89 protein-coding genes are annotated in these 103,406 nt (G+C 67.3%); 48 read left to right on the top strand and 41 right to left on the bottom strand.

Going from position 1 to position 103,406, the window contains the following annotated elements; translation table 11 throughout:
* Positions 1 to 213: 213 nt before the first annotated feature.
* From V3B64_RS04835 to V3B64_RS04880, 10 genes are all read right to left on the bottom strand, one after another.
* Complete coding sequence (locus V3B64_RS04835) at positions 214 to 639, bottom strand: DUF2752 domain-containing protein (RefSeq protein WP_006473646.1); 426 nt, start codon at positions 637 to 639, stop codon at positions 214 to 216.
* A gap of 43 nt (positions 640 to 682) precedes the next feature.
* Complete coding sequence (locus V3B64_RS04840; RefSeq protein ID WP_032127177.1) at positions 683 to 961, bottom strand: CD225/dispanin family protein; 279 nt, start codon at positions 959 to 961, stop codon at positions 683 to 685.
* A 34-nt stretch (positions 962 to 995) separates the two neighbouring features.
* Positions 996 to 1,283: a CD225/dispanin family protein gene (locus tag V3B64_RS04845; protein WP_005419784.1), complete on the bottom strand. Its 288-nt coding sequence runs from the start codon at positions 1,281 to 1,283 to the stop codon at positions 996 to 998.
* Between the two features lie 182 nt (positions 1,284 to 1,465).
* Entirely contained in the window at positions 1,466 to 3,355 is a 1,890-nt protein-coding gene (locus V3B64_RS04850) for an MFS transporter (RefSeq protein ID WP_182266809.1), read from the bottom strand.
* A 139-nt stretch (positions 3,356 to 3,494) separates the two neighbouring features.
* Positions 3,495 to 4,289: an SDR family oxidoreductase gene (locus tag V3B64_RS04855; RefSeq protein WP_049401658.1), complete on the bottom strand. Its 795-nt coding sequence runs from the start codon at positions 4,287 to 4,289 to the stop codon at positions 3,495 to 3,497.
* Between the two features lie 140 nt (positions 4,290 to 4,429).
* Positions 4,430 to 6,607 (bottom strand): YccS family putative transporter, encoded by a 2,178-nt coding sequence (gene yccS, locus V3B64_RS04860; protein ID WP_329913734.1) that lies wholly within the window; start codon positions 6,605 to 6,607, stop codon positions 4,430 to 4,432.
* Positions 6,608 to 6,736: 129 nt separating this feature from the next.
* Complete coding sequence (locus V3B64_RS04865) at positions 6,737 to 8,794, bottom strand: TonB-dependent receptor (RefSeq protein ID WP_329913735.1); 2,058 nt, start codon at positions 8,792 to 8,794, stop codon at positions 6,737 to 6,739.
* A gap of 389 nt (positions 8,795 to 9,183) precedes the next feature.
* Entirely contained in the window at positions 9,184 to 12,306 is a 3,123-nt protein-coding gene (locus tag V3B64_RS04870; protein WP_049424064.1) for an efflux RND transporter permease subunit, read from the bottom strand.
* 31 nt (positions 12,307 to 12,337) lie between these two features.
* Positions 12,338 to 15,571 carry an efflux RND transporter permease subunit gene (locus V3B64_RS04875; RefSeq protein ID WP_100437674.1) on the bottom strand — a complete coding sequence of 1,078 codons (3,234 nt, stop codon included), beginning with the start codon at positions 15,569 to 15,571 and terminating at the stop codon, positions 12,338 to 12,340.
* A 74-nt stretch (positions 15,572 to 15,645) separates the two neighbouring features.
* Positions 15,646 to 16,887 (bottom strand): efflux RND transporter periplasmic adaptor subunit, encoded by a 1,242-nt coding sequence (locus V3B64_RS04880; RefSeq protein ID WP_125895790.1) that lies wholly within the window; start codon positions 16,885 to 16,887, stop codon positions 15,646 to 15,648.
* A 186-nt stretch (positions 16,888 to 17,073) separates the two neighbouring features.
* On the opposite strand from V3B64_RS04880, the gene V3B64_RS04885 reads away from it, so the two are divergent.
* From V3B64_RS04885 to V3B64_RS04935, 11 genes are all read left to right on the top strand, one after another.
* A complete protein-coding gene (locus tag V3B64_RS04885) occupies positions 17,074 to 18,393 on the top strand; it encodes a M20 family metallopeptidase (RefSeq protein WP_329913736.1) in 1,320 nt (439 codons plus the stop codon).
* A 532-nt stretch (positions 18,394 to 18,925) separates the two neighbouring features.
* Positions 18,926 to 19,744, top strand: a complete 819-nt coding sequence (gene queF, locus V3B64_RS04890) for an NADPH-dependent 7-cyano-7-deazaguanine reductase QueF (protein WP_049424070.1) — start codon at positions 18,926 to 18,928, stop codon at positions 19,742 to 19,744.
* A 219-nt stretch (positions 19,745 to 19,963) separates the two neighbouring features.
* Positions 19,964 to 20,257 carry a LysM peptidoglycan-binding domain-containing protein gene (locus tag V3B64_RS04895; RefSeq protein ID WP_049401651.1) on the top strand — a complete coding sequence of 98 codons (294 nt, stop codon included), beginning with the start codon at positions 19,964 to 19,966 and terminating at the stop codon, positions 20,255 to 20,257.
* Positions 20,258 to 20,302: 45 nt separating this feature from the next.
* Entirely contained in the window at positions 20,303 to 20,812 is a 510-nt protein-coding gene (locus tag V3B64_RS04900; RefSeq protein WP_049401650.1) for a hypothetical protein, read from the top strand.
* A gap of 363 nt (positions 20,813 to 21,175) precedes the next feature.
* A complete protein-coding gene (locus V3B64_RS04905; RefSeq protein WP_049463298.1) occupies positions 21,176 to 23,398 on the top strand; it encodes an NADP-dependent isocitrate dehydrogenase in 2,223 nt (740 codons plus the stop codon).
* 307 nt (positions 23,399 to 23,705) lie between these two features.
* Positions 23,706 to 24,671 (top strand): hypothetical protein, encoded by a 966-nt coding sequence (locus V3B64_RS04910; RefSeq protein ID WP_329913737.1) that lies wholly within the window; start codon positions 23,706 to 23,708, stop codon positions 24,669 to 24,671.
* On the top strand, positions 24,664 to 25,212 hold the full coding sequence (locus V3B64_RS04915) for an ATP/GTP-binding protein (protein ID WP_032130283.1): 549 nt from the start codon (positions 24,664 to 24,666) through the stop codon (positions 25,210 to 25,212). Before V3B64_RS04910 ends, V3B64_RS04915 begins: the two co-directional genes overlap by 8 nt.
* Positions 25,205 to 25,621, top strand: a complete 417-nt coding sequence (locus V3B64_RS04920) for a roadblock/LC7 domain-containing protein (protein WP_006398057.1) — start codon at positions 25,205 to 25,207, stop codon at positions 25,619 to 25,621. Before V3B64_RS04915 ends, V3B64_RS04920 begins: the two co-directional genes overlap by 8 nt.
* A 53-nt stretch (positions 25,622 to 25,674) precedes the next feature.
* Complete coding sequence (locus V3B64_RS04925) at positions 25,675 to 26,034, top strand: hypothetical protein (protein ID WP_005419760.1); 360 nt, start codon at positions 25,675 to 25,677, stop codon at positions 26,032 to 26,034.
* A 169-nt stretch (positions 26,035 to 26,203) separates the two neighbouring features.
* Positions 26,204 to 27,934 carry a bifunctional isocitrate dehydrogenase kinase/phosphatase gene (gene aceK / locus V3B64_RS04930; RefSeq protein WP_049424082.1) on the top strand — a complete coding sequence of 577 codons (1,731 nt, stop codon included), beginning with the start codon at positions 26,204 to 26,206 and terminating at the stop codon, positions 27,932 to 27,934.
* A gap of 61 nt (positions 27,935 to 27,995) precedes the next feature.
* On the top strand, positions 27,996 to 28,886 hold the full coding sequence (locus V3B64_RS04935; protein WP_032130286.1) for an energy transducer TonB: 891 nt from the start codon (positions 27,996 to 27,998) through the stop codon (positions 28,884 to 28,886).
* A 34-nt stretch (positions 28,887 to 28,920) separates the two neighbouring features.
* Here the strand turns inward: V3B64_RS04935 and V3B64_RS04940 are convergent, their stop codons facing one another.
* From V3B64_RS04940 to trxA, 3 genes are all read right to left on the bottom strand, one after another.
* Complete coding sequence (locus tag V3B64_RS04940) at positions 28,921 to 30,495, bottom strand: sensor domain-containing diguanylate cyclase (protein ID WP_032130287.1); 1,575 nt, start codon at positions 30,493 to 30,495, stop codon at positions 28,921 to 28,923.
* Between the two features lie 210 nt (positions 30,496 to 30,705).
* Positions 30,706 to 32,448: a transcription termination factor Rho gene (rho, locus tag V3B64_RS04945; protein ID WP_029379723.1), complete on the bottom strand. Its 1,743-nt coding sequence runs from the start codon at positions 32,446 to 32,448 to the stop codon at positions 30,706 to 30,708.
* A gap of 228 nt (positions 32,449 to 32,676) precedes the next feature.
* Positions 32,677 to 33,006 carry a thioredoxin gene (gene trxA / locus V3B64_RS04950; protein ID WP_005411275.1) on the bottom strand — a complete coding sequence of 110 codons (330 nt, stop codon included), beginning with the start codon at positions 33,004 to 33,006 and terminating at the stop codon, positions 32,677 to 32,679.
* A gap of 510 nt (positions 33,007 to 33,516) precedes the next feature.
* Here trxA and rhlB point away from each other — a divergent pair.
* From rhlB to V3B64_RS04990, 8 genes are all read left to right on the top strand, one after another.
* A complete protein-coding gene (rhlB, locus tag V3B64_RS04955; RefSeq protein ID WP_032129537.1) occupies positions 33,517 to 35,241 on the top strand; it encodes an ATP-dependent RNA helicase RhlB in 1,725 nt (574 codons plus the stop codon).
* Positions 35,242 to 35,419: 178 nt separating this feature from the next.
* On the top strand, positions 35,420 to 36,106 hold the full coding sequence (ftsE, locus tag V3B64_RS04960; RefSeq protein ID WP_032129538.1) for a cell division ATP-binding protein FtsE: 687 nt from the start codon (positions 35,420 to 35,422) through the stop codon (positions 36,104 to 36,106).
* Positions 36,107 to 36,109: 3 nt separating this feature from the next.
* Entirely contained in the window at positions 36,110 to 37,057 is a 948-nt protein-coding gene (gene ftsX / locus V3B64_RS04965) for a permease-like cell division protein FtsX (protein ID WP_010481047.1), read from the top strand.
* 7 nt (positions 37,058 to 37,064) lie between these two features.
* The gene (locus tag V3B64_RS04970; protein WP_164080322.1) at positions 37,065 to 37,907 is read left to right on the top strand and encodes a response regulator; all 843 of its coding nucleotides are present in this window, start codon (positions 37,065 to 37,067) and stop codon (positions 37,905 to 37,907) included.
* Between the two features lie 9 nt (positions 37,908 to 37,916).
* Positions 37,917 to 38,630: a uracil-DNA glycosylase gene (ung, locus tag V3B64_RS04975; protein WP_049400766.1), complete on the top strand. Its 714-nt coding sequence runs from the start codon at positions 37,917 to 37,919 to the stop codon at positions 38,628 to 38,630.
* Between the two features lie 278 nt (positions 38,631 to 38,908).
* The gene (gene rpoH / locus V3B64_RS04980) at positions 38,909 to 39,784 is read left to right on the top strand and encodes an RNA polymerase sigma factor RpoH (protein WP_032129545.1); all 876 of its coding nucleotides are present in this window, start codon (positions 38,909 to 38,911) and stop codon (positions 39,782 to 39,784) included.
* 171 nt (positions 39,785 to 39,955) lie between these two features.
* The gene (locus V3B64_RS04985) at positions 39,956 to 40,345 is read left to right on the top strand and encodes a type II toxin-antitoxin system RelE/ParE family toxin (RefSeq protein ID WP_121504249.1); all 390 of its coding nucleotides are present in this window, start codon (positions 39,956 to 39,958) and stop codon (positions 40,343 to 40,345) included.
* Entirely contained in the window at positions 40,329 to 40,661 is a 333-nt protein-coding gene (locus V3B64_RS04990) for a DNA-binding transcriptional regulator (RefSeq protein ID WP_019338970.1), read from the top strand. Before V3B64_RS04985 ends, V3B64_RS04990 begins: the two co-directional genes overlap by 17 nt.
* Positions 40,662 to 40,784: 123 nt before the next feature.
* On the opposite strand, the gene purD is transcribed toward V3B64_RS04990, so the two are convergent.
* Genes purD through purH form a run of 3 tightly spaced genes read right to left on the bottom strand, consistent with a single transcriptional unit; the run spans position 40,785 to position 44,605 of the window.
* Positions 40,785 to 42,068 carry a phosphoribosylamine--glycine ligase gene (purD, locus tag V3B64_RS04995; RefSeq protein WP_329913739.1) on the bottom strand — a complete coding sequence of 428 codons (1,284 nt, stop codon included), beginning with the start codon at positions 42,066 to 42,068 and terminating at the stop codon, positions 40,785 to 40,787.
* A 58-nt stretch (positions 42,069 to 42,126) separates the two neighbouring features.
* On the bottom strand, positions 42,127 to 43,005 hold the full coding sequence (locus V3B64_RS05000; RefSeq protein WP_329913741.1) for a hypothetical protein: 879 nt from the start codon (positions 43,003 to 43,005) through the stop codon (positions 42,127 to 42,129).
* 16 nt (positions 43,006 to 43,021) lie between these two features.
* Complete coding sequence (gene purH / locus V3B64_RS05005; RefSeq protein ID WP_099473486.1) at positions 43,022 to 44,605, bottom strand: bifunctional phosphoribosylaminoimidazolecarboxamide formyltransferase/IMP cyclohydrolase; 1,584 nt, start codon at positions 44,603 to 44,605, stop codon at positions 43,022 to 43,024.
* A 223-nt stretch (positions 44,606 to 44,828) separates the two neighbouring features.
* Here purH and V3B64_RS05010 point away from each other — a divergent pair, with 223 nt between their 5' ends.
* Genes V3B64_RS05010 through V3B64_RS05035 form a run of 6 tightly spaced genes read left to right on the top strand, consistent with a single transcriptional unit; the run spans position 44,829 to position 50,629 of the window.
* Positions 44,829 to 45,446: a CDP-alcohol phosphatidyltransferase family protein gene (locus tag V3B64_RS05010; protein ID WP_134951646.1), complete on the top strand. Its 618-nt coding sequence runs from the start codon at positions 44,829 to 44,831 to the stop codon at positions 45,444 to 45,446.
* 34 nt (positions 45,447 to 45,480) lie between these two features.
* Positions 45,481 to 47,232 carry a bifunctional alpha/beta hydrolase/class I SAM-dependent methyltransferase gene (locus V3B64_RS05015; protein WP_329913742.1) on the top strand — a complete coding sequence of 584 codons (1,752 nt, stop codon included), beginning with the start codon at positions 45,481 to 45,483 and terminating at the stop codon, positions 47,230 to 47,232.
* A gap of 23 nt (positions 47,233 to 47,255) precedes the next feature.
* Complete coding sequence (locus tag V3B64_RS05020) at positions 47,256 to 48,560, top strand: phosphatase PAP2/dual specificity phosphatase family protein (RefSeq protein WP_329913810.1); 1,305 nt, start codon at positions 47,256 to 47,258, stop codon at positions 48,558 to 48,560.
* Positions 48,557 to 48,994: a hypothetical protein gene (locus V3B64_RS05025; RefSeq protein ID WP_121504256.1), complete on the top strand. Its 438-nt coding sequence runs from the start codon at positions 48,557 to 48,559 to the stop codon at positions 48,992 to 48,994. Before V3B64_RS05020 ends, V3B64_RS05025 begins: the two co-directional genes overlap by 4 nt.
* A 13-nt stretch (positions 48,995 to 49,007) precedes the next feature.
* On the top strand, positions 49,008 to 49,637 hold the full coding sequence (locus V3B64_RS05030) for a lysophospholipid acyltransferase family protein (protein WP_032129554.1): 630 nt from the start codon (positions 49,008 to 49,010) through the stop codon (positions 49,635 to 49,637).
* Positions 49,634 to 50,629 carry a phosphatidate cytidylyltransferase gene (locus tag V3B64_RS05035; RefSeq protein ID WP_032129555.1) on the top strand — a complete coding sequence of 332 codons (996 nt, stop codon included), beginning with the start codon at positions 49,634 to 49,636 and terminating at the stop codon, positions 50,627 to 50,629. Before V3B64_RS05030 ends, V3B64_RS05035 begins: the two co-directional genes overlap by 4 nt.
* Positions 50,630 to 50,878: 249 nt before the next feature.
* Here the strand turns inward: V3B64_RS05035 and fis are convergent, their stop codons facing one another.
* The 3 genes from fis to prmA all read right to left on the bottom strand — a co-directional run bounded on the left by fis (position 50,879) and on the right by prmA (position 53,017).
* The gene (gene fis, locus V3B64_RS05040; protein ID WP_005419706.1) at positions 50,879 to 51,154 is read right to left on the bottom strand and encodes a DNA-binding transcriptional regulator Fis; all 276 of its coding nucleotides are present in this window, start codon (positions 51,152 to 51,154) and stop codon (positions 50,879 to 50,881) included.
* A 114-nt stretch (positions 51,155 to 51,268) separates the two neighbouring features.
* On the bottom strand, positions 51,269 to 52,054 hold the full coding sequence (locus V3B64_RS05045) for a DUF3426 domain-containing protein (RefSeq protein WP_329913744.1): 786 nt from the start codon (positions 52,052 to 52,054) through the stop codon (positions 51,269 to 51,271).
* 42 nt (positions 52,055 to 52,096) lie between these two features.
* Complete coding sequence (prmA, locus tag V3B64_RS05050; RefSeq protein WP_049463300.1) at positions 52,097 to 53,017, bottom strand: 50S ribosomal protein L11 methyltransferase; 921 nt, start codon at positions 53,015 to 53,017, stop codon at positions 52,097 to 52,099.
* A gap of 163 nt (positions 53,018 to 53,180) precedes the next feature.
* Between prmA and V3B64_RS05055 the strand changes: the two genes are divergently transcribed.
* On the top strand, positions 53,181 to 54,146 hold the full coding sequence (locus V3B64_RS05055; protein WP_032129558.1) for a hypothetical protein: 966 nt from the start codon (positions 53,181 to 53,183) through the stop codon (positions 54,144 to 54,146).
* A complete protein-coding gene (locus tag V3B64_RS05060; protein ID WP_010481078.1) occupies positions 54,143 to 54,517 on the top strand; it encodes a hypothetical protein in 375 nt (124 codons plus the stop codon). The genes V3B64_RS05055 and V3B64_RS05060 overlap by 4 nt, the downstream gene beginning before the upstream one ends.
* A gap of 129 nt (positions 54,518 to 54,646) precedes the next feature.
* Here V3B64_RS05060 and accC read toward each other — a convergent pair whose 3' ends face one another.
* The 5 genes from accC to V3B64_RS05085 form a co-directional block, all read right to left on the bottom strand.
* Positions 54,647 to 56,014, bottom strand: a complete 1,368-nt coding sequence (gene accC, locus V3B64_RS05065) for an acetyl-CoA carboxylase biotin carboxylase subunit (protein WP_032129559.1) — start codon at positions 56,012 to 56,014, stop codon at positions 54,647 to 54,649.
* A 10-nt stretch (positions 56,015 to 56,024) separates the two neighbouring features.
* Positions 56,025 to 56,504, bottom strand: coding sequence for an acetyl-CoA carboxylase biotin carboxyl carrier protein (gene accB, locus V3B64_RS05070; RefSeq protein WP_032129560.1), 480 nt, complete (start codon positions 56,502 to 56,504; stop codon positions 56,025 to 56,027).
* A 53-nt stretch (positions 56,505 to 56,557) separates the two neighbouring features.
* Entirely contained in the window at positions 56,558 to 56,965 is a 408-nt protein-coding gene (locus V3B64_RS05075; RefSeq protein WP_329913745.1) for a lysozyme inhibitor LprI family protein, read from the bottom strand.
* 14 nt (positions 56,966 to 56,979) lie between these two features.
* Positions 56,980 to 57,429 carry a type II 3-dehydroquinate dehydratase gene (gene aroQ, locus V3B64_RS05080; protein WP_121504260.1) on the bottom strand — a complete coding sequence of 150 codons (450 nt, stop codon included), beginning with the start codon at positions 57,427 to 57,429 and terminating at the stop codon, positions 56,980 to 56,982.
* A 350-nt stretch (positions 57,430 to 57,779) separates the two neighbouring features.
* On the bottom strand, positions 57,780 to 58,508 hold the full coding sequence (locus V3B64_RS05085; protein ID WP_049401742.1) for a DOPA 4,5-dioxygenase family protein: 729 nt from the start codon (positions 58,506 to 58,508) through the stop codon (positions 57,780 to 57,782).
* 165 nt (positions 58,509 to 58,673) lie between these two features.
* Here V3B64_RS05085 and V3B64_RS05090 point away from each other — a divergent pair, with 165 nt between their 5' ends.
* On the top strand, positions 58,674 to 59,501 hold the full coding sequence (locus V3B64_RS05090) for an isocitrate lyase/phosphoenolpyruvate mutase family protein (RefSeq protein ID WP_329913746.1): 828 nt from the start codon (positions 58,674 to 58,676) through the stop codon (positions 59,499 to 59,501).
* A 74-nt stretch (positions 59,502 to 59,575) separates the two neighbouring features.
* Here V3B64_RS05090 and V3B64_RS05095 read toward each other — a convergent pair whose 3' ends face one another.
* Positions 59,576 to 60,109: a hypothetical protein gene (locus V3B64_RS05095; protein WP_329913747.1), complete on the bottom strand. Its 534-nt coding sequence runs from the start codon at positions 60,107 to 60,109 to the stop codon at positions 59,576 to 59,578.
* A 126-nt stretch (positions 60,110 to 60,235) separates the two neighbouring features.
* Here V3B64_RS05095 and V3B64_RS05100 point away from each other — a divergent pair, with 126 nt between their 5' ends.
* Complete coding sequence (locus tag V3B64_RS05100; protein WP_121504263.1) at positions 60,236 to 60,832, top strand: NAD(P)H-dependent oxidoreductase; 597 nt, start codon at positions 60,236 to 60,238, stop codon at positions 60,830 to 60,832.
* Between the two features lie 16 nt (positions 60,833 to 60,848).
* Positions 60,849 to 61,442, top strand: coding sequence for a TetR/AcrR family transcriptional regulator (locus tag V3B64_RS05105; protein WP_032129566.1), 594 nt, complete (start codon positions 60,849 to 60,851; stop codon positions 61,440 to 61,442).
* A 5-nt stretch (positions 61,443 to 61,447) separates the two neighbouring features.
* On the opposite strand, the gene V3B64_RS05110 is transcribed toward V3B64_RS05105, so the two are convergent.
* Entirely contained in the window at positions 61,448 to 62,242 is a 795-nt protein-coding gene (locus tag V3B64_RS05110; protein WP_329913748.1) for a D-alanyl-D-alanine carboxypeptidase family protein, read from the bottom strand.
* A gap of 121 nt (positions 62,243 to 62,363) precedes the next feature.
* Between V3B64_RS05110 and V3B64_RS05115 the strand changes: the two genes are divergently transcribed.
* Positions 62,364 to 63,911: an alkaline phosphatase gene (locus tag V3B64_RS05115; RefSeq protein WP_329913749.1), complete on the top strand. Its 1,548-nt coding sequence runs from the start codon at positions 62,364 to 62,366 to the stop codon at positions 63,909 to 63,911.
* Here the strand turns inward: V3B64_RS05115 and V3B64_RS05120 are convergent.
* Complete coding sequence (locus V3B64_RS05120) at positions 63,908 to 64,093, bottom strand: hypothetical protein (RefSeq protein WP_121504266.1); 186 nt, start codon at positions 64,091 to 64,093, stop codon at positions 63,908 to 63,910. The two genes, V3B64_RS05115 and V3B64_RS05120, sit on opposite strands and share 4 nt — an antisense overlap.
* Before the next feature lie 98 nt (positions 64,094 to 64,191).
* Here V3B64_RS05120 and V3B64_RS05125 point away from each other — a divergent pair, with 98 nt between their 5' ends.
* Positions 64,192 to 65,091 (top strand): LysR substrate-binding domain-containing protein, encoded by a 900-nt coding sequence (locus V3B64_RS05125; protein WP_049463274.1) that lies wholly within the window; start codon positions 64,192 to 64,194, stop codon positions 65,089 to 65,091.
* 115 nt (positions 65,092 to 65,206) lie between these two features.
* Here V3B64_RS05125 and V3B64_RS05130 read toward each other — a convergent pair whose 3' ends face one another.
* From V3B64_RS05130 to V3B64_RS05140, 3 genes are all read right to left on the bottom strand, one after another.
* Positions 65,207 to 65,923: an ABC transporter substrate-binding protein gene (locus V3B64_RS05130; RefSeq protein WP_285303460.1), complete on the bottom strand. Its 717-nt coding sequence runs from the start codon at positions 65,921 to 65,923 to the stop codon at positions 65,207 to 65,209.
* 62 nt (positions 65,924 to 65,985) lie between these two features.
* Complete coding sequence (locus V3B64_RS05135; RefSeq protein ID WP_285303461.1) at positions 65,986 to 67,509, bottom strand: carotenoid oxygenase family protein; 1,524 nt, start codon at positions 67,507 to 67,509, stop codon at positions 65,986 to 65,988.
* Positions 67,510 to 67,534: 25 nt separating this feature from the next.
* Positions 67,535 to 67,957 carry a DUF2141 domain-containing protein gene (locus V3B64_RS05140; RefSeq protein WP_329913750.1) on the bottom strand — a complete coding sequence of 141 codons (423 nt, stop codon included), beginning with the start codon at positions 67,955 to 67,957 and terminating at the stop codon, positions 67,535 to 67,537.
* A gap of 156 nt (positions 67,958 to 68,113) precedes the next feature.
* On the opposite strand from V3B64_RS05140, the gene V3B64_RS05145 reads away from it, so the two are divergent.
* The 3 genes from V3B64_RS05145 to V3B64_RS05155 are packed head-to-tail and all read left to right on the top strand — an operon-like array spanning position 68,114 to position 70,243.
* On the top strand, positions 68,114 to 69,214 hold the full coding sequence (locus V3B64_RS05145; RefSeq protein WP_107433198.1) for a histidine kinase: 1,101 nt from the start codon (positions 68,114 to 68,116) through the stop codon (positions 69,212 to 69,214).
* A complete protein-coding gene (locus V3B64_RS05150) occupies positions 69,211 to 69,849 on the top strand; it encodes a response regulator transcription factor (protein ID WP_201117472.1) in 639 nt (212 codons plus the stop codon). The genes V3B64_RS05145 and V3B64_RS05150 overlap by 4 nt, the downstream gene beginning before the upstream one ends.
* Positions 69,850 to 69,871: 22 nt before the next feature.
* A complete protein-coding gene (locus V3B64_RS05155) occupies positions 69,872 to 70,243 on the top strand; it encodes a VOC family protein (RefSeq protein WP_125895608.1) in 372 nt (123 codons plus the stop codon).
* Between the two features lie 91 nt (positions 70,244 to 70,334).
* Here the strand turns inward: V3B64_RS05155 and V3B64_RS05160 are convergent, their stop codons facing one another.
* A complete protein-coding gene (locus V3B64_RS05160; RefSeq protein ID WP_132810871.1) occupies positions 70,335 to 71,174 on the bottom strand; it encodes an arylamine N-acetyltransferase in 840 nt (279 codons plus the stop codon).
* 201 nt (positions 71,175 to 71,375) lie between these two features.
* Here V3B64_RS05160 and V3B64_RS05165 point away from each other — a divergent pair, with 201 nt between their 5' ends.
* On the top strand, positions 71,376 to 73,913 hold the full coding sequence (locus V3B64_RS05165; protein ID WP_329913751.1) for a methyl-accepting chemotaxis protein: 2,538 nt from the start codon (positions 71,376 to 71,378) through the stop codon (positions 73,911 to 73,913).
* Between the two features lie 77 nt (positions 73,914 to 73,990).
* Here V3B64_RS05165 and V3B64_RS05170 read toward each other — a convergent pair whose 3' ends face one another.
* The 5 genes from V3B64_RS05170 to V3B64_RS05190 form a co-directional block, all read right to left on the bottom strand.
* A complete protein-coding gene (locus V3B64_RS05170) occupies positions 73,991 to 76,513 on the bottom strand; it encodes a sulfite reductase flavoprotein subunit alpha (protein WP_329913752.1) in 2,523 nt (840 codons plus the stop codon).
* Between the two features lie 650 nt (positions 76,514 to 77,163).
* Positions 77,164 to 77,727: a TlpA disulfide reductase family protein gene (locus V3B64_RS05175; protein WP_329913753.1), complete on the bottom strand. Its 564-nt coding sequence runs from the start codon at positions 77,725 to 77,727 to the stop codon at positions 77,164 to 77,166.
* The gene (locus V3B64_RS05180) at positions 77,724 to 80,105 is read right to left on the bottom strand and encodes a protein-disulfide reductase DsbD domain-containing protein (protein WP_329913754.1); all 2,382 of its coding nucleotides are present in this window, start codon (positions 80,103 to 80,105) and stop codon (positions 77,724 to 77,726) included. The genes V3B64_RS05175 and V3B64_RS05180 overlap by 4 nt, the downstream gene beginning before the upstream one ends.
* Positions 80,102 to 80,440: a divalent-cation tolerance protein CutA gene (cutA, locus tag V3B64_RS05185; protein ID WP_010481118.1), complete on the bottom strand. Its 339-nt coding sequence runs from the start codon at positions 80,438 to 80,440 to the stop codon at positions 80,102 to 80,104. Before cutA ends, V3B64_RS05180 begins: the two co-directional genes overlap by 4 nt.
* Positions 80,441 to 80,508: 68 nt before the next feature.
* Positions 80,509 to 82,299: an endonuclease gene (locus V3B64_RS05190; protein ID WP_197615609.1), complete on the bottom strand. Its 1,791-nt coding sequence runs from the start codon at positions 82,297 to 82,299 to the stop codon at positions 80,509 to 80,511.
* A gap of 357 nt (positions 82,300 to 82,656) precedes the next feature.
* On the opposite strand from V3B64_RS05190, the gene V3B64_RS05195 reads away from it, so the two are divergent.
* Positions 82,657 to 82,944, top strand: a complete 288-nt coding sequence (locus tag V3B64_RS05195) for a co-chaperone GroES (protein WP_006396661.1) — start codon at positions 82,657 to 82,659, stop codon at positions 82,942 to 82,944.
* A gap of 81 nt (positions 82,945 to 83,025) precedes the next feature.
* The gene (gene groL / locus V3B64_RS05200; RefSeq protein WP_014038666.1) at positions 83,026 to 84,675 is read left to right on the top strand and encodes a chaperonin GroEL; all 1,650 of its coding nucleotides are present in this window, start codon (positions 83,026 to 83,028) and stop codon (positions 84,673 to 84,675) included.
* Between the two features lie 88 nt (positions 84,676 to 84,763).
* On the opposite strand, the gene V3B64_RS05205 is transcribed toward groL, so the two are convergent.
* Positions 84,764 to 85,687, bottom strand: coding sequence for a LysR substrate-binding domain-containing protein (locus V3B64_RS05205; protein ID WP_032130047.1), 924 nt, complete (start codon positions 85,685 to 85,687; stop codon positions 84,764 to 84,766).
* A gap of 246 nt (positions 85,688 to 85,933) precedes the next feature.
* Here V3B64_RS05205 and V3B64_RS05210 point away from each other — a divergent pair, with 246 nt between their 5' ends.
* Both V3B64_RS05210 and V3B64_RS05215 read left to right on the top strand, forming a co-directional pair.
* The gene (locus tag V3B64_RS05210) at positions 85,934 to 86,569 is read left to right on the top strand and encodes a glutathione S-transferase family protein (protein WP_329913755.1); all 636 of its coding nucleotides are present in this window, start codon (positions 85,934 to 85,936) and stop codon (positions 86,567 to 86,569) included.
* A gap of 13 nt (positions 86,570 to 86,582) precedes the next feature.
* A complete protein-coding gene (locus tag V3B64_RS05215; RefSeq protein WP_329913756.1) occupies positions 86,583 to 87,611 on the top strand; it encodes an LLM class oxidoreductase in 1,029 nt (342 codons plus the stop codon).
* Between the two features lie 25 nt (positions 87,612 to 87,636).
* Here V3B64_RS05215 and V3B64_RS05220 read toward each other — a convergent pair whose 3' ends face one another.
* Positions 87,637 to 88,563 carry a retropepsin-like aspartic protease gene (locus V3B64_RS05220; RefSeq protein WP_329913757.1) on the bottom strand — a complete coding sequence of 309 codons (927 nt, stop codon included), beginning with the start codon at positions 88,561 to 88,563 and terminating at the stop codon, positions 87,637 to 87,639.
* Between the two features lie 106 nt (positions 88,564 to 88,669).
* Here V3B64_RS05220 and V3B64_RS05225 point away from each other — a divergent pair, with 106 nt between their 5' ends.
* The 8 genes from V3B64_RS05225 to V3B64_RS05260 all read left to right on the top strand — a co-directional run bounded on the left by V3B64_RS05225 (position 88,670) and on the right by V3B64_RS05260 (position 95,679).
* The gene (locus V3B64_RS05225) at positions 88,670 to 89,377 is read left to right on the top strand and encodes a response regulator transcription factor (RefSeq protein WP_110713901.1); all 708 of its coding nucleotides are present in this window, start codon (positions 88,670 to 88,672) and stop codon (positions 89,375 to 89,377) included.
* Positions 89,378 to 89,409: 32 nt separating this feature from the next.
* Positions 89,410 to 90,708, top strand: coding sequence for a HAMP domain-containing sensor histidine kinase (locus V3B64_RS05230; protein ID WP_329913811.1), 1,299 nt, complete (start codon positions 89,410 to 89,412; stop codon positions 90,706 to 90,708).
* A 72-nt stretch (positions 90,709 to 90,780) separates the two neighbouring features.
* The gene (locus tag V3B64_RS05235) at positions 90,781 to 91,281 is read left to right on the top strand and encodes a MarR family transcriptional regulator (protein WP_121504282.1); all 501 of its coding nucleotides are present in this window, start codon (positions 90,781 to 90,783) and stop codon (positions 91,279 to 91,281) included.
* Positions 91,278 to 92,018: a DNA alkylation repair protein gene (locus tag V3B64_RS05240; RefSeq protein WP_329913759.1), complete on the top strand. Its 741-nt coding sequence runs from the start codon at positions 91,278 to 91,280 to the stop codon at positions 92,016 to 92,018. Before V3B64_RS05235 ends, V3B64_RS05240 begins: the two co-directional genes overlap by 4 nt.
* 91 nt (positions 92,019 to 92,109) lie before the next feature.
* Positions 92,110 to 92,448, top strand: coding sequence for a DUF6616 family protein (locus tag V3B64_RS05245; protein WP_329913760.1), 339 nt, complete (start codon positions 92,110 to 92,112; stop codon positions 92,446 to 92,448).
* Between the two features lie 112 nt (positions 92,449 to 92,560).
* Positions 92,561 to 92,818: a hypothetical protein gene (locus tag V3B64_RS05250; RefSeq protein ID WP_005414620.1), complete on the top strand. Its 258-nt coding sequence runs from the start codon at positions 92,561 to 92,563 to the stop codon at positions 92,816 to 92,818.
* A gap of 295 nt (positions 92,819 to 93,113) precedes the next feature.
* Positions 93,114 to 94,187: a 3-deoxy-7-phosphoheptulonate synthase gene (locus V3B64_RS05255; RefSeq protein ID WP_329913761.1), complete on the top strand. Its 1,074-nt coding sequence runs from the start codon at positions 93,114 to 93,116 to the stop codon at positions 94,185 to 94,187.
* Positions 94,188 to 95,142: 955 nt separating this feature from the next.
* On the top strand, positions 95,143 to 95,679 hold the full coding sequence (locus V3B64_RS05260; RefSeq protein WP_121504288.1) for a type II TA system antitoxin MqsA family protein: 537 nt from the start codon (positions 95,143 to 95,145) through the stop codon (positions 95,677 to 95,679).
* 133 nt (positions 95,680 to 95,812) lie between these two features.
* Here V3B64_RS05260 and V3B64_RS05265 read toward each other — a convergent pair whose 3' ends face one another.
* Genes V3B64_RS05265 through V3B64_RS05275 form a run of 3 tightly spaced genes read right to left on the bottom strand, consistent with a single transcriptional unit; the run spans position 95,813 to position 103,115 of the window.
* Entirely contained in the window at positions 95,813 to 98,878 is a 3,066-nt protein-coding gene (locus V3B64_RS05265; protein ID WP_329913762.1) for an efflux RND transporter permease subunit, read from the bottom strand.
* Positions 98,875 to 101,952 carry a multidrug efflux RND transporter permease subunit gene (locus tag V3B64_RS05270; RefSeq protein WP_329913763.1) on the bottom strand — a complete coding sequence of 1,026 codons (3,078 nt, stop codon included), beginning with the start codon at positions 101,950 to 101,952 and terminating at the stop codon, positions 98,875 to 98,877. The genes V3B64_RS05265 and V3B64_RS05270 overlap by 4 nt, the downstream gene beginning before the upstream one ends.
* The gene (locus tag V3B64_RS05275) at positions 101,949 to 103,115 is read right to left on the bottom strand and encodes an MdtA/MuxA family multidrug efflux RND transporter periplasmic adaptor subunit (protein WP_329913764.1); all 1,167 of its coding nucleotides are present in this window, start codon (positions 103,113 to 103,115) and stop codon (positions 101,949 to 101,951) included. Before V3B64_RS05275 ends, V3B64_RS05270 begins: the two co-directional genes overlap by 4 nt.
* Between the last annotated feature and the right edge of the window lie 291 nt (positions 103,116 to 103,406).

A 103,406-nucleotide genomic window follows, 5' to 3' on the forward strand; every position in this document is an offset into this window, starting at 1 on the left:
CTTTTCCGTGGTGGACGCACACGGAAACTGTCCGTGGGCGGGGGGGGGGGGGGGGGGGGGGGGGGGGGGGGGGGGGGGGGGGGGGGGGGGGCGCGCGCGGCGGGGGGGGGGTGGGGGGGGGCCCCCCCCCCCCCCCCCCCCCCCCCCCCCCCGCCCAACCCCATGATCGACAAACGCCGCCCACCACGAGGGGCTGCGCCGTTGGCTGGAAACCTAGATCGGTGCCAGTGCAGTGAACGGTGCCCACGGCAGGTTGCGCAGCAGCGCATACCCGGGCAGCACCCAGAGCCAGAACACGGGATTGGCCAGCACCCGCATCAGCGGGTCGAGCACACGCGGGCGGATGCCGGCGATGTTCAGCAGCATCAACAACAGGAACGGCAGGCTGATGACCAGCAGCGGGTTCATCGCCATCGCGCCGGGCAGGTCGAAGTGGACCAGGGAATACAGGCAGCGCGTGCTGCCACAGCCCGGGCAGTACAGGCCGGTCAGCGCGTACAGCGGGCAGCTCGGCAGGGGATTGCCGGCGACATACGGATTGACGTTGCGCAGCACCACCGTGGCACCCACGGCCAGGCCGGCGGAAACCAGCAGCGGTGCCCAGCGGGCGAGTCGGGAACGAGCGGGAAGCGCGGACATGCAACAACGGATCCGGCGCAGGCGCCGGATCCGTCCAGGCGTATCAGTAGTTGCCGTTGCTCATCGCGCCCATGCCGCCGAGCACAACGAAGAACAGCACGTACAGCACGACCAGCACGACCCAGGCGATGGCCGACCACATGGCCCACTTCTTGGCCTTGGCGGCGGAGTCCTGGGCGCCGGCGATGTCGCCGGCCGCCAGCTTGCCGTTGACCTGGGCGGCGTAGACGATCGACACGATGCCGGCCGGCAGGCAGCAGAACAGGGTGGTCAGGATCGCCCAGACCAGGTTGTTCGGGACCTGCGGAGTAGCAGTATTCATGGGTTCAAGCTCCTTGATGGGTGGTGGTGGTGAATCATTGGTCGGAAAGAGCGCCCAGTACGGCCAAGCCGCCGAACAGCCCGAACCACAACAGCAACAGGACCGGCAGGGCCACGGCCGAAGCCACCGCCCACCAGCCCGCCTTGCGCGACGCACTGTAGGCCCCCGGCAGGTCGCCGGCCGCGCGGCGGCCATCGACCTGGGAGGCGTACACGATCGACACCACGCCCAACGGCAGGCAGCAGAACAGCGTCGTCAGGATCGCCCAGACCAGATGGTTGGGGATGTAGACCGGACGGCTGAGCGGTGGTGGTTGATTCAAAGCGAGACTCCATTCCTTGGTGGCCGGCCATGATGAATCGGCCGGACCTCCCCCCTGTGGGTGCGTAATCTACCGCAACCTGCGTTGCATGTATGCGTTTACAGTCACGACATGTCGCGTACACCACTGGACGGTGACGTATGTGGGGGAGTCCGCTGGGCCCGCTCGGCGGGCCCATCTCGTCAGGCGTGATCGCCGCGCAGGGCCCGCACCTGGGCCTCCAGCACCGGCGCGCTGGTGCTGTGGCCATCCACGGCCGCTGCCGCCACCACCTCGACGGTGGCGCGGAAACGGCGCGGCACGCGCATGCGGCCCAGGCGGCTGTCGCGCCGGCTCCACATGCTCGACCACATGCCTCGCAGCGCCATCGGCACCACCGGCACCGGCCGCCGTTCGAGGATCTTCTCGACGCCGGACTTGAACGGTGCCATCGCACCATCCTTGGTCAGCGCGCCTTCCGGGAAGATGCAGACCAGCTCGCCTTCGGCCAGCGCAGCGTCGATGTCATCGAACGCGCGCTGCATCAGCGCCGGGTCTTCGCGCGCACCGGCGATCGGGATCGCCTTGGCGGTCCGGAAGATCCAGCGCATCACCGGGATGTTGAAGATCTTGTAGTACATGACGAAGCGCACCGGGCGCGGGATCGTCGCCGACAGGATCAGTGCGTCCATGTAGCTGACATGGTTGCAGACCAGCAGCGCGGCGCCCTCGTCGGGCACGTTGGCCTCGATGCCGTGCGGGCGCAGGCGGTACAGGGTGCGCACCATCAGCCAGCTGAGGAAGCGCATCAGGAATTCGGGGACGATGGTGAAGATGTAGATCGCCACCAGTGCGTTGGCGATGGCCAGCGCCAGGAACTGCTGCGGGATGGACCAGTGCAGCAGCTTGTGCGCGGCCAGCGACAGCAGGGCTGCGCCGACGATGAAGCCGGAGTTCTGGATGTTCAGCGCCGCAAACACGCGCGACATCTGCGCCTTCGGCGTGCGGCTCTGGATCAGCGCGAACAGCGGCACCACGAAGATGCCGGTGAACAGGCCGATGCCGATCAGGTCGATGACGATGCGGATGCTGCCCGGCTGCTGCAGGAACGTCCCGATGGTCAGTCCGTGCACGGTCGCTTCGCCACTGCGCGCGAAGTACAGGTCGAGCAGGAACGCGGTCATGCCGAACGCACCCAGCGGCACCAGGCCGATTTCCACCGTGCGTGCCGACAGCTTCTCGCACAGCAACGAGCCAACGCCGGTGCCGACCGAGAACAGGGCCAGCGCAAAGATATACAGGGTCGGCTCACCGCCGAGGTTGGTCACGGCATAGGCCGGCAGCTGCGAGGTCAGCACGGTGCCGACGAACCAGAACCAGGACACGCCCAGGATTGAATTGCGCACCGCCTTCTGCTGGCGCGCCATGCGCAGCACCGCCAGTGATTCGGGCAGCGGGTTCCAGTTGATCTTCAGGTTCGGGTCGCCGGCATCGACCTTGGGAATCAGGCGTGCGGCGATGTTGCCGCAGATCGCCAGGCCGATGATCGCGCAGGCCGCCACCACCGTGCCGTGGCTGCCGGCCACGGTGAACACCAGGCCGCCGACGATCATGCCGGACAGGATCGACATCGAGGTGCCCATTTCAACCAGGCCGTTGCCACCGGTCAGCTCTTCGGGCTTGAGCACCGACGGCAGCACCGAGTACTTCACCGGGCCGAACAGGGTCGACTGCATGCCGGTGCAGAACAGGGCGACCAGCAGCACCGGCAGGCTCTGAGTGAGGAAGCCGGTGGCTGCCAGCGACATGATCACGATCTCCATGGTGGTGGTGATCACGATCAGCCGCGATTTTTCCAGTTTGTCGGCGATCTGCCCGGCCAGCGCCGAGAACAGGAAGTACGGCAGGATGAAGATGGCCGGTGCCAGCGTGGCGTACAGCCCCAGTTCTTCCTCCGGTACGGCCATGAACAGCAACATGCTGATGATCGCCTGCCGGTACACGTTGTCGTTGAACGCTCCGAGTGCCTGGACGACGAAGAACGGCAGGAAACGGCGCTGGCGCAGCAGGGCGAACTGGTTGTGACCGGACATGGAGCCTCCTTGACCGGCGCAGCCTAGCATTCCTGCCTATCCGCCGGGACCATGGCGGGATGCATCCACGCATGGCGTGGATCTACTGAAGCCCCACAACTGTGGGTGCGGACCGTTGGTCCGCACACCTTGATAGGTCTCAGACGATATCGTCGACCACGCCGCCATCCACGCGCAGCGCCGCACCCGAGGTCGCCGAGGCCTGCGGCGAGGCCAGGTACACCACCATGTTGGCCACTTCCTCGACCGTGGCGGTGCGCTGGATCACCGAAGACGGCCGGTGTGTCATCACGAACTCGCGGCCGATCTGCTCCAGTGGCTTGCCGCTGCGCTGGCGTTCATCTTCGAACATCGCTGCGAAACCGTCAGACAGGGTCGGGCCGGGCAACACCGCGTTGACGGTGACGCCGCTGCCGGCCACGCGCTTGGCCAGGCCGCGCGACAGCGACAGCTGCGCGGTCTTGCTGACCCCGTAGTGGATCATGTCGGCCGGAATGTTGCGTGCCGATTCGGACGAGATGAACAGTACGCGACCCCAGCCGGCATCGACCATCGCCGGCAACAGTGCCCGCGACAGGCGCACGCCGGACATCACGTTGGTCTGCCAGTAACGTTCCCAGGTCGCGTCTTCGGTCTCGAAGAAGTCCTCGGGGCCGAAAATGCCGGCGTTGTTGACCAGGATGTCGACCTTGGGCAGGCCTGCCAGCAGCGTGTCGACGCCGGCCGCATCGGAGAGGTCGGCGGCCACGCCGAGCACGTCGGCACCCGGAACGGCGGCGAGCAGGCGCTGGCGGGCGCGTTCGACGCTGTCGGTGCTGCGGCCGTTGAGAATGATCCGCGCGCCCGCGTTGGCCAGGCCCTGGGCAATCGCCAGGCCGATGCCGGCGGTGGAGGCGGTGACCAGCGCGGTACGGCCGGTGAGTTCGATCTTCATGGAGGAATCCGGGGCAGGGGATCACCCAGTATCCGCGCGGGAACGTGATCGGGATGCATCGCCATACGCAACGCACGGTTGCACGCGGTGCAGTAGATCCACGCCATGCGTGGATGGAATGTCCGACCAGCGATGAGGGATCAGGTCAGGCTGGTCACCGCCTCATTCGCCGCCGCCCGCACCTTCGGCAGCATCCGCAGCACCAGCGCCATCTGCGTGCGGATCAGCTGCAGCTTCGGCGGCATCGCCTCGTCGATCTGTTCCAGTTCGGCCGCCACCGCGCGATCAGCGTCGTTGTCGTCCTCGCTGACCGGCTGCCGAGCGCCCAGGGCCGTCGCCAGCTGCTGCAGCGCCTTGCGCACGCGCTCACCGGCAGCCAGCGCCAGCGGATCGCCGGCGTAGCTGTCCACCTGGTCGCGGTGCGCACCCAGGGCCGACAGGTGCCCGAGCAGTGTGTTGGACAGCGCCAGGAAGTGGAAGCCGGCATCCAGATTGCGGCGCACATGGCCGGGTTCACGCAGCATGTTCGACAGCGCGGTGGACAGCGCGGCGTCGGCGTTGTGCATGTCGCGGCGGGCGATGCGGTAGGCCAGATCGTCACGCATGCCGCTGCGGTACTGGCCCAGCACCGAATCCAGATAGCGCGCGGCGGTGTCCAGCACCCGCGCCAGCACAAGATGCAGCTGCCGGCCCTGCCAGTCGGGCAGGATCAGGAAGGCGGCCGCGGCGGCGATTGCACAACCCAGCAGCGTATCGACCATGCGCGGCACGATCAGCACGAAGCCGTCGCCGATCAGGTTGAAGCAGGTCAGGGCCATCACCGTGATCGCCGCCGACGCCACCAGGTAGCGGTCGGTGCGGGTGAAGAAGAACAGCAGCGCCGACAGCAGCGCGATCAGCAGCTGTACGTGCAGCTGTGGGAACAGCTGCAGCAGTGCCCAGGTCAGCACCAGGCCGGCCACGGTGCCGACGATGCGTTGTGCAAGGCGCTGGCGGGTCGCGCCGAAGTTGGGGCGGCACACGAACACGATGGTCAGCAGCACCCACGAGCCGTTCTGTGCATTGAACAAGCGGATTGCCGCGAAGCCGGCGATCAGGGCCAATGCCATGCGCAGGCCGTGGCGGAACAGGACCGAGCCGGGCGTGAGCTGCTGGCGCACGCGCACGCCCATCTCGCGCAGGGTGTGCGGGTTGCTGTCGCGCAGGCGGGTATCGACGTTGTCCAGGCTGGCCTCGGAGCGCTCCGCATCCAGCAGGCGGCGCTCGATGCTGCGCAGGTTGTGCACCAGCAGATCCAGCGAGCCAAGCAGTCGCTGCCACTGCGGCCGCTGCTGGTCGCGCAGATAGGCCAGCGCATCGGCCAGGTCGCGCCCGGCCTGCTGGTTGCTTTCGCCATACACGAACGGACGGCGCAGGCGGATCGCCTCGCCCAGCCGTGCGCAGGCCTGCCCCTGCAGGTCGAGCAGGCGCTGGCAGCGGTACAGCACATCGCTGTGGAAGAAGGCATCGACCAGCGCACCGTACGGGTAGTGCGAGGAGCTGGCGCGCTCGTGGAAATCCTGTGCCATGTAGTAGAGGCGCAGGTACAGGCCGGAGTTCACGCCGGGCCGCCCGGAACGGCCGAAGCGGGCCAGGATCGCGGTCTTGGCTTCGTTGAGCGCACCGACCACGCGCCGGTTCTGTTCGGCCAGGTCCAGCTGGCGACGCTGCAGGTCGGCCTCGCGCACCGGTTCGAACAGCGCGGCCTTCAGCTGCAGGTAGCGGCCCAGTTCCACATACAGGCGCGCCACCCGTTCGCGCACCGGTCGGTTGGCAAACAGCGCGGTCCACAGGATCGACAGCAGGCCGTACCAGACCGCACCGGCCAGCAGGTGGCTGACCGCGTCCAGCGCGCTGTGCAGGTCGCTGGCGCCATGCTGCTCCAGCCCGATCATGGTGTAGATCGCCAGCGTTACCGTGGCCTGGGCGATGGACGCGTAGCGCTCGCCGAGCGCACCCAGCAGGGTCAACCCGAAGGTGGACAGCGCCAGCGCGCCGATGAAGATCCATGGCCAGGGGAACAGCCAGATCACCGAAGCGGCGGCGAGGCAGAAGCACAGCAGCGACAGCAGTACCGCCTTGGTACGGCCCCACCAGTTGTCATCGGTCTCGGCGATGGCGCTGGCAATGATGCCGAGGAACACGCCGGGCAGGGCAGTGAGCGCGTCCAGCTGCCAGCACACGGCAAGCGCTGCGGTCAGGGCGATGAACACCCGAAGGCCATAACTGGCCTTTTCGTGGGCCCACAGGCGGCTGAGGCGGGATTCGCGGGCGGGCATGCAGGCTCGGTGGAAGGGTCTCCCACCATTATTGCGGGTGTGGGGTGAAATATGGAGTGCGGACCAACGGTCCGCACCCACCGTCCATGTGCGGGCCCGTCGTCCGCATGGACGGCGGGGACCGGCACCTTACATCTCCCAGCGCACGCTCACCGCGAACGTGCGCGGCAGGCCGGCGCCGGCGTTGGACCAGTACTTCCGGTTGGCCAGGTTCTCGACGCTGGCACGCAGGGTCACCGGATGGCCGGACGCCAGCAGGCGATAGCCGATGCCTGCATTCACCAGCGTGTAGTCAGGCAGCTTCAGGGTGTTGTCGGCGTCGTACCAGACATCGCCGTAGTAGCGCACGGCGGCATAGGTTTCCAAGCCGTCTACCCACGGCAGCTGGTAGGTGGCGTGCAGTACCCCGCTCCAGCGCGCAGCACCGGCGGTACGGTTGCCTTCCTGTGCGGCGCTGCCCGGGGACAGCTTGTCGTAGGTCGGATCCAGCCAGGTGACGCCGCCGCCGACGGTCAGTGCATCGTTGAGGTGCAGGTCGGCACTGGCTTCAATGCCTTCGTACAGCGTGATGCCGTCCTGCACCAGGCGCTTGCCGGCCGGCGTGAGCTCATCGATGTTGGCACCACGTTCCAGCCGGAACGCGGCCACGTTCGCATTCCAACGCGCCGCTTCGACCTTGGCCCCGATCTCGTACTGCTTGCTGATGGTGGGATCGAGCACGTCACCGGCGTTGATGTAGCTGTTGCCTACGCGGCTGCCCGCTTCGAGCGACTCGATGTAGCTGGCGTAGAGGGTGACCGCCTCGCTGGGCTTGAACATCACGGCGTAGGTCGGGGTGACCGGGTAGGTGTGGTACCGCCCCTTGGTTTCGAAGTCGTTGTAGCGCCAGCCCACCAGCACCGACCAGCCGTTGCCGAGGTTCACCGTATCGCTTGCGAACACCGCCTGCTGCACCGTCTCGTCGCCGCGGGTCATCACCCGCGAACCAACGGCGTCGTGGCGGATGGCATGGCGCTGGTACAGGTTGGCGCGGCCAATCAGGTTCCACTCGTAGGGGCGGTCCCAGCCCAGTCCGGTCTGGTGGCTGATGCCCGCCACCACCTGATGCTGAAGGGGGCCGGTGCGGAAGCTGCCCTGCAGCATCGCCTGGGCCAGCTTCCACTCGCTCTTGCCACCCAGTTCGTAGACGTTGACGTCGTAGTCGCCGTTGAGATCGTCGATGTAGGCGAAGATCTTGTTGACGTCATTCCACGAGGTGGTGACGCCGTAACTCAGGCTGGCTTTCCAGTCGCTGTTGATCTGCCAGTTCAAGCCGGTCGACAGCAGGCTGGAGCGTGTGTCGTAGTAGGTGCCGGGCACGCTGTTGTCGGTATCTCCGGCGATCGGCCGCGGCAACGAGGTCAGGCCACGGAAGTAGTACTGCGGCGATTCCTCGCGCAGGTCGCGCGACTGGAACACACCGTCGAAGGTCCAGGTGAGCGCATCGCTCAGGCGCGCGTCCAGCGACAGTGCGCCAACCTTGCGATCGACGTGTCCGCCATTGAAGGTCTCGCCTCTTTCCTGGAAGGCGTTGAAGCGGTAGCCGAACATCTGCTCGTTGCCGAAGCGGCCGCCAACGTCGATGCCGCCGCTGACGATGCCCTGTTCGCGCCAGCCCAGCTGGGCGGAGAAGGTGGGCGTGTCCGTCGGCTTCTTGGTGATGTAGTTGACGATGCCGCCGGGGGTGCCGAAGCCATACAGGAATCCGCCCGGGCCTTTCAGCAGATCGACCTGTTCCATCACTTCCAGCGGCCATTCGGTGCCCCAGGAAGAGACCTGCAGGCCATTGACCCGGTAGCTGTCGTAGTTCAGCTCCAGACCGCGGTTGCGGATGGGCGAGCTCCAGCCACTGGCATAGGCGCTGACCTGGGTGCTGACCGAAGGGTCGAGCAGGAAGGCTTCGCCCAGCGAGACCACCTGGCGCTGCTCGATCTGCTCGCGGCCAACAGCGGTGATCGCGAACGGAGTGTCGCGCAGGGCGCGGTCGCCCAGTGCGCCAGCGTCGGTATGGGTGCGTTCGGCGGTGACCTTCACCGCATCCAGATCGGTGGCGTTACGGCTGACGGCCGGCGCTTCGGCATGGGCAGCGCAGGCGGCTGACAGGGCGATGGCCAGCAGGGCCAGGCGGGGAGAACGGGAAGGCAGCATCGATGGTGGTCCTCGACGGACGGCCACAGGCCATCCGCCCACGGTTGGGGGAAGGGGCAGTGGCTGGGATCACGCAGGCTGGCCGGAGATGGCAGCGGGGCGCCGCGAAGGGGCGCAGGACCATGGCTGGATGAGAATTGTTCTCTTTTCGTTACCGTGCGTCAAACCCGGAGGTATGCGGACCAACGGTCCGCACCCACCATCCGTGCCCACGGTCCGCACCCACGGTCCGCACCCACGGTCCGCACCCACCATCCGTGCCCACGGTTCGTACCCACCATCCGCTCCCACGGTAGTGCCGGCCGCTGGCCGGCAGATTGGCTGTACGGAGAACGCCGGCCAGCGGCCGGCGCTACCAGTAGATCCACGCCCTGCGTGGATGGGCCCTTCTACGCCCGTTGCGCGCGCTTGAGCAGCTTCGCTTCGCGCCTGCGTGCGCGACGTGCCCGCCAGCGCTCGGCCAGGCAGGAGAAGATCACGTACAGCGCCGGCGTGCTGAGCAGGGTCAGGCTCTGCGAGAACAGCAGGCCGCCGATCATCGCGATACCCAGCGGACGCCGCAGCTCGGACCCTTCGCCGAGGCCGATCGCCAGCGGAACCGCCGCCAGGATCGCCACCATCGTGGTCATCATGATCGGGCGGAAGCGCACGATGCTGGCCTCGCGTGCCGCTTCGCGCGGTGCCAGCCCATGTTCGCGCTGCGCCACCAGCGCGAAGTCGATCATCATGATCGCGTTCTTCTTGACGATGCCGATCAGCAGCACCAGCGCGATCATCGAGATCACCGATAGTTCGGTATTGGTGCCGAACAACGCCAGCAGCGCACCCACGCCCGCCGCCGGCAGCGTGGACAGGATGGTGACCGGGTGGATCAGGCTCTCGTACAGCATGCCCAGCACCAGGTACACGGTCAGGATCGCGGCAAACACCAGGATCAGCATGTCGCTGGGGTCGGAGTTGAAGCCGAAGCCGGCGTCATCAGCCAGGCGGATGTCGCCGGGCATGCGCATGCCGGCCACGGTCGCGTCGATGATCGCCTTGGCCTCGCCCATGCTCACGTTCGGCGCCAGGTTGTAGCTGAGGTCCATCGTCGTGTACTGGTTCTCATGGGTGATCTGCGAAGGCGCCAGCCCCGGCACCTGCTTGGCCACCGCCGTGAGCGGCACCATGTCGCCGTTGCGCGCACGCACATGCACCTCGTCCAGCGCCGCCGGCGTAGCGGTCTGCGAGGGCAGGGCGTTGACCACCACGCTGTACTGGTTGATGTCCGAATAGATGGTCGAGATCTGGCGCTGGCCGAACGCACCGTACAGAGCGCCGTCGATGGCGCCGACCGAAACACCCAGGCGGGCGGCCTTGGCACGGTCGATCTCGATGTTCTGGCGCAGCCCGGCATTGTCCACATCGGTGCCGACGTCGCGCAGCTTCGGGTTCTTCTTCAGCTCCGCCTGCAGCTTGGGCAGCCATTCCTGCAGTGACGCCAGGTCATTGCCCTGCAGCGAGATGCGGTACTGCGCGCCCTGGCTGGAGCCACCGCCATCGTTGCTGGGCAGGTCCTGGATCGCGCGCAGGCGCAGCTGCAGGTCGGGGTAGCGGTCGGCCTTGGCGCTCAGTCGCGCCAGGGCATGTGCGGTGGTTTCGCGGCGGCCTTCCTTGCGTGATTTCAGCTCGACGTTGAACTGTGCGCTGGAGCCCTGGCGACCGCTGCCCAGGCGCACACCCACGGTCTTCACCGCCGGGTCGGCCATCAGCATGTCGGTGATGCGGCGCTGGCGGGCGACCATGTCCTCGAAGGAAACGGTGGCGCTGGAGTTGGCGCGGCCCCAGATCAGGCCGGTGTCCTGCGGCGGGAACGCGCCCTTCTTCACCGCGCCGAACAGGAAGACGGTGGCACCGATCAGCAGCAGCGGCGTCAGCGACAGCAGCAGCGCATGGCGCAGCGAGAAATCCAGGAACACGGTGTAGATGCGCAGCATGCGCTCGTGGCCGGCATCCAGCCAACGGCCGAAGCGCGACGGCGGCGCCGTGTGGTCGTGGGCGCTGAGGAAGCGGCTGCACAGCGCCGGGGTCAGGGTCAGCGAGACGATCATCGAGACCACGATGGCCGCCACCAGGGTGACGGTGAACTCGCGGAAGAACGCGCCCATCATGCCGCTGGCGAACAGCAGCGGGATGAACACCGCCACCAGCGAGGCGGTGATCGAGACGATGGTGAAGCCGATCTCGCGCGCGCCGGTCAGCGCTGCCTGCATCCGCGGCATGCCTTCGTCGAGGTGGCGCATGATGTTCTCGATCACCACGATCGCATCGTCGACCACGAAGCCGATCGCGATCACCAGCGCCAGCAGGCTCAGGTTGTTCAGGGTGAAACCCATCACGTACATCACCAGCGCGGCACCGGCCAGCGACAGCGGCACGGTCACTGCGGCGATCAGCGTGGGTGCCAGCCGGCGCAGGAACAGCGCCATGGTCAGCACCACCATCGCCAGGCTGATCAGCAGAGTGATCTGCACTTCATGCAGCGACGAGCGGATGGTCGGCGTACGGTCGAAGTACGGCGTCATCGTGGTGCCCGGCTGCAGGTAGTCGCGCAGCGCGGGGATCTGTGCCTTGACCCGGTCCACGGTCTCCACGATGTTGGCGCCGGCGCGGGTGAACACGTACATCACCACCGCCGGCTTGTGGTCGAACCACGCCGCCTGGTAGGCATCCTGCTGGCCGTCGTAGACGTTGGCGATGTCCTTCAGCCGGATCACCCGGCCATCGCCCTGGGTCTTGACCACCAGGTCGGCGAAGTCGGCGGCGCGTGCCACCGAATCGTTGGCGATGATCGCGGTGGTGGTGTTGCCATCGCTGAGGAAGCCGGTGGGTGAGGTCACGTTGGCCGCACGCACCGCGTTGCGCAGGTCATCGGCGGTCAGGCCGAGTGCGTTCATCAGGCGCAGGTTGACGTCCACACGCACCGCCGGCGTCGAGGCACCGGCGATGTCGACCGAAGCAACACCGCTGATCTGGCGGATGCGCTGCGCCAGCAGCGAATCGGCGACGTTGTACAGCTCGTCGGCCGACTGCGTCTGCGAAGTCAGCGCGATGGCGATCACCGGGTCGTCGTTCGGGTTCGCCTTCTGGTACATCGGCGAGCCCATGCCCGAGGGCAGGTCGGCCTGCGCCGAATTGATCGCAGTTTGTACGTCCAGCGCGGCCGAATCGATGTTGTGGCCGCTCTGGAAGATCATGAACACCAGCGAGCTGCCTTCCGAGCTCGACGAGCGCATGCGGTCGATGCCCGGCAGCTGGCCGAGATGACGTTCCAGCGGCGCGGTGACCGTGGAGGCCATGGTTGCCGCATCGGCACCGGACTGGCTGGCGTGCACGAAGATCACCGGGATCTCGATGTTCGGCAGTGCCGACACGCCCAGCCGCAGATAGCAGATCAGGCCGACCATGAACAGGCCGATGGCCAGCAGCGCGGTGCCGATCGGACGGCGGATGAAGGGGCCGGACAGGTTCATCGTGCGGCCCCCCGCAGCAGCGGGGCGTGGATCATGCCTGCGGCTCCTGCAGCGAACCGTCGCGCAGTGCGCGCTGCTCGCGGCGGCGGGCCAGCCATTCGGAGAAGCGCTCCATATACAGGTAGATCACCGGCGTGGTGTACAGGGTGACCAGCTGCGACAGCAGCAGGCCACCGACGATGGCGATGCCCAGCGGGCGGCGCAGTTCCGAACCGATGCCGGTGCCCAGTGCCAACGGCAGCGCGCCGAGCATGGCCGCGGCGGTGGTCATCATGATCGGGCGGAAGCGCAGCAGGCAGGCGCGGCGGATCGCTTCATGCGCGTTGGCGCCGGCGCGGCGCGCCTCGATCGCGAAGTCCACCATCATGATGCCGTTCTTCTTGACGATGCCGATCAGCAGCACGATGCCGACGATGCCGTCCACGGACAGGCTCAGCCCGCACAGCATCAGTGCCAGCAGCGCGCCGACACCGGCCGGCGGCAGCGTGGAGATGATCGTGATCGGGTGAATGTAGCTCTCGTAGAGCACGCCCAGCACGATGTAGATCACCACCAGCGAGGCCAGCAGCAGCCACACCACATCGGTCTGGCTGCCGGTGAATTCGGCGGCCTTGCCGATGAATTCGGCATGCAGGTGGGTGGGCATGTCCAGGCTGTCCTTGGTCTCCTGGATTGCACGCACGGCTTCGGACAGCGAATAGCCCGGCGCCACGTTGAACGAGACCGTCACTGCCGGCAGTTGCTGCTGATGGCTGACCACCAGCGGCGCACTGCTGACCTTGCCTTCGGCCAGTGCCGACAGCGGAATGATGCTGCCCGCGCCGACGGTGATACCGGTGTTCTGCGCGCCGATGCCGGTAGCCGTCGATGAGTTCGACGAGGTGACCTGGCCGAAACTGGTGGCATTGGTGCCGGTCAGTGCACCGGCACCATTGGAGGCAACGGCCAGCTGTTCCATCAGCGCGGTGCTGGTGCGGAACTCCGGCGCCACTTCCAGCACAACCCGATACTGGTTGAGTTCGGTGAAGATGGTCGAGATCTGGCGCTGGCCGAACGCATCGTAGAGGGTGTCGTCGATGGTCTGCATCGGCACGCCCAGCACGCTGGCCTTGTCGCGGTCGATGTTCAGTTCAAGCGCGCGGCCCTGGTTGGACAGGTTGTTGTCGACGTCGGCCAGTTCCGGGCGCTTGCGCAGCGCTTCGGTCAGGCGTGTGGCCTGGGTGGCCACGGTCGCCGGATCGACGTCCGACAGCGAGTACTGGTACTCGGTGGCGGCCACGCGGGTATCCAGCGTCACGTCCTGGACCGGCTTCAGGTACAGGGCCACGCCCGGAATACCGGCGACGGCCTTCTGCAGGCGCGGCAGGATCTTGTCCAGGCCGTCGCGCTCGCCGCGTTCCTTCAGCACGATCGACAGCTGGCCCTGGTTGAGCGTGGGGTTCATGCTGCCCGCGCCGATGAAGGCTGACACGCCGGTCACGTCCGGGTCCTGGCGCAGCGCTTCGGCCACCTGCTTGGTGCGCTGCTCCATCTGCGGGAAGGCGATGTTCTGGTCAGCCTGGACCACGCCGGTGATCAGGCCGGTGTCCTGTTCGGGCAGCAGGCCCTTGGGAATCAGCACGTACAGCAGCACGGTCAGCACCAGTGCGCCGCCGGCCACGGCCAGGGTCAGGCGCTGGTGGTCCAGCACCCAGTCCAGACTGCGCTCGTACAGGCCGACGGTGCGCGTCCACAGGTTCTGCTTGCCGGCCGCCGCCGCACGCTCATGTGCGTCCTCGCCTTCGGGCAAGGCGTCGGGCTTGAGCAGGTAGGCGCACATCATCGGGGTCAGCGTCAGCGAGATCAGCATCGACAGCACGACGGCGATGCTCAGCACCCACGCGAACTCGTGGAACAGGCGGCCGGTGACGCCGGGCATCAGCAGCAGCGGCAGGAACACCGCCACCAGCGAAACGGTCAGCGACAGCACGGTGAAGCCGATCTGGCGCGCACCGATTTCGGCCGCTTCCTTGCCACTCTTGCCCTGCTCGATGTAACGCACGATGTTCTCGATCATCACGATCGCATCGTCGACCACGAAGCCGGTGGCCACCACCAGCGCCATCAGCGAGAGGTTGTCCAGCGACATGCCGGCAAAGGCCATCACCGCGAAGGTGCCGGCCAGCGACAACGGCACCGCCACCGAGGGAATGATCGTGGCCCACAGGCGGCGCAGGAACACGAAGATCACCGCCACCACCAGGCCGATGGTCAGGATCAGGGTGAACTGCACCTCATGCACCGAGGCGCGGATGGTCTCGGTACGGTCGTTGAAGATCTCCAGGTGCACGTCGGCTGGCAGCACGCCCTGCAGCTGCGGCAGGATCGCGCGGATGCGCTCGACGGTCTGCACGATGTTGGCGCCGGGCTGGCGGCGCACTTCCAGCAGCACCGCCGGCTTGCCATCGGCCCAGGCGGCCAGCTGGTCGTTCTCTACGCCATCAACCACTTCGGCCACGTCGGACAAACGCACGGGACGTCCGTTCTTGTAGCTGATGATGGTGTCGCGGTACTCGGCGGCACTGGTGAGCTGGTCGTTGGTACCGATGCTGTAGGACTGGGTCTTGCCGTTCAGCGAACCCTTCGGCGCGTTGACGTTGGCCTGGGTCAGCGCGCTGCGCAGCTGCTCCAGGGTCAGGCCCATGTTCGACAGCTGGGCCGGATTGACCTGGATGCGCACGGCCGGGCGCACGTTGCCGGCGATCGAGACCAGGCCCACGCCCTGCACCTGCGACAGGCGCTGGGCCAGGATCGAGTCGGCGTAGTTGTTGACGTCGCGCAGCGGGCGCGTGTCAGAGGTCAGTTTCAGGGTGACGATGGCCGCGTCGGCTGGATTCACCCGGTTGTAGACCGGCTGGTAGGGCAGCGACGAGGGCAGGGTGGCCTGGCGGATCGCCGCCTGCACGTCCTGCGCGGCAATGTCGATGTTCCGGTCCATCGAGAACTGCAGGATGATCGTGGACAACCCGGCCGACGAGTCGGAGGTCATCAGCTCCAGCCCGGAGATCTGCCCGAACTGGCGCTCCAGCGGCGTGGTGACCAGCGAGGCCATGGTGGTGGCGTTGGCGCCGGGATACTGGGTGGTGACCACCAGGCTGGGCGCATCGATTTCCGGCAGCGCCGACACCGGCAGCTTGCGGTAACCGAGGATGCCCAGCAGCAACAGGCCCGCCATCAGCAGCGAGGTGGCGATGGGGCGGCGGATGAAGATCGTCGAAAAGCCCACGGACTGATCCTTGCTGGCACTTCAATGTCGGCGCCGGCAGGCTTGCCGGCGCGAGGGAGGTCGGTAGCCTGCGCTCAGCGCGGGCCGCCGCCACGACGGCCACCGCCGCCGTTCTTCTGCTCGGCGGCCTTCAGCTCGGCTTCGGTCGGCACCGCCGGGGTTTCGCCCGGCTTCAGCGCGGTGACCTTGCTGCCCGGCTTCAAGCGGAACTGGCCTTCACTGACCACCCGCTCGCCGCCCTTCAGGCCCTCGGCGATCTGCACCTGGCTGTCACCCACTTCCACGCCGCTGCGCACGGTCTGCATCTTCACCGTGTTGTCGCCCTGCACCACATAGACGTACTCGCCGTCCGGGCCACGCAGCACCGCCTGGGTCGGAATGACCACGCCACCGGCAATCGTGCGCAGCTGCATGCGCACGTTGACGAACTGGCCCGGCCACAGGCCGTTGTCGGTGTTGTCGAAGATCGCGCGCGCCTTGAACGTGCCGCTGTCGGCACTGATCAGGTTGTCGACCACGTCGAGCTTGCCGTCGCCGGACAGCACGTGCGAATCGGCGCGGTCCAGTGCCGCGACGGGTACCGCACCGGCGGCCTGTGCCTGGCGCACATCGCCGAGCTGGCGCTCGGGCAGGTTGAACAGCACGTGGATCGGATGGATCTGGGTCAGCGTGACCAGCGCGGTGCCGGCGTTGACCACGTTGCCGGCGTCGACCGCGCGGATGCCGGCGATGCCGGTGATCGGCGCGGTGACCTTGGTGTACTGCAACTGCACCTGCGCCGAACGCATGCTGGCCTCGTTCGCCGCGACTGCGCTTTCGTACTGTGCCACTTGGTTTCGCTGTGTATCCAGATCGGTCTTGGCGACGAACTGGCGATACTCCGGCGCGTTCGAGCGCTGGTAGTTGGAACGCGCGGTGGCCAGCAGCGCCTCGTTCTGGCGCTTGGAGGCCACGGCCTGGTCATAGCTGGCCTGGGCGGTGCGCGGGTCGATCACCGCCAGCACATCGCCCTTCTTCACTTCCTGGCCTTCGCGGAAATTCAGGCTCATCAGCTGGCCGCCAACCTGCGGGCTGACGGTGACGGTGTTCATTGCGGTCACCGTACCCAGCGCGCTGGCATAGACCGGCACGTCCTGGCGTGCCGCATCCACCACGGTCACCGGCACCGGGCCGGCATCCGGGTCTTCACCGCCCTGGCGCGCAGCTGCCGCCGGGCTACCGGCCTTGTCCTTGCCCCCGCCGAGTACGCGCAGGCCGACCACGGCCAGCACCAGTACCGCCACGACCAGCAGCACGATCTTCCAAACACGTGACATTCAAGGACTCCAAGAGGGCTGGACGGGGCACGGCCCCGGTTGGCAATGCGCAAAGCATACCTGCGCCACATCACGTTTCCTGCATGACGGATGGGACGGGCGCTAAGACCGGATCCGGCCGCGGAGGTTCCCGTAGCGGCGGTGTTGCCCTACATTCAGCTGGAACCCCCTGCCGTGGAGATCGTGATGCGCCGTTCGTTGCTGCTGTCCGCCCTGCTGCTGGCCTTGCCGGCTCTTGCCCACGCCCAGGACGGGCAGCGCCCGGAGGTGACCGCTGCCGCCCAGCGGCTGCAGGCCAAGGTGGTGGAATGGCGGCGCGACTTCCACCAGCACCCGGAACTGTCCAACCGTGAGGTGCGCACCTCGGCCGAGGTCGCCAAGCGCCTGCGTGCGATGGGCCTGAAGCCGAAGACCGGCATCGCCCACCACGGCGTGGTGGCGATCATCGAAGGCGGCAAGCCCGGGCCGAAGATCGCCATGCGCGCGGACATGGACGCGCTGCCGGTGACCGAACAGACCGGCCTGCCGTTCGCCTCGAAGGCCACTGACCAGTACCGCGGGCAGACCGTGGGCGTGATGCATGCCTGCGGCCATGACGCGCACACCGCCACCCTGCTCGGCGTGGCCGAGGCACTGGTGTCGATGAAGAAGGATCTGCCGGGCCAGGTGATGCTGATCTTCCAGCCGGCCGAAGAGGGGGCACCGCCGCCGGAAGAGGGTGGTGCTGCCCTGATGCTGAAGGAAGGCCTGTTCGCTGATTTCAAGCCGGAAGCCGTGTTTGGCCTGCATGTGTTCTCCAGCGTGCAGGCTGGGCAGATCGCGGTGCGCGGTGGCCCGCTGATGGCCGCCTCGGATCGTTTCGGGATCAAGGTGATCGGTCGCCAGACGCATGGCTCGGCGCCGTGGAACGGTGTTGATCCGATCGTGGCTACCGCTGACCTGGTCGGCACCGCGCAGACCATCGTCAGCCGCCGCGCGAACCTGTCCAAGCAGCCGGCGGTGCTGACCTTCGGCGCGATCAACGGGGGCATCCGCTACAACATCATTCCGGATGAAGTGGAAATGGTCGGCACCATCCGTACCTTCGACGAAGGCATGCGGCAGCAGATCTTCGCCGACCTGCGCAACGTGGCCGAGCACACCGCCGCCGCGCACGGTGCCAAGGCGGTGACGGACATCTACGAGTCAGAGGGCAATCCGGCCACGGTGAACGACCCGGCGCTGACCGCGAAGATGCTGCCGAGCCTGCAGGCAGTGGTGGGCAAGGACAACGTGTACGAGCCACCGCTGCAGATGGGTGCGGAGGATTTCTCGCTGTACGCGAAGGAAGTGCCGGGGATGTTCTTCTTCGTCGGTTCGACCAGCGTGGGCATCGACCCGGCGACGGCACCGGCGAATCATTCACCGAAGTTCCTGCTGGATGAGAAGGCGCTGGATGTGGGACTGCGCGCGCTGCTGCAGGTGAGCCTGGATTACTTGAACGGTGCCGGCACTCCTGCTGGCTGAGGGTTTCCGGCAGGGCTGCGCCCTGCACCCGCCGAAGCAACGGCAACGTCAACGGCAAAAGCGGTGCTGGATTTCTGTTGGTTGGGCGGGGCGGTGTGGGCCTGCAGGACACGCCGTAAACCCGTCCATGGGGGCTCGATGGCGCCATCCATGGCGCCAACGGTCCTGCAGGCCCACATCGCCCCGCCCCCGACAGGTTCACGCGGCTGTTGGTAGGTGTCGACCTTGGTCGACACGCTGGCGTGGATGGCGGATATCAGGAATTTCTGAAGGATCGGTTTCTGCTTTTGATCTTGATTTTCCTGATCTTTCCCGTGGTGGCGCGGGAAATTGTCCGTGGCCGGGAGGGTGGGTTGGCTGGGGGCGTGAGCCGCATGGATGCGGCGACCGAGCTTACATGGACGTACTTGCAGCGGCCCCCAGCCAACCCACCCCCCCCCGACCCCGAGATACTGCCCTGAACCACCACGGAGGGGCTCCGCCGTTGGCCGTCCCGGCCGAAGGCCCGCGCCCGGCGCGATACAATGGCCCCATGAACACCCCACAGGATTCCAGCCTCGGTCGCGAGGTCAGTTACCCGTCGCAGTACGATCCCGGCCTGCTGTTTCCCATCCCCCGCAGCGGTGCCCGCGCCGAGATCGGCCTCGATGACGCCGCGCTGCCGTTCGTCGGCCATGACCGCTGGCATGCCTTCGAGCTGAGCTGGCTCGACCCGCGTGGCAAGCCGCAGGTCGCCGTCGCCACCGTGCAGGTGCCGTGCACCTCGCCGCGCCTGATCGAATCGAAGTCGTTCAAGCTGTACCTCAACTCCCTCAACAGCACCCGCGTCGACAGCGCCGAGGCACTGCGCGAGCGCCTGGTAGCCGACCTGTCAGCCTGCGCCGGTGCGCCGGTCCAGGTCGAGTTCGGCCTGCCGGGCCTGCGCGAGACGCCGCTCGGTGAATCCATCGACGGGCTGGACGTGGAGATCGACTGCTACGGTCCGCCGCAGGCGGACTTCCTCGCCGCTGATGCAGGCGAGGTGGTGGAGGAGACCCTGGTCTCGTCGCTGCTGAAGTCCAACTGCCCGGTCACCGGCCAGCCGGACTGGGCAACGGTCAGCCTGCGTTACCGTGGGCCGAAGATCGACCGCGCGGGCCTGCTGCGCTACCTGGTCAGCTACCGCGAGCACGCCGAGTTCCACGAGCAGTGCGTTGAGCGGATCTTCAGCGAAGTGTCCGCCCGCTGCCAGCCGCAGTGGCTGGAAGTGGAGGCCCGCTATACCCGCCGTGGTGGCCTGGACATCAACCCCTGGCGCGCCAGCCCTGGCATCGCCGCCCCGGCCGCGACCTACCGCGAACTGCGGCAATAACCGCCGCAGGCGGTTACGGGTAGTGCCGGCCGCTGACCGGCAACCGCAAGGAACCCGCGTCCCGGGCCAGGGCAAGCCGGCGAGCGGCCGGCACTACCGGGCACCGGCTCTCCCGATTGTTCAGCCGCCCCCGGGGGTGGCTTCACATCTGCACCATCCCCATTTAACAACCGCCATGGCACCGTGCGAACCACGTAGTCATGCAGACGGGAGTTGTGGATGAGTACCGAGAAGAAAGCCGATTTCTCCGGCGTCAGTGCCAGCGTCGACAGTACCGCCGAACAGGTGCCGAAGGCGGACTTCTCCGGCGTGAGCGCTTCGGTGGACAGCACCGCCGACGTTGTGAGCGGCGGCACCTACACCGTGCAGAAGGGTGACTCGCTGTCGAAGATCGCCAAGCAGCACCTGGGCGATGCCAACGCCTGGAAGAAGATCTTCGAAGCCAACCGCGATGTGCTTGATGACCCGGACAAGATCTTCCCGGGCCAGACCCTGAAACTGCCGCCGAAGTAAGCCGGCGATCGAACGCCGTCCGACAATCCCTGGGAGGAACCCCGAATGATCAAGACCACCCCGCTCCAGACCGCCCTGATCGCCGCCCTGCTGGGCAGCGTTGCCCTGGTCGGTTGCAAGAAGAAGGAAGAGTCGACCGACAGCAATGCCGCTCCGGCAGCGACCGCGCCGGCTGAGCCGGCCCCGGCGCCGATGACCGGCGCACCGCCGCCGATGGCAGAAGCCGCTGCCGTCAGCGTCTCGGCCGTCACCGTCGGCAAGACCGCAGCCGCCGACAAGTCGGTTGCGACGACAGCATTGTTCGCACCGAAGGATGACGTCATCGTCTCGGTCAAGACCGACGGCGCTGCCAACAACGTCACCGTTGGCGCGAAGCTGACCTACCAGGACGGCCAGGTGGCCGGCGAACAGAACGCCACCCTGAACTCCAGTGGCGCGGAAACCACCAACGTCACGTTCAAGAATGCAAAGGGCTGGCCGGCCGGCAAGTACCGCGCCGAAGTCACCGTCGATGGCAAGGCGGCCGGAACGCCGCAGGAGTTCGAGGTCAAGTAAGTCCTGCCGACTCTCTCCCGGCAGGGCTCACGATGGACGCAGCCGCGAGGCTGCGTCCTTTTTTATTGAGCGGCGGTTGGCCCCATCCACGCATGGCGTGGATCTACTGACAACCGGGCCGCGCTTCATCCACACCAAGCGTGGATGGATCACAGCGTTGCCGGCATGCAGTACCGCCGCGTATGGCGTGGCTTTGCCCCGCGCGGCTGAAAACGCGACAATGCAGGGGTTTCCCCGCCGCGCGCCCACCCTGACGGCGACGGGGGAAAGCGTGGGGCCCGGCCCCGCGCGCGACACGGTTGCACGTGGCCCGGCGCTGGCGCCGGCCTTCCCCTGAGCATTGCTACAGAGTCCAAGTCCCCCATGTCCAAGATCCTCTACACGCTGACCGACGAAGCACCGTTCCTGGCCACCCAGTCGCTGCTGCCGATCGTTGGTGCCTACACCGCCACTGCCGGCATCGTGGTGGAAACCCGTGACATCTCGCTGTCCGGCCGCATCCTGTCGCTGTTCCCGGAACTGCTGAGCGACGCGCAGAAGGTCAGCGACGACCTGGCCGAGCTGGGCCAGCTGGCGACCACCCCGGACGCCAACATCATCAAGCTGCCGAACATCTCCGCCTCGGTGCCGCAGCTGAAGGCGGCCATCAAGGAACTGCAGGACCAGGGCTATCCGCTGCCGGATTACCCGGAAACCCCGGCTGACGACCAGCAGCGCGACTACAAGGCGCGCTATGACAAGGTCAAGGGCAGCGCGGTGAACCCGGTGCTGCGCGAAGGCAACTCCGACCGCCGCGCACCGCTGTCGGTGAAGAACTATGCGCGCAAGCACCCGCACCGCATGGGCGCCTGGGCGTCGGATTCGAAGTCGCACGTCGCGCACATGGCCGCCGGTGATTTCTACGGCAGCGAAAAGTCGGCCACCCTGGCCAACGCCGGTTCGCTGAAGATCACCTTCCACGGCAAGGACGGCAGCACCGTCGTGCTGAAGGAAAAGACCGCGGTCAAGGCCGGCGAGATCGTCGACGCCGCCGTCATGAGCCGCAAGGCACTGGCCGCCTTCATCGGCGAGCAGATCGCCGATGCCAAGGCCCAGGGCGTGCTGTTCTCGCTGCACCTGAAGGCGACCATGATGAAGGTCTCCGACCCGATCATGTTCGGCGTGGCGGTCAACGAGTTCTACAAGGACGTGCTGGCCAAGCACGCCGACGTGCTCAAGCAGGCGGGTTTCGATGCCAACAACGGCATCGGTGACCTGGCCGCACGCCTGCCGTCGCTGCCGGAAGCCACCCGCGCTGCGATCGAAGCCGACCTCGCCGCCGAGTACGCACAGCGTCCGGGCGTGGCCATGGTCAACTCGGACAAGGGCATCACCAACCTGCACGTGCCGAGCGACGTGATCGTCGATGCCTCGATGCCGGCGATGATCCGCGACTCCGGCAAGATGTGGAACGCCGAAGGCAAGCTGCAGGACACCAAGGCGGTCATTCCGGATCGCTGCTACGCCGGTGTGTACCAGGCCGTCATCGACGACTGCAAGGCGCACGGCGCCTTCGACCCGGCCACCATGGGTTCGGTGCCGAACGTCGGCCTGATGGCGCAGAAGGCCGAAGAGTACGGCTCGCACGACAAGACCTTCCAGATCGCTGCTGATGGCGTGGTCAAGGTCACTGACGATGCCGGCACCGTGGTGTTCGAGCACGCCGTGGAAGCCGGTGACATCTGGCGCATGTGCCAGACCAAGGACGCGCCGATCCAGGACTGGGTCAAGCTGGCCGTCGAACGCGCCCGCCTGAGCAGCACCCCGGCCGTGTTCTGGCTCGATGCCGCCCGCGCCCACGACGCGCAGGTCATCGCCAAGGTCGAGCAGTACCTGAAGAACCACGACACCAGCGGCCTGGATATCCGCATCCTTCCGCCGGTGGAAGCCACCGCGTTCTCGCTGGACCGCATCCGCAAGGGCGAGGACACCATCTCGGTGACCGGCAACGTGCTGCGCGACTACCTGACCGACCTGTTCCCGATCATGGAGCTGGGCACCAGCGCCAAGATGCTGTCGATCGTGCCGCTGATGGCCGGTGGCGGCCTGTTCGAGACCGGCGCCGGTGGTTCGGCCCCGAAGCACGTGCAGCAGTTCGTTGAAGAGGACTACCTGCGCTGGGATTCGCTGGGCGAATTCCTGGCCTTGGCCGCGTCGCTGGAACACCTGGGCAACCGCTACGACAACGCCGCAGCCCGCGTGCTGGCCAAGGCGCTGGACGAAGCCAACGGCCAGTTCCTGGACAACGACAAGTCGCCGTCGCGCAAGCTGGGTGGCATCGACAACCGTGGCAGCCACTTCTACATCGCGCTGTACTGGGCGCAGGCGCTGGCCGCGCAGGACGAAGATGCCGCACTGAAGGCACGCTTCGCCCCGCTGGCCAAGGCGCTGACCGACAACGAGCAGAAGATCGTTGACGAGCTGATCGCGGTGCAGGGCAAGGCCGTGGACATCGGCGGCTACTACCGCCCGGACGTGGCCAAGGCCAGCAAGGCGATGCGCCCGAGCGCGACCTTCAACGCCGCGCTGGAGCAGCTGCGCGGCTGATCCATCGCCGCTCGGCCGTGACACCGGAACCCGCGCTTCGGCGCGGGTTTTTTTTGGGCCAGGATTACTGCGGCCCTTCATCCACGCATGGCGTGGATCTACCCGGGTCCAGAACCGTGACATCCATCCGCTGTCGGAATGCCGTCAAAGGGGCATGAAACTTGCCCGCGATGGTCGTCGCAGAACGGATAGGAGACAGCCTGCAACCGCCCTCGATCTGAGCAGTCGATCACGACGGCTGCCGCTGGCGATGCCCTAGCCTTGGCGACGCGAGGCCACCGGGGAGGTGGCCGCACGGGGAACACGGATGGCACGCGTGCTGGTAGTGGGAACCGACATCCAGGGCGAGCAGGCCCTGCTGCAGCGGCTGCGCGTGGCATCGGCCCTGCCGGATGGCCAGATCCGCCGCAGCCAGGACCTGGATGATTGCGATCTGCTGGTCATCCGCGATACGCCGGCGCTGCGCAACGCGGCCCAGCGCATGCGTCAGCAGCGTCCGCGACTGCAGTGCTGGATCGAAGACCTGGGCGGCCAGCTGCGTGACGGTGATGGGCACCAGGACGTGCTTGACGATGGTGCCATCGGCCGCGCGCTGCGCCGCATGCAGTTGGCACCGGAGCCCATGGCCATGCACGCACCCGCACCGATCCGTCTGGCCGATGGTGCACACGCCATCACCCGCCTGCTGCGCGAGCGGCTGCCGCTGCGACAGGGGCAGGCACTGTTGAGTGATGCGGGCGAGCCTCTGCTGCTGATGGATCTGGAGCACGACCAGGCCGTGCTGCTGCAGGAACCGGCTGCGGCGCTGGTGGAGCGTCTGGCCGATGCCTTCGAACACCTGCAACTGGATGCGCTGACACCCGCACGCCTGCAGGCGCTGGCCGGTGAGCGGCCACGCCAGCCACTGCGACCGCTGCTGTGGCAGTGGGCACAGCGCAGCCGCCATTGGCAGGCATTGGACGAACGCCTGCGTGGCGCTTCAGTGAAGCTGCTGCGCTGGCCGGACTTCCGCGTACTGGGCCACGACCATGATGGCTTCCGCCTGTGTTCGCTGCTGCTCAAGCGCGCGTGCACGGTTGACGAGTGCGTGATGCTGCTTGATTTGCCGGCTGCGGCGGTGCGCGATTTCATCCATGCCGCCTACCTGTGCGGCTACGCGCAGCTGCAGACTGCACCGGCGACGCCGCTGATGGCGACAGGTGGCACCCGCACCGACAACGGCCTGCTTGCCCGCCTGTGGCGGCACCTGCGCGGGAGCGAACGCAATGCGTGAGCACAAGGTGGTGGTGCTGGGCGGCATGGGCAGCGGCAAGTCGACCCTGGTACGCAGCATCGCGGCTGGCGCGGTGGTCGACACGGATGTGGCCAACAGTGATCGCCTCGGCGCCGACAAGGCCTCCACCACCGTAGCGCTGGACTACGCAGACATCGACCTGCCCAACGGCGAACGCCTGCGTCTCTACGGCACACCCGGCCAGCAGCGTTTCGATTTCCTGTGGCCGATCCTGCTGCAGGGCGCGCGTGGCGCGGTGCTGCTGCTGGATGCGCGCCGCGCCGGTCTGGCCAGCGAACTGGAAGGTTACCTGCAGGTGCTGCAGCCGTTCGCTTCATCCCTGGCACTGGTCGTGGCGGTCACCCACCTGGACCAGGCACCGCAGGCCGCACTGGACGACTGGGCCGCCCGTGCCTGCCTTGACGAGCAGCCGCTGCCGCTGCTCGCCGTGGATGCCCGTGACCGCGAACAGGGACTGCTGCTGATGGATGTACTGATGAGCGAAATGGAAGCGCACGCACTGGTGGCGGCGCATGGCTGACGGGCAGGCGGCGGTACTGCCTGATGCCGGCCAGCGAGAGCGCCTGCAGCCCTTGCTGCAGGATCTGCTGCAGCGTGTTGAAGGCGTGCGCACGGTCGTGCTGGCCAGCGTCGATGGTTTTGCGCTGGTGAGTGCTGGTGCCGAAGGGCGCGGCGAGCGGCTGGCGGCGATGACCAGCGCGATGCTGGCGCTGGCCGCGGCAGTTGGCCGCGAACTGCTGCTGGGCGATCTGCAGACGCTGATGCTGGAAGCCGCGGGCGGCAAGGTGCTGATGCTGGCGATCCAGGCCGAAGGGCGCGCACCGCTGCTGCTGATGGCGGCCTGCGACCAGCGCAGCGTGATCGGCCAGGTGCTGTGGCAGAGCAGGGAATGTGGCCAGGCGATCCTGGCCGAACTCGGCGGATCGTGAGCCCGGCCGCAGGGGAACGAGGGGCTCGAACCAACATCGACAAGGGGTGCGACGTGGCTGGATTGAATGAATCGTTGAACGCACTGATGGGCATCGACGGCGCGCAGGCAGTGGCGCTGGTCGACTACGAAAGCGGCATGCTGCTGGGCGAAGCCGGTGCCGGCATGGACATGGAAGTGGCCGCCGCCGGCAACACTGAAGTGATCCGCGCCAAGATGAAGACCGCCGCGTCGCTGAACCTCAACGACAGCATCGAGGACATCCTGATCTCGCTGGGCAAGGCGTACCACATCATGCGCCCGGTGGCGAAGAAGAAGGGCCTGTTCTTCTACATCGTGCTGGACCGGACCAAATCCAACCTGGCGCTGGCGCGGCGCAAGGTGCAGGACGTAGAGGCCGAACTGGCGATCTGATCCACCGGCGCGTTGTAGAGTCGAGCTTGCTCGACTGCTTCTGCCCCTGCCTTCTGTAGAGTCGAGCCGTGCTCGACTTCGGCCAAAAGCAGTCGAGCATGGCTCGACTCTACACAAGCCACCCCACGCCAGCGTATGGTGGAGACGGTCCTCCCCGGGTACGCCGTGCATGTCAGAGCCTGTCATCGCAACCGTACTGGCGCCGCGTATCGCCGGTGCCATCCGCGATGGTTTCGAGCAGTACCATGCCCGCTTCGCGGCGATCACCGCGCGGGCGCGGCAGCGCTTCGAGCAGCGCGATTGGGCTGGTGCGCGACAGGATGCGGTCGAGCGCATCGCCCTGTACGACCTGTGCATCGCCGAGCAGATGGATGCGTTGCGCCGCCTCGCCGGTGACGCGATCGGCGAGCGTGCGCTGTGGCTGCAGGTGCACGCGCAGTACAGCGGGCTGCTGCAGGGCCTGATCGACGCCGAGCTGTACAAGACCTTCTACAACACGCTGTCGCGGCGCCTGTTCGCTACCCGGGGCGTGGACCCGGCGCTGGAATTCATTGCTTTCGACGTCGAGCCCTCCGATGCAATCACCCATCCTGTCGCGCGGCATACCTACGCGGTCTCCCCGACGCGGCCGGTGGAGGCCCTGCAACGCGTGCTGGCCGACTACCGTTTCGACATCCCCTATGCGCACCAGCTGCGCTGTGCGGCGGCCATCGCCGTGCGCCTGCAGGACGACCTCGCCCATTGGGGGGACACGCCGGTACGCAGCATCGAACTGCTCGACACGGTGTTCTACCGCGAGCGCCGCGCTTACCTGGTTGGCCGCGTGTTCGGCGAGCATCGCTTTTCGCCATGCGTGATTGCCCTGGTCAACGATGCGCGCGGCCTGCGTGCCGATGCGGTGCTGACCCGGCGCCGTGATGTCGCCCATCTGTTTGGCGTGTCGCGCAGCTACTTCCAGGCTGACCTGGGCACCGTGGGCGACGCGGTGGTGTTCCTGCGCAGCCTGCTGCCGGGCAAGCCGATCGACGAGATCTACACGGTGCTGGGACGTGCCAAGCAGGGCAAGACCGAGCGCTACCGAACCTTCTTCCGACACTTCAACGAGCATCCGCAGGAACGGCTGGTGCATGCCGAAGGCACGCCGGGCATGGTCATGGCGGTGTTCACCCTGCCCAGTTATCCATTGGTGTTCAAGCTGATCCGTGACCGTTTCGCCTGGCCCAAGGCAATGTCGCGGCAGCAGGTGGAAGAGAAGTACGCGCTGGTGTTCAATCTCGATCGTGTCGGCCGCCTGCTTGATGCGCAGCCTTATCGCCACCTGCGTTTCCCGCGCGAGCGCTTCGCGCCGGCCCTGCTGGAAGAGCTGCTGCAGCAGTGCGCGCAGAGCGTACGTGTCGATGGCGACGAGGTCGAAGTCGCACTGTGCTATGTGCAACGTCGTTTCCGTCCTTTGAACCTGTACCTGCGCGAGCAGTCCGGCGAGGCGGTGCGCGCGGCGGTGCTCGACTACGCGCAGGCCATCACCGACATGGCGCGCAACAACATCTTCCCCGGCGACATGCTGCCGAAGAACTTCGGTGTGTCACGGCACGGCCGGGCCGTGTTCTATGACTATGACGAGCTGTGCCTGGTCAGCGACTGCGTGTTCCGCGCCTGGCCGCAGCCACGCACGCCAGAGGAAGCGATGGCCGACGAGCCGTGGTTCCATGTCGGCCCGCGCGACGTGTTTCCCGAGCGCTTCGGTCCGTTCATGGGCCTGCCTGCCGCGGAGCTGGCAGCCGTGCGCGAGCACTACCGGCACCTGTTCGACCCGGGCTGGTGGCAGGGCCTGCAGGAACGCTTCGCCCGGGGGGATTATCCGGACACGCCGCCCTACGCAGGCGCACACCGGCTGGCGTGAACCGGCTGTCATCGCGGCTGGGACTGGGATAGGCTCGCCGTTCATCACCAAGGATCCGGCAATGATGCGTTCCCCACTGTTTCTCGCCCTCGCGCTGGCCGTAGGTGCCGGCGCCCCCCTGCTTGCAGGCGATGCCACTGCGCAGACCGCACGTGCTGTACGTGCGACTGCGGAAATGAGCATGGTGCTGTCCGGTCATATCGAGGTCACGCCGGAGGGCGCGGTCCGTTCGCTGGTGCTGGACCAGAAAGCCATGGTGGCCCCGAGCATCGCCTCCTTCGTGGAAGGCACCATCGGTGGCTGGCGCTTCGAGCCCACGCTGCGTGATGGCCAGGCGGTGGCCACGCGGGCCCCTTTGCGCGTTCGCCTGCGCGGCAAGGCTGCGGCCGATGGCGGTTATGAAATCAGCATGACCAGTGTCGACTTCAGCGAGTACGATCCGAAGGCCACCGATTCGGTGACCCAGCTGCACATGACGCCGCCTCGCTACCCGGAAGCGGCCTACCGTAACGGTGGCCAGGGTGAGGTGCTGCTGTTGGTCAAGGTGGCCCGTGACGGAACGGTGGCCGATGTGGCCGCCGAGCAGGTGAACATGGCCGTGGTCGCACCTGAGCGGACCCTGGCGAAGATGCGCGACATCCTGGCCAGAGCCAGTGTCAGCACCGCCCGCACGTGGACCTTCAAGCCGCCGACCACCGGCGAGGACAGCACCCGGGACAGCTGGACGGTTCGCATCCCGGTGAACTTCGCCCTGAACAATGATCCCAATGCAGTGGCGGAACGCTATGGCCGCTGGCGCGCCTTCATTCCGGGGCCGCGGCAGACCGTCCCGTGGCGCGAGGCGGACCCGGTCGAGCAGGTCGGCAGCGATCTGCTGCCGGAAGGCGGCGTCTACATGGTGGACGGCGCCAAGCGCGGCCTGCGCCTGCTGACCCCGCTGGCGCAGGGCTGAGAACCGCTGCGGAGCCGGGCAGCCCGGCTCCGCGTCAGTCGGCGTACGGGTAGACCACCACCCGGTTGCGGCCCTGTTCCTTGGCCATGTACAGGGCCTTGTCGGCCAGCCGCAGCGCCTGTTCTGCGTCGACATGGAAGCTGGGGAAGTGGGCCACGCCCAGCGATACGGTGATGGTGCCGACCGGTTCGAACGGATGGTCGGCGATGTGCTGGCGCAGGCGTTCACCGGCCTGGCGGGCCGATTCAGTACTGATGCCCGGCAGCAGCAGCAGGAATTCCTCGCCGCCGGCGCGGCAGAGGATGTCGCTGTCGCGCGAGTAGCGGCGCATCTGGTCGGCGATGTGGACGATGGCGTTGTCGCCGACGTCATGCCCGTAACTGTCGTTGATCGACTTGAAGCGATCGATGTCCAACGCCAGGATCGCGAACGGAATGCCCTGCACCTGCAGCGCATCCAGCGCCTGCTGCAGCCCGCGGCGGTTGAGCAGGCCGGTCAGCGGGTCGGTGCGGCTGGCACGGTTGAGCGTGCCGATACGATCCTGCAGCGCATTGAAGCTGTGCAGCACCGCCTGTTTGAGCTGGGCGACCTCAAAGTACCAGGCGCGGATGCCGCTGACGTGGTTGATCGCGTTGCCGGTGTCCTCGCCGCCCTGCACGTTGCGCGCCAGTTGCCACAGCGGCATCGAAATGCGGCGCGCGAACCACCAGGTGACCAGCAGCGACAGCAGGCCGAGTGGAATCGCATTCCAGATCACTGCGGTCATCAACCGCGACAGCGGCTGCAGGGTGGCCTCGGTCGGGCGCTGCGCGATGATGCCCCAGCCGGTGGCCGCCACCGGTGCATAGCCGGCCAGCATCGACACGCCGCGGTTGTTGCGTACCTGCTGTGCGCCCCGTTCTCCGCGCACCACGGCCTTCACCGCCGGGTTGCCGACCACGTAGTCACCCACCCGCTTGCCATCGGCGTGGTACAGCAGGCGGCCATTGCGGTCCACCACGTACAGGTAGGAACCGTCGCGGTAGTAGTGCTTGCCCAGCAGCGTGTGCAGTGCACTGCGCTGGCGCAGGTACAGGGTGCCGCTGACATAGCCGCGATAGCGGCCCTGGCGGTCGAAGATCGGGTGCGACAGCGAGACCAGCAGCTTGCCGGTGGCCGACTGGTACGGGTCGCTGATCATCGGCTGGCGCGCCGCCAGTGCCGCGTTGTTGCCGACACTGTGCAGCACCTCACCCTGCAGCTGCAGGGTCTGCGGCGAGGTGGCGATCACCAGGCCGTCGGCGTCCACCACCAGTGAGGAGTTGAAGCTGCTGGACTGCAGCTGCAGGCGGCTGGCTTCATCCTGGGCCTGCTTCGGATCAAGGTCGTCCTCGCCCAGGCGGGTCGCGGCATAGGCCAGCTGCTGCTGCGCGGCCAGCAGGAAGTTCTGGGTGGTCTCGGCCAGCTTGGTGGCGTAGACGCGGTTGGCTTCCAGGGTATTGCCGACCAGCTGGTCGCGCTGCACCCGGTAGCTGGCCAGCAGGGTGTTGGCCAGCGCGATGATGGCGCTGAGCAGGGCCAGGGCGAGGATCAGCTTGCCCAGGTTGAGGCGGGGAGACAGCGTTCGCATGCGTCGACGGATCCGGCAGGAGGCTGGACCCGACCGGTTCTCCGGAAGGGGCGACAGCGGGAATCGGTGGCAGGGCCCACGGGGGCCGGGCAGGGTATCGCGCGGATTATCGCCAAAAGCGGGCGCGAGCGAAGTGAAGTGCGTCGCCCTGCAGGCAAAAAAAAACCTGCCGCAGCGAGCGGCAGGTTTCTTCTGATGCAGCGCCAGGGATCAGCGCTTCATCGAACCGAAGAACTCGTCGTTGGACTTGGTGTTCTTCATCTTGTCCAGCAGGAACTCCATCGCGGCCATTTCATCCATCGGATGCAGCAGCTTGCGCAGGATCCAGATCTTCTGCAGCAGCTCCGGTTCGATCAGCAGGTCTTCGCGGCGGGTGCCGGAACGGTTGATGTCGATGGCCGGGAACACGCGCTTTTCAGCGATACGGCGGCTCAGGTGCACTTCGCTGTTGCCGGTGCCCTTGAACTCTTCGTAGATCACCTCGTCCATCTTCGAGCCGGTGTCGACCAGCGCGGTGGCGATGATGGTCAGGCTGCCGCCTTCTTCCACGTTGCGCGCGGCACCGAAAAAGCGCTTCGGGCGGTGCAGGGCGTTGGCGTCCACACCACCGGTCAGCACCTTGCCCGAGCTCGGCACCACGTTGTTGTAGGCGCGGGCCAGGCGGGTGATCGAGTCGAGCAGGATCACCACGTCCTTCTTGTGCTCGACCAGGCGCTTGGCGCGCTCGATGACCATTTCGGCCACCTGCACGTGGCGCGCGGCCGGCTCGTCGAAGGTCGAGCTGATGACCTCGCCGCGCACGGTGCGCTGCATTTCGGTCACTTCTTCCGGGCGCTCGTCGATCAGCAGCACGATCAGGTGCACGTCCGGATGGTTGGTGGTGATGGCGGTGGCGACCTGCTGCATCATCATGGTCTTGCCGGCCTTCGGCTGCGACACGATGAGCGAGCGCTGGCCCTTGCCCTGCGGGGCCATCAGGTCGAGGATGCGGCCGGTGATGTCTTCCGACGAACCGTTGCCGCGCTCCAGGGTGAAGCGGCGGCGCGGGAACAGTGCGGTCAGGTTCTCGAACAGCACCTTGTTCTTCGACGCTTCGATCGGCTCGCCGTTGATGGTGTCGACGATGTTCAGCGCGAAGTAGCGCTCGCCGTCCTTCGGGAAGCGGATGCGGCCGGAGATGTGGTCGCCGGTGCGCAGGTTGAAGCGGCGGATCTGGCTGGGCGAGATGTAGGTGTCGTCCGGGCCGGCCAGGTAGCTGGCTTCAGCCGCGCGCAGGAAGCCGAAGCCGTCCGGCAGGATTTCCAGCACGCCATCGGCGGCAACGCCGTCACCGTGGCGGGTCAGCACCTTCAGCAGGGCGAAGATCACATCCTGCTTGCGGGCACGGGCCACGCCTTCGGAGATCTGCAGCTGCTCGGCGATTTCCAGCAGCTTCTGTGCCGGCATGCGCTTGAGGTCGCTCAGCGAGTAGACCGGGAAGCCCTCGGGTACGTTGGCGTGCGGGCGCGGCACGAACGGCTGCTGCTCGCCGCCGTCGTTGGGCAGGCCATCGTCGCGGAAGCGGTTGTTGCGGTCACGGTCGCGGCGGTTGCGGAAGCGGTCACGGCGGTTGCCCTGACCTTGCCCCTGGCCCTGCTGGCCGTTCTGGTTGTACGGGTTCTGGCCCTGGTTCTGGCCGCCCCCCTGGTGGTTCTGCTGGCGCGGCTGGCCGGATTCGCGACCCTCACCGCCTTCGCCACCGCCACTGCTGGCAGGGGCCTCGGCGGCGGGCGCGCTCGGTGCAGGGGCAGCAGCCGGTGCCTCGGGCGCGGCGGCCAGCGGCAGGGTCGGCTGCGCCGGCGCGGCGCTGGTTTCGGCGGCTGCCGGAGCGGCGGCCTTGCTCACGCGGGGCTTGCGCACGCGCTTTTCGGCGGGCGCATCGGCGCTGCCGGTTTCGGAAGTGTTATCGGACAAGAGCGTTATTCCTCGCTTGAAGGTGCGAGCGCCCGGCTGGGGCGGCGAACGTTGGGAATGGGTCTGGAAGAAACTGCGTCCAGAGGGTGCGGCACGCGAACGCGGCCGGATATGCCGACACTATCATCGGCCTGCGGCGCCACGCAAGGGTCGCCGGGAACAGCATTCATCATGGGCGCGGGGCGCCCGCCGGCAGCCGCGGTCGGCGGCTGCCGGAGAACAGCAGGATCAGGCCAGGGCCTTGTCCAGCAGGCCGGCCAGCTGGGCCTTGCCCACCGCACCGATCTGCTCGCCGACCTTCTCGCCGTCCTTGAACACGACCAGGTACGGAATCGAACGCACGTGGTACTTGGCGGCCAGCGCACGGTTGTGGTCGACGTTGACCTTGGCGATCTTGGCGCGGCCCTGGTAGGCATCGGCCAGTTCGTCCAGCGCCGGGGCGATCATCTTGCACGGGCCACACCACTCGGCCCAGAAATCGACCAGCACCGGTTCCTTGGAATTCAGCACTGCGCTATCAAAGTCGGCGTCGCCGACATGTACAACCTTGTCGCTCATCTTGGTTTCTCGTCTTGGATTGCACCCGGCCATGCCGGAGGTGGGTGAACTGGGCCATGCCCGGTGGCGCGACCCTCGTCGTTGCCTCGCGGCGCACTGCCGCGGTGCGTTCGGCGGGATGCCTGGACGCTCACGGCCGGCAGTGTACCCCTATCGCAGGGCGGGGACAGGCGCCGGCTGGAACCCAGCGTATCGTGATCGCTTCGATGCCTGGTATGTGTCGGATTTCACTGTCTTCCTGTACATGGGGCTGGCAGCGGGCGACACCAGCGGCCCTGGCAGGGCCGTTCAAGTCCGGTGCGGCTGGGTGAAGGGTGCCGTCTCTTGACTTTATGAGACAGCTCATTCCGGTTTGCCGGCCCGAGTGCGTTAAACTGGGGCATTGTGCGGCGCGCGGACCGGGTGGTCCCAGCCTGCCAACCCGCCGCAGGGGCCGCAGTTTGCGACGGTGCCCCTAGACGATGAAGTGCCAGCCGCCCCACGGGCCGGCGGCCATACCAAGACGGACTCATGAGCGACAAACCGCTGACCGATTTGACCTTCTCCTCCTTCGAGCTGCATCCGGCCCTGCAGGCCGGCCTTGAAGGAGCCGGATTCACCCGCTGCACCCCGATCCAGGCGCTGACCCTGCCGGTCGCGCTGCCCGGTGGTGATGTTGCCGGCCAGGCCCAGACCGGCACCGGCAAGACCCTGGCCTTCCTGGTCGCTGTCGTGAACCGCCTGCTGACGCGTCCGGCCCTGGCCGACCGCAAGCCGGAGGATCCGCGCGCGCTGATCCTCGCCCCGACCCGCGAACTGGCCATCCAGATCCACAAGGATGCGGTGAAGTTCGGTTCCGACCTGGGCCTGCGTTTCGCGCTGGTCTACGGCGGTGTGGATTACGACAAGCAGCGCGAACTGCTGCAGCAGGGCGTGGACGTGATCATCGCCACCCCGGGCCGCCTGATCGACTACGTGAAGCAGCACAAGGTGGTCTCGCTGCACGCCTGCGAGATCTGCGTGCTGGACGAAGCCGACCGCATGTTCGACCTGGGCTTCATCAAGGACATCCGCTTCCTGCTGCGCCGCATGCCCGAGCGCACCACCCGCCAGACCCTGCTGTTCAGTGCCACCCTCAGCCACCGCGTGCTGGAGCTGGCCTACGAGCACATGAACGAGCCGCAGAAGCTGGTGGTCGAGGCCGAGACCATCACCGCCGCGCGCGTGCGCCAGCGCATCTACTTCCCGGCCGACGACGAGAAGATCCCGCTGCTGCTGGGTCTGCTGTCGCGCAGCGAAGGCGCGCGCACCATGGTCTTCGTCAACACCAAGGTGTTCGTCGAACGCGTCGCCCGTTCGCTGGAAAAGGCCGGCTACCGCGTCGGCGTGCTGTCCGGCGACGTGCCGCAGAAGAAGCGTGAGAGCCTGCTCAACCGCTTCCAGAAGGGCCAGCTGGAAATCCTGGTGGCCACCGACGTGGCCGCGCGTGGCCTGCACATCGATGGCATCAAGTACGTCTACAACTACGACCTGCCGTTCGACGCCGAAGACTACGTGCACCGCATCGGCCGTACCGCGCGCCTGGGCGAAGAGGGCGATGCGATCAGCTTCGCCTGCGAACGCTATGCGATGGGCCTGCCGGACATCGAGGCCTACATCGAGCAGAAGATTCCGTCCGAGCCGGTCACCAAGGAACTGCTGACCCCGCTGCCGCGCCCGGAACGCCCGGCCCCGGCTGCGGGCGAGGAAGGCGAGGACAACGAAAGCGTCGGCCAGATCTTCCGCGAAGCGCGCGAAGCCCGCGCTGCCGAGGAAGAGCGCCGTGGCGGTGGCCGCAGTGGCGGCCGTTCCGGCAGTGGTGGTGGCCGCGGTGGCCGCGACGGTGAGCGCAGCGGCGAGCGCCGTTCGCGTGGCCCGCGCAAGCCGCGCGTGGAAGGCGAGCAGGGCGCTGCCGCCCCGGCCGCCGGTGCCGAAGGCGCTGCCGCGCAGGCCCCGCGTCCGCCGCGCCCGCCGCGTGCTGAAGGCGCACCGGAAGGTGCGGTGGACGGTGAGCACAAGCCGCGCAAGCGCCGTCGTCGTCGCCACGGCCGTCCGGTCGAAGGTGCCGAGGGTGTGCAGAACGCCGCCGGCAATGGCGCCAGCCCGGTCACCCCGGTGCAGGTGGTGGCCAAGCCGGTGCGCACGGCTGCTGATACCGGCGATTCGTTCCTGACCCGCATCGGCCGCAAGATCCGCCGGATGCTGTCGGGCAGCTGATCGGCGCTGCCGATCAGCGGGTAGCACCCGACCGTTGGTCGGGTGACCTTGACCGGTGTGCCGACCAACGGTCGGCACCCACCCTGGCCGGCAACCCACACAGCCGCCGGCCAGCGGCCGGCACTACCGATCGTATGACCGTCTCCACGACGTCGCGCCGGTCCTGCATAATCGGGGCATGAGTGTCCTGCGCTTCGACAATGTCAGCAAACAGTACGCCGGTGGCCACGAGGCGCTGACCGATGTCAGCTTCGAGGTCGCGCCGGGCGAGATGCTGTTCGTCACCGGCCATTCCGGTGCGGGCAAGAGCACCCTGCTCAAGTTGATCCACCTGGACGAGCGGCCCAGCCGCGGCGCGGTGGTGTTCGACGAGCGCAACCTGCTGAAGGTGCGCGGTGGCGACGTGCCCCGCCATCGACGCGCGGTCGGCGCGGTCTACCAGGACCACCGCCTGCTGATGGACCGCTCTATTGCCGAGAACGTGGCGCTGCCGCTGATCCTGCGCGGCACCCGCCGTAGCGACATCAACAAGCGTGTGCGCTCGGTGCTGGAGCGGATGGGCCTGGGCCATCGCGAGAAGGCACTGCCCTCGCAGCTGTCGGCCGGTGAGCAGCAGCGCGTCGGCATCGCCCGCGCCATTGTCGGTGAGCCCAAGCTGCTGGTGGCCGATGAGCCGACCGGCAACCTCGACCCGACCCTGGCGGCGGAGATCATGGCCCTGTTCGCCGAGCTGCCCGCGCGCGGCACCAGCGTGCTGGTGGTCAGTCACGACCTGCCGCTGTTGCGCCGCATGCGCAAGCGCGTGCTGATCCTTGACCACGGCCGGCTGGTGGATGACATCTCGCCGCAGGACCTGGCGGAGTAATCGATGGCGAAGAACGAAAACAGCGAAGCCGCCGCCCCGTCGCGTGTGGGCGTCTGGTTCCAGCACCACGTGCACAGCGTGGTGTTCAGCCTCGGCCGCGCCTGCCGCAAGCCGTGGGCGACCCTGCTGACGGTGATGGTCATGGCGCTGGCGCTGGCCCTGCCGCTGGGCCTGTCGATCGCGCTGGACAACCTCAAGCAGTTCGCCGGCAGCGTGCAGCAGTCGCGCGACATCAACGTGTTCCTGAAGGGCAACGTCGATGGTCCCGGCGCGCTGCGCCTGGCCGGCCAGCTGCGCGATCGCGATGACGTGGCCGAAGTGAACGTGCGCACGCCCGAGCAGGGCCTGCAGGAACTGCGCGATGCCGGCCTCGGCGAGGCGATCGATGCACTCAACGACAACCCGCTGCCCTCGCTGCTGGTGATCACTCCGGGCCAGGGCAAGGACGACGCACGCCTGGCGCGCGCGCTGGAAAGCCTGCCCGAGGCCGACCTGGTGCAGCACGATGCGCTGTGGCGCCAGCGCCTGGATGCCTGGCTGGCGTTCGGTGCGCGGCTGGTGCAGGTGCTGTCGGTGCTGCTCGGCGTGGGCGCCGCGCTGGTGGTCGGCAACACCGTGCGCCTGGACATCCAGGCCCGCCGCGAAGAGATCGGCGTGCTGCAGCTGCTCGGCGCCAGTGATGGCTTCATCCGCCGCCCGTTCCTGTACCTGGGCGCGTGGTATGGCCTGGGTGCCGGCGCAGTGGCGCTGGCCCTGATTGCTGCGGCCGGCGCTGCCTTGCGCGTGCCGCTGGCCGAACTCTCGCGCAGCTACGGCAGCCCGTTCGTGCTGCACGGCCTGGACCTGCTGCATGGCAGCCTGGTCCTGCTCGGCACACTGCTGCTGGGCTGGCTGGGCGCGTGGCTGGTGACCGGCCATTTCCTTCGCCAGACCCGCCCGACCGACACCTGAGACCGGCATGCAACCGCAAGCGCTGAAGCACCTTGAAGGGCCCGCGACGCGGGTGATGGTGGTCGATGGGTCAAAGCTGGTCCGCAAACTGATCGCCGACGTCCTGCAGCGCGACCTGCCGGGCGTGGACGTGATCGGCTGCGACAGCATCGAGGATGCGCAGCTGGCGCTGGCGCAGGGCCCGGTGGATCTGGTGACCACCTCGCTGACCCTGCGTGATGGCGACGGCCTGGCACTGGCGCGGATGGTGCGCGAAGCCGCAGGCCAGGCCTATGTGCCGGTGATCGTGGTCTCCGGCGATGCCCAGCAGCATCTGGAGCAGCGCCGCTTCACCGAGTACGTCACCGACTATTTCGACAAGGCGCTGGGCCACGAGGCACTGGCGACCTTCATCCGCGGCTACGTGCAGCCGCAGACCATTCCCGGCGCCACCATCCTCTATATCGAGGACAGCCGCGTGGTCGCCGAGGCTACCAAGCGCATGCTGGAACGCCAGCAGTTGAACGTGCTGCACGTGGTCAGCGCCGAAGAGGCGTTCACCCTGCTCACTGCCGAGTCGCTGGGCCGCAGTCGCCACCGCATCGACCTCGTGCTGACCGACGTCACCCTGAAGGGCGAACTGAGCGGTCGCGACGTGGTGCAGCGCGTGCGCGTGGACTTCGGCTACGGCAAGCGTCGCCTGCCGGTGCTGGTGATGACCGGCGATGGCAACCCGCACAACCAGACCGGGCTGCTGCAGTCCGGTGCCAACGACCTGGTGCTCAAGCCGATCGAAGAACGGCTGCTGGTCACCAAGGTGCTGTTCCAGCTGCGGCTGGCCCGGTTGAACGATGGACCCCTGATTCGATGAAGTGGCGTGATGATTGATGAAGTAGCCGGCACCCCGACGATCCAGCTCGAGCCGAGCTGGAAGCAGCATGTCGGCGATTACCTGATGCAGCCGCAGATGCGCGAGCTGTCCAGCTTCCTGCGCCAGCGCAAGGCCAGCGGTGCGGCGGTGTTCCCGCCCGGCCCGCAGATCTTCGCTGCGTTCGATGCCACGCCGTTCGAGCAGGTGAAGGTGGTGATCCTCGGCCAGGACCCGTACCACGGCCGCGGTCAGGCGCATGGGCTGAGCTTCTCGGTGGCGCCCGGAGTGCCGGTGCCGCCGTCGCTGCTGAACATCTACAAGGAGATCGAGAGCGATCTCGGTATCCCGCGTCCGGACCATGGCTGCCTGATCCCGTGGGCGCAGCGCGGTGTGCTGCTGCTCAATGCCGTGCTGACGGTGGAAGAGGGCCAGGCCGGTGCCCACCAGGGGCGTGGCTGGGAAGGTTTCACCGACCACGTGGTGGATGTGCTCAACCGCGAACGCGACGGCCTGGTGTTCATGCTCTGGGGCGCGTACGCGCAGAAGAAGGGCAAGGTCATCGACACCCGCCGCCACCGTGTGCTGAAGTCGCCGCACCCGTCGCCGCTGTCGGCCCACCGCGGCTTCCTGGGCTGCCAGCATTTCTCGATGGCCAACGAGTACCTGCAGCGCCGCGGCCAGGCCCCGATCGACTGGTCGCTGCCGCCGCGTTCGGCGCTCTGAGCGCCGGCGGGTGACCGGGGCTGAACGCCGGGCAACGTTTCCGGGCCTGAATGGGCTCTGCGGACGGCCCGTTCAGCTCCGCTTGACCGGAATCGGCCGGTTTCCAGCAGGTAATTGATTGAATTCCAAGGGATTGTGAATCCCGAAAAGCGTGCTCGCCACTGTCATCAAATCGCGCTACGGTAGGGCTCTGTTTGGGACCAGTGTTGCATCAATAGGATGCTGGAACTTTTTCCTCCTTTAGCAGTCCAAATGCCGGACTGCTAAGATGGGTGCCTATGAGCCAGAACACCTCTACTGCCCTTGTGGCAAACAATCTCCCGATTCCCAGTGCGCTCGGTTCGCTGGACGCCTACATCGGTGCCGTGCACCAGATCCCGGTGCTGTCGGTCGATGACGAACAGGACCTGGCCCGTCGCTTCCGCGACGGCAACGATCTGGACGCCGCCCGCGAGCTGGTGCATTCGCACCTGCGCTTCGTGGTGCACGTGGCCCGCGGCTACAACGGCTACGGCCTTGCGCTGGGCGACCTGATCCAGGAAGGCAACATCGGCCTGATGAAGGCGGTCAAGCGCTTCGACCCGGACATGGGCGTGCGCCTGGTCTCCTTTGCCGTGCACTGGATCCGTGCCGAGATGCACGAGTTCATCCTGAAGAACTGGCGCATCGTGAAGGTCGCCACCACCAAGGCGCAGCGCAAGCTGTTCTTCAACCTGCGCAAGTCGAAGACGCGCCTGGGCTGGATGAACGCGGCTGAAGTGAGCGCGGTGGCCAAGGACCTGAACGTGTCCGAGCGCGAGGTCATGGAAATGGAGTCGCGCCTGTCCGGTCGCGATATCGGTTTCGATGCGCCGACCGACGAGGACAACGAACACGCGCCGCCGTCGCCGGCTGCGTACCTGGTTGCCAACGACGAAGACCCGTCGATGGCCTACGAACGTGCCGACAGCGAAGACAACCAGATGCAGCTGCTGCGCGAAGGCCTGGCCGAGCTGGATGCGCGCTCGCGCGACATCATCCGCCGCCGCTGGCTGGATGCCGACAGCAAGGTGACGCTGCAGGAGCTGGCCGACGAGTACGGCGTGTCGGCCGAGCGCATCCGCCAGGTTGAAGCGAACGCGCTGAAGAAGATGAAGGCGCTGTTCACCGCGTAAGCGGGGTGGCGCTGGATTGAAGAAAGGCCCGGCAATGCCGGGCTTTTTCTTTTTTGGTGGCGTTCTCATCCACGCATGGCGTGGCTCTACTCTGACGTCGGGGCGGTGGTTGCGCCGGCCGGGTCATGCGCTGGATCCTGATGTTCACGCTGTACCACGCAGTGGCACGGTATGATCATGCCACGCGTCTTCCTCACACGAAGTTTCAATCGCAGCATGCGCAGGACCACCCTGTCCGACGCTGCGCTGTATCGGTCGGTACGTGAAATGGAAGCGGGTCTGGTGGATGCTGATCTTGGCGGCGGAATCTTCAAGAAGCGCGTTGCCTTGCCGGGGCGAGGAAAGCGTGGGAGCGTTCGAATCATCGTCGCCACACAGCGAGGCGGGCATTGGTTCTTACTTTTCGGCTACGAGAAGAATGAGCGTGCTGCGATCACGAATGCGGAACGCGATGCGCTGCAGTTGTACGCATCGGAGTTCCTGAAAATGAGTGCGGCGCAGTTGAATCGTGCCGTGGAGTACGGGGATCTACAGGAGATCGACCATGACGAAGACCCCTGAGCGACGGCGCGCGAAAAGTGCGCTTCTTGAAGCGGTGCATGATGCCGCTGTGAGTCTGCACGCGCATGGTTTCATCGATAAACGTCGATTGAGCAGCTACGAAGCGCTTTGCCTTGAGCCGGTGCCTGAGTACAGCAGTGCCCAGATACGTGCCCTGCGTACGTCATTGCAGCTCAGTCAGCCGGTCTTTGCGGGAGTTCTCAATACCAGCGTTTCCACCGTACGCAGCTGGGAGCAGGGCGAAAAGAAGCCCAGCGGACCGTCACTGAAGTTGCTTAACCTGATTGATCGGAAGGGACTCGAAGCAGTCCTGTAAAGCAAAGGCCCGGTTCTGACGGGCCTTTGCCTTTCCGTGGTGTTCAATCCACGCATGGCGTGGATCCACCCCGGCGGTGTGGCGCCTGTAGAGCCACGCCATGCGTGGCTGCGGCGCCGGACCTCACCCCTCGCGTGCGATCGCCCGCCAGCCGATGTCGTTGCGGTGGAACTCGTTGGCCCAGGTCACCTTGGCCACGCCTGCATACGCATTCGCCTGCGCGTCGCGCACGCTGTCGCCCAGCGCCGCCACGCACAGCACGCGGCCACCCGCACTGACCACCTGGCCCTGTGCATCCAGCGCGGTGCCAGCATGGAACACCTTGGCACTGGCCGGCACATCATCCAGGCCGGAAATCACGTCACCGGTGATCGGTGCTTCCGGGTAGGGCTTCGCGGCCAGCACCACGCCCAGCGACGGGCGCGGATCCCAGTGTGCTTCCACCTGATCCAGGCGGCCATCGATGGCGGCTTCCACCAGCTCGACCAGGTCCGACTGCAGGCGCAGCATCACCGGCTGGGTTTCCGGATCGCCGAAGCGCACGTTGAATTCGATCACCTTCGGCGCGCCGCTGGCATCGATCATCAGGCCGGCATAGAGGAAGCCGGTGAACGGGATGCCGTCGGCGATCATGCCCTGCACGGTCGGGTTCACTACCTCGCGCATCACGCGGGCGTGCACCTCCGGGGTGACCACCGGGGCCGGCGAATAGGCGCCCATGCCGCCGGTATTCGGGCCGGTATCGCCGTCGCCGACGCGCTTGTGGTCCTGCGAGGTGGCCATCGGCAGCGCATGCACGCCGTCCACCATCGAAATGAAGCTGGCTTCCTCGCCGTCGAGGAATTCCTCGATCACCACACGTGCGCCGGCATCGCCGAACGCGTTGCCAGAGAGCATGTCACGCACCGCGTCCTCGGCTTCGGCCAGGGTCATCGCCACGATCACGCCCTTGCCGGCGGCCAGGCCATCGGCCTTGACCACGATCGGTGCGCCCTTCTCGCGGATGTAGGCCAGCGCGGCGTCCACCTCGGTGTGCACGGCGTAGAACGCGGTGGGGATGTTGTGGCGGGCCAGGAAGTCCTTGGCGTAGGCCTTGCTGCCTTCCAGCTGCGCGGCAGCAGCGGTCGGCCCGAAGATGCGCAGGCCGGCGGCGCGGAAGCGGTCGACCACGCCGGCCACCAGCGGTACTTCCGGGCCGACCACGGTCAGCGCCACGCCTTCGGCCTGTGCCAGCGCCAGCAGGCCGTCGATATCGGTGACCTTGACCGCCACGTTGCGGCACTTGTCTTCGCTGGCGGTGCCGGCGTTGCCGGGCGCCACGATCACTTCGGTGACACGGGAGGACTGGGCCAGCTTCCATGCCAGGGCGTGTTCGCGGCCGCCAGAGCCGATGACAAGTACGTTCATCACGAGATTCCAGATTGCGTGGGAAGGGAAGATCGATATCCCCGGCGGCGCGCGTGGTTCACTCGCAGCCTTCGCGTCGCAGCGATTCGGGGAAGGAATAGGCCCAGGTCTTCGGGTCCAGGGTGAAGCGGTGTTCCTGCCGGACCTGCTTGCCACCGCAGGTGGTGCCGGTTTCGTCGATCAGCAATGGCCAGACCCGCGCGCTGCGGTCGCTGTCGTCGAAACGCAGGGCGAAATCGATGCTGAAACGGCGGGTGCGGCAGTCGTTGGCGGTGTCCGGGTCGGTACTGGCGTCGACCGTGTCGCACTCGTACTGGGCGTCATTGTCGATATGGCTGCGCACGCTGCCACTGGCCACCAGGCCGTTCGGGCCCGGCAGGATCAGCGACTGCGAGAGCAGCGAGAAGCCCTGCCCGAACCAGCCGTCCTCGACGCGGAAACCATAGAAGTCACTGCCGGCGCGGATGATGCTGGCGGTGCCGGGCTGGCCGCCGCTACCGAAGCGCTCGCCGGTCAGTTCGCTGGTCACCTCGAAGCCATCGCCCTTGGGGCGCAGCACAAAGAACTCGATGGTTCCCGGGTCGATGTGCGCGCCATCGACCAGCGCACCGCACACGGCCAACAACTGCTGCCAGCTGTCCCCGCTCACCACCGGTTGTTCCGCGCAGACCTGCCAGTCCACCGCATGGGTATCGCCATCGTCGGTCCAGCTGCCGCGCCATTCAGCGGAGAGCGTGGCGTTGCTGCCGTAGCGCTGGACCAGGAAAGCCTGCAGTCGTGCGGTGCGGCTGACATGCTGCGCCGGTGAGGCGGGGGCCATCGCAGGCGCATCTGCCTTCGGGCTCGCGCTGGGCTCGACAGCAGGCTTGCAGCCGGCCAGCATGGCCGCGCCCGCGAGGGCGAGGGCGGCCAGCGATTTCATTGAAACTGTGGACATCCGTGTCGCTCCAGGATCAGTGGCGGAAGTGGCGCACGCCGGTGAACACCATGGCCAGGCCATGTTCGTCGGCGGCGGCGATCACTTCGGCATCGCGCATCGAACCGCCCGGCTGGATGACCGCCTTGATGCCGGCGGCGGCAGCGGCATCGATGCCGTCGCGGAACGGGAAGAACGCATCGGAGGCCATCACCGAGCCCTCGACCACCAGGTTCGCATCGGCGGCCTTGATGCCGGCGATGCGGGCCGAGTACACGCGGCTCATCTGGCCGGCACCGACACCAATGGTGCGGTTGTCCTTGGCATAGACGATCGCGTTGGATTTCACGAACTTGGCCACCTTCCAGGCGAACAGCAGGTCGGTGAACTGCTTGTCGGTCGGCGCCAGCTTGCTGACCACCTTCAGTTCGTCGCGGGTCATGCCGCGGTTGTCCGAGGACTGCAGCAGCAGGCCCGAGCCGACGCGCTTGCTGTCGAAGTTGTTCAGGCCATCGCCGTGCGGGATGCGCAGCACGCGCACGTTGGCCTTCTTCTGCGCGTATTCCAGCGCGGCCGGCTCGTAGTCCGGGGCGATCAGCACTTCGACGAACTGGCGGTCCAGAATCACCTTGGCGGTGGCGGCGTCCAGCGGTTTGTTGAAGGCAATGATGCCGCCGAAGGCGCTGGTCGGGTCGGTGGCGTAGGCCAGCTCGTAGGCATCGCCGTTGCCGGCACCGACGGCCACGCCGCACGGGTTGGCGTGCTTGACGATGACGCAGGCCGGCGCATCGAACTGGCGCACGCATTCCCACGCCGCGTCGGCATCGGCCAGGTTGTTGTAGCTCAGTTCCTTGCCCTGCAGCTGCTGGAAGGTCGCCAGCGTGCCCGGCACCGGGTACAGGTCGCGGTAGAACGCGCCGCTCTGGTGCGGGTTCTCGCCGTAGCGCAGGTCCATCACCTTCACGAAGGTGGAATTCATCTGTGCCGGGTACTCGGCACGCGCCGGCACCGCGGCGTCGGTGGCGGTGACCGCCGACAGGTAGTTGCTGATCGCGGCGTCGTACTGGGCGACGCGGTTGAACGCGGCCACCGAGAACGCGAAGCGGGTGGCGGCCGACAGCTGGCCGTCGTTGGCGTCCAGCGAGGCCAGCAGCTCGGCGTACTGCGACGGGTCGGTGGCCACCGCCACGCGGGCGAAGTTCTTGGCCGCCGAGCGCAGCATCGCCGGGCCGCCGATGTCGATGTTCTCGACCGCGTCGGCGAGGGTGCAGTCGGCCTTGGCGGTGACCGACTCGAACGGGTACAGGTTCAGCACCAGCAGGTCGATGGCACCGATGCCGTGCTCGGCCATCACCGCATCATCCAGGCCGGAACGGCCCAGCAGGCCGCCATGCACCATCGGGTGCAGGGTCTTGACCCGGCCGTCCATCATTTCCGGGAAGCCGGTGACGTCGGCCACGTCCTTCACGGCCAGGCCGGCATCGCGGATCGCCTTGGCGGTGCCGCCGGTGGACAGCAGCTCCACGCCGCGTGCCGCCAGCGCAGTGGCCAGCTCGACCAGACCGGTCTTGTCGGAAACGGAGAGGAGGGCCCGGCGGACGGGCAACAGATCAGCAGTCATGGGACAGAATCGGCAGCGGAGCGGGGCCGATATTGTAGGCGGTGGGGGCCGGTGGCGGGCGCTGGAAGGGGCAATTTGCCATGGCAATCGACGTAAGGCCGGGTCGGGCACATCGATCCGGACCGGTCCGGGGGCTGGGCTGTGGAGCGGAGCCGGGTTGTCGGAATCTGCCGGCGATGGGGTAGGCTGTGCCCGCACTGCCAAGGATCAGCGGGTACGGATCATGTCGATCTATGCATTGAAAGGACGTTTCCAGGACCTGTTGCGTCCAGCCGTACGCGGTCTGTACCGCATGGGGATCACCGCCAATACGGTGACCGTGGCCGCCGCCGTGGTCTCGCTGCTGGTGGCCGCCGCCGTGTGGTGCTGCGCGCCGTCCCAGCCCCTGCTGTACCTGCTGCTGCCGCTGTGGATGCTGCTGCGCATGGCACTCAACGCGGTGGACGGCATGCTGGCCCGCGAGTTCGGCCAGCAGTCGAGGCTGGGCGCCTATCTGAACGAGCTGTGCGATGTGATCGCCGACGCGGCGCTGTACCTGAGCCTGCTCAGCGTGCCGGGCGTGCGCCCGGAAGCGCTGTGGCTGCTGGCCTGGACGGCGGCCCTGAGCGAGTACACCGGGGTGCTGGGGCTGATGGTCGGTGCCAGCCGCCGCTATGACGGCCCGATGGGCAAGAGCGACCGCGCGTTCGTCATCGGCGTGCTGGGCCTGCTGCTGGCGTTCGGCTGGGGGGCTGCGATGACTGTCACTGGCGTGGCCGCGGCCATGGCGGTGCTGTGCGTGCTGACGATGATCAATCGCGTCCGTCGCGGACTGCGGGAAGCGGCGGTTTCGCCGAATTAATCAAGCAGATACAAAAAGACAATCAGGAGATTGCATGCGTCAGGCGCAGGAACGGGAATTCCACAGCTTCGACCAGGTACCGCTGTTCTACCGGTACTGGGCGAGCACCACCGCGACCCCAGCCACCAAGGCTGTCGTACTGCTGCATCGCGGCCATGAACATTCTGGCCGGGTCACCCACCTGGTCGATGAGCTGGACCTGCCCGACACCGCCTTCTTCGCCTGGGATGCACGCGGTAATGGGCGTTCGCCCGGCGCACGAGGCGATGCCCCGGGCTTCCCGGCGCTGGTGCGTGATCTGGACAGCTTCATCGCCCACATCGGCGCCGAGCATGGCATCGCGGTGGAAGACATCGTGGTGATCGCACAGAGCGTGGGGGCGGTGGTCGCCGCCACCTGGGTGCACGACTACGCGCCGCGCCTGCGCGCGCTGGTGATGGCTTCGCCGGCGTTCAAGGTGAAGCTGTACGTGCCGTTCGCACGCCCGGGCCTGGCCTTGATGCAGAAGCTGCGCGGCAATTTCTTCGTCAACAGCTACGTCAAGCCGCAGTGGCTGACCCACGATCCGGCGCGGGTGGAAAGCTACCGCACCGATCCGCTGATCACCCGACCGATCTCGGTGCGCGTGTTGCTGGGCCTGTACGAAGCGGCCGACCGCATCGTCGCCGATGCGCAGGCGATCAGCGTGCCGGTGCAGTTGCTGGTGTCCGGCTCGGATTTCGTGGTGCACCGTGGCCCGCAGGACCGCTTCTACGAGCGCCTGTCCAGCCCGATCAAGGAGCGCGTGCATCTGCCGGGCTTCTTCCACGACACGCTGGGCGAGCGCGATCGGGCGCCGGCGCTGGCGCGTATCCGCAGTTTCATCCAGGCACGTTTCGCCGAGCCGCTGCGCGAACTGTCGCGGCGCGATGCGCACCGCCATGGGCCGACTTTCGAAGAATCGGAGATCCTGGCCTGGCCGCCAGAGCGCAACAGCCTGCCCGACCTGCGCTGGCGCGTGGTGCGCGGTGGACTGCGCTTCGGTGGCACGCTGTCTGAAGGCATCGCGCTGGGCCTGCAGACCGGTTTCGATTCGGGCAGCACGCTCGACTACATCTATCGCGATGAGGCGCGCGGCAAGGGCCCGTTGGGGCGCATGGTCGATCGCAACTATCTGGATGCGATCGGCTGGCGCGGCATCCGCATTCGCGGCCAGCACCTGCAGGAACTGCTGCGCGACGCTGCCCAGCGCCTGCGCGGGCAGGGCGCGCCGGTACGCGTGCTGGACGTGGCCGCTGGTCATGGCCGCTACGTGCTGGAAGCGTTGGGAACGGGCGAGCAGCGTGCGGACCGCATCGTGCTGCGCGATTTCAGCGATCTGAACGTGACCCAGGGCAAGGCGCTGATCGAGCGCCTCGGCGCGACCGACATTGCCCGCTTCGAACAGGGCGATGCGTTCGATCCCGCGCAGCTGGCGACCGTGGACCCCGCACCCACGCTGGCGGTGGTTTCGGGGCTGTATGAACTGTTCCCGGACAACGATGCGGTGCTGCGCTCGCTGCAGGGCATTGCTGCGACGGTGCCGGCGGGCGGCTACCTGGCCTATACCGGCCAGCCGTGGCACCCGCAGCTGGAGTTCATCGCACGCGCACTGACCAGCCACCGTGGCGGCGCCGCGTGGGTGATGCGCCGCCGTACCCAGCAGGAAATGGACGAGCTGGTGCGCCTGGCCGGGTTCGAGAAGGTGGCGCAGCGTATCGACGAATTCGGCATCTTCACGGTGTCGCTGGCGCGCCGGACCGCGTGATGGCGACGCTCGCCGCATCCCCGCTGGCCGCAGAGGGGCGCCCCTGGCGGCGCGCCCTGTTGTGGCTGGCCCTGCTGGGCCCATTCTTCTTCGCCAGCTATGGCTTCGCCAACTGGATGGCCGGCCGCCATGCCGAACTGCCGGTGATGGCGTTCGGATGGGAAACGCAGATTCCGTTCGTACCGTGGACGATCGTGCCGTACTGGTCGATCGATCTGTTCTATGCGGTTTCCTTCTTCCTGTGCCGGCAACGTTTGGAGCTGGACCGGCATGCGTTGCGGTTGTTCAGTGCACAGTTGATCGCGGTGACCTGCTTCCTGCTGTGGCCACTGCGCTTCAGTTTCGAGCGGCCGGAGATCGGCGGTGTGTTCGGTTGGTTGTTCGATGTGCTGCTGGGCTTCGACAAGCCGTTCAACCAGGCGCCATCACTGCACATCGTGTTGCTGATCGTGCTGTGGGTGAAATTCGCGCAGTACCTGCATGGGGTGTGGCGTTGGGTACTGCATGTGTGGGCGCTGCTGATCGGCGTCTCGGTGCTGACCACATTCCAGCATCATTTCATCGATATCCCGACCGGCCTGCTGGCCGGTTGGCTGTGTGTCTGGCTGTGGCCGGAGCAGGGCACGCCACCCTTGCGTGCCTGGCGCACCGCGCGTGACGCCAGACGTTGGCGCCTGGCAGCGCTGTACCTGCTGGGGGCCGCTGCATTGCTGGTGCCGGTGGTGCTTCTGCGTGGCGCGGCGTTGTGGCTGCTGTGGCCGGTGGTATCGCTGCTGCTGGTGGCGTTGGCGTATGCGGGGCTCGGTACGGCGGTGTTCCAGAAGCGTGCCGATGGTCGCCTGACCATGGCGGCACGCTGGTTGCTGGCGCCGTACCTGGGTGCGGCCTGGATCAATTCGCGGCTGTGGACGCGCCGCGCGCCGCAGCCGGTGCCGGTGATGGACGGTGTATGGCTGGGGCGTGTTCCCTGCGCTGCATTGCCGGCACCCTTGGTCGGCGTGGTCGATGCCTGTGCCGAACTGTCCTGTCGTGCACCGGGCGCGGCGTATGCCAGCGTGCCGATGCTGGACCTGGTGGTGCCCACGCCGCACCAGTTGCGCGAGGCGGCCGAGGTCATCGAGCGGCTGCGTGCGCATGGACCGTTGCTGGTGTGCTGCGCGCTGGGCTATTCGCGCAGTGCTGCCAGTGTGGCGGCCTGGCTGTTGCGCAGTGGTCGTGCCACCGATACCGATGCCGCGGTGGCGATCGTGCGCACGGCACGTCCGGGCGTCGTGCTGGGCGCGGCGCATCTGCATGCCATCACTGCTGCAGCGGGAGTACGCACGTGAGTACGGTTCCCGATCTGGCGACCATGCAGCTGCTGCTGCGGCAGGGCCGTTGGCCGGCGGGCCTGTCGCTGGGCCTGCTGCTGGTGGCGCTGCTGCTGCTCGGCACCGAACCTGGCCTGGCGATGATTGCCGCCGGCGTGTTGCTGCTCAGTGTTGCCGCGGGCATCGCACAGATCTACCACGCGTGGCGGGTGGCGCTGGATGCCAGCCTGCTGCAGCTGCTGCGCGATGAAGGCCTGGAGGGTGACGCCGCCGCGCGCCGCACCGACCAGCTGTTGCACGCCAGTGGCCTGCGTCGCACGCAGCCCGACGCGCCGCTGCGCGGCTGGGATGCGCGCTGGGCCGGCATGCGTCGCCTGCTGCTGCGCCAGTACCTGCTGACCGCAGTGCAGTTCGCACTGCTGGTGCTGGCCGTGTTGTGGCCGCAGACGTGAACGGGAGGGACCGATGTTCGCTGAATTGATTGCGCGCGCCTGCAGTGGCGCGATCCATGTAGTGACCGGCGCCCGCGCGCTGTGGATCGGCTGTGCGCCGTCCAGCGAACGGCGCGTGTATTACGGCAACCACGCCAGCCATGGTGACTTCGTGCTGATCTGGTCGTCGATGCCACCGGCACTGCGGCGCCAGGTGCGCCCGGTGGCCGCGGCCGAATACTGGCAGCGCGATGGCCTGCGTCGCTACCTGATCGATGCGGTGTTCAACGGCGTGCTGGTCGAGCGCGAGGCCGGCCATCGCCAGCAGGATCCACTGCAGGCCCTGCGTGACGCGGTGGACGAAGACTGCTCGCTGATCCTGTTTCCGGAAGGTACCCGCAACGTGGGCGAAGAGCCGCTGCTGCCGTTCAAGAGCGGCATCTATCACCTGGCACGGCAACGCCCGGAGCTGGAATTCGTACCGGTGTGGATCGACAACCTGAAGCGGGTGATGCCCAAGGGCCGGTTCCTGCCGCTGCCGCTGCTGTGCACGGCCACCTTCGGTACGCCGCTGCGGCTGCAGGCCGACGAGGACAAGGCCGCCTTCCTGGCCCGCAGCCGGCAGGCGCTGCTGGACCTGGCGCCGAACGGGGGCAGGGCATGAGCTTCCTGATCGATGTGTCCGGCGACCTGGCCACGCAGAGTGTCGGCCAGCAGACCGGCCTGCTGTTTGCTGGCGTGGGTGCGGTGCTGGTGCTGGCCACGCTGGTGGCCGAGACATTGCGCTGGCGCCAGCGTGGACAGCCCAGCGCGGTGATCGCCAACCTGGTCTCGCGCATCCGCGCGTGGTGGGTGATGGCGATCGTGGTCGGGCTGGCGCTGTTCTTCGGGCGTGCCGGGGTGATCGTGCTGTTCGCGATCATCTCGCTGTTCGCACTGCGCGAGTTCATCACCCTGGCGCCGACCCGCTCGGGCGACTACTACGCGCTGCTGGCCGCGTTCTACATCGTGCTGCCGTGGCAGTACTACCTGGTCTGGATCGACTGGTACGGCATGTACACGCTGCTGATTCCGGTCTATGCGTTCCTGTTCCTGCCGATCCTGTCGACCATTGGCGGTGACACCACGCACTACCTGGAGCGGACCGCGAAGGTGCAGTGGGGGTTGATGATCTGCGTGTTCTGCATCTCGCATGTGCCGCTGCTGCTGAACCTGCACGTGCCCGGCCATGACCCGTCGCGCAACGTGCTGCTGTTCGCCTTCCTGGTGATCGTGGTGCAGTCCTCGGACGTGCTGCAGTACATCTGGGGCAAGCTGCTGGGCAGGCACCTGATCGCGCCGAAGCTGTCGCCGTCGAAGACGGTGGAAGGCTTCGTGGGCGGCGTGCTGAGTGCCAGCGCGCTGGGCGCGGCGCTGTGGTGGATCACCCCGTTCACGCCGCTGCAGGCGTTCGGCCTGTCGCTGCTGATCAACCTGATGGGGTTCTGGGGCGGCCTGGTGATGTCGGCGATCAAGCGCGATCGTGGCATCAAGGACTGGGGCCACATGATCGAGGGCCATGGCGGCATGCTCGACCGGCTGGACTCGGTGTGCTTCGCCGCGCCGGTGTTCTTCCACGTGGTGCGGTATTACTGGAAGGCGGGCGGCGGCGGTTGATTCTGCCGGCTTCCATCCACGCATGGCGTGGATCTACTGGCGGGCGGGGGCGGTTTACTCTGCCGGGCCTTCATCCACGCATGGCGTTGATCTACCGGTAGTGGGGGGGGGGGGGGGGGGGCTGCGACAGACTTGCAGACGTAAATGTGTTGGGGGGCGGGCGGCGGCCCGGGGGGGGGCGCGCCGCCCCCCCCCCCCCCCGGCGGGGGGGGGGCCCCCCCCCCCCCCCGCCACTACCCTGGTGCGCGCTTACGCGCTGATGCCGTATTCCTTCAGCTTCTTGCGCAGGGTGGCACGGTGGATGCCCAGCATCGCGGCGGCGCGGCTCTGGTTGCCTTCGCAGTGGTTGAGCACTTCCACGAACAGCGGAATCTCCATCTCGCGCAGCACGATCTCGTAGACATCGTCCGCATCGCAGCCATCAAGGTCACGCAGGTAGCGGCGCACGGACTGGGCGACGTGTTCACGCAGCGGTGGCCGGGGAGCGCCACGACTGTTGTCAGGACGAGAAAGGACAGCGTTCAAGGGGGTTCCCGATTCGGTTGGCCCGTGCGCGCGGAGCGCGCGGCCGGACGAGGTGGTGGCGGCCAGTCTAGCGCGAGCGTGCCCGGCCTGCCACGGCTGGTCGCCTCTCCCCGGTCAGAGGAAGTCGAAGGTGAATGCGACGGTGGACGCAGCGGGCTCCTGCAACCGGAAGGCGACGCGCGCGCTCTGGCCCGGTTCCAGCAGGGCTGCACCGGGGTTCTCGCCCAGGTACTGCGCGGGCGTGAACACGCCGCTGCCGATCACCCGGCCATCGGCATCGGACAATGACAACCGCAGGTCCGGCCACGCCTGTGCCCAGCGCGCATCGTTGCGGATGCTGGCCTGTACCTGCAGCACACCGGCCTGGCCCGGCAGGGGGCGGATCTCGCGGCTGGTCATGGTGAACGCAGCGGGTTCGTGCCAGGCAGGCAGGCTGCAGCGCAGCACGCCGCACAGCGTGCCCAGCCATGCGCGGTTGCCGGCGTCGGCGGCCAGCCGCGCGCGGTCGGCCAGCACGCTCTGCAGTACCAGCAGCAATGCCAGCCCGGCGACCAGCAGCCAGTGCCAGCGGGGTGCTGGCAGCGTGCGCGTGCGCGCGCTGCCGAGGAAGCTGGGGGCATCACTGGCGACCGCCGTTGCCTGCACCGCGACCGGCGCCGGTTCGATGGCCGCTGCTTCATCAACGATGACAACATCATCGTCGTGTCGCATCTCTGTCGCCGGTGGGCGTACCAGGTCGATGGGCTCGGCCTGCATCTGCTCCACAGGCGTTGCGTGCCCGGCTTCGTCCTGCATGCGCGCATCGGTCGCACGCGCATCGGTCGCAGGCGCAGGCTCACCCTCCGGCGTCGTGCGCAGGAAGGTGGCCAGGGGACGGCGCGGTGGGTTCGGCTCGGACATGCTCAGGGCGCGGGCTCGGATCCAGCGGTCATTCAACCACGATCAGGCGCGGCGCACGCCGGTGATGCGCATCCAGTCGCCATCCTGGGTGGCCTGCAGATCGTCGAACCATGCTGCATAGCGCTGCAGCAGTTCGCCTTCCTGGCCATGCAGGATGCCGGACAGGGCGATGCGGCCACCGGCAGCAACGCGCGCAGCCAGCAGTTCGGCCAGCGCATCCAGCGCCGAGGCGAGGATGTTGGCGACCACGATCGGATAGGTCGCGACCGGTTCGTCCTGCGGCAGGTACACATGCATGCGGGCCTGCTCGCCGTTGCGCTCGGCATTGTCGGCGGTGGCGACCAGGGCCTGCGGATCGTTGTCCACGCCGATGGCTTCGGCGGCGCCCAGCTTCAGCGCGGCCAGTGCGAGGATGCCCGAGCCGCAACCGAAGTCGAGCACGCGCTGGCCCTGCAGCAGGCCATCGACCGCCAACTGGTCCAGCCAGCGCAGGCACAGTGCGGTGGTCGGGTGGGTGCCCGAACCGAACGCCAGGCCCGGGTCCAACCGCACCACGGCGGCATCGGCGGCCTGTGCGGCATCGGGCAGTTCATGGTTCCACGGCACGATCCAGGTACGGCTGCCGAAGTCCATCGGCTGGAACTGGTCGAGCCAGGCACGTTCCCAGTCTTCATCCTCGACCGCGCGGAAGCTGCCGCTGCTCCAGTCCAGCTCCGGATCGAAGGATTCCAGTGCGGCCAGCAGCAACAGCGCGTTGCTGTCGGCGGGGAACAGCGCGCTCAGCACCAGCGTGTCCCACAGCGGGGTCTCGCCTACGCCCGGTTCGAGAATGGCCTGTTCGTTGCTGGTATCGGCCTCGGCATCGAGCAGGGTCACGGCCAGTGCACCAACGTCCTCCAGCGCATTTTCATAGCGGGGCTGGGTGGCTTCGGTGCAGCGCAGGGTCAGTTCCAGGAACGGCATGGTGGTGGGGGCAATCGCGGGAAAGGGGGCCATGCTAGACCATCGGGGCGTCTCCGTATTGCCTGAGATGCCGCTCGGAGATGAACGAAGCCCGTTCAGACAGGCCCGTCGGGCCTTGCTAAACTTCGTGCTTTCCTATGCGCCGCATCGCCTACCGCCGCCGATGGCCTTCGCTCCGACCCTGAAAACCTGGTTGCTCGTACTGCCGGCTGTGGCCGTGCTGGGCGTGGCCGGTTATCGGGCCAGCGGCCATGCTGCGACGTCTTCGGTAGCGTCGGCGGATCTGGCAGGTGCGGTCGCGGCCGCTGACAGTGCGGCGCCGCTGCCGGTGATGCCGGAGGCGCTCGCGCGCCGCCTGGCACCCTTCGAGCGTGGCAACGCATTGCCGTCCGGGCTGCCCCTGGATCTCCGCGCCGATATCGAAGACGCCACCGACCTGTATGCCTATGCTCAGCGGTTGCGTGCCCAGGCGGACGAAGGCAACCACGAGGCGCGCTGGATGCTCAGCCGTGTCTATGACTACTGCGCGCAGTACGCGGTCGATCCGGGTGGCTACCGCTTGGACAACAACGTGCTGGCCGGGCTGGGCCTGACCGCCGCACCGGCGATGGTGCAGGCGCGCGAACGCGTCGCGCAGCGTTGTGGTGGTTTCGTGCCGGGCGACAAGCTGGGCACGGCCTTGGTGCTGTCCGAACGTCGCAAGGCGGCCGCACAAGGCAATCTGGCTGCTGAGGCTGCGTTGTTCGCCGAGGGCGAACCGCTGCAGGACAGCCCCGAGTACCGCCGTGACCTGGTTGAACGGGTGCGCACCTCGCGCGACCCGGAGGCCTTCATGGCGATCGCACCGGGCATGGGCGTGCGCGCCTCGGGTGACCGCGCGCTCAACGGCCTGGTGGCGGGCGAGCAGCTCAGTGAACTCGCATGGCGGCTTGCGGCCTGCGAACTCGGTCTACCGTGTGGGGCAGACAGTGTGCTGGTCAACAGTTTTTGTGCGAACGGAGGGATCTGTTCGCAGGATGGTACGCAGGATTTCCGGGATTTCGTGTATGACGCTGCGGTATCGCGGCAGGGCGCTGGGAAGATGAAGGAATGGATCAAGCGATTGGTTGGAAAGAGGAACGAGCAATGAACTACCGCCGATTCCTGCACGGGGCCAAGTTCTGGTTCTGGGTGGCCCTGTTCGTGGCCTACTCGGCCGGCGCGGTTGGCCTGTTGATGATCGATACCTATGAAGATCGCTACCGGCATCTGTCGAAGGTGGAACTGACCACGGTGAAGGCGCAGGAAGACGTGCGCCGTGCCGGTGCCAGCCAGGTGGCCGCGGTCTATCGCGCGCAGAGCGGCATGCCGTTCGCGTCGCTGCCGGCGGGCAGCACCTTCCAGGTGGTGTGGCCGGATGGTTCGACCGAGACCATGGTGATCGTCGACCCGACGTCGCCCAATGGCGTGCGTCCGCTGGCGAACTCGCAGATTCCGGCCGAAGCTGCCGACAAGCGCTGATGCGCCTGCTGTAGCGCCGAGCCCACGCTCGGCTGAGCTTTCCGGCAAGCCGAGCATGGGCTCGGCGCTGCAGCAACAGAAAAGGGCGGGGATATCCCCGCCCTTTTCATGTCCAGCACGTGGCGCCGATCAGGTCAGCGCGATCGGCTTGTTCTTGCGTTCGGCCAGGCGCTTTTCCAGGTAGTGGATGTTCTGGCCACCGGCCTGGAAGCCCTTGTCGCGCATGATCCGCTGCTGCAGGGCGACGTTGGTCTTGATGCCATCGACCACCATTTCGCTCAGTGCCACGCGCATGCGGGCAATGGCGGTTTCGCGGTCCGGGCCGTGCACGATCAGCTTGCCGATCATCGAGTCGTAGTTCGACGGCACGCGGTAGCCACTGTAGATGTGGGTGTCCACGCGCACGCCGGGGCCGCCCGGCGGATGGAAGCCGGTGATGGTGCCCGGGCTCGGCACGAAGGTTTCAGCATCTTCGGCGTTGATGCGGCACTCGATGGCATGGCCGGTCAGCACCACGTCGCTCTGCTTGATCGACAGCTTCTGGCCGGCGGCGATCTTCAGCTGCTCGGCCACCAGGTCGATGCCGGTGACCATTTCGGTGACCGGATGTTCCACCTGGATGCGGGTGTTCATTTCGATGAAGTAGAAGCGGCCGTCCTCGTACAGGAACTCGAACGTGCCGGCACCACGGTAGCCGATGCGTACGCAGGCTTCGGTGCAGACCTTGCCGATCTGCTCGCGCTGCTCGGCAGTGATGCCCGGTGCCGGCGCTTCTTCCACCACCTTCTGGTGGCGGCGCTGCATCGAGCAGTCACGCTCGCCCAGGTGGATGGCGTTGCCCTGGCCGTCGGCCAGTACCTGGATTTCCACGTGGCGCGGGTTCTCCAGGAACTTCTCCATGTAGACCTCGCCATTGCCGAACGCGGCCTTGGCCTCGCTCTTGGTGGTTTCGATCGAGGTCTTCAGCGAGGCTTCGGCGTGCACCACGCGCATGCCGCGGCCACCGCCACCACCGGCCGCCTTGATGATGACCGGGTAGCCGATCTCACGGGCGATCTTGGTGTTGGCGACGATGTCTTCGCCCAGCGGGCCGCCCGAGCCGGGCACGCACGGCACGCCGGCGGACTTCATCGCGCGGATGGCTTCGACCTTGTCACCCATCATGCGGATGGTGTCGGCCTTGGGGCCGATGAAGATGAAACCGGACTCTTCCACGCGCTCGGCGAAGTCGGCGTTCTCCGACAGGAAGCCGTAGCCCGGGTGGATGGCCTGGGCGTCGGTGACTTCCGCCGCGGCGATCAGTGCCGGGATGTTGAGGTAGCTCTGCGGCGACGGCGCCGGACCGATGCAGACCGACTCGTCGGCCATGGCCACGTGCTTGAGGTTGCGGTCGACCGTGGAATGCACGGCCACCGTGCGGATGCCGAGGGTGTGGCACGCGCGCAGGATGCGCAGCGCGATTTCCCCTCGGTTGGCGATGACGACTTTGTCGAGCATGGCGTGCCCCTCAGCCGATCACGAACAGCGGCTGGTCGAATTCGACCGGCTGGCCGTTCTCGCCGAGGATGGCGACGATGGTGCCGGACTTGTCGGCTTCGATCGGGTTGAACATCTTCATCGCTTCGATGATGGCCAGGGTCTCGCCTTCCTTGACCTGCTGGCCAACGCTGACGAACGCCGGCTTGTCCGGGGCGGACGACGCGTAGAAGGTGCCGACCATCGGCGAGCGCAGCACGTGGCCTTCCGGCAGCGCCGGGCCCGGCTTGGCGGTGCCACCGGTGGAGGCTTCGGTCGGCGACTGCATCGGCATCGCCTGCGGCGCCGGAGCGGCCGGAGCGGCGTACACCGGGGCGGCGACCGGGGCGGCATAGCCGGCCACCGGGGCGCGCGACAGGCGCACCGACTCTTCGCCTTCCTTGATTTCGATTTCAGCCAGGTTCGACTCTTCCAGCAGGTCGATCAGCTTCTTGATTTTGCGGAGATCCATGGTGGCCTCTTTGCTCTTGATGTCAGTGTGGTGGGAAGCGCATCGCGCTCGGGTCAAAGCAGTTCGTAGAACTCGCGCAGCTGCCGCGTACGGTCGCGCGTCTGGGTGATCAGGCACTGCATCTTCGCAGGGTTGCGCGAGGTGCCGTCTGCATTGAAGGCGTAGACTGCCTCGCAGTCTGCATCGCGCAGGGTTATCCAGATGCGCTGGGCCTTCACCAGCTGCTGTTCGGCCGCTGCGCAGCGGCTGCAGCTGCCATCGGCGGCCTGCGCCTTCAGTTCGCCGCGCGCCTGGACGTAAACGGCGTTCAATGCGCTGTCGGCGTCATCCAGGCGGTCGGAATCGCACATGTCGCGCTCGTAGCCGCCGGTCGCCTGCGCGCAGTCAATGCCGGCGGCCGCGCGCTCGGCGGCGACGCTGGCGCCGCACACGCCGGCCCACAGCACGATGCAGGCAAGCATTCTTGGGAGCATCTTCACGCGCGGGCCGCCTGCACGCGCAGCAGCGCCGCGTCCATCGCGTAGCGGTAGCTGTCGGCGCCGAAACCGCAGACCACGCCCACGGCCTTGTCACTGAAGTAGCTGTGCTGGCGGAACGGTTCGCGGGTATGCGGGTTGGACAGGTGGATCTCGATGAACGGCACCGCCACCGCCGCCAGCGCATCGCGCAGGGCGACCGAGGTGTGGGTGAAGGCGGCGGGGTTGATCAGGATGAAAGCGGTTCCGTCGTCGCGTGCGGCCTGCACGCGGTCCACCAGCACGTGCTCGGCATTGGACTGCAGGCTCTCCACCGCGTGCCCGGCAGCCGAGGCCTGGGCGGCCAGCGCGTGGTCGATGTCGGCCAGCGTGGTGTGGCCGTAGACCTCCGGCTCGCGGGTGCCGAGCAGGTTGAGGTTGGGGCCGTGCAGGACCAGCAGCTTCGCCATGGGATCCGGAAGACGGGAAAGGGCGGCAGTCTGGCGGAACCGGCGGATGCTGTCCAGTTCGGCGAAGTTTGCAGCGTTTCAATCGATTGTTTGAAATTCCCCGGAGGGCTTGCGGCCGTATGGCGGGCGCTGGATCAAGGCGCGCTGAACGCCGTGCAGCTGGGGGATGCGTGCACGTAGGCCGACGATGGCGGCAGGCCGGGCGATGACCGATGCCGCAACGGGCGGTGATGCGGTAGATCCACGCCATGCGTGGATGAGGGAAGTTCGGTGCGCAGCAGGCTACGCACCCACCGAGGGGCAGCCCATGGTGCGCTGCACGCCACCCACCGCCCCCGCCACGCACCCGCTCACGTCTCCAGCGGCACCGTCGGCACCACGTTCGGGAACACCTCCTCCAAGGGCTCCCGTTCCCCCGGCTTCGGTGCCGGCCAGTTGTAGGCGTTCACCGGCTGCGCGCGGTTCACCCACAACGCGTAATACAGATGGTCGGCGCGGCCATCACCGGTATTGGGGTGGATCAGGATGGTCAGGCCCAGGCTGTTGAGCTGCAGCCAGGGCACCAGCACCGGCAGCAGGTCGTTGGTGAAGCCGAAATAGAACGACGGGGTGACGTGCGGTCCGCGTGGTTCCAGGTTCCAGTTGCCCAGCTCCACCGGGAAGCGCTCGGCCGCCCAGCGCCGCAGCAGCGCAGCTTTCTCGAAGCTGTCCTCGTCGAAGTAGATATGCGCGTGATAGCTCTTGATGTCGGTGTAGGCACGTGGGGTCGCGGGCAGGGTGGCCTCCCCGGGACGCACGCTGGCTGGGCGCGGGGTCGGTTCGCTGGCGGTGACCTGGCCCCAGGGGCTGCTGCCCTTCACCGGCGGCGGGACGATGGCACGGAAGCCGGGGCGCCCGGGTTCGGTGGTGTTCACCGTGCTTTCGCCGCGCGGGGCTGCGGCGGCGGTCGACGCACTGGCCAGGCCGCCGGCGGCCAGACCGGCTGATGCGATCAGGCGGCGGCGTGTGGGCGAAAGCAGGTCGGCCCAGTGGGCGTCATCGTCGCCGGCGTCGATCAAGGTCAGCGGGTCCGGGTGCATGAAGGGCTCCGTGGCGGCATCGTGTGGGCAGGCAAGCACGCTCGGGCACCTGCATCCACAGCGTCCAATAAGCAGGTGGCATCACCTCATGCAGGTTTGCGCCGTCGTCGTTGAGCCCGGCTGCAGGGCGGGCTAGGGTGCAGGTCTGCCGCCCCGGAGCCCGCCATGACCTCGCCCGATGCCGATACCCAACGCAAGCGCGCGGCCTTCCGCCAGCTGCATTCAGCAGGGTGCTTCGTACTGCCCAATCCATGGGACGTGGGCAGTGCGCGCTACCTGCAGCGGCAGGGCTTCCAGGCACTGGCCACGACCAGTGCCGGCTGTGCCTGGAGCGAAGGGCGGCCGGACGGAGCGGTTTCGCTGCAGGCCACGCTGGAGCATCTGCGCCTGATGGCGGCAGCGACGCCGCTGCCGTTGAACGCCGATTTCGGCGATGGCTTCGGTGCCACGCCACAGGCGGTGCAGGAGGCGGTGGCCGCGGCGATCGACACCGGCATCGCGGCGTTGTCGATCGAGGATGCCAGCGGCGTCGCCGATGCACCGCTGCGTCCGATCGATCAGGCGGTGGAGCGCATGCGCGCTGCCCGTGCAGCCATCGACCGCGCGGGCGGCGACGTGCTGCTGGTTGGCCGTGCCGAGAACTTCTTCGTCGGCGTGCTGGATCTGCCGGACACCCTGCAACGCCTGCGCGCCTATGCCGAGGCCGGTGCAGACGTGCTGTATGCACCAGGCATCAGCACGCGCGAGCAGATCAGCGCGGTGGTTGCCGCCGCAGGGTCGAAGCCGGTGAACCTGCTGGTCGGTGGGCCGACACCGCTGCGCCTGCAGGACATCGCCGCACTCGGCGTGCGCCGGGTCAGCCTGGGCGGTGCGCTGGCGCGTGCTGCATGGGGCGGACTGATGCAGGCGACACAGCCGATCGTGCAGGACGGACGCTTCGACGGCCTGCAGCAGGCGGCTTCGGGCGCAGCCTTGAACGCCCTGTTCCGCTGACGGAAACCCCGGCATTGGCCCTGGCCAGAAGACGGAAGTAGATCCACGCCATGCGTGGATGGATGCGCCTGCGATTACAGCGCTTCCATCCCACCCTTGGGCAGCGTCACCCCAGGCTCCAACGCTGGCAGCAGTTGCCGCAGCAGCGCGGGATTGTCCAGCAACGCAGCACCGTCAATGAAACTCCATTGGGCTGTGCCGACGCGGCGCACGGCGAGCATGAACGAGGTGCTGCGCATCGGCGCCTCGCGCACGCGCAGCAGCGACTGGCGTGGCACGAAGCAGACTTCCTCATCACCGGCTGCATAGGTGTGGCCCGGCACGCCGGCCTCGTCGCTGATGATGGTGACCCCGGCCTTGCGCAGCTCTTTCAGGGTGTCGCGAGTCATATGCGCATAGGCCTCATCGCCCCCGGCCAGGCGCTTCAGGCTGGGATGGGTTCGGGCGATGATCAACTCGGCATCGCCGCGGGCGAATGCGCCCATCATCGCCTGCACGTCCTGGCGCAATGCGGCCGAGTCTTCCGGACTGAGCTCACCGGCCAGCGCTGGCGCAACGGCCATTGCCATCGGCAGGGCCAGCAGAAGGGCGAGCAGGTATCGGTGCATCGTCGGGTATCTCAGCGGGAACCGCCGCACTATACGGCGGATGCGGAAACAGCGTCCCACGCATGGCGCTGGTGTCCCGGGCGCCATTACCTACTATTGGTAGGTAGTGAATTCCGGACATCCCCCATGCACACCCTCATCGTTACCGCCCATCCTGAATCCGCCGCGTTGACCCATGCCATCGCCAGGCGCATCGGCGAAGCCATCACCGCAACGGATACCGCCAATACCGTGACCCATGCCGATCTGATGGCCGAAGGCTTCGATCCGCGCTTCAACACGCACGACCAGGCGCTGTTCCGTGGCACCGGCGCACCTCCAGCCGACGTCGCCGCCGAGCAGGCGCGGCTGGATGCTGCCGACACGCTGGTACTGGTCTACCCGCTGTACTGGTGGTCGTTCCCCGCACTGCTGAAGGGCTGGATCGATCGCGTGTTCACCCAGGGCTGGGCCTACCAGGACGGTGCAGACGGCAAGGTGCAGAAGAAGCTGCAGCGGTTGCGCGTGCACCTGGTCGGCATCGGTGGGGCCGGCGCGGACATGATCGAACGGCGCGGCTACGGCGCGGCGATGAAGACGCAGATCGACATGGGCATCTTCGACTACTGCGGCGCGCACGTGCTGACGTCAGAACTGCTGCTGGATGCCGATACCGGTGCGGCCGAAACGCATCTGCAGACCGCGCTGGCGATCGGCCGTAAAATTGGAACTCCGATGCACTGATCGCCGTGTTCCGCCGATGCCTGCCAACGCCGCTCCCACGCGCCGTCGATTGACCCGCGAGCAACGCGCCCGCCAGTTGCTGGACGTGGCCTGGGCGCTGGTTGGTGAAGAAGGCACCGACGCGTTGACCCTGGGCCGGCTGGCCGAGGCCGCGGGCGTGACCAAGCCGGTGGCCTACGATCACTTCGTGACCCGCAACGGCCTGCTGGCCGCGCTCTACGATGACTACGACGGCCGCCAGACGGTGGTGTTCAACGAGCGCATCGGCCGCGCACGGGCGCAGTTGGCCGATCGTGCGGCGGCCATCGCCTCCGGCTACATCGACTGCATCCTCAGCCAGGGCAGTGAAGTGCAGGGCATCCTCGCCGCGCTGGTGGGCGCTCCGGAACTGCACGAGGTACGGCGGCGTTACCAGCAGGATTTCATCGACAACTGCGACGCCTGGCTGGGCCCGTTTGCTGCCGACGGCACGGTGCCACTGGCCGGGCGCTGGGCGATTCTCGGTGCGGCCGAAGCCCTGTCCGAAGCCGTGGCAGCAGGCGCGCTGGACAAGGCCGCAGCCGAAGCCGAGCTGCAGCGGCTGATCGTGGCGACGGTCAAGCGGCGCTGAGCCGCTCAGGCGTCGGCGGTGCTGTCGGCCAGCGCCGCGAACCCGGCGGCCAGCCGCTCGCGCACAAGGGCATCGCGTGCGTCGCGGCTTTCAGAACCCAGCACCACGGTGATCAGGCGTACCGGCTGATCCCGCCCGGGCACTGCCCGGCAGGCGGTGGCGGCCAGGCAGAAGCCTGCGGCCTGGGTGTAGCCGGTCTTCAAGCCATCCACGCCGTCATCGCCAAGCAGGGCGTTCTGGTTGCTGCGGCTGAAGCTGCCGTGCGCGAACACGCGCTGCGCGGTGATCGCCAGGATCTGCGGATGATCGTTCAACAGGCAGGCGGCCAGCACCGCCATGTCGCGCGCGCTGGACGCATGGTGCGGGGTGGTGATGCCGGACACGCTGGCGAACCAGCTGCTGCGCAGGCCGAGCTGGCGTGCGTGCCGGTTCATGCGCTCCAGGAACGCAGGCTGTGATCCGTCCAGATGGCGCGCGATGGCCAGCGCCGCGTCATTGCCGGAGACGATCATCAGTCCTTCCAGCAGGCGCGCGAGGGTGACTGTTTCACCGGGAACCAGGCCCATGCGCGTTTCATCATCGGCCACCGCGTGCACATCCCCGGCGGCGATGGTGACCGCGTCGTCCCACGCGCCTCCGTTCTCTTCGACGCATTCGTACGCCGCATAGGCGGTCATCAGCTTGGTCAGCGAGGCCGGTTGCCTGGCGATGTCCGCGTTGTGCTGGTGAATCACCGCGAACGTTGCCGCATCGAGGGTGATGGAGGACAGCGGTGCATGCGCAGGAGCAGGAGACGGCATGGAAACGAGGATGGCAGTGGGGGCCCTGCAGGATAGTGTGCAGTGGCTGCACGAAGCTGCAATATTGCAACGATATAACGTATCGACATTGTGGGCCGCCGATGGCCCGACGGGACACCCGATGACTGCACGCATTCCACGCCGCTGGCTTCATTCTTCGTTGCTGCTCGCGCTGGCCGCACTTGGCGGCTGCCAGCCCAATCTGCGCGCCGAGGCTGTTGCTTCCGGCCCAGCGCGCCCGCACAACGTGATCGTGATGATCAACGACGGCGCCGGTTGGGGCACCTGGGACGCCGCCGCCTACTGGCAATACGGCAGCCGCGAACGGGCGCCGTATGCGGATTTTCCGCAGCGCCTGGCGGTAACCACCTTCCCGTTGAACGCCAGCAGCCAGCCGACCCGCGACAACGCGCAGACCCTGGGCTACGACGCGGGCAAGGCCTGGGATGACACACCGGTTCCTGCGCAGGACCTGCCGTTTGCGGGCTACCAGTACCTGGCTGCGGTGGCTACCGACAGTGCGGCGGCGGGCACCGCGTTGTCCTCGGGCATCAAGACCTACAACAACGCCATCAACTTCAACAACGATGGCAATCCGGTCGAGTTCAATACGCTGCGCGCCAAGCGCCTGGGCATGGCCACCGGCGTGGTGACTTCGGTACCGTTCGCGCATGCCACGCCGGCCGCGTTCGCGGCGCAGAACGAATCGCGCAACAACTATCACGCCATCGCCCATCAGATGCTGGCGCAGGGGCATATGGATCTGGTGATGGGCACCGGCGGCCCGGGCTACAGCGTTGATGGTCGCGCCTGTGACGAGAGTGCCGGCGCGGCCAAGGCCGAGGGCTGCGCGAATCCATGGGAGTGGGTGTCGCCGCAGGATTGGCAGCAGCTGGAAGCGGGCAGCACCATTGCCGGCAATCCGTCCGGGCCGTGGCGCCTGATCCGCAGCAAGGAAGCGTTCGCCGCGCTGGCGCAGGGACGGTTGCCGGCCGACCGGCCGCTGATCGGTGTACCGCGCGTGGCCAACACGCTGCAGCAGGCGCGCCAGCTGCAGGTGCTGGGCAAGGATGCGGCCACGCCTTCCGGTGTGAGGAAGATCGACAGCGTGCCGGATCTTGCGACCATGACCCGTGGTGCGCTGCAATTCCTGCAGCAGCGTTCGTCCAACGGCCTGTTCCTGATGGTGGAAGGCGGCGCCACCGACTGGGCGGCGCATACCAGTGCCTGCGGCACTGAATGGCACTACGGCCAGTGCAGCGACCAGCCGCAGTACGGCCGGCTGATCGAGGAAACCGTGGAGTTCAACGACGCGGTGACAGCAGTGATCGAGTGGATCGAACGCAACGGTGGCTGGGAGCGCAACCTGCTGATCGTCACCACCGACCACGACAACAGCATGCCGATGGGCCCGGATGCACAGAACGTCGCCTTCGAGCCGGTGCGCAACAACGGCCGTGGGCGCATGCCCGGGATCAGCTTCCGTCCCACCGGCAACCATTCCAATGCGCTGGTGCCGTTGTGGGCCAAGGGCGCGGGCGCGGAGCTGCTGGGCCAGCGCGTGCGGGGCGTTGATGCCGGCTACCGTCAGCACGTGCGCTGGAACGACGGCAGTTACATCGACAACACCGACGTGGCTGCCGCGGTGGAGGAAGCGCTGCAGCGTTAGGGGTGTGCCGGCCGCTGGCTGGCAGCTGCAGGTTTCCCGGTCGACGAGTTTGCCGGCCAGCGGCCGGCACTACCGGGGGCGGTGCTGGGCGGCGGCGTCGGCGACGGGCTGGCCAGCTGGCGTGCCAGCTCGGCACTGGCCACGTGGCCGTGCAGGAACAACAAGCCGCTGAAGATGTTCATGAGCGTGCCTCCACTTGAGTGGATTGCACGATACGGGCAGCATGGACGGGCAAAAAGCGACATTTCCGCAAGCATGCCTTGAGAGGAATTCAAGCCTGATGTCCCGCCCTCCGCTCCACGCCCTGCAGGGCTTCGTGGCTGCTGCCCGGCTCGGCAACCTGTCGCGTGCCGCGGCGTCGATGAATGTGACCGTCAGTGCGCTCAGCCATCAGATGCGGCAGCTGGAAGAACGGCTCGGGCAGCCGCTGCTGATCCGCCAGCCGCGTGGTGTCACCCTCACCCTTGAGGGGCAGCGCCTGCTCGACCAGGTCGGACCGCATCTGGATGCGATCAACGAAGCCTTCCAGCCCTATGCCGCACGTGCCGAGCACGTGCTGACGATCAGCGCGGTGCCGTCGATGGCGTCGGCCTGGCTGGTGCCGCGCCTGGGTCACTTCGTGGCCGAGCATCCACAGATCGAGATCAACCTGCAGTCGAGTGAACGCCTGATCGATTTCGAGCGGCAGCGCCAGTTCGACGCCGCGCTGCGTCTGGGCAGCGGGCAATGGCCGGGCCTGGTGGTGGAACCGCTGTTCGACGAGTGGCTGGTGCCGATGGCGAGCCCGGCGCTGATCGAACGCATGGGCGGCATTGACCGTGTGCCGTTGACCCGGTGGCCGCTGCTCGGTGATCCGGACGGCGCGTGGGGCGCCTGGTTCGCGTTGAGCGGGCAGAGCCCGCCGTCGCGTTTCGTGGCGGTGCTGGATGATTCGGAGGCGCACCATCGCGCCGCTCTGGATGGCGTGGGCGTAGCGCTCGGGCGGGTGACGCGGGCGCGGCTGCTGCTGGATTCGGGCCAGCTGGTTGCACTGTCCAGCCAGCGCCTGAAAACCGACTGGCCGCATTGGCTGGTGTACCCGCAGCGCTCGGCCAGCCATCGCGGTTTCCTCGCGTTCCGCGACTGGCTGCATGCGCAGGCCGCCGAGCATGTGCGGCACATGGCAGACGCACATCTATAGCGCCGAGCCATGCTCGACCATTGCATCTGGATCTGCAGCGTCGAGCCATGCTCGACCATTGCATCTGGATCTGTAGCGTCGAGCCATGCTCGACTGCTGGTGCTCGACTCTACAGTCATCGCACCAGCGTGACCGCCTGCCCGGCACGCGCGAACGCTGCCTCAAGCAACGGGCCGGCCTTGATCGCCTCCACTTCCTCGAACAACGCCCGCAATGCATCGGCCGGGCGTGAGGCCGGCGCCGCCACTGCCTGCTGGATCGCGGTGAAGCGGTCGGCCAGCACACGGTGGCCGGGATGCGCCTGCGCCCATGCTTCCAGCGGCTGGCGTACACCGGCGGCGGCATCCAGGCGCTGCTGATCGAACAGGGTGATGGCCGCCGCCGAGGTCTCCGCCCGCTCGATCGTGGCATGGCGCAGTTCGCGACTGAGGAACAGGTCATAGGCCGCGCCACGCCCCACCGCGATGCGCAGCCCCTCGCGATCCAGGTCGGCTACCTGCTGCGCAGGGCTGTCCGCGCGCACCAGATAGGTGCCTTCGATCTCCAGGTACGGGGCACTGAAGGCAATGCGGTCGGCACGTGCCGGATCGATGGCCAGGAAGGCCAGATCCCAGCCGTCTTCGCCTGCTGCCTCGACCACCGAGGCTGCGGCATCGTGGCAGGTGAAGCGAGCCTGCACCCCCATCCGTTGCGCCAATGCGGTAGCCAGTTCCAGTGAGGGGCCGCGCGGTGAGCGCGCATCGCCCTGTGCCAGCACCGGGTTGCCCAGGTTGATCGCCACGCGCAGGAAACCGTGTGGTGCCAGCGTACTTCGGTGGTCGGCCAGGGACATGCGGGACTCCACGGGGCAGGGGAGACCCAGCATGCCAACAACGGTGTCCGCGTGGCGTGGAATCAGCCGCGCGCGGCGAAGGTGCCGTGGAAGCCCAGTGGTACCGCATAGGGCAGCCAGGCCTGTGCCAGCGGACCGTCGTCCAGGTGGCGGGCATCGAGCACCGCCAGGCCGCTGCGCTTGTTCACCGGGTCAAGCAGGGTGCCGATCAGCCAGCCATCATCGGCGTTGCGGCTGCCCGGGCGCGGTACGAACACATGCTCTTCGGCCATGATGTCCGGGCCATAGTTCCAGAGCTGGCGGCGCCCGTGCTCGATGTCGAACGCGGCCACGGCGTTGAAGTACGGCGCATTGGCCGTGCCGTCGATGGTCGGCGCATACAGCCGTGCGCCACGTGTGTTCGCCGAGCGCGGGTCGAACAACGGGAACTCCACTGCGCTGATGCCCAGCGGCTGCCAGCGGGCCTGGCCACGACGCAGGTCCAGATGCAGCTCGACCAGGCTGGCGCCACTGTTGGCAGCGTGTGCGCCATCACCGGCCATCGCTTCCTTCATCGGCGAGCGCGCCTCATTGATGTCGTCGTGGCGCACTGCACGCAGCACGATGCCGCCATCGCGGGTGAACGCGTCGCCGAAGTGGTAGATCGCCGCGAACGGGGCCTCGAACCATTGCGCCTTGTCCGGCGCATCCTTGGCGACCACCGCGATGCGTACAGGACGCTGAGGTGCGAACTGCATGCGCTCGAAGAAGCTGCCGCCTGCGCCGGTGAAATCGAACGGCATCATCACGAACACCAGGTGCTGGTCGGTCATCGCGAAGGCATGCAGGTAGCCATGCTCGGGTGTTTCGATCACATTGGCGCTGCGCAGCTGGCCGTTCGCACCGATGTGCCAGACCAGCAGGCCATGGCCCCCCATCAGGCTGATCGAGCCGAAGTTCCAGAGGCTGCCGTCGCGGTCGCGCAGCGGGTGCGCCGAGAACGGCAGTGCAGCGAGGTCCGGACGCCAGGTCACCGGACCCAGTGTCTGCAGCGAATCGGGATCTACTTCGAACGCCGAACCGGACTCGCACAGCGCGAACAGGCGGCCATTGATCATGGTTACCGAAGTGTTCGCCACGTTGGCATCGTCGTTGTTTCGAACTGCCAGCGCACCGGGAACGCTGGTGCCGGCAGCCGGATACTGGAAGCGGCCGGCCTTCTGTTCACGGGTGAATTTCGGCGTGGCGACCATGCGCCCGTGATGGGTCAGGCTGCCATCACCATTGAAGCGCCAGCCATGCACCATGCCGTCGCCGTCGAACCAGTGGTCATAGCGGAAGCCATCGCGCTCGGTCCACGCCGGGCCGTTGCGGTACAGCGTACCGGCCAGGCCTGACGGCAGCTTTCCCTGCAACTGCACGGTGGTCGGGCCGAGGCTTTCGCTGCCGACGCTGCGCCAGCCAAGCAGCCACGGGTGTTCCTGCATGCCCTGCGCGAACCGCGCCGGGTCGCCGGCGAAGGCGGGAGCGCTGCGCAGCGCGGTGGCGCCCAGGGCCAGACAGGCACTGCTGCTGAGCAGGGTACGAAGGAAGCGGCGACGGTCCATGGTGGCCTCGGGTATGGATGCGGAATCAGCGCAGGGTGATGTCGATGGGGGTGCCGGCGGCCGGCACGTCGACGCGCGCCTCGTCGAAGGTCGGCTTGCGCATCACCTGCGGGTTGTTGCTGAAGCCGTAGCCTTCCACCGGCATCCCGACCAGGTTGGTGTCGAGCTTGCCGTTGTCGTTCTCGTCGTGGGTGAGCAGCACGGCATAGCTGCCGGCCGGCACGCCCTTGAACGTGAAGTGGGCACTGTCGCCGCTGGGCGCCGCCTGCTGGGCCTGCACGGGCCTGGCCTTGCCGTCCCAGGCGGCGGCGTTGTCGACCAGCGCAACGCGCAGGGTGCCGGTCTGCGCGCGGACGTCGTGCACGGTCACGGCCAGGTCGGCGGCGTGGGCACTGCCGACCAGGGCCAGGGCAGTCAAGGCAGTGCTGAGCAGGGCGGTGCGGATCATGGCAGTGGCTCCGGAAGTGTGTGTGGCGGTGTGGAGCCAGTCTGCGTGGGGCGCTGCACCGGGTTCAGGGCCAGTGGTCATCGATTCGACGTGCCAGAAGTCACTTTCTGCGCCGGACCCATTGCCGCCGGCGTGCGCGGCCGTCAGCATCTGGCCATGCCCAGCCTGTTCCGCCATCTGTTGCGTCCGCTCAGCCTTGCCGGCCTGATCACCGTGCTGGTGGTCGGCCTGTCGTTCGCAGTGCAGCGCAGTGGCGCCGGGCTGAGCCTGCTGTTGCTTGCTGTGTTCCTGCTGCTGTTCGTGGTGCACGGCTGGGCGTCGATGCCATCCCGCGTGCGCGCCGCTGCTGCGGTGTTGCAGGCGCTGCTGGCGGTTGTGCTGGTTGCGCTGCAGCCGCGTACCGGTACCGCCCCGGTGCTGCTGGTGGTGCTGGTTGCACAGCTGGCCGAACACTGGCCGCCGCGCTTCGTGCTGGGCGTTGCGCTGCTGGCCAACCTGGCGGTGTATGCCGTGCTCCGCCACAGCGGCTTCAGCCAGCCGCTGCTGGTGGTGCTGCTGTATGGCGGTTTCCAGGCCTTCGCCGCGCTGACCGCGCACTATGCGCGCAGCACGGCGCTGGCCCGCGATGACCTGGCCCGGGTCAACGCCGACCTGCTGGCCACCCGCGCGCTGCTGGCCGACAGCGCACGCGATGCCGAGCGCCTGCGCCTTGCGCGCGAGCTGCACGATGTGGCCGGGCACAAGCTCACCGCGATGCGGCTCAACCTGCGCGCCCTGGCCGCTGACCCTGCGCTGGCCGGCCGCGAAGGGCTGGTGCTGGCCGAACAGTTGTCCGGCGAGTTGCTGGCCGACATCCGCCAGGTGGTGCAGTCGATGCGCGATGATCGCGGCCTCGATCTGGCCACCGCGCTGCATGCGCTGGCCGCACCCTTCCCACGACCGAAGCTGCAGCTGCAGATCGGCGACGGGGTGCGCGTGGCTGACCCATTGATGGCCGAGACCGTGCTGCGGCTGGTACAGGAAGCCCTGACCAACGCCGCCCGGCACGGCAATGCGGACACCGTGTGGCTGACGATCAGTGAAGAGGATTCCCAGTTGCGTATCGATATCCGCGATGACGGCCAGCGCGCCGAACGCATCCGCGAGGGCAATGGCATCGCCGGCATGCGCGAGCGTCTGGCGGCCGTACAGGGGCGGCTGGAGTTGGCCCGAACCGCGCAGGGCGGCATGCATCTGACCGCGCGGTTGCCGGCATGAGTGCCGCCATGATCAGGGTGGCGCTGGCCGATGACCAGGCGCTGGTCCGCGCCGGCCTGCGCGCGCTGCTGCAGGGCCTGGGGGTGGACGTGGTGCTGGAGGCCGAGGATGGCCAGGCCCTGCTGGATGCGCTGGATACGCAGCGCGTGGACGTGGTGCTCAGTGACATCCGCATGCCAGGGCTGGATGGGATCGAGGCACTGCGCCAGCTGCGCGCGCGCGGCGATGCCACGCCGTGGCTGCTGCTGACCACCTTCGATGAAAGTGATCTGCTGCTGCGCGCCAGCGAGGCCGGCGCACAGGGCTTCCTGCTCAAGGATGCCGCGCCGGCCGACCTGCGCGAGGCCATCGAACGCGTTGCCGCTGGCGAGACCCTGCTGCTGCCGGTCAGTACCGATCCGGTGCGCGCGCGTTACCGCTTCCACGATGAAGCGCCGCCCACCGATACCTTCGGCGAACGTGAAGTGGCAATCCTGCGCCTGCTGGCCGGGGGCTACAGCAACAAGGAGATCGCGCGCAGCCTGTTCCTGGCCGAGGGCACGGTGAAGAACTACGTGTCCGCCATCCTGGACAAGCTCGGCACCCGCGACCGTACCCGCGCGGTCCTGAAGGCGATTACCCTGCGCATCATCTGAGTGGAGGTGGCAAGGAGTGTCAGTGAACCCGATCCTGCATGTGGAAATCCCGGCCAGTGACCTGGACCGGGCCATCACGTTCTACCAGCGATGGCTGCAGGTTGCGGTGGACGAACCCATCGTGCTGCACGACTGCCGGATGGCCTATCTACCGTTTTCCGATGAGGCCGCCGGTGCCAGCATTGCGCTGGTGCACGGCGCGGACTATCTGCCTTCCGAGCAGGGCGCGCGCATCTACATCGGCGTCGATGACCTGGATGCCAGCCTCGACCGTGCGCTGCAGGCCGGAGCCGAGCTGCGCTTCGGCCCGGCCGATGCCGGCGATTGGCGCGTGGCCGAGATCCGCGACAGCGAAGGCAACCGTATCGCATTGCAGGCGCGCACAGCGCCGTAACGTCAACGCTGCGGTGCGCGCATCTGTAGAGTCGAGCTTGCTCGACTGATTTTGACGTCGCCGTAGATGCATCAGTCGAGCAAGCTCGACTCTACAGCGTCGCGGCGCGTGAGCGCTGCAGCCAGTCGTTGATTGCGGGATCCAGCCGCGGGTCGTCCGGAAGCTGGATGCCGAAGCGCTGCTCCAGCACGTCGCGCACATCACCCACATCATGCAGCGGGCGCTTGTCCGGTGCCTGTCCGGGGCGGTACTCGGTGTAGTTGCCGCTGCCGATGGTGCGGCGCCAGTCCGGCCCGGTCAGCGACGCGCGCAACTGGCCGGGGAAACTGGAATCGGGATGGGTACATACGTACCAGTTGCCCACCACGTTGTCGATCGGCGCCGGCGCCTGCAGATCGAAGCGGTACATCACCCGCCAGCCGTCGCTGGATTCGGCCGACAGCATGAAATCACCGCCGTCTTCCAACCGCTGCAACAGATAGCGTTCGTGCGGGGTGGCCTGCGGCTGCGGGTCATGCAGGCGCAGCGGTACGGTCGGGGTCAGGCTGCCAAAACCGGCATCCACCAGCCAGTCATCGCCGTCCACGTGCACGCGCAGCAGCAGATGGGTACGCGCGGTCAGTTCGCCGTCCTGGGCGGCCAGCAGTACGCGCGCACTCAATGGCTGGGCATCGAAGCCCAAGGCCTGCAGCAGCGCCAGCAACCCACCATTGAGCTCGAAGCAGTAGCCACCGCGGCGCTCGTCAAGCAGCTTGCGCTGCACGCTGTCCAGGTCGATCGGCACCGCATCGCGCAGCAGGCAGCTGAGGGTTTCGAAGGGCAGCAGTGCGTTGTGGCGCTGCTGCAGCAGGGTCAGGCCGGCCAGGGTCCGTGGTGGCGGCGCATCCAGCTGCAGGCGCTGCAGGTAGCGGGGGACATCGAGCGTCGTCATGGGGCACCGGGCGGGGAAGGGAGGTCCACTGTGCTCCCCCAACCGGGGTTGAGGTCAAGCACGGCGGCCGTGTCATGCCCCCGTCGCCTGCACCCGGTACAAAGACCGCGTCCGCCAGTGACGGGGGACGCAGACGAAAAAAGGCCTAAAGTTGACCTGAATCCGGCCGATACAGGTGCGTCCTTCCGCCTGGAGTCTGTCATGTCGGCCGTTGTCCCCCACCTCCGGTCCCTGCGCACGCGTCTTGCCACGTTGCGCTCGGCGTCCCCCGGCCTGCTGCTGTGGCTGCAACCACACCGGCTCAGCGTGGCCAACAAGCTCAAGGCGACCCTGTGGGTCTGTGGCCTGGGGCTGGTGGCGATCGCCGCTGTCTACGCCTGGACTGGCCATGCCAACGCCCTGGCCGCGCGCAGCCAGGCCAGCTACCAGCGCGGCAGCGATCTGGCTGCCAGCCTGTCCACGCGGGTGGCCGAAGCGCGCCGCCTGCAGACCCAGTATGCACGCAGTTTCGATGATGCTGACCGCAGCCAGTTGCTGGCAGCACAGGAGGCCCTGCAGGCTGACCTGCAGGCGCTTCGCGCGATGCCGATGGACGCCGGCCGGCGCAAGGCGCTGCAGGTGCTGACCGAATCGGCCGACGCGTTCTCGCAGGGTGTCGCCGCCCTGTTTGAACGGGTCGACGAGATGGGCCGCGGTGAGGCCGGCCTCGCTGCACAGCTGCAGCAGGCCGCCGACACCCTACAGGCACAGGTGGATGCGCTGCAGCGGCCGTCGCTGGCGCTGTCCCTGCAGAAGATGCGAAGGCAGGAGGCCCTGCTGCTGCTCGACGGTGATTCCACCCACGCCGACCGCGCCAGCGAGGAAAAGCTGCCGTTCGACCTCGCGCTGGCGGGCCTGCCCGCGGATGCGCAGGACGCCCTGCGCACCGGGATGGAGGGCTATCAAGGCGCCCTGCTGGGATATACCGCTGCCCGCGTCGGCCTGGATGTGGAAGCGCAGTCGCTGCTGGATACCGCCGCGGGCGTAGCGCCGGCGCTTGCCGCTTTCCAGCAGGCGCAGGTGGCAGCGCTGGCCAAGGCGCAGGCGCGCCAGCAGGTCGGCGCGCGCACGATGAGCGTGCTGTTCGCACTGACCCTGCTGCTGGTGGCCGGCGTGCTGATCACCAGCCTGGTGCTGGTGCTGCGTGCGGTGCGCCAGCCGATCCAGGACACCCTGCGTTTCGCCAGCGACATCGCCGACGACCGCCTCGACACCACCCTGCGCGTCTACAACGCCAACGATGAGATCGGCCAGCTTGCCCAGCGCCTGGTCGACATGCAGCAGCGCCTGCGCGCGCGCATCGAGACCGAACGTGCTGTGGCGCGCGGCAACACCCGGGTGCGCCAGGCGCTGGACAGTGCGCAGACCGGGCTGATGGTGGTCGATGCCGAAGGCCTGGTGGCGTACGCCAATCCGGCGCTGCTGGAGCAGCTGGAACGTCAGGGCGATGAGCTGGTGGGGAGCGATGCGGTACGCCTGCATCCGGCGCTGGCCAGCCTGGCTGGCGTGCGACAACGCGAAGAACGCGAGATCGGCCATTGCGGTGTGCGCTATCAGCTGGTCGCCAATCCCATTGTCGACGAGGGGCATTTCCTCGGCGTGGCGGTCGAATGGCGCAGTCGCGCGCTGGAAACCCTGCTGGAAACCGAAGTGGCAGCCCTGGTCGACGCGGCCGCGCACGGTGACCTGCACGGTCGCATCGCGCTGGAGGGGAAGCAGGGCTTTGTGCGTACGCTGTCGACCAGCATCAATCGCCTGTTGACCACCTTCGAGACCAACCTTGGCGATCTGCAGGCGCTTCTGGCCGCGCTGGCCCGCGGTGACCTCAGCGTGCGCATGGAAGGCGAACTGCAGGGCGTGTTCGCGCGCATGCGCGACGATGCCAACGCCACCGTCGCGCAACTGGGCCGCATCGTCACCCGCATCCAGCAGGCCACGTCCAGCCTCGACACCGGTGTTGGTGAGATCGTTGCCGGTCACCATGATCTGTCGCAGCGTACCGAACAGCAGGCGGCCAACCTGGAAGAGACGGCAGCGTCGATGCACGAGCTGACCGACACTGTTGGCCGCAATGCCGATGCCGCGGGCCGTGCGGATGCGCTGGTCAAGGGCGCGGCGGCAGTGGCCCAGCGTGGCGGCGAGGCGGTCGGCCAGGTGGTGGCAACCATGCATGGCATCAGCGAAGCCTCACGGCGGATCGGTGACATCACCCAGCTGATTGATGGCATCGCCTTCCAGACCAACATTCTCGCGCTCAACGCAGCAGTGGAAGCGGCGCGCGCCGGAGAGCAGGGCCGCAGCTTCGCCGTCGTGGCTGCCGAAGTGCGCCTGCTGGCACAGCGCAGTGCGGAGGCGGCCAAACAGATCAAGGGATTGATCGAGGATTCGGTGGTGCGTGTGGGCCAGGGCAACCAGCAGGCCGAACAGGCCGGCACCACGATGGGCGAGATTGTCGGCAGCGTGCAGCAGCTGGCGGATCTGCTGGCCGGAATCCGCAGCGCGTCGCAGGACCAGCATGCCGGCATCGCCCAGGTGAACCAGACCATCGTGCAGATGGAAGCCAGTACACAGCGCAACGCCAGTCTGGTGGAAGAGGCGGGGGCCTCGACCGCGCAGATGCAGGCGCAGGTGCATGCCCTGGCAGAAGCCGTGGGCGCCTTCCGTCTGCAGTCGATGCCACAGGCGCGCGCTGCGGCCTGATCCCGCTCCGGTAGTGCCGGCCGCTGCCGGCACCGTCGATGATCCTGCCGGCCAGCGGCCGGCACTACCCTTGTGGCTCAGTACACGTCGCGCCGGTAGCGCCCGGTCTCCAGCAGCGTTTCCACAACCTCATCGCCCAGCGCAGCGCGCAGCACCTGGTCCACGCCTTCGGCCATGCCCTGCAGCGAGCCGCAGACATGAATCACCGCACCACGCTGCATCCATTCGCGCAGCGCATCGGTGGCGGCATGCAGGCAATCCTGCACGTAACCACCTTCCCCATCGCGCGAGAACGCCAGGTCCACCCGCGCGAGATGGCCATCGGCCTGCCACGCTTCGATCTCGTCGGCGAACAGGAAGTCGTGCGCGCGCTGGCGCTCACCGAACAGCAGCCAGTGCCCGTTCTCGCCTGCATGGGCAGCTTCGCGCAACAAGCTGCGCAGACCCGCGATGCCGGTGCCATTGCCGATCAGCACCATCGGCACACCGCCAATGCGATGGAAACCGGGGTTGCGATGCACACGGGCCACGATGCTGGCACCGACCGGGGCATGCAGCGCCAGCCAGCCCGAGCCCAGCCCGGCTCGACCCGACAGGTCATGCACCAGGCGCACCACCAGTTCCACCACTTCATCACTCGTGGAGGAGGCGATGGAGTATTCGCGTCCGGGCAGCGTTGGCAATCCGGACAGCCACAGGCAGGCATCCTGCACCGCCAGCGCGGCGTCGGCCTCGGGCAGCTCGCGTTCACTGGCCAGCGCCAGCAGGGTGCGTGGGTGGCCGTCCACCAGCAGCGGCTGCAGCGGATCCAACCCATGTGCCTTCAACACGGCGCTGGCGTGCCGTGCGTTGTGCCGGGGCGCGATATGCAGGATGTCGCCCGCCTGCCACTGCACGTCGGCCGGTGGCGCAAGACGGATGCGCCAGATGGCACCACCGATGCTGCCCGGATTGAGCCGGTCGCGGCCGAGCAGCCGCCACTCATGCATCTGCGTGGCCGCCGGCAGCACGCTGTCATCGGTGACGATGCCGGTCAGCGCGCCCAGCTGCAGCTGCCATTGGCGCAAGGCCGCTACCGAGGCGGCATCGACTTCGACGCGGTCGAACAACGGGCGCGCGCCGTTGCCGAGCAGCCAGCCATCAACCTGGCGACCGAAGCCGCAGTAGTGCGGGTACTGGCGGTCACCCAGCGCCAGCAGTCCAAACTGCAGGCCTGACAGGTCGAGTGTCTGTGCCATCAGCAGTCGTGCAGCGCCTCGCGCCGCATCCGGTGGCTCGCCGTCGCCGAAGGTGCTCAGTACCCACAGCACCTGCGCGGTGCGTGCCAGCTGCGCGGCATCAACGCGGGCCAGTGGCAGCACCTGCACCGCATGACCGGACGCCTGCAGCTGCGCGGCGGCGCGCCATGCCAGTTGTTCTCCCAGTCCACTCTGGCTGGCATGCACCACCAGCCACGGCGTACCACCGCCATCGGCAGGCGTTGCTGGCAGCGACTGGCGCAGGTCACGCGCGGCGCGCTGGCTGCGGCGGCGGTCCAGGTAGAGCATCCAGCCGGTGATGAAGAACAGGCTCATGCCCAGGCTGCTGAGCATCACCACGACACGCCCGGGCACGCCGAAGTAACTGCCCGAGTGCAGCGCGAACACGCTGGTGGCCAGCTGCGCGCCGGCGCCCTGGCGCGCATAGGGGCGGGCATCGAGCGTGGCCCCCGTGCCTGGGTCCAGCTGCAGCAGATCATGCGCGCGGTCATGCTGGCCGCCGCGCTGCGACGGATCACCGGCCATCACCCGCACGTTCAGTGCCTGCCCCGGCTTCTCCGGCAGGCGCAGGTCGATGTAGCCGGTGCGCACGCCGGGCAGTGCGTACAGCGTGGCTTCGATGCGTTCCAGGTTCAGGGCGGCGTCGGTGGCGACCTTGTGCCTGGCGGCCGGTGCGACGCCCAGCAGGGTGTTGGCGGCACTGCGATACCAGTCGAACGACCACCACAGGCCGGTCAGCGCACTCATCAGGTAGATCAGCAGCACCCAGGTGCCGACCACCGAGTGCAGGCTCCACAGGAAGCCACGGCCGCTGCGTTTCCATTCCACCGCCAGCCAGCTGCGCCAGTGCCACCAGCGCCGCGGCCAGCGCAGGTAGAGCCCGGACAGGGTGAAGAACAGCAGCGCGATGGCACAACTGCCGGTGATCCATTTGCCGCGCTCGCCGGCGGCGAGGTGGCGGTGCAGGTCCTCGACGAAATCGAAGAACGCCTGCCCGCGCAGGGCGCTGAAGCGCTCGCCGGTGTACGGATCGAAGTAGACCCAGTGTTCCTTGCCACCGGCGAAGCGCGCCACCGAGGGCCGTTGCCCGGTGGCATCCACGCGCAGGCGTTGCAGGGGGCGATCACTGCCGGCCTGCAGCAGCGGCACCAGTTCGCTGAGTTCAAGCGGAAGCTGGCCGTCGGCATGGTGCTCGGCGATCTCGGCGAAGCCGGGATTGGCCGCCCGCAGCAGTTCATCCTCGAAGGACAGCACGGCGCCGCTGAGGCCCATCACGGCCAGCACGGCACCGGCGGTGATGCCCAGCAGCCAGTGCAGTTGGAACAGGACGTTCTTGAACATCGAAGGAGGAGGGCCTGGAAGGCTGCCGCCCGCATCCTGCGCAACAGCAAATGAGAATTAGTCGCGGAATTCTCGGTGGCGCCCCGGCTGCGGTCAAGCAGGGGATATCGGCCGGGCGGCGCCCGGCACCCGCGGTAGTGCCGGCCGCTGGCCGGCAACCTCAGAAGCAACAGCCGAAGCAACAGCGGGTTTCCTGTGAGGAGGCGGGGTGGGTCCGGTTGCGGGGGACGGCGTGAATACGTCCATGTAGCCTCGGTCGCGCCATCCATGGCGCTCACGCCCCCTCAACCGGACCCACCCCGCCTTCGACAGTTTCCTGCGATCTGTCGGAACGGCGTTCTGCTTTGGTGGGTGCCGACCGTTGGTCGGCACGGGGTCTGATTCCGCTCTGAATATCGATATCTGACAGATGTGTCGACCAAGGTCGACACCTACCAACAGCCGCGAAGATCTGTCAGAGGTGGGGCGGTGTCGGAGTGCGGGGTGTCAGCCGCATGGATGCGGCTGCCAAGCTTACAGGGATGTACTTGCAGCGTCCCCGCACTCCGATACCGTCCCGCCAACCCACGGAATGCCCGCTTTGGCTGTTGCCGTTGCCGTTGCGTTGCATTGAGCAGGGTGCAGGGCTGCAAGCCCTGCAAAAAACACCCTCACTTCACCCAGCTGTCGATCTCGCCGTGGGCGAACGGTCCCAGCTTCGCCTTCACCAGCCGGCCCTGTGCATCGAACAGCACGCTGTAGGGCAGCAGGCCCTGCGTATTGCCCAGCTGCACGCTGGCATCGCGTGGCCCGGGTGTCTCGATCACGATCGGGTAATCCACCGGTACCCGCTGCAGGAAACCGCGCACGTCTTCCGGCGTATCCAGCGCCAGGCCAAGAACCTGCACACCGTTATCGCCCTGGGTATGGGCAAAGCGTGCCAGCTCCGGCATCTCTTCCACGCAGGGGGCACACCAGCTGGCCCAGACGTTGATCAGCAGCGGGCGGCCGGCAGCGTGCTGGCGCAGGTCCAGCGGTTGGCCTTCAAGATCGGGCAGCGACAGCGCGGGCAGGCTGTCGCCGACCTGCAGGGCGGGTGCCACCGCCGCCACCGCAGGCGCCGCTGGCATGGCCTCAGGTGCAGCCGGCGCGGGAGCCAATCGATGCCCGGCCCACAGGCCGAGGCCGGCGGCCAGCACCGCTGTCCACAGCAGCGCTGGCCGTTGCCATTTCATCGTGCGGTGCGCAGCAGCGCTTCCTCGACCACCGCCTGGGTCAGCAGGGTCGGCAGCACGGTCGGCGGTGCGCCGGGGCCGTACACCACGTACAGCGGCACGCCCACGGCCTTGTGCTCTTCCAGGAACGTGGTGATCTGCGGATCGACGTTGGTGTAGTCACCGCGCATGTACACCGCGTTGGTGCGCTTGAGCAGTTCCTTGAACTCTGGGCGCGACAGCACGGCGCGCTCGTTGGCCTTGCAGCTCACGCACCAGTCGGCGGTCATGTTCACGAACACCACGCGGTTGTCGGCGCGCAGGCGATCCAGCAGCTGCGGCGAGTATTCGACCACGTTGTCAGTCGCCGCCTGTGCGGCACGCGCCGGCGCTGCCAGCTGGGTCACGCCCCAGGCAGGAACCAGTGCGCCGATCGCCAGCAGCACGCCGAGCAGGGTGACGGCGCGCGAGCCGGTCCAGCGGTTGCGTTCAAACAGCCACAGACCGAAGGCCAGCAGCAGCAGGCCACCCAGCACCAGCGCCATGCCGTCCACGCCGCGCTGCTTGCCCAGCACCCACAGCAGCCACAGCACGGTGGCATACATCGGGAAGGCCAGCACGTGCTTGAGCGTTTCCATCCACGGGCCCGGCTTGGGCAGGCGGCGCGCCAGTGCCGGCACGAAGCCGATCAGCAGGAACGGCAGGGCCAGGCCCAGGCCGAGGAACAGGAACACGGTCATCGCCTTCAGCGGGGGGGCAATGAACGCGTAGGCAATCGCGCCGCCCATGAACGGGCCGACGCAGGCACTGCCGACCACGCAGGCCAGCGCACCGGTGAAGAAATCACCGGCCGGGCCACTGCGGCTGGCCAGCGACTGGCCGAGGTTGCCGATGCCGCCGCCCAGTGTGAACACGCCGGACAGGCTCAGGCCCACCGCGAACATGATGTAGGCCAGCGCCGCCACCACGCCCGGGTGCTGCAGCTGGAAGCCGATGCCGACGGCGTTGCCGATCGCGCGCAGGCCAACCATCAACGCACCGATCACCGCGAACGCGACCAAGACGCCCAGCGTGTACCAGAGGGCATGGCTGCGCGCGCGCTGCGGGCTTTCGCCACTCTGCGCCAGGCTCAGGACCTTCAGCGACAGGATCGGCAGCACGCAGGGCATCAGGTTCAGTACCAGGCCACCGGCCAGCGCCAGCAGCAGGACCCATACGAACGAACGGTCCGGATTCGGCGTGGTCACCGGCGGTCGCGTGCGCAGCGCGTTGTCACCCTGTGCATCGGCGGCGAACTCACGGCTGGCGGTGCCGTCACCTGCAGCAGGGGTCGTTGCATCCGTATTGGGCACGGTTGGCAGCAGGCGCAGCGGTGCGCCGTTGGCGGCTTCGCGTGGTGCGCCGTTGGCAGCGGGCAGCGGGCTGATCACCTCATTGCGCGGTGGCGCCTGGTCGGCACTGCTGCTGACCTTGCCGGCCGGAATGGACAGCTTCACCCGGCGGGTCATCGGCGGGTAGCAGATGCCATCGGTCTGGCAACCCTGGAAGGTCACCACCAGAGTGCTGTCGACCGCATCGGCGATGGAGCGGCGCAGCGGCAGCGGCACTTCCACCTGGTTGAAGTACACCGAGACATCGCCGAAGTGTTCGTCGCGATGCGACTGTGCGGCAGGCCAGCGCAGCTTGTCGGCCAGCACCCCGGTGCTGCCGTCCAGCTTCACCGAAGTGCGGTCGCGATACAGGTAGTAGCCCGGCGCCGGGCTGAAGCGCAGCAGCAGGGTATTGCCGTCGCTGGCGATGGCGTCGAAGCCGAACGCCTGCTCCGACGGCAGCGGCAGCGCCTGGCTGTTGCTGGCCGCGCCCGGCAGGCGCAGGCCACCGCTGTTGCCGGCACCGGCCAGCGGGTTGTTGAACGGGCTGGCCGCACCGGTGCGTGCAGCCGGGGCGTTGGCCTGTGCACCGGCACCGGGCAGGGTGACCTGCACCACGCGCTTCTGCGGCGGGTAGCAGACACCGGCATCGGCGCAGCCCTGGTAACGCACTTCCAGGCTGATGGTGCCGGCGGCGTCGGTCGGCGTGCCGGGCAGGGTGGCCTGCAGGCGTTCGCGATAGGTTTCGACTTCGCCGAAGAAATCGTCGTGGTGCTTGTCGCCCTTGGGCATCTGCAGCGCGCCGGCATTGAAGGCCGGGTCGGCCTTGACGCTGGTGCGGTGGCGATACAGGTAATAGCCCGGTGCGATCTTGAACTGCAGTTGCACCTGGCCCCGTTCGGGGGCGCTGGCGGTCAGCGCGAACGCCTGGTCCACCGGCAGCAGGTCCTTCTCATCCAGCGCGAAGGCCGGCAGCGAGAGCCACAACAGGGCGCACAAGGCGGCGCCACGCGCAAACAGAGTCTTCAATCAGTGTCCTCCCGGGTCTGTGCCCGGATCCAGTCCAGATACGCCGGCAGGCCGGCCCGGGTTTCGACCGCAATGCACTCCGGGAGTTCATACGGATGCAGTTCGACGATCCGGGCAATCGCGTCATCGACGCGACTCGCGGTGGTTTTCACCAGCAGCTGCAGCTCGGCGTCGGTGGTCACCTCGCCCTGCCAGCGGTAGGTCGACTGCGCGCCATCGAGGCGGGTCACGCACGCGGCCAGGCGCTCGCCGACCAGCGCGTGCGCGATGCGCTCGGCACTGGCCCGGTCCGGGCAGGTGGTCAACAGCAGCAGGACGGGATCGACGGTCGACATGACCGTCGAGTATAGGGCCGCCGCCGGGTCAGGGCCCGGCGGCGGCAGTGGACCGCTGCGTTGCGCGGTCAGTTGGCCAGCTGGCAGGAGGCCGGCTTGGCCGAGGTGAACAGGCCCGGGGTCGCCCACTCGGGGTGGTCGATGAACGGGTTGCGGTTGCCCTGGAAGCTGTAGATCACGTCGTTGCGGGCACGCTCGGCATCATCCGGCGGATCGGACAGGTGCCAGTCGATCAGCGTCGAGAGCAGGCCCATGTAGGCCGGCGAACTGCTGGTCTTGACGATCCTGCTGCGGTCGTCGGTCAGCTCCAGGTCCGGCTCGGACTGGCCGGTGGCCGCATCCTTGCCGCCCTCGTAGCGGATCGCCATGTACATCACCGCACGTGCCATGTCGCCCTTGCGCTTGCCCCACACCTCGAAGGTGCCGGTGTTGCCGTCCGGCGTGCGCACCCAGTTGGAGTTGCCCGGGTAGCCGCCGCTGCCGCCGCCCTGGCCGTTGTTGGCCTCGGTGGCGCGTTCGCCGCAGTTGGCGTCGCACTTGCCGAACGGCTTGTTGCCACGGTCGGCGTTCCACTGCGCGTCGGTCAGGTACAGCATGTGGGTGTCGGTGTACGGCGCGTACGGCAGGCCCTTGTCGCCGGTGGTGCTGGCAAAGCCCAGCGAGTTCGGCCAGGTGTGCTCGCGGTTGTACTTCAGGCCGCCGCCGCTGCCGGCGCGGTCGGTCACCTTGGCGTAGCTGCGGTTGCGGTACGCATCCAGGATCCTGCCGCTGTTGTTCGGATCCTCGTCGGCGATTTCCAGGATGGTCCAGGTGCTGGTGCCCGAGCCGCTGTACGGGTAGGCGGTGTGGCCCTTGATGGTGGCGTGCAGCGAGCAGCGCAGCTGGCTGGGGCTGCTGGTATTGACCTTGGAGTAGTAACCGGCCGGCACGCCCGGGTTGCCCGGGTCCGGATTGCCGCCGGTGCTGGCCACGGTGAAGGCGATGCGGCTGTCGGCGGCGGGGTGCGCCCCCTGCAGGTCGGAGATGCGCGCGGCGCGGATGTCGAAGCGGCAGGCTTCACCGGCCACCAGCGCGGTGTTGGTGGACAGCTTCACGCTGCGGCCGCTGGCCGGGTAGGTCAGCGGCACGCTGCCGGAGGTGCCGCAGCTCAGGGCGAAGGCGCCGCTGGCCAGGTTCACCGTCTCGCTGAACACCACTTCCAGGTCGGCGGCGGCCGGGAAGGTGCTGCTGCCCTGCGCCGGGGTGGTGGTGGACACCGACGGCGGCGTGTTCGGGCCCGGGGTGCCACCCCCGCTGAAGGTCTGGCCGTTGTTGCAGCTGCCAAACGTCTGCTTGGCCGATTCGGCCCAGGTGAAGTGGGCGTACTGGCTGCCGCTGCCGGTAAGCTGAAGCGAGGTGCCCGGGGCCGTGCTGTTGGTCTCGGCCACCGGAATGTTCTGGCTGGTCATGCCGGCGGCAGGGCCACCGGAGGCGGTGATGGCGCCCTCGTAGCTGAGGAACTGGACCACCTTGCCGCTGGCATCGACCAGGGCGATGCCGTCGTTCGGACCGTTCTGCAGGCCGTTGGTCGGGTAGCTGACCACGGCCAGGGTGGCGCTGCCGCAACCCGCGGCGGTGCCGGCCGGGACCGGATTGTTGGCGTAGACCGTGGCGGCTGAAGGATTGCTGCCGTTGTAGAGATAGAGGCGGTAGCCGGACAGGTCCTCGCCCGCGGTAGCGACCACTTCGATGGCTTCGCCGACGTCACCGGCGGCGGTGCTGTCGTCGTAGTGCAGTTCGTTGATGAAGACCTCGGCCTGGGCCGGCGCGGCGGCCAGCGCCAGCAGGCAGGCGGCGGCAAGCGGGGACAGCAATCGCATCGACTACTCCTTGTGATTGGGAATGCGCGGCCGAGCCTAAGGCCGATCCAGTGACACTTTGTCGTAAATGAACGTCAGATATCTGACAGTGCGACGCGAGTCACCAAAAGTCGAGGATTCCAGAGACAGGGTTGCCGCGTTGCACCGGCATCCAGGCCTTCACATGGGCGCAGATCGAGTGGGCCCGGGGCAGTGAAATTTTTTCCGCGAGCGGCCTTGAAAGGTCCGGGGCCAGCTCCATCTCTGTCCTGCTCCCGATTCATCGGGCTTTTTCGCGAGCAATGCTGGCAGTCACCTGGGGTGAGTGCTAACATCGCCAGACTTTTTCAGACCAATCAATAACTTAAGAGGTCTCTCATGAGCATCAAGCCGCTGCACGACCGCGTTGTGGTCAAGCCGATCGAAGCCGACGAAATCTCCGCCGGTGGCATCGTCATTCCGGATTCGGCCAAGGAAAAGTCCACCAAGGGTGAAGTCGTGGCCGTCGGCCCGGGCAAGCCGCTGGACAACGGCAGCGTGCGCGCGCCGTCGCTGAAGGTCGGCGACAAGGTCATCTACGGCCAGTACGCCGGCAGCTCGTACAAGAGCGAAGGCGTCGAGTACAAGGTCCTGCGCGAAGACGACGTGCTCGCCGTCATCGGCTGAGCCTCGGCGCGACCTGTTTCAACCTGATCCCCAAATCCCAGCCGCCGGGCATCGTCCGGCGCTACCAATGAGGTAATTGCAATGGCTGCCAAGGATATTCGTTTCGGTGAAGACGCCCGTTCGCGCATGGTGCGCGGCGTCAACGTTCTCGCCAATGCCGTCAAGGCCACCCTGGGCCCGAAGGGCCGCAACGTCGTGCTGGAAAAGAGCTTCGGCGCACCGACCATCACCAAGGACGGCGTCTCCGTCGCCAAGGAAATCGAACTGGCTGACAAGTTCGAGAACATGGGTGCGCAGATGGTGAAGGAAGTTGCTTCCCGCACCAACGACGACGCTGGCGACGGCACCACCACCGCCACCGTGCTGGCCCAGGCCCTGATCCGCGAAGGCGCCAAGGCTGTTGCCGCCGGCATGAACCCGATGGACCTCAAGCGTGGTATCGACAAGGCCGTCGTGGCCGCCGTTGCCGAGCTGAAGACCATCTCCAAGCCGACCGCCGACGACAAGGCGATTGCCCAGGTCGGTACCATCTCGGCCAACTCGGACGAGTCGATCGGCCAGATCATCGCTGACGCGATGAAGGAAGTCGGCAAGGAAGGCGTGATCACCGTTGAAGAAGGCTCGGGCCTGGACAACGAGCTGGACGTGGTCAAGGGCATGCAGTTCGACCGCGGCTACCTGTCCCCGTACTTCATCAACAACCAGCAGTCGCAGACCGCTGACCTGGATGACCCGTTCATCCTGCTGCACGACAAGAAGATCTCCAACGTCCGTGACCTGCTGCCGGTGCTGGAAGGCGTCGCCAAGGCCGGCAAGCCGCTGCTGATCGTTGCCGAAGAAGTTGAAGGCGAAGCGCTGGCGACCCTGGTGGTCAACACCATCCGTGGCATCGTCAAGGTCGTGGCCGTCAAGGCGCCGGGCTTCGGCGACCGTCGCAAGGCGATGCTGGAAGACATGGCCGTGCTGACCGGCGGCACCGTGATCTCCGAAGAAGTGGGCCTGTCGCTGGAAAAGGCCACCATCAAGGACCTGGGCCGCGCCAAGAAGGTGCAGGTCTCCAAGGAAAACACCACCATCATCGATGGCGTGGGTGACAAGGCTGCCGTCGACGCACGCGTCGGCCAGATCAAGACCCAGATCCAGGACACCTCCTCGGATTACGACCGCGAGAAGCTGCAGGAACGCGTGGCCAAGCTGGCCGGCGGCGTTGCCGTGATCAAGGTCGGTGCTTCGACCGAAATCGAAATGAAGGAAAAGAAGGATCGCGTCGACGACGCCCTGCACGCTACCCGTGCAGCCGTTGAAGAAGGCGTGGTCCCGGGCGGCGGCGTGGCCCTGGTCCGTGCGGTCACCGCACTGGCCGGCCTGAAGGGTGCCAACGAAGACCAGAACCACGGCATCCAGATCGCCCTGCGCGCGATGGAAGCCCCGCTGCGCGAAATCGTGGCCAACGCCGGTGAAGAACCGTCGGTCATCATCAACAAGGTCAAGGAAGGCACCGGCAGCTTCGGCTACAACGCCGCCACCGGCGAGTTCGGCGACATGCTGCAGTTCGGCATCCTGGACCCGACCAAGGTGACCCGTTCGGCGCTGCAGAACGCAGCTTCGATCGCTGGCCTGATGATCACCACCGAAGCCATGGTTGCCGAAGCTCCGAAGAAGGACGAGCCGGCCATGGGTGGCGCCGGTGGCATGGGCGGCATGGGTGGCATGGGCGGCATGGACTTCTAAGTCCCCGCATTCGCCCCGCAATGAAAAACCCCGCTGCAAGGCGGGGTTTTTTTGTGGCCGGCTGCAATGGCATCGCTTTCCGAGCGGCTCATCCTGCGTCCTGCAGGGTGTGTGTGCCTGCTGCCTGCGGCGTCATCAGTGCTGCATGCAACCAGGTCATGAAAGCAGGTATCGCCGCGTTGGCCTCGCCGTCCGCACGCGTCACCGCGTAGTAGGCGAAGGCCTGTGGCCAGGGCTGGTCGATCACCACCTGCAGCCGGCCATTGGCGAGTTCTTCGGCCGCGTGGATGTCGCGCACCAGGGCGATGCCTTGCCCGGCCACCGCCGCGCGGATCAGCAACAGGTCGTCATCGAACGCAGGGCCGCGCTCCAGTCGTTCATCGACGGGCAGATCCAGTGCCTGGAACCACAGCCGCCAGTCGCTGCGGTCGGCGTCCTGCAGCAGCGGCAGCTGCAGGCAATCCTGCACTGTACCCACGGCAGGCGCGCTGGCCAGCAGCGCAGGGCTGGCCACCGGCAGCAGTACCGGTGCCATCAGGTGCTCGGCATGCAGGCCAGGGTAGCGGCCCAGTCCATGACGGATCGCGATGTCCACCCCCTCGCGGCGCAGGTCGACCAACGCCGCGCTCGAGTCCAGCTGCACGTCCACCTGCGGATGCAACGCACTGAACCCGCCCAGTCGCGGCGCCAACCACTGTGCGGCGAAGCTCGGTGCCGCGCTGATGCGTAGCGTGCACCGTGTTTCCCAGCGTTCGAGTGTCTGCAGGCTCTGTGCGATCTGGTCGAAGGCCTGCAGCAGCTCCGGATACACACGCGCGCCGGCTGCACTGAGCACCACGCCATGCCGGGTGCGGTCGAACAGGCTCACGCCCAGCCGCTCCTGCAGCTGTCGAAGCTGCTGGCTGATTGCACCAGGTGTCACCCCCATCGCATCGGCGGCGGCGGTCAGGCTGCCATGTCGGCCGGTTTCAACGAAGGCCCGCAGGCCCAGCAGCGGCAGCACCGCACCCATCTCAACTCTCCTGTAACCGCGTCGGCACGCGCCGCGCTGCGACAGCATATCGACCGCACTGCAGGCTGTCGCGCGCGCGTCGCGCACGTTGAGCCCCGCTCAACTCCCCGTGCAGGAGACATCGTTTCCCCGCGACGCAGGCCTTTCCTAGACTGCCTGCACGGCTGCTGCAGCGCCCGTTCCCGCATCGCCCGGCCACCTTCAACGGCCGATGCATGCCGTCGCTCCCTGCCGTCCAGGATTCCCATGAACGAACCTTCGCTGCACCTGTACTCCGACAGTTCTCCCAATGGCTTCAAGGCCACCATCGCACTGGAAGAACTGGGTCTTCCCTATCACCTTCACCACGTCCACATCGCCGATGGTGAACATCGCCATCCCGACTTCCTGCGGCTCAACCCGCATGGCCGCATTCCCGTGCTGGAAGATCGCGCGCGCGGCATCGTTGTCTTCGAGTCGGCGGCGATCCTGATGTACCTGGCCGAACAGGGCAATGCGTTGCTGCCTTCCGAACCGGCTGCGCGCTGGGAGACGCTGACCTGGCTGATGTTCCATGCCGCCAGCGTCGGCCCGATCCTCGGCCAGCGCGTGCACTTCGAGCATTTCGCACAACAGCCCGATTCCGCGGCAATCGAACGCTACCGCCGCCTGAGCGACGACCTGTTCGGCGTACTCGACCAGCGTCTGCAGGGACGCGAGTGGTTGGCTGGCGATCACTACTCGATTGCCGACATCGCCCACTTCGGCTGGCTGCACATCGCCCGCATCATCGACATCGATTTCTCGCGGCATCGCCATCTGGATGCGTGGTACGCGCGGGTTGCAGCACGCCCTGCGGTACAGCGCGGCGTGCAGCTGCCCGAATCGGCCACCGGACCGTAAGGAGGCCATGCAGATGAATGATTCCATTGCGATGCGGGGCGCGTCGGCGCCGGCCTTTGCCATGCACCCGGGCTACCAGCGCATGTTCCGCGCCGACGCGCTGACCCTGGGCATCTACCTGCCGCTGCGCTTCTACCAGGGCGACATGGCCGTGCTGCAGGGCCAGGCGCGGCTGGTGGAGGAGATCGACCGCCATGGCTTCGCTGCGGTATGGGTGCGTGACGTACCGCTGTTCGATCCGTTGTTCGGCGATGCGGGGCAGCTGTTCGATCCATTCACCTACCTTGCGTGGCTGGCAGCGCGCACACAGCGCGTGGCCCTGGCCACCGGCAGCGTGGTGCTGCCCCTGCGCCACCCGATCGATCTGGCCAAAGCGGCGGCGTCGATCGATCAGCTGTCTGGTGGGCGGCTGGTGATGGGTGTGGCGTCCGGTGATCGCCCGCTGGAATTCCCGGCCTATGGACTGGAGCACGCGGCGCGCGGAGAACGTTTCGCTACCGCAATGAACGAGATGCGCCGTTGGCTGCAGCCGGGCACGGATGGGCGGATGACACATGCCGGGGCCGAGCAGGGTGTGCAGTTGCTGCCGCCCACAGTCAGTGGTCGCGTTCCGCTGGTTGTCACCGGCGGTGCGCGCCAGTCGCTGGAGTGGATCGGCCAGCATGCCGATGGCTGGCTGACCTATCCCGAGGCCACCCATGACAACGCTGGTCCGCAGCGGCTGGCCGCGAAGATCGGCGCCTGGCGCGCGCTGATTCCGGACGGCGGCTTCCGTCCGCACATGACCAACGAGTGGATCGACCTGGTGGATGACCCGGATCATCCACGCACGCCGCTGCAAGGGGGCTATACCCTGCGCACCGGCCGCAAGGGCCTCATCGACCTGCTGCAGGCCTGGCAGCGCGCCGGCGTGAATCACGCGGCGCTGGGTATCCAGTTCGCCGCGCGTCCTGCCGGCGACGTGCTGCAGGAGTTGGCGGAGGAGGTGCTGCCGCTGTTCCCGTCGCATCCGGGGCCGGCGCCGAAGGTGATGGACTGGTAGCACGTTCGCAGGCGCCGGCCGCTGCTCAGTTGGCCGGCCGACGCAGGCAGATCCGTGCGGCGCCGGCACCGATGTCCACCTGGCCGCCGCGCATTGCATCGGCACCGAGGATCAGCGCCGGCGGTGCCTCCAGGCCAATGGCCTTGAATACCGGCAGCTCGCTGATCCGTACTTCCATCTGGGGATGTCGCCAGCCAGCGCTGGTCATGCTGGGCAGGGTGTACAGCCAGGTGGCCTGCCTTCCGCCACCCAGGCCTTCAGTGCCTTTCCCGCGAACACGCACGCGCTGGTCGCTGCCGTCGGTGCGCACGCCCAATGCGCGTGCGGCTTCGGCATTGAGCACGGTCTGCGCCGCGCCGGTATCGACCACGGCGATGGCTTCCACACCGGCATCACCCAGTGCCACCGTGATGAAACCGAAGTGGCGCAATCCAGCCTTGCGATCCGGCAGTGCGTTGGCCTGGCACCCGTTTCCATCCAGCGCGAGCCGGCCCGGGGTCCACAGCGCGAGCTCATTGCGGCCGAAGTCCCAGCGGGTATCCCAGCGTCCGGTCAGGTCATTGCCGACCAGGCCATCAATGACCGCCTCATCATCCTTCGCCAACGAGGACAGATCGGCCTGAACGCCACTGGCCTGCAGCTGCCAGCTGCCCAGCCGCCAGGACGTGGTGCGCATCCGTCGCAGCTGGGCCGCCTTCGCACTGGCGCCTTGCGCATGCGACACCGCCGCATCGGCGTCTTCCAGACCATAGCGCCGGGCCACGCGGTCATCCACCAGGGTCGCACCGGCTGCACTGTCGACCACGAAGCGCAACGGCTCCGCACGCCCGTCCAGCGAGACGGCCACGGCCGGATGCCCGCCCTGCATCCACATCGGCAGCACGTGTTCGGGGGCATCGCCTGCCAGCGCAGGCAGCGGGAGGGCAAGCAGGGGAAGCAGGGTGCGGCGCAAGGGGCATCTCCGTAGTGATCGATGACGACCATTGGCGCGCCCTGGCGTATCGCGGGAATATCGGCGCTGATACCGTCCTGATACACAACGGCCCGATACTGACCCCATGAACGCTCCCGCCCGGGTCATCGTTGTCGATGACGACGCCAGCATCCGTGATGCCATCGCCGACTGCCTGCAGCTGCATGGCTACGATGTGCGGGTGGCGGGCGGTGCGGCGGCGTTGGATGTGCTGCTGCAGGCCGAGCGCCCGGACGTGATCATCCTCGACTGGATGATGCCCGGCGAGGATGGCCTGTCGGTCTGCCGCCGGCTGCAGGCGCGGGCGATCCCGATCCTGATGCTGTCGGCGATGGGCAGCGCGCCGGACCGGGTGATCGGTCTGGAGATGGGGGCAGACGACTACCTGGCCAAACCGTTTGATCCGCGTGAGCTGCTGGCACGGGTGCGGGCGCTGTTGCGCCGCCAGCACAAGCTGCGTGAGCAGGTGGCCGGCGAGCTGCGCTTTTCTGGATGGCGGTTGCTTCCTGGGCAGCGCCGCCTGATCACGCCGGATGGCGCTGAGCTGGCCTTGAGCCGTGGTGAATTCTCCCTGCTGCTGGTGCTGGCCGAGCGCCCCGGGCGGGTGCTCGGCCGCGAGCAGTTGCTGCAGCTGATGCACGGCGAACCCAGCGACAGCGTCGATCGTGCCATCGATCTGGCGATCAGCCGGTTGCGCCGCAAGCTGGGACACGCTGTGCCGGGCGCTGAAACCCTGGTGCAGACACTGCGCGGGGAAGGCTATCGCTTCGGCACCGAGGTCCAGGTGCTGTGAATGCCCGCTGGTCCACTGCGCGCTGGATCGCGGTGCTGGCCCTGGCCAGCCTGTTGCTGGCCACCCTGGTCAGCGTCGCGGTGGTGGGCTGGATGCCACGCCCCGCGCCGCCGCCGATGCGGTTGGACCAGGCCGCGCAGGTGCTGCGGGGGGAACAGGCGCCGGCGTCGCTGGGCCTGCATCTGGCGACGCAGGCAGCGCCGCCGCAAGGCAGCGCCAGCGACTGGCTTACGCAGCTGGCGGCGCTGCAGCTGGGCTCGCCGGTGGAGGATGTTCGGCTGGTATGGAGTGGACAAGGCAAGGCGCCCGATGTGCAGATCATCGAAGGTGGCGCGGTGCTGGATGCCACGGCGCGGGCCGGCGTACTGAAGGCGCAGTCGGCAGTGCTGACCGCCATGCAATGGCCGCCGTTCGAACTGGGCGTGCGCCAGGCCGATGGCCGTTGGCGGGTGGTGGGCAGCGATCACAGCGATCTGGCGGCCTGGCGCCGCCAGGTGGTGCTTGCCCTGCTGGGCGGTGCCGTACTGCTGGCGCCGTTGGCAGCATGGGCGTCAATCCGCTTGGGGCGCCCGTTGCGACGCTTGGCCGAAGCCAGTGCACGTGTGGATCTGCAGGCCGACACACCCTTGCCGGATGACGGCCCGCGCGAAGTGCAGGTGCTGGCTGCGGCGATCAGCGCGGGTCGTGGGCGGCTGCGCGAACAGGCACAGGACATGACCCGCATGCTGGCTGCTGTAGCGCACGACCTGCGCACGCCGCTGACCGGCCTGCGCCTGCGTGCGGAGTTCGCACCACCGGCACAGGCCGCACGGATGGTGGCCGACATCGAACGCATGGATACGATGATCGAGCAGGTGCTCGACTATGCACGCGGCGAACTGCAACCGCTGGAGTTGCGGCGGCTTGACCTGGCGGCGTTGCTGGAAGAGTGCGTGCAGAGTGCTCTCCTGCGCGGCATCGAAATATCCGCCGAGGGACCGGACGTGCTGCCTTGGCAGGGCGATGCGCTCCTGCTGCGGCGGGCGATCGACAACCTCATCGATAACGCCGCTCGCTATGCCGGCGCAGTGGAACTGCGGGTCGCGGTGGTGGGGCGCGGGGCGCAACTGGATGTGATGGACCGCGGTCCGGGCATCGCCGAGGGCGACCGTGTACGCGTGCTGCAACCGTTCCAGCGCAGCGAGAGTTCGCGCAGTCGCGCCACCGGCGGAGCGGGACTTGGGCTGGCAGTGGCGGCCAACGTGGCACGGCGGCATGCAGGCGAACTGCGGCTGCTGCAACGTGATGGCGGTGGATTGATCGCCCGCCTGCTGCTGGGGACGGCTCCCTGACAGCACGTACGGATTGACGCGGCCCCGCCCTTTCGATTTATGATTAGTCGCCTAATCATATCGGTATGGATGATGATCGAAGCCAAGCACCATGCCCTGATGGATGAGGCGCAGCGACGCGGCCACGCCAACGTCGCGCAGCTGCGCCTGTGCTTCCAGCTGCTCTCGTTGTCGTCGTCCATCGACCACGATTGCGCCACCCGGCTGGCGCCACACGGGCTCAGTGAGGGTCGCTTCATCGTGCTGTTCCTGCTGCATGGGGCCGGTGGCACGCTACCGCCCCACGAGCTGGCCGAACGCGCAGGCGTCACCCGCGCCACCATCAGCGGCCTGCTCGATGGCCTGCAGCGCGAAGAACTGCTGCAGCGTCGCAGCGATGCTGAGGATGGCCGTCGCCTGCAGATCGTATTGACCGCACGGGGAAAACGCTTGGCCGAGACACTGTTTGACCAGCACACACAGTGGATCGGTGGCCTGTTCAATGGTCTGGATACCGATGAACAGCAGCAGCTGTCGCGGTTGCTGCACAAGGTCTGGCAGCACACCGATGCTGGACGAGAGTCTGCAGCATGAGCCCGGCGATTGCGGCGCAACGCCTGCATGAACTCAACACCGGTCGCGTTGCCACCACCCATCTGGCCGAATGCCTGGCAGTGGATTTCGCCGCGTTGCTGCAGGTGGTGGCGCCTGCGCTTGCACCGGAAGCGCTGCAACGCATGCGGGATGCCTCAGGCAAGGGCATCACGCTGCGCATGGCCCTGGCCGCGCAACTGCTGCGTGAGGCGGGGCAGGGCGCGCCTGAGTTCTGGCAGGATCACAGCTCCGATACCGTGCGTGGCTGGGCCTGCTATCTGGTCGGCAGCGATGCCCGCGCAACGTTGGCAGAGAAGCTGCAGCAGATGCGCACGCTGGCCGATGACCCACACTTCGGTGTGCGCGAATGGGCGTGGCTGGCGCTACGCATGGACATCGTTGCCGCGCCGATGCAGGCGCTTGAGTACCTGCAACCCTGGACACAGGAAACATCGCCGTACCTGCGTCGCTTCGCCTGTGAAGCGCTTCGCCCACGCGGTGTCTGGGCCACGCATATCGCACTGTTCAAGCAGCATCCGGAACTTGCATTACCCATGTTGGAAGCACTGGCTGACGACCCGGAACGCTATGTGCAGGATTCGGTCGGCAACTGGCTCAATGACGCCGGCAAGACTCATCCGCAGTGGCTGCGCGAGCTGTGCACGCGTTGGCAGCACGAGCGCCACAGCGACGCCAACGCCTACATCCACAAACGCGCACTGCGCTCGTTCCGGTAGTGCCGGCCGCTGGCCGGCAACCCCGCAACCTCGTAAACCTCGTAAACCTCGTAAACCTCGTAAACCTCGTAAACCTCAAGGAAGAACCACCATGTCGCACACCTTCATCGAGCTCTACACCGCCACACCTGCCTGGACCGCACTCCCGCCCGAGCAGCGGAATGCCTTCTTCGCCCGTATTGGCGCCGGCATGCAGCAGTTCGATCCAGCCCGCATCACGCCGCTGGCGATGGGCCGCATTGCCACGGACGTACCGCACGGCAGCGATGAGCAGTTCTATGCGGTCTGGCGCTGTGCAAGCCGCGAGGAGGTCGATGCGCTGGTGGCCGGCATCGCCGCGACCGGCTGGCATGCGTACTTCACCACCACCCATGCGGTAGGCGCGATGGACAGCATGGCAGAGCACCTGGCCGACCTGGCCGCCCTGTAGCGGGGCGGCAGACGCCGGCAGATCCCGGGCCTCGGCATGGGAGGCACATGCGCCTGTCACCTAGACACGGTAAACAGTGCATTGCCCATGTCCATCCGCAGGGAAGTCGATCATGCAGAGCACGCTCCAGGTCACGCTGTTCGGCCCTCTTGGCGACAGCCCGGCGTTGCAGTTGCCGGGCCTGGAGGGGCCGTCGGTGGCCATCCCGGAATCGGCCCTGCGGCGGTTGGTTTCCGACCTCTACACCGCGCGTTCCCTGCTCAACCCCGAGCAGCTGGACGAAGCCCGGCAGGAACTGGATCGCGTGCTGGAGCGCTGGGCCGACATCCATGAGGGCCTGCTGCTGGACGTGGAAGTGCATGGTAAATGAGCAACTTCGCGTGGCTGCCGCCGCGTAGGCATGGCTGGTGCGCACCTCGCTGAACCGCGTCCCCAGTTGCGGATGAAACATTTTGCACTGCGCAAAAGCTGTGCTATCAATAGATCCCATGAACGCAGCCGCCACCCGCTTTTACTGGTATTACTTTCCGAAGCCACTGGCGGAGGAAGGACTGCGCTCACCCTGAAGAAAGCTTCAGACGCATTCCCGAAAGCCGCCAGCGAACCTGGCGGCTTTTTTCATGCCGCCACGCTGGGGACCCCCAACGTTCCGGAGATCTCCTGCTATGCCCCCGCACACCGACGACCTGCGTATCCGCACCATCGAACCGCTGACACCGCCTGCCCAGCTGCTGGCGATGCTGCCCTGTGACGATGAAGCCTCCGACACCGTCAGCGCCTCGCGCGCGGCCCTGCACCAGATCCTGCATGGCCGTGACGACCGCCTGGCGGTGGTGGTTGGCCCGTGCTCGATCCACGATCCGAAGGCCGCCATCGAGTACGCCCAGCGCCTGAAGCCGCTGCGTGACGCGCTGGCCGGTGAGCTGGAGATCGTCATGCGCGTGTACTTCGAGAAGCCGCGCACCACGGTGGGTTGGAAGGGCCTGATCAACGACCCGGACCTGGACGGCAGCTTCAAGATCGACAAGGGCCTGCGCATCGCCCGCGGCCTGCTGCGCGACATCAACAAGCTGGGCCTGCCGGCCGGTGTCGAATTCCTCGACGTGATCTCGCCGCAGTACATCGCCGACCTGGTGGCATGGGGCGCGATCGGCGCACGCACCACCGAAAGCCAGGTGCATCGCGAGCTGGCCTCGGGGCTGTCGTGCCCGGTCGGCTTCAAGAACGGCACCGATGGCAACGTGAAGATCGCCGCTGACGCGGTGGGTGCGGCGTCCAATCCTCATCACTTCCTGTCGGTCACCAAGCAGGGCGGTACCGCCATCGTGTCGACCACCGGCAACCCGGATTGCCATGTGATCCTGCGCGGCGGCAAGCAGCCGAACTACGACGCAGGCAGTGTTGCCGAGGCCTGCCAGGTGCTGGCCAAGGCCAAGTTGCCGACGCGTCTGATGATCGACGCCAGCCATGCCAACAGCCTGAAGAACCCGGAGAACCAGCCGAAGGTGATCGAGGACATCGCCGTTCAGCTGGAAGACGGCGAACAGCGCATCGTTGGCGTGATGATCGAGAGCCATCTGGTCGGTGGCCGCCAGGAACTGGTGGAAGGCCAGCCGCTGATCTACGGGCAGAGCATCACCGATGGCTGCATCGACTGGGACACCACCGTGACGGTGCTGGAGCGACTGGCTGCGGCCGTGCGCGCCCGTCGCGACGTGAAGGTGTCCGAAGCAGCTTGATGGAAGCCGCCTGAGTGCGGCACGTGTGTGGATGGCGGCCAGCGCCTGCGGGGGTGCGGCCGCGATCAGGGCCGGTCGGAGTTGGAGACCGGCCCATCTGCACCGGCGATGCGCCTGGCGCTGCGCATGAGCGACAGCGCCAGGTACATCGCCGGGGTGGCAGTAGATCCACGCCATGCGTGGACGATTCGCCGTCCCCGGCAATGACGGCTACGACCCGCTGGAGGCCACATCAGCGCCGCCAGCGCGCTTCAGGCTACTGATGAGCCTGCTTCTGGCAGATATCCGTCAGAACCATACTTCACTGATTTCGCTGAAAAATTTCCGCGCAGCAGGCGGGCCTTGCGTTTGTCACGCCTGGCCCGCCGCAAACGCCCATTCCGACTGTTCCGCCTATGGCTCACGGTTGTCCTTCCGGGAGTCGCCAACCCACGGCGGCAGGAGCGGAAGGCAAGTCATGGACTTGACGAAATTTATCACGGTGATAAATTGAGGCCCGAGCTGTGGAGGGTCGATCCGGCGCAGTTGCCGCAGCCAACGGAATGCGGCAGGTCGCGCCGAACGATCAATGTTCGCGGATCTCCCTTGATTGATCTGTTGGCTTTGCAGGAATGCGTGCGCACAGGCGGGTTGCAGCCTGACGATGTCTGGGTGGCTACCCGCAAAGCACAGAGAGATCTGGAAAACCTTCGCTGGACGCTGGGCGACCTTCTGGACTGTCTGCTGTGCCTGCAAGCGGAGGACCATAGGGGATCAGAGTGGTGCAGGGACCAGTTGGGCACCTGGCATCCATGTGACGCCTACGCAGTTCGCTATGACGATGTGCAGAAGTGCCGGATGAACCGATCCGACATCAACTATTACCTGAAATTTTCTGTTGGCCGGTGTGGAACGTTGCGGCTCGTATTTCTCAGCTGCCATCTGTAGAGCATCATGCGTTTCATTGGAGCGCGCCATGAACAAAGCCACGTCCCGACTCTGTCCCGCCTGCGAGCAGGCACCGCTGGTGGCATCCACACGCGAACGGCACTTCACTCCGCGCGGCAATCCTGTGGTCGTCGAACTGCTGGCGATGGAGTGCCCCGCATGCGGCGCTACGGCAACCAGCGCCGCACAGCAGATCGAGAACCTGAGACGACTTGCCGCACGGCGCGCCCACTACGGCGGGCTGCTGCTGGGCGAGGATGTGTTGGCGTTCCGGCGCCGCTACGGCTTGACCCAGCGCGCAGCGGCCACGCTGTTTGGAAAAGGCGCGATCGCGTTTTCCCGCTACGAGAACGAGACGACCTATCCCGACGATGCCACAACCATGCTGCTGTCGTTGGCTATGGAGAAGCCCGAGGTCGTGCGCTGGCTTGCCGAGCGCACCGGCACGGCGGTCCCGCTGCTGGACAGGCTGCAGGACGTTGCAACCAAGCCTCCCCGGCGTGTGTCGCGGGCCCATCGGGTCGCACCCGGCACGCCAACTGGTCCAGTCCGCGCAGTGCGTTGATCCGACTCTACTCAATGTCCGCCGTAGATCCACGCCACGCGTGGATACCGCTCTTCTGTAGCGTCGAGCCATGATCGACTTGCGCGAGAAGCGCGTTGGTTCCCTGCAAAGAGCAGTCGAGCATGTCTCCACGCTACATGGCCTTCTTCGCGCGCAACCTCGCCAAGGCCAGATACATCGCCGGGGTCGTGTACAGCGTCAACCATTGGCTGACCAGCAAGCCGCCGACAATCGCAATGCCCAGCGGTTGCCGCAGCTCCCAGCCTTCGCCGTTGGCCAGCATCAGCGGCAGCGTGCCCAGCAGCGCCGCCAGCGAGGTCATCAGGATCGGCCGCAGGCGCAACCGCGCGGCTTCCATCACTGAATCCTGCGCGCTCAGCCCGCGCCGCTCGCCGGCCAGCGCGAAATCCACCAGCAGGATGGTGTTCTTCATCACCACGCCCACCAGCAGGAACAGGCCGAGCAGGGCGATCAGGTTCAGTTCGTTGCCGAACAGCCACAACGCCAGCAGCGCGCCGACACCGGCCGAAGGCAGGGTGGACAGGATCACCAGCGGCTGCAGGAAGCTCTCGTAGAGGATGCCCAGCACCAGGTAGACCGCCAGCGTGGCGCCCAGCACCAGCCATAGCTGGCGCGCGCGCAGCTGATCCAGCCCGCCGGCTTCACCGGACAGTTTTCCCTGGACCGAACGCGGCAGCATCAGTTTCGACATCGCACCATCAATCGCCTGCGTGGCCTGTTCCAGGCCCATCCCCGGTGCCAGCGCGAACTCGATCCAGATCGAGGCGAACTGCTCGCTGTGGTACACCCGGTCCGGTGCCATGCCATAGCGCCAGCTGGCGATGCTCGACAGCGGAATGCGCTGGCCGTTGCCATCGATCACCTGCAGGCGTGACAGCGTGCCCGGGTCCTGGGTGTGCTTCGGGTCCAGCTCCATCACCACGCGGTACTGGTTGAGGCTGTCGTACAGCGTGGCGACCTGGCGCTGGCTGAAGGAGTTGTTGAGCATGTTGGCGACGGTGCGCAGGTCCACGCCGTGGCGCGCGGCTGCTTCGCGGTCGATATCCAGCACCACCTGGCGCATGCCTGCTTCTCCCTGTGCTTCCACGTCCACCAGTTCGGGCAGGCCACGCAGCGCGGCAGCCACCTTCGGCGCCCATTCGCGCAGTGGTGCTGTATCGGCCGACAGCAGCTGGAACTCGTACTTGCCACTGCTGCCTGCGCCCTCCAGGCGGATGTCCTGGTCCACCCACAGATAGAGATTGCCGCCGGGCAGCTTGGGCAGCCGCGCGCGCAGGCGGTCGATCACCTGTTGGCTGGACACCTTGCGCTCGGCCAGCGGCTTCATCTTGATCATGATGAAGGCGTTGTTGACCCCGTTGCTGCCACCGATGTAGCCGATGATGTCCTCGATGGCCGGATCGGACAGCAACAGCTTCCTGTACGCGTCGATCTTCGGTTGCATGGCCTGGAAGGACAGGCCGTCATCGCCGCGCGCGAAGCCGCGCAGCTGCGCGGTGTCCTGCTTGGGCACGATGCCCTTGGGCACCTGCTGGAACAGCCACGTGTTAAGCGCGATGACTGCAACGAAGGCCAGCAACGGCCAGCGCAGCCGGCGCAGGCTGGCCTGAAGCGTGCGCAGGTAGGCGCTGCGCACACGTTCGAACAGCGCATTGCTGCCCCGCTGCCAGCGCGAGGGTTGCTGCGCGGCATCCACGAACAATCGTGCACACAGCATCGGCACCAGGCTCAGCGCGACCAGCACGGAGACCGTCATGGCCGCCACCAGGGTCAACGAGAATTCGCGGAACAGGCGTTCGACGAAGTCGTCCAGGAACAGGATGGAGACGAACACCACGGCCAGTGCAACGTTCATCGACAGCAGCGTGGCACCGACTTCCGATGCACCCCGTACTGCCGCCTGCCAGCGGTCGGCGCCCAGTTCGCGATGGCGGGCGATGTTCTCCAGCACCACGATGGCATCGTCCACCACCAGCACCGCCGCGACAATCAACGCCATCAGCGAGAGCGTGTTGAGCGAGAAGCCCATCAGCGCGATCAGCGCCAGCGTACCGAACAGCACCACCGGAATCGCCACGCTGGGCACCAGCGCTGCACGCCAGTGGCCGAGGAAGCCGAGCACCACCAGCACCACCAGCACGATCGCCAGCACCAGCGTGAGCTCTGCTTCGTGCAGGGTGGCGCGGATCACCGGCGAGCGGTCCATCACCAGCCGCATGTCCACGCCGGAGGGCAACAGCGCATGCAGTTGCGGTAGCTGCGCCTGGATGGCATCAACGGTGGCGATGATGTTGGCGCCGGGTTGGCGGCTGACGATCAGCAGCACGGCGGGGCGTTCGTTGTGGAAGCCGCTGGCGTAACGGTCTTCCACGCCATCGGCAACGGCGGCGACATCGCCCAGCCGCAGCGTGCGGTCGTCGCTCACCTTCAGAGCCAGTTCGCGGTACTGCGCGGCCTGGCGCAGCTGCAGCGGCGCTTCCAGCTGCCACTGCTGGCGGTCATCGCCCACCGCGCCCAACGGGCGCACCGCATTGGCGCGGCCGATGGCCTGGGCCACGTCCTCCAGCGCCAGGCCTGCATGGTTCAGTGCATTCGGGTCCAGCGATACACGCACGGCGGGCAAGGCGCTGCCGCCCACCTGCACTTCGCCCACGCCCGGTACCTGCGACAGCTTCTGCGCCAGCACGGTGGAGGCCACGTCATACAGCTGGCCTGGCGAACGCGTGTCCGAGGTCAGTGCCAGCGCCAGGATCGGTGCCTGTGAGGGATTGACCTTGCGGTACTGCGGCATGCCGGGCATGCCACTGGGCAACTGCCCGCGTGCAAGATTGATGGCGGCCTGCACTTCACGCGCTGCCTCATCGATGTCGCGGCCGAGTACGAACTTCAGTTCGATCTGGGTCTGGCCCTGGGTGCTGGCCGAGTCGATGCGTGAGATGCCGGGCAGGCTGCCCAGTGCGCGCTCCAGCGGCGTGGCGACGGTGGCTGCCATCGACTCGGGCGAGGCGCCGGGCAGGCTGGCACTGACTTCAATGGCCGGGTAATCGACCTGTGGCAGCGGCGCCACAGGCAACAGGCGCAATGCCAGCAGGCCGGCCAGCACCAGCGCCACCGCCAGCAGGATGGTCGCAACCGGGCGCTGCACGCAGGCCTGCGCCAGGCGCGCGATGGGGGTCACGCGCGCGCCTCGTCAACGGCCACCGGGGACGTCGCACGGCCTCGCTGCAGGCGATCAAAGGCCAGGTAGATCACCGGCGTGGTGAACAGGGTCAGTACCTGGCTGACCAGCAGCCCCCCCACCATCACCCAGCCCAGTGGCTGCCGCAGCTCGGCGCCGGAACCACTGGCCAGCATCAGCGGCACTGCGCCGAACAGCGCGGCCAGCGTGGTCATCAGGATCGGCCGGAAGCGCAGCAGCGCGGCCTGATGGATCGCCTCGCGCGGTGACATGCCGCGTGTGCGCTGCGCGTCCAGCGCGAAGTCGATCATCATGATCGCGTTCTTCTTCACCAGGCCGATCAGCAGCACGATGCCGATCACCGCGATCAGGTCCAGGCTGCGTCCGCTTACCCACAGTGCCGCCAACGCACCGACGGTGGCCGAGGGCAGGGTGGAGAGGATGGTGATGGGGTGGATGAAGCTCTCGTAGAGCACGCCCAGCACGATGTACATCACCACCACCGCGGCCAGGATCAGCCACAGTGTGGACGACAGCGAGCTGCTGAAGGCCGCTGCGGCACCCTGCAGGCGAAGTTCGATGCTCTGCGGCAGGTTCACCTGTGCGCGCGCGGCGTGCACGGCATCCACCGCTTCGCCCAGCGAAGCGCCCGGGGCAAGGTTGAACGACAGCGTGGCCGCCGGGAACTGGCCCACGTGATTGCGTAGCAGTGCGGACGGGCCCAGATCCACGCGTGCCACCGCACCCAGCGGCACGGTCTGCCCGCTGCTGCTGCGCACACGCAGGCCCGTGATCGCCTCCGGCCCGGGCTGCCGTGAAGGATCGGCCTCCAGCACCACCCGGTACTGGCTGGCCTGGGTGAAGATGGTCGAAATCTGGCGCTGCCCATAGGCGTCGTACAGCGCATCGGCTACCGCTTCCACGCTTACGCCCAGGCGCGCCGCCGCATCGCGGTCGATCGCCACGCGCGCCTGCCGGCCCTGCATCTGCAGATCGCTGGCGACATCGCGCAGTGCAGGTTGCTGGCGTAGCGCCTGCAGCAGCTTCGGGGTCCAGCGTTCCAGTGTTTCAAGATCCGGCGTGGTCAGGGTGAACTGGTACTGGGTGCGGCTGATGCGGTCTTCGATGCCCAGCTCCTGTACCGGCTGCAGGTACAGGGTGATGCCGGGGATCTTCGACACGCGCTGTTGCAGGCGCGCCATCACCACGGCGGCGCCGTCGCGGTCGCCGTGCGGTTTCAGCTCGATCAGCAGGCGGCCGGTATTGAGCGTGGCATTGTTGCCGTCCACGCCGATGTAGGACGAGACGCTGGCCACCGCCTCGTCGGCTTCGATGGCCGCCGCCAGCGCCTGCTGGCGCTCGCGCATGGCCTGGAATGAGATCGCCTGCGGCGCTTCGCTGATGCCCTGCACCAGGCCGGCATCCTGCACCGGGAAGAAACCCTTGGGCACGGCGAAGTACAGCGCCACGGTCAGTGCGAGGGTGGCAACGGTGGCCAGCAACATCAGCGGCTGGCGCTGCAGCACCCAGCGCAGCTGGCGGTCGTAGAGGCCGATGACGCGGTCGAAGACATCGGGCGCATGTGCAGTCTTCGCGTGCGGCTTCAGGAACCGCGCGCACAGCATCGGCGTCAGCGTCAGCGAGACCACCAGCGAAATGCCGATGGCTACAGCCAGTGTCACTGCGAACTCATGGAACAGTGCACCCACCAGGTCGGCCATGAACAGCAGCGGGATGAGCACCGCGATCAGCGAAACAGTCAGCGACACCAGGGTGAAGCCGATCTCGGCTGCGCCTTTCAGCGCTGCATCGCGGGGGCTTTCGCCTTCCTCCAGATGGCGGGCGATGTTCTCCAGCATCACGATGGCATCGTCCACCACGAAGCCGGTGGCGATGGTCAGCGCCATCAGCGTGAGGTTGTTGAGCGAATAGCCGGCCAGCAGCATCACCGCGAAGGTGCCGATGAGCGACAGCGGCACCGCGACGCTGGGAATGAGCGTGGCCGGCAGATTGCGCAGGAACACCCAGGTGACCAGCACCACCAGGCCGATGGCCAGTACCAGTTCTTTCTGCACGCCGCGCACCGACGCGCGGATCGATTCGGTGCGGTCGCTCAGTACATTCATCTGCACGCCGGCGGGCAGCGTGGCCTGCAGCTGCGGCAGCAGCGTACGCACCTGCTCGACCACGGCGATCACGTTGGCGCCGGGCTGGCGCTGGATGTTCACCAGCACTGCCGGCGTGGTACCGCTCCACGCAGCCAACTGGCGGTTCTCGGCGCCATCGGTAATGGTGGCTACATCGCCCAGCCGCAGCGGCGCGCCGTCGCGCCAGGCCAGTATCAGGGCACGGTACTCATCCACGCTGCGCATCTGATCGTTGGCATCGAGCATCACCGCGCGGATCGGGCCATCGAAACTGCCCTTGGGCAGGTTGACGTTGGCGGCGGCGATGGCGGTGCGGATGTGGTCCATGCCCAGGTTGTTGGCGGCAAGCGCCGCCGGATTGACCTGGATGCGCACCGCCGGGCGCTGGCCCCCGGCCAGGCTGACCAGGCCGACGCCGGGCAACTGCGCCAGGCGCTGGGCAATGCGCGTATCCACCAGATCGTGCACCTGCGGCAACGACAGGCCTTGCGAGGTCACCGCCAGTGTCAGGATCGGGGTGTCGGCGGGGTTGACCTTGCGGTACACCGGCGGCACCGGCAGGTCCCCGGGCAGGAAGCTGCCCGCCGCGTTGATGGCGGCCTGCACGTCCTGCTCGGCCACACCCAGCGACACCTCCAGCCCGAACTGCAGGGTGATGACCGAGGCGCCACCGGAACTGGTCGACGACAGTTGTTTCAGGCCGGGAATCTGCCCGAGCTGGCGTTCCAGCGGCGCGGTGATGGTGCGTGTGGTCAGTTCGGGGCTGGCCCCTGGATACAGCGTGGTGATCTGGATGATCGGGTAATCGACCTGCGGCAGCGCCGCCACCGGCAGCAGGCGATAGGCCAGCACGCCGGACAGCAGCAGCGCCACCATCAGGAGAGTCGTTGCGACCGGGCGCAGGATGAACGGGCGCGAGAGGTTCATGCGCCGGCCCTGGTCGCGGCCTCCTCGGTGATGATCTCCACCGCCGTGCCGTCTTCCAGCCCGTCGATGCCTTCGATCACCACCTTGTCCCCTGCGGCCAGCCCGGAGCGCACGGCCACGCGCCCATCATCGGCCGGACCGAGCACCACGGTGCGGCGCTGTGCCTTGCTGTCCTTGTCGACGATATGCACGTAGTTGCCCTGGCTGCCGAACTGCACGGCGGCATCGGGAATCAGCAGCGCGGGCTGCTCGCCCAGCTGCAGGCGGACGTTGACGAACTGGTTGGGGAACAGCGCCAGATCGTGGTTGTCGAAGTGCGCACGCAGTTTCAACGTGCCGGTGGTGGTATCGATGCGGTTGTCGACGCTGGACAACGAGCCGCGGGCCAGCTGCCGGCGTTCTTCGCGGTCCCAGGTTTCCACCGCCAGTGCCGGTTGCGCCTGCACGGCATCGAGCAGCGCAGGCAGCTCGGGTTCGGGCACGGTGAACAGCACGCTGATCGGCGCGGTCTGTGCCAGCGTCACCAGGCCTTCGGCATCGCTGGCGCGCACCAGGTTGCCCACGTCCAACCGGCGCAGCCCGACGCGGCCACTGACCGGCGCGGTGATGCGGGTGTACTGCAGCTGCAGGCGCGCTTCATCAACAGACGCCTGATCGCTGAGGCGGCGGCCCTGCAGCTGGCGCACCTTGCTCTGCTGGTCGCTCAGTTCCTGCCCGGACACGTAGTTCTGCTTCTGCAGTTCGCGGTAGCGCTGCAGCTGGCGCTCGGCGTTTTCCAGCTCGGCCAGATTCTGCTGCTGGGTACCCTGAGCCTGTGCCAGCTTCACTTCATACGGGCGCGGGTCGATCTGCGCCAGCAGATCGCCGGCCTTCACCTGCTGGCCTTCATGGAAATGCAGCCGCAGCAGTTCGCCATCCACGCGGCTGCGTACCACCACGCTGTGCAGCGGGGTGACCGTACCGACCGCCTTCAGGCGCAGCACCAGCGGCTCGGCGCTGGCGCGTGCCACGCGTACCGGCACCGTCTTGCCCGGCGCATCGTCGCTGCTGCCGGCGCCGTTCCGGGGCCACAGCCACCACGCCAGAACGGCGACGAGGGCGATGGCCAGCACCGCCCACAACAGGCGGGCACGACGGAAGCGGGAATTTTCGGCGACAGACATGGGGCATCCTGCGCCCTGCGCGCGCAGGGACATGCGGGCCCGTCGGCGCGTTCACGGCACCACGGGCAGCGGGGAGGGAGTTGTCTGGCGGGGCCGCGGGCGCGGCGTGGCTGGATGCCGTCGCGGCAGCGACGGGGTGACAATGGTAGCCAATCACCCCGGCCAATGCCGCATGACCATGGTCATGCAACGCATTCGGTAGTGCCGGCCGCTGGCCGGCAACCTGCCGGAATCTGCGGGCGGGGGCCCGGGTGGCGGCCCCCGGCCCGCCCAACCGGGCAAACAACAAAC

Source organism: Stenotrophomonas sp. SMYL86 (assembly GCF_036320025.1).
GTDB classification, from domain to species: domain Bacteria; phylum Pseudomonadota; class Gammaproteobacteria; order Xanthomonadales; family Xanthomonadaceae; genus Stenotrophomonas; species Stenotrophomonas maltophilia_A.

Excerpts from the sequence above, each read along its gene's own strand:
- V3B64_RS05160 (WP_132810871.1), bottom strand. The coding sequence starts at position 71,174 with ATGACGACGCTCGATGTCCCCCGCTACCTGCAGCGCCTGCAGCTGGAT.
- V3B64_RS05225 (WP_110713901.1), top strand. The coding sequence starts at position 88,670 with ATGAACGCTCCCGCCCGGGTCATCGTTGTCGATGACGACGCCAGCATC.
- V3B64_RS05135 (WP_285303461.1), bottom strand. The coding sequence starts at position 67,509 with ATGGACCGTCGCCGCTTCCTTCGTACCCTGCTCAGCAGCAGTGCCTGT.
- V3B64_RS05210 (WP_329913755.1), top strand. The coding sequence starts at position 85,934 with ATGAACGAACCTTCGCTGCACCTGTACTCCGACAGTTCTCCCAATGGC.
- V3B64_RS05055 (WP_032129558.1), top strand. The coding sequence starts at position 53,181 with ATGGCCTTCGCTCCGACCCTGAAAACCTGGTTGCTCGTACTGCCGGCT.
- purD (WP_329913739.1), bottom strand. The coding sequence starts at position 42,068 with ATGAACGTACTTGTCATCGGCTCTGGCGGCCGCGAACACGCCCTGGCA.
- V3B64_RS05035 (WP_032129555.1), top strand. The coding sequence starts at position 49,634 with ATGAGCTTCCTGATCGATGTGTCCGGCGACCTGGCCACGCAGAGTGTC.
- V3B64_RS05195 (WP_006396661.1), top strand. The coding sequence starts at position 82,657 with ATGAGCATCAAGCCGCTGCACGACCGCGTTGTGGTCAAGCCGATCGAA.
- V3B64_RS04935 (WP_032130286.1), top strand. The coding sequence starts at position 27,996 with ATGATGCGTTCCCCACTGTTTCTCGCCCTCGCGCTGGCCGTAGGTGCC.
- ftsE (WP_032129538.1), top strand. The coding sequence starts at position 35,420 with ATGAGTGTCCTGCGCTTCGACAATGTCAGCAAACAGTACGCCGGTGGC.
- V3B64_RS04850 (WP_182266809.1), bottom strand. The coding sequence starts at position 3,355 with ATGTCCGGTCACAACCAGTTCGCCCTGCTGCGCCAGCGCCGTTTCCTG.
- V3B64_RS04885 (WP_329913736.1), top strand. The coding sequence starts at position 17,074 with ATGCGCCGTTCGTTGCTGCTGTCCGCCCTGCTGCTGGCCTTGCCGGCT.
- V3B64_RS05105 (WP_032129566.1), top strand. The coding sequence starts at position 60,849 with ATGCCTGCCAACGCCGCTCCCACGCGCCGTCGATTGACCCGCGAGCAA.
- V3B64_RS05205 (WP_032130047.1), bottom strand. The coding sequence starts at position 85,687 with ATGGGTGCGGTGCTGCCGCTGCTGGGCCTGCGGGCCTTCGTTGAAACC.
- V3B64_RS05215 (WP_329913756.1), top strand. The coding sequence starts at position 86,583 with ATGAATGATTCCATTGCGATGCGGGGCGCGTCGGCGCCGGCCTTTGCC.
- V3B64_RS04920 (WP_006398057.1), top strand. The coding sequence starts at position 25,205 with ATGGCTGACGGGCAGGCGGCGGTACTGCCTGATGCCGGCCAGCGAGAG.
- V3B64_RS04865 (WP_329913735.1), bottom strand. The coding sequence starts at position 8,794 with ATGCTGCCTTCCCGTTCTCCCCGCCTGGCCCTGCTGGCCATCGCCCTG.
- rpoH (WP_032129545.1), top strand. The coding sequence starts at position 38,909 with ATGAGCCAGAACACCTCTACTGCCCTTGTGGCAAACAATCTCCCGATT.
- V3B64_RS05060 (WP_010481078.1), top strand. The coding sequence starts at position 54,143 with ATGAACTACCGCCGATTCCTGCACGGGGCCAAGTTCTGGTTCTGGGTG.
- V3B64_RS04990 (WP_019338970.1), top strand. The coding sequence starts at position 40,329 with ATGACGAAGACCCCTGAGCGACGGCGCGCGAAAAGTGCGCTTCTTGAA.
- groL (WP_014038666.1), top strand. The coding sequence starts at position 83,026 with ATGGCTGCCAAGGATATTCGTTTCGGTGAAGACGCCCGTTCGCGCATG.
- ftsX (WP_010481047.1), top strand. The coding sequence starts at position 36,110 with ATGGCGAAGAACGAAAACAGCGAAGCCGCCGCCCCGTCGCGTGTGGGC.
- yccS (WP_329913734.1), bottom strand. The coding sequence starts at position 6,607 with ATGCCCGCCCGCGAATCCCGCCTCAGCCGCCTGTGGGCCCACGAAAAG.
- trxA (WP_005411275.1), bottom strand. The coding sequence starts at position 33,006 with ATGAGCGACAAGGTTGTACATGTCGGCGACGCCGACTTTGATAGCGCA.
- V3B64_RS04835 (WP_006473646.1), bottom strand. The coding sequence starts at position 639 with ATGTCCGCGCTTCCCGCTCGTTCCCGACTCGCCCGCTGGGCACCGCTG.
- V3B64_RS05140 (WP_329913750.1), bottom strand. The coding sequence starts at position 67,957 with ATGATCCGCACCGCCCTGCTCAGCACTGCCTTGACTGCCCTGGCCCTG.
- V3B64_RS05010 (WP_134951646.1), top strand. The coding sequence starts at position 44,829 with ATGTCGATCTATGCATTGAAAGGACGTTTCCAGGACCTGTTGCGTCCA.
- V3B64_RS04880 (WP_125895790.1), bottom strand. The coding sequence starts at position 16,887 with ATGTCACGTGTTTGGAAGATCGTGCTGCTGGTCGTGGCGGTACTGGTG.
- V3B64_RS05030 (WP_032129554.1), top strand. The coding sequence starts at position 49,008 with ATGTTCGCTGAATTGATTGCGCGCGCCTGCAGTGGCGCGATCCATGTA.
- aroQ (WP_121504260.1), bottom strand. The coding sequence starts at position 57,429 with ATGGCGAAGCTGCTGGTCCTGCACGGCCCCAACCTCAACCTGCTCGGC.
- V3B64_RS05110 (WP_329913748.1), bottom strand. The coding sequence starts at position 62,242 with ATGCCGTCTCCTGCTCCTGCGCATGCACCGCTGTCCTCCATCACCCTC.
- cutA (WP_010481118.1), bottom strand. The coding sequence starts at position 80,440 with ATGTCGACCGTCGATCCCGTCCTGCTGCTGTTGACCACCTGCCCGGAC.
- prmA (WP_049463300.1), bottom strand. The coding sequence starts at position 53,017 with ATGCCGTTCCTGGAACTGACCCTGCGCTGCACCGAAGCCACCCAGCCC.
- V3B64_RS05015 (WP_329913742.1), top strand. The coding sequence starts at position 45,481 with ATGCGTCAGGCGCAGGAACGGGAATTCCACAGCTTCGACCAGGTACCG.
- V3B64_RS04840 (WP_032127177.1), bottom strand. The coding sequence starts at position 961 with ATGAATACTGCTACTCCGCAGGTCCCGAACAACCTGGTCTGGGCGATC.
- V3B64_RS05270 (WP_329913763.1), bottom strand. The coding sequence starts at position 101,952 with ATGAACCTCTCGCGCCCGTTCATCCTGCGCCCGGTCGCAACGACTCTC.
- V3B64_RS04940 (WP_032130287.1), bottom strand. The coding sequence starts at position 30,495 with ATGCGAACGCTGTCTCCCCGCCTCAACCTGGGCAAGCTGATCCTCGCC.
- accC (WP_032129559.1), bottom strand. The coding sequence starts at position 56,014 with ATGCTCGACAAAGTCGTCATCGCCAACCGAGGGGAAATCGCGCTGCGC.
- V3B64_RS05235 (WP_121504282.1), top strand. The coding sequence starts at position 90,781 with ATGATCGAAGCCAAGCACCATGCCCTGATGGATGAGGCGCAGCGACGC.
- V3B64_RS05000 (WP_329913741.1), bottom strand. The coding sequence starts at position 43,005 with ATGTCCACAGTTTCAATGAAATCGCTGGCCGCCCTCGCCCTCGCGGGC.
- V3B64_RS05170 (WP_329913752.1), bottom strand. The coding sequence starts at position 76,513 with ATGTTCAAGAACGTCCTGTTCCAACTGCACTGGCTGCTGGGCATCACC.
- ung (WP_049400766.1), top strand. The coding sequence starts at position 37,917 with ATGATTGATGAAGTAGCCGGCACCCCGACGATCCAGCTCGAGCCGAGC.
- V3B64_RS05120 (WP_121504266.1), bottom strand. The coding sequence starts at position 64,093 with ATGAACATCTTCAGCGGCTTGTTGTTCCTGCACGGCCACGTGGCCAGT.
- V3B64_RS05260 (WP_121504288.1), top strand. The coding sequence starts at position 95,143 with ATGAACAAAGCCACGTCCCGACTCTGTCCCGCCTGCGAGCAGGCACCG.
- V3B64_RS05115 (WP_329913749.1), top strand. The coding sequence starts at position 62,364 with ATGACTGCACGCATTCCACGCCGCTGGCTTCATTCTTCGTTGCTGCTC.
- V3B64_RS04900 (WP_049401650.1), top strand. The coding sequence starts at position 20,303 with ATGATCAAGACCACCCCGCTCCAGACCGCCCTGATCGCCGCCCTGCTG.
- V3B64_RS04985 (WP_121504249.1), top strand. The coding sequence starts at position 39,956 with ATGATCATGCCACGCGTCTTCCTCACACGAAGTTTCAATCGCAGCATG.
- V3B64_RS05250 (WP_005414620.1), top strand. The coding sequence starts at position 92,561 with ATGCAGAGCACGCTCCAGGTCACGCTGTTCGGCCCTCTTGGCGACAGC.
- V3B64_RS05275 (WP_329913764.1), bottom strand. The coding sequence starts at position 103,115 with ATGTCTGTCGCCGAAAATTCCCGCTTCCGTCGTGCCCGCCTGTTGTGG.
- V3B64_RS05255 (WP_329913761.1), top strand. The coding sequence starts at position 93,114 with ATGCCCCCGCACACCGACGACCTGCGTATCCGCACCATCGAACCGCTG.
- V3B64_RS05175 (WP_329913753.1), bottom strand. The coding sequence starts at position 77,727 with ATGAAATGGCAACGGCCAGCGCTGCTGTGGACAGCGGTGCTGGCCGCC.
- V3B64_RS05145 (WP_107433198.1), top strand. The coding sequence starts at position 68,114 with ATGCCCAGCCTGTTCCGCCATCTGTTGCGTCCGCTCAGCCTTGCCGGC.
- V3B64_RS05100 (WP_121504263.1), top strand. The coding sequence starts at position 60,236 with ATGCACACCCTCATCGTTACCGCCCATCCTGAATCCGCCGCGTTGACC.
- V3B64_RS05150 (WP_201117472.1), top strand. The coding sequence starts at position 69,211 with ATGAGTGCCGCCATGATCAGGGTGGCGCTGGCCGATGACCAGGCGCTG.
- queF (WP_049424070.1), top strand. The coding sequence starts at position 18,926 with ATGAACACCCCACAGGATTCCAGCCTCGGTCGCGAGGTCAGTTACCCG.
- V3B64_RS04915 (WP_032130283.1), top strand. The coding sequence starts at position 24,664 with ATGCGTGAGCACAAGGTGGTGGTGCTGGGCGGCATGGGCAGCGGCAAG.
- V3B64_RS05045 (WP_329913744.1), bottom strand. The coding sequence starts at position 52,054 with ATGTCCGAGCCGAACCCACCGCGCCGTCCCCTGGCCACCTTCCTGCGC.
- V3B64_RS05075 (WP_329913745.1), bottom strand. The coding sequence starts at position 56,965 with ATGCTTGCCTGCATCGTGCTGTGGGCCGGCGTGTGCGGCGCCAGCGTC.
- V3B64_RS05095 (WP_329913747.1), bottom strand. The coding sequence starts at position 60,109 with ATGCACCGATACCTGCTCGCCCTTCTGCTGGCCCTGCCGATGGCAATG.
- V3B64_RS04910 (WP_329913737.1), top strand. The coding sequence starts at position 23,706 with ATGGCACGCGTGCTGGTAGTGGGAACCGACATCCAGGGCGAGCAGGCC.
- V3B64_RS04870 (WP_049424064.1), bottom strand. The coding sequence starts at position 12,306 with ATGAACCTGTCCGGCCCCTTCATCCGCCGTCCGATCGGCACCGCGCTG.
- accB (WP_032129560.1), bottom strand. The coding sequence starts at position 56,504 with ATGGATCTCCGCAAAATCAAGAAGCTGATCGACCTGCTGGAAGAGTCG.
- V3B64_RS05165 (WP_329913751.1), top strand. The coding sequence starts at position 71,376 with ATGTCGGCCGTTGTCCCCCACCTCCGGTCCCTGCGCACGCGTCTTGCC.
- rhlB (WP_032129537.1), top strand. The coding sequence starts at position 33,517 with ATGAGCGACAAACCGCTGACCGATTTGACCTTCTCCTCCTTCGAGCTG.
- V3B64_RS05245 (WP_329913760.1), top strand. The coding sequence starts at position 92,110 with ATGTCGCACACCTTCATCGAGCTCTACACCGCCACACCTGCCTGGACC.
- V3B64_RS04895 (WP_049401651.1), top strand. The coding sequence starts at position 19,964 with ATGAGTACCGAGAAGAAAGCCGATTTCTCCGGCGTCAGTGCCAGCGTC.
- V3B64_RS05190 (WP_197615609.1), bottom strand. The coding sequence starts at position 82,299 with ATGCGATTGCTGTCCCCGCTTGCCGCCGCCTGCCTGCTGGCGCTGGCC.
- V3B64_RS05125 (WP_049463274.1), top strand. The coding sequence starts at position 64,192 with ATGTCCCGCCCTCCGCTCCACGCCCTGCAGGGCTTCGTGGCTGCTGCC.
- purH (WP_099473486.1), bottom strand. The coding sequence starts at position 44,605 with ATGACTGCTGATCTGTTGCCCGTCCGCCGGGCCCTCCTCTCCGTTTCC.
- V3B64_RS04970 (WP_164080322.1), top strand. The coding sequence starts at position 37,065 with ATGCAACCGCAAGCGCTGAAGCACCTTGAAGGGCCCGCGACGCGGGTG.
- V3B64_RS05240 (WP_329913759.1), top strand. The coding sequence starts at position 91,278 with ATGAGCCCGGCGATTGCGGCGCAACGCCTGCATGAACTCAACACCGGT.
- V3B64_RS05090 (WP_329913746.1), top strand. The coding sequence starts at position 58,674 with ATGACCTCGCCCGATGCCGATACCCAACGCAAGCGCGCGGCCTTCCGC.
- aceK (WP_049424082.1), top strand. The coding sequence starts at position 26,204 with ATGTCAGAGCCTGTCATCGCAACCGTACTGGCGCCGCGTATCGCCGGT.
- V3B64_RS04855 (WP_049401658.1), bottom strand. The coding sequence starts at position 4,289 with ATGAAGATCGAACTCACCGGCCGTACCGCGCTGGTCACCGCCTCCACC.
- V3B64_RS04905 (WP_049463298.1), top strand. The coding sequence starts at position 21,176 with ATGTCCAAGATCCTCTACACGCTGACCGACGAAGCACCGTTCCTGGCC.
- V3B64_RS05130 (WP_285303460.1), bottom strand. The coding sequence starts at position 65,923 with ATGTCCCTGGCCGACCACCGAAGTACGCTGGCACCACACGGTTTCCTG.
- V3B64_RS05085 (WP_049401742.1), bottom strand. The coding sequence starts at position 58,508 with ATGCACCCGGACCCGCTGACCTTGATCGACGCCGGCGACGATGACGCC.